We start from the raw sequence: 115,343 nt of genomic DNA on the forward strand, positions 1-115,343 counted from the left end.
CACCATGGGCATGACCATTCGGTGGGCCCTGCAGGCAGCACCTACGACCTGCGCTTTATCGATGGCATGGTGGAGCACCACGCCGGTGCGTTGCGGATGAGTGAGTACGTCTTCAATATCGGCGCCCCTGGGGTGGGAGCCCTTGCGAACAGCATCTGGGACGAACAGGCCCGTGAGATCAAGGCGATGCGCCAATGGCGCAAGGCCTGGTATCCGGATGCACCGGTTTATCCCGTGGCATTGCGCCCTAACGGGGACCCCAACTCCATGGCAGATCTGGTGCGCATGAGTCCTGATGTGATTGCCGCGATGCGCATGTCGGGAACGAAGCCAACGCGCGACAACAGGGTGCAGTGGTTCTTAGAGGGAATGATTGAGCACCATGGAGGCGCACTTCAGATGGCACATGAGGCTCGGCAAAACTCCACCAACCCCACCGTCCTTCGCCTGGCGCGCGAGATCATCGTCGCCCAGCGCAAAGAGATCATCGAACTCCGCAAGATGCTGCAAAGCGGAGGACTGAATAAGCCGGACTACTACAAATTTGATGGCCTTTTCGCGCTGTGAAAGCAATCACTTTTAATGCCTTCACCACAACGATGATGGGATGGATCTCCATCTCATTCGCCCTCGTCGCTGCTTTCGTTGTCCATCCCATGGCCAGCCATGCTCACAGCAAAGGCATCTACCAATCCAAAGCTGACGCGCAACAACGTGCCAGTGAGATTGGTTGCAATACGCTGCATCAGAACAACGGAAAGTGGATGCCCTGCGCAGATGAGCGTAAACTCCACCGCCAACTTCGCAAGCAATGAACCAACGACCGCTTTCACGGCGAGCACGCAAAGTTCACCGTTGGCTGGTTCCAATCGCCGCTGTTCCGTTGCTGATCACCGCAGGCACGGGATCTCTCTACAGCTTGCTCTTGGAGCAAGACATTGATGCCTTCTGGCTGCTGAAGATCCACACCGGGAATTTCGGTGTTCTGAATCTTCAGCCCGTCTACCCAATGCTCTTGGGTGGGCTCACCGTCATCGTCACAGTTTCGGGTGCAGCGATGCTGTTAAAACCATCGCGATGACCCCCGTTCCCCGAAGCGGTCTCCCTGAAACCGCTCAGTAGCGCGCAAAGACGGAGGTTGTTCCGTCATGGGCAATAGCGAGCACCTCGAAACGTTCAGCCTCAACGCCTGCCACCTCCATCCCAGGGGAACCCATTGGCATCCCTGGAACTGCCAGGCCACGGATATTGGGCCGTTCCGACAAAAGACGGTGGATCGCAGAAGCAGGCACATGCCCTTCGATCACGTATCCCTCCACCACAGCGGTGTGACAAGAAGCCTGTTGCGGACTGACACCACGCGCCTTCTTCACGGCATCCATGTCCTCGGTGACATGGTCCTCAATGCGGTATCCCGCTGAAGCGATGTGGGATCCCCATGACGTACAGCAACCGCAACTCGCCGATCGATACACCGTTATCTGTGGCCCGGTCGCACCACTAGTGACGGGCATCTCACCATCCCCTTTCGCATCACCATGCGCCTCAACCGGTTGACTCGCTGAAAGCAGAGAGACGACCACGAAGGCTCCGACCAAGCTCTGTCGCAAGGCAGTTGAACACAGGTGCGCAAAACGCGAAGCCTTCATGGATTCCTTTAGGAGACAAATGAGATCAAGCTCCGCATTATCGCGAGTTGAGCTTTGTCCAGACCAGTTCCAGGCTCTTGCTGGCATCGATGCGCAGACAGCACGAATCGTGCTGGAGAACTCGGTAGCTCTGAAGGTGGATAACTCGGGGCTTTATTGAGTTCAGCGTCGGCCTTCATGGCATGCGCTGACTACCCATCAATAAAGTTCGCTGTTACAGGTTCAACCGACGTAGACTTGTGGAACAACCGACTGGATTCCCGTTGTCTTTGCCTGATCGTCCTCTGAGTCCGAGTCGTTGGCTGGCCTACTACCGGGTCAGTACAGATCGCCAGGGAAACTCCGGCCTGGGCCTCGAAGCGCAGCGGGCCAAGGTTGAAGTAATGGCTTCCGAGCGGGGGGCTGTGATTGCGGCTGAATTCGTGGAGGTTGAGAGCGGTCGGAAGAACGATCGTCCTCAGTTGGCCGCGGCTCTGGCTCAGGCTCGCGCGGAGAAGGCTGTCATTGCTGTTGCCAAGATCGATCGTCTGGCTCGTGATGCTGGCTTCGTCTTGAAGCTCGCCAACGAGGCAGAAAAGAACGGGATGGGTGGCTTCATCTTCTGCGACTTGCCAGACATTGATGCCACCACCAGTGCTGGTCGGATGGTTCTCACGATGATGGCCAGCGTTGCTGAGTTCGAGGCACGTCGGATCAGCGAGCGAACTAAAGAAGCGTTGGCCGCGGCCAAGGCCCGAGGCGTGTGTCTTGGGGGGTACCGGGAAGGTGCTGCTCAGAAGGCGTCGGAGCGCAAGCAGAAGGCCATTGCTGAGGCGGAGGGACTGCGCGGGGTTCTTGAGCCAATGGTTCGTGCAGGCTTGAGCTACAGGGCCATGGCTGATGCGCTTGCAGGGGTTGGCAAGCTCAGCAGCACGGGAAAGCCACTGGCTCCGGCGCAGATCGGTCGGATCCTGCAGCGCTTGGGTTTGTCGGGAAAGCTGCTGGGCAGTGACCAGGCTTGGGTCGCTGCCTGATGGGTCAACGACGCAGCGCTGAGCATCGCGACTTCAGTCCTCTAGCGGCTGAGCTCAGTCACTCCCTGCTGGCCTGGTGGGAAGTCCACGGCCGGAAGGATCCTGCGCTGAAGCCGTGGATGTTCACCAAGGACGGAAGGTGGCCCGAGCCCCATGAACATCTCAATGTCCTGGAGTGCTGGATTGCCGAGGTGATGCTGCAGCAGACCCAGCTGCAGGTGGTGTTGCCCTACTGGCAGCGATGGATGGCGGCCTTCCCTTCGCTGAAGGCCCTGGCCGCTGCTGATGAGCAGGCGGTGCTGCTGCAGTGGCAGGGCATGGGCTACTACTCCCGTGCCCGGCGGCTGCTGGCCGCGGCCCGGCAGATGCAGGGGCAGATCACGGCCGGCCGGCCTGGCTCCGTAGCTTCCGCGGATCCCGCTGCCTGGCCCCAGGATCTGGAGACATGGCTGGAGCTCCCCGGCATCGGACGCAGCACCGCCGGCGGCATTCTCTCCTCGGCGTTCAACAGCCCCGTGGCAATTCTTGATGGCAATGTGCGCCGGGTGCTGGCGCGCCTGCAGGCCCATCCGCGCCCTCCGATGCGTTCGCAGGCTCAGTTCTGGCGGTGGAGTGAGGCGCTGATTGCCGCCGCGCCAGGCCGCGCCCGCGATTGCAATCAGGCTCTGATGGATCTGGGCGCCACCCTCTGCACGCCGCGCAATCCAGCCTGCAGCCGCTGTCCCTGGCAGGACCGCTGCGCTGCTTACGCTTCCGGCACGCCTGATGCCTTTCCTGTGGCCGAACCCTCCCGCTCCATTCCCTTTCAGGTGATCGGGGTAGGCGTTGTGCTCAACGATGCCGGCGAGGTGCTGATTGATCAACGGCTCAACGAGGGATTGCTCGGGGGGCTTTGGGAGTTTCCCGGCGGCAAGCAGGAACCGGGTGAAGCCATTGAGCACACCATCAGTCGGGAGCTGCGCGAGGAGCTGGCGATTGAGGTGGAGGTGGGTGAGTGTCTGATCAGCCTCGAGCATGCCTACAGCCACAAAAAGCTCCGCTTTGAGGTGCATCTCTGCCGTTGGAACTCAGGCGAACCGCAGCCCCTGGCCAGTCAGCAGGTGCGTTGGGTGCGGCCTGAAGACCTCGACGCCTATCCCTTCCCTGCCGCCAATACGCGGATCATCGCGGCCCTCCAGGAGCGCCTTGGCAGCTCTGCGGACGACTCCACCGCAGACTGCACCCCTGATTCCACCCCTGACTCAACAGTCGATCTGCCCCAGGCGAGCTAAGGCTGTTGATCGCCAATGCCTGTTGATCGCAAACAGCTGTGGATCGCAAGTAGCTGTTGAGTGGAAAGAGCTGTTGGCAGTTGGCTGCTCTCTGGCCACGCTGCAGGAATCTCTTCGTTCCCGCCATGGCTGAGTTGTCGCCGCAGGTGCTTTGTCTCGGAGAGGCCTTGGTGGATCGACTCGGTCCCCCCGGTGGCGATCCCTCCAGCGCTGCCCTCGAAGACTGCGATGACCGGCTTGGTGGTGCTCCTGCGAATGTGGCTTGCGCCCTGGCGCGGCTGGGCACGCCCGTCGCCTTCGTTGGCCGGCTCGGTGATGACGCGATCGGCGCCAGCTTCCATGAACTGCTTCAGGATCGTCATGTGGATCTGCGCGGCCTGCAGTGGGATCCGCAGCGTCCGACTCGGGTGGTGCTGGTGCGCCGACACAGCGATGGCGAGCGTGTGTTTCAGGGGTTCGCCGGCGATCACGGCGACGGTTTCGCCGACCAGGCCTTGGATCGAGCCCCCCTTGAGGTGGCCTGGGCACCCCTGGCTTCGGCCCTGCGCTGGTTGTTGATTGGCACCATCCCCTTGGCGAGCGAGGCATCGGCCGCGGCCCTGCAAGCAGCTGTGGCTCAGGCCAATCGCGATCATGTGCGCATCGCCCTTGATGTGAACTGGCGGCCCACCTTTTGGGATCCCTCCGCTTCCCCGGCTGCGGGCCCTGATCCGACCGCCCTGGCGGCCATGGCTCCCCTGCTGGAGCGGGCAGCGCTGCTCAAACTGGCGCGGGAGGAGGCCGACTGGCTCTTCAGCAGTGCTGATCCTGCGGTGATCAGCGCTTCGCTGCCCCAACGCCCCGATGTGGTGGTCACCGACGGCGGCGATCCCGTGCGCTGGTGTATTGCCGGTCACACAGGAGCGATGCCGGTGCTGGCGCCCCCTCGGGTGGTGGACACCACCGGTGCCGGTGATGCCTTCACCGCAGGCCTGTTGCATCAGCTGGTGCGGTTGACCCCGGCTGTTGGGCAGCCCCTGGCGCTCCATGGGGCCGTGGTGGAGCAGGTGGTGCGGTTCGCAGCAGCCTGTGGTGCGCTCGTGTGCGCCGGGGCTGGAGGGATCGACCCCCAGCCCTCAGCCGCCGATGTGGAGGCTTTTCTGGCTCAGGCGCCCGCTCCAGTCTCCGCCTGAACGACCGGCTTGCATAGCCGCGCCAGTCGTCCCTCAGCTTGTGCACCTACACCCTGCCGGTGGCTGAGCTCCAACCGCCAGGCGTCAGGTAGGGCGAGGCTCAGCCGCTCGGGCCACTCCACCACCAGCAGGGCACCCATGGCAGTCGCCTCCTCTTCCTCCTGCAGAAACAGGTCATCGGCGGCGCTGGGGAGCTCCAATCGATAGAGATCGAGATGCACCAGCGGCGGGGTGCCTTTGGGGTAGTGCTGGGCGAGGGCGAAGGTGGGGCTGGTGATCGGTTCCCCGATGCCCAGGCCGGCCGCCAGACCCTGCACCAGCGAGGTTTTGCCAGCGCCAAGCGGGCCCTGCAACAGCAGCAGCGATCGAGCCGGTAGACGCCTTGCCAAGGCGAGGCCGAGGGCGCGGGTGGCTTCCAGGTCTTCGAGGATCCAGGTGCCATCTGTAGATTGAAGGTCTGGCGAGCCCGAAGCCTCGGCGACTCTGCAGAGATTCCCGTCCACGTTCTCCCCAGGGAGCTTTAACTCATGGTGGCAACACCCACGGCAACGACCGGCCTGCAGGTCGCCGCTGACTACATCATTGCGGACATCAACCAGGCCGCGTTCGGGCGCAAGGAGCTCGACATCGCCGAGACCGAGATGCCCGGTCTGATGGCCCTGCGCGAGAAATACGGCAGCGAGAAGCCTCTGAAGGGTGCCCGCATCGCCGGCTCCCTGCACATGACGATCCAGACCGCCGTTCTGATCGAAACCCTGGTGGAGCTGGGCGCCGAAGTGCGCTGGGCTTCCTGCAACATCTTCTCCACCCAGGATCACGCTGCTGCCGCCATGGCCGCCCGTGGCATCCCCGTCTTCGCTGTGAAGGGCGAGACCCTTGAGGAGTATTGGGATTACACCCACCGCATCCTTGCCTGGGGCGACGGCGGTTCCCCCAACATGATCCTGGACGACGGTGGTGATGCCACCGGTCTGGTGATGCTGGGCAGCAAGGCTGAGCAAGACAGCAGTGTGCTCGATAACCCCTCCAATGAGGAGGAGACCTTCCTGTTCGCTTCAATCAAGAAGAAGCTTGCCGAAGATCCCAGCTTCTACAGCCGCACCAAGGCGCAGATCCAAGGTGTGACCGAAGAGACCACCACCGGCGTGGCCCGTCTCTACAAGATGCAGAAGAGCGGCGAACTTCCCTTCCCCGCCATCAACGTCAACGACTCGGTCACCAAGAGCAAGTTCGACAACCTCTATGGCTGCCGTGAGTCGCTGGTCGACTCCATCAAGCGCGCCACCGACGTGATGGTGGCCGGCAAACAGGCCCTGGTGATGGGCTACGGCGATGTGGGCAAGGGGTCCGCCCAGTCCCTGCGCGGCCTTGGTGCCACCGTCTGCATTGCTGAGGTCGATCCGATCTGTGCCCTGCAGGCGGCGATGGAGGGCTACCGCGTGGTCCGCCTCGAGGACGTCGTCGATCAGATGGACATCTTCGTGACCGCCACCGGCAACTACCAGGTGATCCGCCACGAGCACCTGGTCAAGATGAAGAACGAGGCGATTGTTTGCAACATCGGTCACTTCGACAACGAGATCGATGTGGCTTCCCTGAAGCAGTACGAGTGGGAGAACATCAAGCCCCAGGTCGATCACATCAGCCTGCCCAGCGGCAACCGGATCATCCTTCTCGCCGAAGGCCGTCTGGTGAACCTGGGATGCGCCACGGGTCACCCCAGCTTTGTGATGAGCAACTCCTTCACCAACCAGGTGCTGGCTCAGATCGAACTCTTCACCAAGGGGAATGAGTACGACAAGCAGGTGTACGTGCTGCCCAAGCACCTCGATGAGATGGTCGCCCGCCTGCACCTCGACCGCATCGGCGCCAAGCTCACCGAGTTGAGCAAGGACCAGGCCCACTACATCAATGTGCCTGTGGAAGGTCCCTACAAGCCTGACCACTACCGCTACTGATCCCTGCGATCAGCGCTGTTCCCGCCCCATGGAAGACTTGCGCCAACGTGCGCGGGCTCCATGGGGCTTTCTGAATTCGTCACCCAGCTGCCGGACTGGATCGGTCAGGCCGTGGAAGCCAACCCCTGGGCCGGGTATGCCGCCATCTTTGCGGCGATGTTTCTCGAGAATCTCTTCCCACCGATTCCCTCTGAGCTGATCATGCCCCTGGGGGGCTTTTACGTGCAGCAGGGCCAGCTGCAGTTGATCCCGGTGGTGCTGGCGGGCCTGATTGGCACCGTGCTCGGGGCTTTGCCTTGGTACGGCATTGGCCGTCTGATCAATGAAGAGCGGATCGAGCAGTGGCTCAGCCGCCACGGCCGCTGGATCGGCATCAGCCCAGAGGAATTGGCCCGCAGCCGTCGTTGGTTCAGCCGCTACGGCACCGCCCTGGTGTTCTGGGGACGTCTTGTGCCCGGGATCCGCACCTTGATCTCGGTGCCAGCCGGAATCGAGCTGATGCCGATGGCGCCGTTCCTGATCTGGACCACCGCCGGCAGCTTGATTTGGACCCTGCTGCTCACCCTGGCTGGGGTTGCCCTGGGGGAGAGCTACAGCAACGTGGAGCTGTGGATCGACCCTGTGTCGAAGGTGATCAAGGTGGTGCTGGTGATCGCCCTGTTGGCGGCCGCCATTTGGCTCGGCCTGAGGATCTGGCGCCGCCGCAACACCGCCGACTGATCCGGCCACTGAACCATTGATCTGAGCCCGTTGATCTGAGCTCGTTGACCTGGTCAAGGGGCAGATGCGGAGTCCCAAAAGGTGGACTCCTCTGCCCCTTGCTCAGCTCAGAAGGGCACTTCCTCTTCGCTGGGGCTGCCGCCGAAGCCACCTGATGCTCCCTCGCTGTCGCGCTTGGAACCCAGCAGCTCAAGGCGATCCACCCGCACCACGGGTTTGCTGCGCTCCTCACCGCTGTTGCGGTCGGTCCAGCGGTCGAGCTTGAAGCTGCCGATGATTCCGAGCAGGGATCCTTTCTTGACGTAATCAGCGGCGACCTGGGCCTGCTTGCCCCAGATCTCGAGGTTGAACCAATCCGGCTCGTCGTCGCGGCTGCGGCGGTTCACGGCCATGGTGAGGTTGGCCACCATGCTTCCGGATTCGAAGTAACGCACCTCGGGGTCGCGGCCAGCTCGGCCGACCAAGGTGACGGAATTGACGCCCATGAATGTCTCCTGTGTGTTGGGTCAATGATGCGCCAAAGCGGCCATCTGTGACGGCTGCCCTGGCTGCTTTTTAGAAGTTCCACCCTCGGGGCCGCTTGTATCAGGACAGGGGCTGAAGGGCCGCTCAACTGCCCCTATGATTCGCCGACCTGAGCCGTTCCAAGGTGCTTTTCCGTCGTTTCCAGCTGTCCCGCGACATAGGGATCGACCTCGGCACGGCCAACACGCTGATCTACGTCTCTGGCCGCGGCATCGTGCTGCAGGAGCCCTCCGTGGTGGCCCTTGATCTCGAGCGTGGCGTGCCCCTGGCGGTGGGTGATGAGGCGAAACTGATGCTGGGCCGCACCCCCGGGAATATCAAGGCTGTTCGTCCCCTCAAGGACGGCGTGATCGCTGACTTTGATGCTGCTGAGCAGATGCTCAAGAGCTTCATCCAGAAGGGCAATGAAGGTCGCGGCATCGTCGCGCCCCGGTTGGTGGTGGGCATCCCCAGCGGCGTCACCGGCGTGGAGCGCCGTGCTGTGCGGGAGGCCGGTTTGGCTGGTGCTCGCGAAGTGCACCTGATCGATGAGCCCGTGGCTGCGGCCATTGGCGCCGGTCTGCCTGTGACCGAACCGGTGGGCACGATGATTGTTGATATCGGTGGTGGTACCACCGAAGTGGCGGTGCTGAGCCTGGGCGGCACTGTTCTGAGCGAATCCGTGCGCGTTGCGGGCGACGAGATCAGCGATGCGATTGGGGTGTACCTCAAGAAGGTTCACAACCTTGTGGTTGGTGAGCGCACCGCTGAAGACATCAAGATCCGGATTGGCTCGGCATTCCCCGACAACGACTTCGACCAGACCGTCATGGATGTGCGCGGTCTGCACCTGCTCTCCGGACTGCCCCGGACGATCCAGCTCCGGGCCGGTGACCTGCGCGAAGCGATTGCTGAACCGCTCAACGTGATCGTGGAAGCTGTGAAGCGGACCCTCGAGCGCACCCCGCCCGAGCTCGCCGCCGACATCGTCGATCGCGGAATCATGCTGGCCGGTGGCGGCGCTCTCGTGCGTGGGATCAGCGATCTGATCAGCCACGAAACGGGAATCTTCACCCACATCGCCGAAGACCCCCTGCTGTGTGTGGTCAATGGTTGTGGCCAGGTGCTGGAGGACTACAAGCGTCTGCAGCGTGTGCTCGACACCCCCGAATACGTGCGTAACTCAGTGACGGCCTGAGCCCATGGGTTCCTCCCAGTGGCCGATGGGTACCCGCCTGCGCAGTTGGCGGCGTCTCTGGCCCTGGCTTGCTCTGATCGCTGCCCTTGCTGCCGTGCGCTGGAGCAAGGGTGCGGCCTTCTCTGATGCCTATGCCCTGCTGAGCCGGCCGTTCTGGCCAGGGTCAGCTCAGCGGGAGTGGCTGCAATCCTCTGGCAACCTTGAGCTTCAGGCTCGCCTGCAGTTGCTCCAGCAGGACAACGATCGCCTGCGCGGTTTGCTGGATCTCGACCGCAACAGCGAGAAGGACAAGCGGGTTTCTGCGGCGGTGATCTCCCGGCGCACGGAGGGTTGGTGGCAGCAGCTGGAGCTGGGGCAGGGATCCGCTGCAGGGATCGCCCCTGGCGATGCGGTGATGGGGCCCGGTGGACTGCTGGGTCGCGTGCAGAGCGTCACCCCTGCGACGTCCAGGGTGCGGTTGCTGACCGCACCGGGCAGCCAGGTGGGCGTCTGGGTGGCTCGCACTCAGCAACACGGTCTTCTGGTGGGACTGGGCACTAGCCATCCCCAGCTGCGCTTTCTCGACAAGGATGTGAAGGCGCGCCCGGGTGATCTGGTGAGCACCTCCCCCGCCAGCACTCTGTTGCCCCCCAACCTGCCAGTGGCGGTGATTCAGTCGATCAACGGGCGGGCCGTTCCGGCACCGGAGGCCCTGGTGCAGTTGGTGGCGTCTCCTGAGGCCATCGACTGGGTGCAGGTGCAGACCCGCTGATGGCGCGCCTTCACCAACAGCCGATCTGTGTCGCTTCTGCGCTTTTGGTGCCCTTGCTCACCCTGGCGACACCCGGCTGGCTGACCCTCTCAGGGGTGGCCCCCAGCTGGTCGATTCTCTGGTTGCTGCCCTGGTCGCTGGTGGATGGCCCGGTGTCTGGAACGATCGCAGCGGCCTGTCTTGGGCTGGTGCTTGATGGACTCGGGGGCGCTGGCCTCACCCAGCTGCCGGTGCTGATGCTGCTCGGCTGGTGGTGGGGGCGGCTCGGGCGGCGGGGCCGACCGATCGAACGCAGCCTCAATCTCGGCCTGCTCGCCTGGATTGGCACCATGCTGCTCGGTCTCAGTTTCTGGCTGCAATGGCGTGTGCTCTCGGGTCTCGATGCACCGCTCTTTCAGCACTGGGCCTGGCGCCAATGTTTGCTGCAGGCGTTGATCACCGCCCTGCTGGCGCCGATGCTGGCGTCGTGGCAATTGCTGATCTGGCGTCGACGTGCACCGGCCTGATCTGATGCTCAAATCGCCTCGCTTCCGAACCCTGTTCACCGGCCTGATCCTGACCGGATCGGTCCTCATCGGTTGGGGCTGCCGGCCGGCCCAGCGCTCGGATCTGGCGCCACAGGGGCCGCTCCAGCTTTGGACCCTCCAGCTGGCACCCAAATTCAACCCCTACATGGATGGGGTGATCCATGCCTGGGAACGGGGCCATCCCAAGGACCCCGTGCGCTGGACAGACCTGCCCTGGGGCTCGGTGGAGCGCAAGCTGCTGGCTGCTGTCTTCGCGCGTACCGCGCCGGATGTGGTGAATCTGAATCCGCCCTTTGCAGCCAACCTCGCCAGTAAGGGCGGCCTGACGGACCTCACGCCCTTGCTGCCCGCGGGAGCGGCGGAGCGCTACCTGCCCTCGGTCTGGCAGGCAGCGAGGGATCCTCAGGCGGGCCAGATCGCTGTGCCCTGGTATCTCACTGTGCGCCTGAGCCTGGTGAACCGTGGCTTGCTTCAGCAGGCAGGCCTAGAGCAGCCGCCCCGGCGTTGGCAGGAGGTGCCGGCCTTTGCGCGTCAGATCCGCCGCACCACAGGTCGCTATGGACTGTTTGTGACCGTGGTTCCCGACGACTCCGCTGAGCTGCTCGAATCGATGGTGCAGATGGGGGTGACCCTGCTGGATGACCGGCAGCGGGCTGCTTTCAACACCCCGGAGGGGCGACGTGCCTTTGCCTTCTGGAGTGATCTCTACAGGGAAGGCTTGCTGCCTCGCGAAGTGGTGAGCCAGGGGCAGCGGCGAGCGATTGAGCTCTATCAGAGCGGTGAGCTGGCGGTGCTGGCCAGCGGCGCTGAGTTTCTGCGCAGCATCCAAACCAATGCCCCCGGCATTGCCGCCCGCACCGAACCTTTCCCACCCCTCACCGGTGCGGATGGCACCGCCAATGTCGCCTTGATGACCCTGGCGGTGCCCCGTCAGAGCAGTCGCCCTCAGCAGGCAGCGGACCTTGCTCTTTTCCTGACCAACGCTCCTAATCAAACCCGTTTCGCCAGGGAGGCCCGGGTGCTTCCCTCCTCGCGCGATGCCCTGCAGCAGGTGCTCAGGGAGCTGGAGGCAGAGCGACCGGCGAATGGCCAGGAGGCCCAGATCCGCCAGGCCCGCTTGCTATCGGCCCGCACCCTGGAGCGAGCCCGGGTGCTGGTGCCAGCGAGCCCCGGCATCAAGCGCCTGCAGGCCATCATCTACACGCAGCTCCAGCGGGCGATGCTCGGCCAGATCAGCAGCGATCAGGCGGTGACCGAGGCGGCCCGGCAGTGGAATCGCTACGCCGAGGCCCGTTGGCCCTGAACAGAGGTCTTAATCCTTAAAAGAATCAAAAGCCTTGGGGCGGCGTGATCCCTTGGCTCGTGTTCTGTTTGGGCTGAACGGTAGGGTTGCGGCTCCTGATGCAGCGTTCGCATGCCCGAGCCCGGGCCATCCACTGCTCCGAAGGCCACGATCCTGGTGGTGGATGACGAACCTGCCGTGCGGCGCGTGCTGGTGATGCGCCTGCAATTGGCCGGCTACCAGGTGATTTGCGCCGAAGACGGCGAAGAAGCCCTCGAGCGTTTTCACAAGGACAGCCCCGATCTGGTGGTGCTCGATGTGATGCTCCCGAAGCTGGATGGCTTTGCGGTGTGCCGTCGGCTGCGGGCCGAATCCTGCGTGCCGATCATTTTCCTGTCTGCACTGGAGGCGATCTCCGAGCGGGTGGCCGGTCTTGATCTGGGTGCCGACGATTACCTGCCCAAACCGTTCAGTCCCAAGGAGCTTGAGGCGCGAATCGCTTCGATCCTTCGCCGGGTTGGCCGGGGGTCGGCTGCCGCGGAGCCTCGGGATGTGCCCGTTGGTCAAGGGGTGCTGCGGGTCGGTGATTTGGTGGTGGATACCAACCGTCGTCAGGTGACTCGTGGCAGCGAACGCATTTCCCTCACCTATACGGAGTTCAGCCTGTTGGAGCTGCTGTTCCGTGAGCCCGGACGCGTGGTGCCCCGGGCCGAGATCCTTGAGCAGCTCTGGGGGTATCCCCCTCGCCGTGCTGCCGATCTGCGCGTGGTGGATGTCTACGTCGCCCGCCTGCGCGGCAAGCTCGAGCCCGATCCCCGCAATCCGGAACTGATCCTCACCGTGCGCGGGATCGGTTACGCCTCCCAGCGCATGGGTGATCTGCCTGCCGCTGTCAACGCCTGAACCCGGGCGACTGGTCGGGCAGGATGGCGCCGACTGCATGCGCCCCCTTGTCTGACCTGCGCGAGACCCGTCTGGAGAAGGCCAACGCCCTGCGCGAGCTTGGCCAGGAGCCCTACGCCCTGCGTTTCGAGCCGAGCCATCGCACCGATCAGCTCCAGGCTGACCATGCCGATCTGCCCAATGGAGAGGAGCGGCAGCTGGAGGTGGCGGTCGCCGGTCGGGTGATGACCCGTCGGGTGATGGGCAAGCTCGCCTTTTTTACCCTCGCGGATGAAACCGGTTCGATCCAGCTCTATCTGGAGAAGGCCAGCCTGGGTGAATCGTTCAGCCAGCTCACCACCCTGGTGGATGCGGGTGATCTGATTGGTGTGCGCGGCAGCCTGCGCCGCACCGACCGGGGCGAGCTGTCGGTGAAGGTGAGCGACTGGCGGATGCTCACCAAGGCTCTCCAGCCTCTCCCGGACAAGTGGCACGGCCTGGCGGACGTGGAGAAGCGCTACAGGCAGCGCTACCTCGATCTGATCGTCAGCCCCCAGTCGCGGGAGACCTTCCGGCGCCGCGCCCTGATGGTGAGTGCGATCCGGCGCTGGCTCGATGAACGCGCCTTTTTGGAAATTGAAACGCCGGTGCTGCAGGCGGAGGCCGGTGGTGCCGAGGCGCGTCCGTTCATCACCCACCACAACACCCTCGACCTGCCCCTCTACCTGCGGATCGCCACGGAGCTTCACCTCAAGCGACTCGTGGTGGGGGGCTTCGAGCGGGTCTATGAGCTGGGGCGCATCTTCCGCAACGAAGGTGTCAGTACCCGCCACAACCCCGAGTTCACCTCGGTGGAGGTGTATCAGGCCTATGCCGATTACACCGACATGATGGATCTCACCGAGCAGCTGATCGCGTCGGTGGCTGAGCAGATTTGCGGCGGTACCCGCATCACCTACCAGGGCACGGAGGTGGATCTGACTCCCCCCTGGCGGCGCGCCACCATGCATGAGTTGGTGCAGGAGGCCACCGGTCTCGACTTCAACGCCTTTGCTGATCGCGCAGCAGCAGCAGCGGCGATGGAGGCCGCTGGTCTGGAGGTGCCTGAAAAAGCCGACAGCGTGGGCCGGTTGCTGAATGAGGCCTTTGAGCAACGGGTGGAGGCGGAGCTGATTCAGCCCACCTTTGTGACCGATTACCCGGTGGAGATTTCGCCGCTGGCACGCAAGCACCGCAGCAAGCCAGGGCTGGTGGAGCGCTTTGAGCTGTTCATCGTCGGCCGGGAGACCGCCAATGCCTTCAGTGAGCTCATCGATCCCCTCGACCAGCGACAGCGTCTCGAGGATCAGCAGGCCCGGCGGGCGGCTGGAGACGATGAGGCCCATGGGGTGGATGAGGATTTCCTTCAGGCCCTCGAGGTGGGCATGCCCCCCACGGGTGGCCTCGGGATCGGCATCGATCGCCTGGTGATGCTGCTCACCGATAGCCCTTCGATCCGTGATGTGATCGCCTTCCCGCTCATGCGCCCAGAAACCCGTACAGAGCCCTGAACCGTCAACGTGGATAATTAGACCCAGTGGCAGGGTCCTCTTCCCATGAGTGGCGAGCGCGTAGGTTTCCGCTTCAAACACGCCGATGCGGTGGTCAAGCGCAATCCCCAGGGGCGTTCTCGCCGCGGTTGGGTGATGGAGCCGGTGGAGCAGACCACCAGCCGGGGCACCAAGATGCCCGCTTACCGAATCCGCTGGCGCGACAGTGAACGCCCCGAGATCGTGCTCCAGCACATGCTGATCGCCGATCCCGATCCCACTCCGCCGCCCGAGAACGTGAGCCTGGTGCCCCCGGCTCCCAAGGCCTGATCCATCAGCTGAAGCCCTGACGGCGCCTCAGCTCCTCCAATTCTTGCTTTGCTTCAAACAGGGCCCAGTCTTCTTCGAGGCTGCGGCCCTGTTGCTGTTTTGCAGCCGTGTGCTGGAGCTGGTTGAGCTGGGTGTTCAGGTCCTGGAACTGTTGACCCAGCCCCTCCAGTTCGCCCCACAGCTGCCGGCCCTGGTCCATCAGGCTCTGCACATGGGCCTCAGCCCGTCCAGCCAGATCCTTGGCGCCAGCAGCGCGAGCCCGGCTGCAGCGGGCCTGCCAGTCGCGCACCTCTGAGGCGAGGGCCAGCAGCTGGCGGCGGTGCTCCTCCGCCTGCTCCTGGAGCTGAGCGCGCCGACGCTGTAGATCTTGCTGCCGATCACGCAGGTGCTGTTCGCGCAGCAGTTGCTCCTGCTGGGGATTGGAGCGCAGAAAGGCATTGAGGCGTTCCTCGAGGTTGCGCTCAAGCTGATCCAGCCAGGTGGGGGCCATCAGCCGTCGTCCTGCCCATCGGGGGCTTTGGTGATCAACGGGGCTTCGATCTCCTGCTGCAGCGGGGTGATCGCCCCATCACGGGAGCGCAGCAGAAGCTGTGTCAGCCGAGCGACCGATCCTTCCCCAACCTCCAGCTCGCTGAGTCGTTCGAAGGCCTGCCGATAGAGCGCTTCCAGTTCATCGATCAATGATTCCCGCTGCTGGCGGATGGTGCGGCGTTGCTCCTCACGGCTCATGGCGGCAGCGGTGCGCGGTGACTGATGGTCAGTCTGCCGCCTCCAGCAGGTGCAGAGAGAGGCTGTCGTCGGGGTCATGCCAACGGCGCGCGCAGCGCCATCCCGCCTCTGCAGCCAGCTCGATCGCCATTACAGGGCTGTACTTCACGCTGTATTCGGTCACCAGCGTTTCACCGTCGTCGAAGCTCCAGTGCTCATCGGCGATGGAGACCTGTTGGGGGCAACGGCTGATCAGGGCCATCTCCACTCGACTGGCCTCCGGTTGCCAGCGGGCCCGGTAGCGGAAGCGTTGGGGATCGAAGTTGGCCTGCAGATCCTGGTTGAGGCGATGGAGCAGATTGCGGGCAAAGGCAGCCGACACCCCGGCGGCATCGTCATAGGCCGCCTCCAGTACCGACGCCGGCTTGGGGTGATCAAGGCCCAGCAGCAGGGGGCCGCCGGCCAGGATCCTCCGGAAGCGCCGCAGCAGCTCCACCGCGTCCTGGCGGTTGAAATTGCCCAGGGAGCTGCCGGGGAAGAACCCCAGGCGTCGCTGGCCCCGCAGCAAGGGATGGACAGGCAGGGTCTCCAGTTGGCTGTGGTCACAGCAGATGCCGAGCATGGCCACCGTCGGATGGGCCTGCTGCAGCTTGGTGATCGCCTGCTGGAGATGGTCGGCGCTGATGTCGAGGGCGACGTAAGCCGGAGGCTGCAGGGCCTTCAGCAGTGGCCCCACCTTGCGGGCACTGCCGGCCCCGAACTCCACGATCACGCCATCACCGAGGGCTGCAGCGATCTCGCGGGCCTTGCACTCCAGCAGGTTGATTTCGGTGCGGGTGAGCCCGTATTCCGGTTGTTCGCAGATCCTGTCAAAGAGTTTGGAGCCTTCGGCGTCGTAAAGGAACCAGGCCGGCAGCTGGCGTGGTTGGCGCGCCATGCCATCGCGCACAAGCTGGCGCATGTCGGCGGCGGGGGGATGGAGGTCGATCAGGTCGATCGCGTGAGGTCTCGGGAGATTCATCTGACTGGTCATCTGGCTGGTTACCTGGCCAGGCGAAGGCCGGCGGCCATCCAGCGGCTCGCCGGCGGGAAGAAGTTCCGGTAGGTGAGACGGCTGTGACCCTTGGGAGTCAGGCGGCTACTGCCCCGCAGCACGAACTGGGAGGTCATGAACTTGCCGTTGTATTCCCCTACGGCCCCGGCCGCCGGCTGGAAGCCCGGATAGGGGCGGTAGGGGCTAGCGGTCCATTGCCAGAGGTCTCCTGTGGCTTGAAGGAGCTCATCGCTGCGCTCGCGGGCGCTCAGCTCCCACTCCGCTTCGCTCGGCAGGCGGGCACCGGCCCAGCGGGCATAGGCATCCGCTTCGAACCAGCTGATGTGCCTGACAGGGCGTTGCGGTTGCAGGGGTTGTCGGCCCGCCAGGGTGAATTCCCACTGCCAGGGTGCGTCAGGGTCCTCCCGGCGCCAGTAGCGGGGGGCTTGCCACGCTTTCGTTTGGCACAGGCTCCAGCCTTCGCTCATCCATAGCTCCGGCCGCTGGTAGCCCCCGTCGGTGATGAACTGCTGGTAGTCGGCATTGGTCACCAACCGGTCCGCGAGCGCGAACGGCTCCAGCCAGACCCGGTGGCGCGGCCCCTCATTGTCGAAATGGAAGCTGTCGTGATGCGAGGCATGGCCGATCTCGACCAGGCCTCCGGGATGCTCCAGCCAGCGGCGCTCGCTGCCGGGTGCTTCCTTCGCCTCCTCCCAGTCGCTGCGGTAGCAGGGCTCCAGGGGCTGGCGACTGAATCCATCGAGTAGGTCCATCAGCAGCAGTTCCTGGTGCTGCTGCTCGTGCTGCAGTCCGAGCTCCACCAGGCCGCTCCAACGGCGATCCTCGCCAGCGCTGAACAGTTGCTCCAGAGAGGCATCGACTCGCCGGCGCCAGGCGAGCACATCGGCGATCGCCGGTCGGCTGAGCAGGCCGCGCTGGGGTCTGGGTTGTCGGGGCCCGACGGTCTCGTAATAGGAATTGAACAAGTAGCCCCAGCGGGGATCAGCCGGGCGGTGATCTGGCTGAAACGGCCCGAGCACGAAGGTTTCGAAGAACCAGGTGGTGTGTGCCAGGTGCCATTTGGGTGGGCTGGCATCGGCCATTCCCTGCAAGCAGAGATCCTCCGGTTCGAGGGGGGCGATCAGCGATTCGCTGGCGCGGCGCACCGTCAGCAGGCGAGACAGCAGGGGCTGCTGCGTGCTGAGGACCATCCCATGCGGGCGACTGCGGCAGACCCTAGGTGCTGATCAATTGCGGTGCAGGTGGCGCTGGGCCCCTACCATCGGCCCACTGCGGCTGGAACGATGGAGATCGGATCTGTGCTCGCGGAGCGCTATCGGATCGATCAGCAACTGAGCGCCGCCGCCCAGGGGGTGCTCTGGCGCGCCGCTGATTTGCTCGCCGGCGAGTCCCCTGTGGCGTTGCGCGAACTGCGTGACCCTGCTGCCCAGGAGCGCTTCCGGGCGATCTGGCCTGCGATGCAGGCGGTGCTTCATCCCCAGATTCCCCGCTTCGGTGGCCTGCTGGAGGAGGAAGGAGCCCTCTGGCTGGTGCGTGAGTGGCAGGAGGGGCAGAGCCTGAGTCAGATCCAGCGTCAACGCTCTGAGCGCCAGCTGGTGTTCGGTCCCGGGGAGGTGCTCCTGCTGTTGCGCCAGCTGTTGCCACCCCTGGCGGTGCTGCATGGCCGCGAGTTGGTGCATGGCGATCTCAACCCCGGCAATCTGCTGCGCCGGGATCAGGACGGTCTGCCCGTGCTGCTGGATTTCGGCCTGCTGCAGCAGGCCGGTCTGCGCCCACTGACCGGCGCAACAGCCGGCTATGCCCCCAGGGCCCAGGGCCGCGGTGAAGCGGCTGCCGCCTGGATGGATCTCCATGGCTTGGGTGTCACGGCCCTGAGTCTTCTCAGCGGCAGGCCCCCGGAACAGTTGCTGGGGCCTGACGGTGCTGCTGCTGCCAGCGCCTGGCGCATTCCCGAGAGCTTGAATTTGGAGGCCCCCTATCGCGCGGTCCTTGAGCGGTTGCTCAGCGAACGGCCCGGGGAGCGTTTCGAGCAGGCCCGCGAGGCGCTGCAGGCGCTGCAGGCCGTGGTCATGCCCGAATCCACTGGTCCCCAGGCGCTCTCGGAACGCACGGTGGTGCTGGCGCCGGCGGCGCCTGTCCCTGTGCCCGTGCCTGCTCCCACGCCTGCGTTGCCCTCCCTGGGCAGGGATCCAGACGCTTCAGCCCAATCTCCGTCTGGCGATCAGGCTGTTTCAGCTCGGAGTCGCCCCAGCGCAGAAGCGCGTCAACAGGCCGCTGAAGGGCGCCTCTGGCCGGTGGTCGGCGCGCTCCTGATTTCGGCGGTGTTGGGCACGGCCATCGGCTGGTTCCTGCTCAGTCGTGGTCGCAGCCCGGATGGTGCCCCCTCCACGGATCGTGATCTGGTGGGCCGGGCCCCGAGCGCTAGCTTGCCGCCGGCGGAGGTGGATCAGCGTCAGCAGCTGCTCAGTCGCTTGCGCGCCCTTCAGGTTGACCGCAGCTGGTTCTTGCAGCTGGTGGATGCCAGCCTGCTTGCCCGCTTCCCCGAGCGGAACGGGCGCCTGCCGAGTGATTCCCTTGAGGATGCTCCCTTGCGCCGGGTCTGGAATGAGCTGGCGGAGGAATGGCTGGCCCGGGTGGAGCAGCTGCCGCCGGATCTGCGGGCTCGGCTTGGCCAGCTCAAGGATGCGGATTGGCAGAAGCAGCGGGAGGCGCTCACGAAGCAGGGGGTGAATCCCCGGGTGGTGGAGCAGCTGGTGAGTGCTTCAGCCCAGAACCTTCTGCCCGGCGTGGTGAGCGGTAGCAAGCCCCCTGAGCCCTACCTGCAGCTCTGGTATGCCGCGGCTATGCGCGGGCTGGGTGATGTGCGCATCGAGAAGCTCAAGGCTCGCCCTGGTGCGCCAACGGTGCTCTCCAGTCGTGTGCCTTCCGGTGGGGCGCGCTTGATTGCGATTCAGGTGCCGGCGGGCCGCCGCTTGGTGCTGGGTATCAACGGCACCCCTCTGATGCAGATGACCGTCTACGGCGCCGATGGTGAGGTGGTCGCAGCCCGGGGCCCGCTGCGGGTGGTGACCCTCACTCCTGAAGCGGGCTCGCCCGTCCAGGTTCTGGTGACCAATGAAGGGGTCTCTTCCGGTTTGCTTACGCTCTCGTGTCGGGCTGATCGTCTCGCTCCAACGCCTTTGCCGGAGGTGGACCCGAATCCGATTCCAGATCCGGCGACCGGTGCCACGGGTGTGGTGGATGGCATGGCTGACCCCCCGGGTCCGAAGCCGGCCGGGGCGGCTAAGCCGCAGGAGGAACCGCTGGCACCGCCGCCACCGGCAGGAGCAATCCAGGGAGACGGTGGCGTTACCAACTAGTAACGATTCAGTAACGGGATAGTGCTGCGCGGGTTTCTTTTTTCACCTGCTTTTCCTTTTCTGCTGCTCGTTTGTCGTGCAGCTTGCGGCCCTTGCCCAGTCCGATCGTCAACTTGATCCACGAGCCCTTGAGGTGCATGTTCAGGGGGATCAGGGCCAAGCCCTTCTGGTCAAGCTGGCCCCGCAACTTGTCGATCTCGCGTCTGTGGGCCAACAGTTTGCGCACCCGCAGGGGGTCGTGGTTGTAGTAGCCACTGGCGTGGGTGTGGGGTGAGATGTGCACGTTGTGCAGCTGCAGTTCACCGTTGCGGATGAGGCAGAAGCCATCCCGCAGGTTGGCCTGGCCGGCCCGCACCGATTTCACCTCTGTGCCCACCAGCTCGATGCCGGTTTCCAGGGTTTCCAGGATTTCGTATTGATGGCGCGCCAGGCGGTTATCGGCCAGCAGGCGATTCGCCGCTGCCCTGGCTGCTGCCCCCTTCTTGCCCCCGCCTTTCGCCATCCGGCTGTCTTGGATCTCCCGACCTTATCCAGACATCGGTACCCTTCCACCATGGCGATTGTCTCTTCCAGTGCCGGCTCCGGGCGCAGCAAGCGCAACGCGGTGCCCCGTCTGGTGGATCCAGCCGCGCAGGAGGAGGATTTCGCGGGTACGAATTCCGCGGGTACGAATTCCGCAGGTGCGCCTCTCGCAGGAACCGATGGCGCTTCAGCCCGCGATGAGGGGCTCCGACCGCGACGCCTGAATGATTACATCGGCCAGCGGGAGCTGAAACAGGTGCTTGGCATCGCCGTGCAGGCGGCGATCGGCCGCGGCGATGCCCTCGACCATGTGCTGCTCTATGGCCCCCCCGGCCTCGGGAAGACCACCATGGCCCTCGTTCTCGCTGAGGAGCTGGGGGTGAGCTGCCGGATCACCAGTGCACCGGCCCTCGAGCGCCCGCGAGACATCGTTGGTCTGCTGGTGAATCTGCAGCCGCGGGAGCTGTTGTTCATCGATGAGATTCATCGCCTCACCCGGGTGGCTGAGGAGTTGCTCTATCCGGCGATGGAGGATCGGCGCCTTGATCTCACGGTGGGCAAGGGGAGCACGGCTCGCACCCGCACCCTTGATCTGCCTCCCTTCACCCTCGTGGGCGCCACCACCCGGGCCGGGTCTTTGAGCTCACCCCTGCGGGATCGCTTCGGCTTGATCCAGCGTCTGGAGTTCTATGGCCAAGAGGATCTAGAGGCGATCGTGGAGCGGGCCTCCGGCCTGCTCGGCCTCCGTCTCACGGCAGCGGCCTGTTGCGAAATCGCTCGTCGCTGCCGGGGCACTCCTCGCATCGCCAACCGCCTGCTGCGGAGGGTGCGGGATGTGGCGTGTGTGCGCGGGGTGGATGGAGCGATCGAGGCCGTGCTCGTGGAAGAGGCCCTCAGCCTCCATCGTGTGGATGGTCGGGGATTGGATGCCAGTGACCGTCGTCTGCTCGAGCTTCTGCTGCAGGCACACGGCGGCGGTCCTGTGGGCCTTGAAACCCTGGCGGCTGCCCTCGGCGAAGATCCCACCACCCTGGAAGCGGTGGTGGAGCCTTACCTGCTGCAGCTCGGTTTCCTGCAACGCACCCCCCGGGGGCGAGTGGTGACGGAGGCGGGACGTCGACATCTGGGTTGGCCGACGGAGGGATCCGAAGCGGCATGATCCATCGCGCCCTTCTACTGGTGTTGCTGGGACTGCTCTGGCTGGTGCAGCCGGTTGAGGCAGATCAGGGTGTCACGGTTCCAGACCTCTCAGATCGCGACCTGTTCGAGCGGGCCCTGGCGGCCAGTCGTGATGGTGCGGCAGCCCAGGCGCTGCCCCTCTGGGATCGTTATTTGGAGCGCCAGCCTCAGGATGCCGCCGCCTGGAGCAACCGCGGCAATGTGCGCCTGGTGCTTGGCGATCCCGAAGCAGCGATCGCCGATCAGACCCAGGCGCTGGCCCTGGAGCCTGAGGCGATTGATCCCCATCTCAACCGCGGCACTGCGGAAGAGGCGTTGCAGCGGTGGTCGGATGCGGCCACGGACTACACCTGGATCTTGGAGCGGGATCCCCAGGAGGCTTCGGCCCTTTACAACCTGGGCAATGTGCGCGGCTCCGAGAGCGACTGGGCGGCGGCTGCTGAGCTTTATGCCCAGGCGGCCCTGGCGCGGCCGGGGTTTGCGATGGCACGCTCCAGCGAGGCCCTGGCCCGTTATCAGCTTGGTGAGCTGGATGCTGCCGAACAGGAGTTGCGCAAACTGATTCGCCGCTATCCCCTGTTTGCTGATTCCAGAGCGGCCCTGTCGGCCCTGCTCTGGCGCCGGGGCCAGGGTGGCGAGGCGGAGAGCCACTGGGCGGCGGCGGCCGGGCTCGATCCCCGTTACCGCCAGGCCGATTGGCTGCTGGCGGTGCGGCGCTGGCCACCGAGCCCCACGGCCGACCTGGGCGCGTTTCTCAAGCTGGAGAGTCGATGAACACCCCCATGGATCCCTGGCTCACTCGCCTCGACGAGCAGTTGCCGGAACTGCTGGAACTGCGCCGTCATCTCCATGCCCACCCGGAGCTGAGCGGGGAGGAGCACCAAACGGCCGCGTTGGTGGCGGGGGAGCTGCGCCAGCACGGTTGGCAGGTGCGCGAAGGAGTGGGGCGTACTGGTGTGGTGGCCGACCTTGGTCCGTCTGAGGGGCCAAGGGTTGGCCTGCGAGTGGATATGGATGCCCTGCCTGTCGAGGAGCGCACGGGGCTGGCCTATGCGTCCCGCCGTCAGGGGGTGATGCACGCCTGCGGCCATGACCTGCACACCTGCATCGGTCTGGGGGTGGCCCGTTTGCTCGCGGCTGAGTCGCCCCTGCCCTGCGGGGTGCGGCTGTTGTTTCAGCCCGCCGAAGAGCTGGCCCAAGGGGCCCGCTGGATGCGTGACGATGGGGCCCTGGAGGGTCTCTCAGCCCTGTACGGCGTGCATGTGTTTCCGTCCCTTGCGGTGGGAACGATCGGGGTGCGCAGCGGCAGCCTTACCGCAGCGGCAGGCGAACTGGAGATCGAGGTGATCGGTGAGGGAGGGCACGGCGCCCGGCCCCACCAGTCGGTGGATGCGATCTGGATCGCCGCTCGGGTGGTGACTGGTCTGCAGGAGGCGATCAGTCGCCGCCTGGATGCCCTGCATCCCGTGGTGGTGAGCTTCGGGCGGATCGAGGGCGGCAAAGCCTTCAACGTGATCGCTGATCGGGTGCGCCTGCTCGGCACCCTGCGCTGCCTGGATTGCGATCTGCACGGTCGGTTGCCGGCTTGGATCGAAGACACTGTGCAAGCGATCTGTTCCAGCTTCGGGGCCACCGCCACGGTCAGCTATCGCTGCATTGCCCCTCCTGTGCACAACCATCCGGGCCTTACGGATCTGCTCGAACGCTGTGCCATCGAACAGATCGGCCGCGCCCAGGTGCAGCGCCTGGAGCACCCGTCCCTTGGCGCGGAGGATTTCGCGGAGCTGGTGCAGGAGCTGCCGGGCAGCATGTTTCGGTTGGGTGTGGCGGGGCCGGATGGATGTGCGCCCCTGCATAACGGTCGTTTTCTGCCGGATGAAGGCAGCCTGGGAGTCGGCATTCGCGTGCTCACCTCCACCCTGCTGGCCTGGATGAGCGCTCCTATCCCCGCGGAGGCTCCATGAGCTCGCGCATCCGATCTTTGGGCCATGTGTGGTTGTCGCTGGCGGCGCCTCTGTTGGTGTTGCTGGGGTTGGTGGCGCTGTTCTTGCGTCAGGGGCAAGATCGCCTGCAGGCCCTGCCTGCGATTGTGGTGGGCATCACCCTGGTGACCAGCGCCCTGGTGGGCCGTCGACGCCGGCGTCAGCGCTTGTTGATGGCCCTGCGCAGCACCCGGGCCGAACGCCCATCCCAGGAGCGCGACTGATGGCTGCCCAACCCGACGACAGACCCTGCCCCGATGCGGCAACCCTGCGCGAGGCGATTGCCTCCGGGGACCCGATGCGGGCCATGCCCGCCCTGGCGACTCTGAGGGAGTTCCCCGAGGATCAGACCGAGACCGTGGTGGTGCCGCTGTTGCTGCTTGGCGCTGAGCAGGAGGCCTTCCTGGTGCGCTCGCTCAGCTGCAGCGGCCTGGGGGTTCGCCGCAGCGAGGCGGGCTGGGCGCTGCTCGAGCGGCTGCTGCGGAACGACGAGGACGCGAATGTGCGCGCGGAAGCGGCCAATTCCCTCGCCAGCTACGGCGTGGAGCGGGCCTGGCCCTTGTTGAGGGACAGCTTTGCTGCCGACAATGCCTGGCTCGTGCGTTGCAGCATCCTCTCGGCCCTGGCGGAGCAGCCCGGGATTGATCCCGCCTGGTTGTTAGAGCTCGGCCAGCTGGCGATTGAGGATGGTGACGGCACTGTGCGGGTGGGCGGCGCGGAGATCCTGGGCCGGCTGGTGCGGGAGCAAGCCGCCGATGTCGTTGGCAGCCAGGCTCGGGCCCTGCTCCAACCGCTGCAGCAGGACACAGATCACCGGGTGGTGGCAGCGGCCCTGAATGGCCTGCAGGGCAGCTGAGCACTCCTTTGACGCGACTCTTGCTACCGTTCCGGCACCACTAGGGGTGCCCGGGTCGCTCGCGACTCATCGGGCTGAGATCACACCCTCCGCACCTGATCCGGGTCATGCCGGCGCAGGGAAGTGACCAAGCGTGATCCCGGGCTCTAGCCCACCTCTGGCTATCCCGTCGCCGATTCGATCATGCGTGCTTCTTGGGTTGCCGCCCGCCAGGGTCAGGCCAATGTGTCGCAGATGCACTACGCCCGCCAAGGGGTGGTGACCGAGGAGATGGCCCATGTGGCCAAGCGAGAGAACCTGCCCGAGTCGCTGGTGATGGAAGAGGTGGCCCGGGGCCGCATGATCATCCCGGCCAACATCAATCACACCAACCTGGAGCCGATGGCGATCGGCATCGCCAGCAAGTGCAAGGTGAACGCCAACATCGGTGCCTCTCCGAATGCCTCGGATGCGGAAGAGGAGGTGAAGAAACTCAAGTTGGCGGTCAAATATGGCGCCGACACAGTGATGGACCTCTCCACCGGTGGCGTGAACCTGGATGAGGTGCGCACGGCGATCATTAATGCTTCGCCGGTGCCGATCGGTACGGTGCCTGTTTACCAGGCTCTGGAGAGTGTGCACGGCTCGATCGAAAAGCTCGATGAAGACGACTTCCTGCACATCATCGAGAAGCACTGCCAGCAGGGCGTTGATTACCAGACCATCCATGCCGGTCTGCTGATCGAACACCTTCCCAAGGTGAAGGGCCGCATCACCGGGATCGTGAGCCGTGGCGGCGGCATCCTTGCGCAGTGGATGTTGTATCACCATCGTCAAAACCCGCTCTATACGCGCTTTGACGACATCTGCGAGATCTTCAAGCGCTACGACTGCACCTTCTCGCTGGGTGATTCATTGCGCCCTGGCTGTCAGCACGATGCGTCGGATGCAGCGCAGCTGGCCGAACTTCACACCCTGGGTGAATTGACGCGTCGCGCCTGGACCCATGATGTGCAGGTGATGGTCGAGGGTCCGGGCCACGTCCCTTTGGACCAGATTGAGTTCAACGTGAAGAAGCAGATGGAGGAGTGCAACGAAGCACCTTTCTATGTGCTGGGCCCCCTGGTCACCGACATCGCCCCAGGTTATGACCACATCACCTCAGCGATCGGTGCGGCGATGGCCGGTTGGCATGGCACGGCAATGCTTTGCTATGTGACCCCAAAGGAGCACCTGGGTCTGCCCAACGCGGAAGACGTGCGCGAAGGCCTGATCGCCTACAAGATCGCTGCCCATGCGGCTGATATCGCCCGTCACCGCCCCGGTGCCCGTGATCGTGACGATGAGCTCAGCCGTGCCCGTTACAACTTCGACTGGAACAAACAGTTTGAGTTGTCACTCGATCCCGAGCGTGCCAAGGAGTATCACGACGAAACCCTTCCAGCGGATATCTATAAGCAGGCCGAATTCTGCTCGATGTGTGGTCCGAAGCACTGCCCCATGCAGACCAAAATCACCGATGCTGATCTTGAAGGCCTTGAAAAGGCTTTAGAAGCAAAAGGTGGGGCTCATTTGAGCCAAGTTAAGATGAAGAAGTTTGATTGAGTCTTGCTCTGAATAAAATTGCCAGTAATGTTCAATTCATTTGAATATAATGATTCAAAATCCTACAGTCAATGATTTCAAAAATCATCGAGATGGTTCGAAATCACTTTTTTATGCCACAGCGCTGACCTCCTTTGCTAGTTCTGTAGGTCTTATTCTGTGGCAATGGCTTAAAAATAATAGAAGTTTTTTACCGGACCCAGAAGAATCTGTTGGAAATGCCTTAGCAGGCCAATATCTTGGGACAGCGTACGATCTTTTTCTGATTGTTCTCTTGAGTGCCATTATCTATTTGGGCATTAAAATTGCAAGAGAAAAGCATCATGAGTTTTCACGAGAGTCACGAGTCAAAAAATTCTTTGGTTCGCGCCTTGTGTCATTTGTTAAGAGCAATCCTGTTGTTACAGCCATATTTACGGTTTATACAGTTTTGTTGGTACAAGAAGCAACGTGGTTTCATGGAGAACTTATAGGATGGATTCAAGACGTATTTCGAGATAATTTTTTAAGTAATTTTAGCATCCGTTACGACTTCGTATCTGAAACTCTGCGACGTGAAGATTATCGACTTTTCCCTTTATCTCATCAAGATCTTCACGTTTATACCTGGTTTACTCCTTATGTCAAAGTAATGATGTTGATAAGCGCCGTACAGTTAATTACAGTCGTTGTCTGTGCAAAGCGGCTTGCTGAAAATATCAGTGGAAATAAGTCTGCTGCCTCGCTTCTGCTAATTAGTGCTCTTCTAACATTATTTTGTGCTTCTATTGCAAATGCTTTCTTTCAATTAGATTATCCAGAAAGGATGTTGACATTTCTCTTGTCAATGTACTCTCTAACTTATTTGCACTATTTGCGTCATCGTGATCGATCATCTTTTTATATAACTTTTTTGCTTGCTCTTCTGGGCATGTATTGGAAAGATACTGGTTTTATACTCTTCATCTTTCCAGCTGCAATTGTTATAGGCGCCAACTTTCTGCCATTTCCGAATTTATTGAATACCAATGGAGAAGGCTTTGTTCATCCCCTGAAAAACTGGAGGAGATTTTACAGCTTATACAAGCTTGAACTATGGCTCTGTTGGTTATTTAGTGCATTCATTATGAGCTATATTTATTTGTCATTGATACCAAGCACTTACCTTGACACAGAAGCTTATGGCAGCACATCGGCTGGCACGGTATTTAGTCCAATCATAAGATTTTGGATTCTTGTTTCTTTTACAATAGTAAGATTAGCGTTAATCCTTGCGAGAAGAAAAAATATAAATTTGTTGGATATATTGAATATATCGGCTATTACATATGCTTTTGCTCTCTATGTATTGGTTGGCTTTAAAGGCTATAGTTACCAGTACGCTCCAATTGAGTTTATAACAATAGTTAATATATTGGTTCTATGGTGTTGGGCTTCAAAACGTCTAGATAAAAAACTGCCAAGTAAGCACTTTGTTGGAATTGCTGGCTTTGCCATCACTTTATTATTCATAGGTTATGAGCACCTTGATAAAAGATATTCTTTTTATGGTCATGCTAGTAGAGTCCATGAATTGCACAACTCATGGGAGCAAACTTATGATAAAATTGATCAAATCACACGAGAGCGAAAAAAGAATGGAGACCAAGTAAATATAATTTATTCCTCTCAATCTTGGTTCGATAAAAGCAGACATCTAGATCGTCTTCGCTATGACAGACTTATTGAGTGGAATCCGGGCTATGGTAAATTCTTTATCAAGGACGGTATCGGTCCTTACACTGAATATATTCCTCAGACCGATGATCTATATATTAACATCGATCGAACAGACTCAATTTTGCCTACTCAACCAAATATTACATATGAGTTGATTTATCAATTCAATCATAAGCATACGGGTAGACCCAATGGCCAGATTTATAAAATTAAAGCTTTAGATTAAGTCTATGCAAGCCAGTTAAATTCTCTTTCATCATGGTAATGGCATACATTCCAATGTGGTCAACATGATCACTCTATTCATTCTTGCTTACTATCTCTTGAATGATATATCTGGGTCTGCGAAGACTTTGGAAATAAATCTTTCCGATATATTCACCTAATATTCCAATAAGTAGAAAATTAAAACCAAATAGTACGTACATCGATAGAATAATAGAAGTCCAACCGCTGACCACATCCCCTACTAAAAATGCTTTAAGAATGTAGATTAGTACTACACTACAGATTAGAAACAAAATGACAGAGGCTATGAAGGTTAGGCGTAGAGGAGCTATGGATAGAGATAGGATACCTTCTGATGCAAACTTCAGCATTTTCTTGATACTATATTTGCTTTCGCCGGCAAAACGCCTAGCAACTGTGTAAGGATAAATTGCTTGCTTGAAACCAATAAGGGAGATAATTCCTCGTGTAAAAAAAGTCGCATCACCATGGTCTACGAGTACAGCCGTTGATTGTTGATCCATAACTCTAAAGTCAGAGACATTTGGGGCAATTTCAGCACCTAAAAGATTGAGTAACTTGTAAAATGATTTAGAGGTTGATCGCTTAAAAACTGAGCTATGAGCGTCTACTTTTCTCTCTCCCAGCACAATATTGAAGTTTTCTGCAATAGCCAGGTCAAGCATCTCCAAACCAGTATGAATAGGATGCTGCAAATCCGCATCCATTGTCAATATATAGTCTGAAGACTTAACCGCATATTCTAAGCCGGCCAAAAGTGCCTTTTGATGACCAAAATTTTTCGAGAGTTTTAATCCTATGCCTCTCGATTTTTTTGCTCTACAATATTTTTCTATGCATGCCCACGTTGTATCTGTAGATCCATCATCTACTAAGATGAACCTATACCTACGTTGAGTATCTCCACGCACAAAGCCAATCTCAAGTTGTTTGATTAATTCATTGATTGATTCTGACTCATTAAAACAGGGTATGACGACAGATATCTTTATGACTGGCTCCTCTAATTGATATTCTGAAGCTTTCATTGACATGTTCCAGGAGTGAATGAACCCATATTAGCTCAGAGCGCTCAGTTAGGAATATTTTCTTTCTCGTGAACCCCTTTAATCTAAGATCAAATTCATTTCAGGATTGAACAAGATCGGATTCAACACTGAAGCACCATCTTCGCAATCTCTAAGTAATTATCAGATTAATTTATCCACTCTTCGCTTAAAGTTTCTAGTCCTTGCCATTCTAATTGTCGATATTCAGACTTCGCAAATGGATGAGATATACTAAATCCTTCTTCGGAAAGATTAATCTTAGGGGTAGAGCTTGGATGTGCTAAGAGTATTGAAGAAGTTTTGTTCTTACTAACTTGATGACAAGAAAGCGCTTGCCAGCAAGTTTTTAGAGGTAGAATTGTCATTTGCCCTGTAAATAGTATGCCAGATAGAAGTTGATTTGTTGAGATATTGTTTCTCTTAAGTTTACTCTCTGCCATAATACTTAGTATCTGCAATACTAACCATTTCAAGAGGCCTGCATCACGGAAAGCATGCCACCAATATCGAATAGGAAGTCCAGAAGGTAAGGGCTCACGAGTGCTTCGAATCCATTTGATATTTTCAGTGTTTGCAACTCTCACAATTTCTTCGATTACAATGGGCACTAAATGAATATGTTGATGTCCATCTAGCTGAATATTATTTTTCTTGGTCAAGATTTTAAATAGCTTGATTTGCGCCTTTATCTCCTGACTTAATTGTCGGCGTATTTTTTTCTTGAAATTGAGGTTATTGGGCATGAGTGAAAGAAGTAACCATTTCCCAAATGAGTAATGAAGAAAGCCTTTCCCATTAATGAGATTTTTTACTGAACTAGTATTAGCACTTGGAGGACCTTCTGTAAGGCATAAATGAAGACACAAATTAATATCGGGATATTTTTGTTCGATCTGAGACCAAAGCCTTACTGCTTCTTGTGTTGCTGGTGCTTGAACTAAAAGGCTAGCACCATTAAGCTTGCCTTCATTTGTCAGTTGGCAGATAGCATAATTAGTTTCGTTGCTTAGTCCTAGATCGTCAGCATGTAGTAATGGTTGAGTCCTAATTATTTGTTTGTTCTCTGAGAAGCGAGCAGCTTGTGACCATATAAACGCATTCAGTAAAGTTGGAGTGAAAACAAGAATTAGAAGGCGTATCCCTTCATCCAGGAATGAGGGCAAGACTAATGGTAAAAGTGTGCAGACTGTTACATTGATTAGATATTGAGCCGTAACCCACCGTTTTGCAAAGCTGTCACCTCTAGTTTCCCGTCTAAATGTATAACGAGAATGCCCCAAGCTTCCAACAAGTGAAGCCACTAAAAATGCTCCCGGATTGGCAAGCCAGACGGGAAGCCACTGTTCAAGAATAATCAGAATTACGGCGTAGACTCCTGCGCAGAGGAAACCCACTGCACCGTAAGCTGATAAGCGGAAGGCATGTGCTTTGAGGTTCATGGTATCTATCTTACAGTATGAATTGAAGCCTGAATCTTTGTCGTTTTTCCTTTGTTTCCCCTCAGTAGTTCCAAGTTGGTTAGTACGCTGGATGGCATTTGACATTCGCTGTTTTTTTTGCGATTGGCGAATCCAGCAAATTATCTACTTCTCATAATAGGCCATACAATCTATTCATTTTTGCTAGCCTGCGCCGGCTTGGCAAGTTTACTTTTCACCATGGTTAATTCGTTTATCCTATGAAAGCAAGCCCTGTTTCATCCATAAGCAAAGCGTCCCTTTCTTCGTATGTTATTAGATCATCAAGCTGTTTTCTGCCCGTGGTTTCAAATGCATAGTGTCAACTTTCGGAAATATCTCAGATTCCAGGAGATCGTTGATCAAAGCCTCAACAAAGATAAAAAGAATCCCCAGCTCTCCACGCGCTTCATCGCAATCATAGTCATTGCTCCCTTGTGCCCCTGGTTGTTAAAAGCGTTATTTTGCGGCTCAGCTTCAATTCAATTCTTCGTCTGACCTTGCTGCTCACATCTAGAGAGTGTAGTGTTGAGCTGATCATTCCAGAACTTAATCTCCCTGCTTCCTAACCTCAATGTTTAGCTCCATGTGCGGGCGAGTTGTGGACCATTCAAGTGAATGGTATGGCTTTTGCAGAATGCTTAATTTGTCTACATTCTACGGTCTTGAATGAAGACCACCTTTTTGTACTGAGCATGACGGAAGCCATCGGACGCTGCACTGAAGTTCAGTCTCCATCATCGTTTTAAAGTCAGGGTAATCTTTTGCATCCTCGAGAACAGCCACATAAAGCTTTCGATGAGTACAATTTTTAGAGGTTCAAATCTCAAATATTTAGGGCCCTTCCTCTATTGCGCCGCTCGATCAAAAATTCATGCTATCTATCCTCGATTAAGCTGAAAGAGTAAGAACCACTCAAAATCTGTAGTGAAGGTCTAAATAGTAATATTGAGAATGTTTTGCAGGAGTTGACGGATATCCCTTTTGAGAATTCGAAATGTTGTGCCAGGGACGACGGACAATACCTTCAAAGTTGCAGAACTTCGACCGGGCTCCAACACCTATGTGTTTAAGGTGTATAATCACAAAGTTGATTCTAATTATATCACATTGTCAGTGGCCCTTTGACATCTTTCATGTCATATAACCCTAGTATTAATCAATTTTTTTGTTCGATTGAGGAATCCTTTCAATGGCTTTAGTGCTTTCCCCTCGTTTCATCGAGCTTCTCAAAAAGCTATTGCCCATCTCGGTTGTCTTGCTGATCATTGGTTTTGGGCTTGAAGGAGCTTGGGGGCTTCGCGCAGACTTGGGTGGTGATGCAACTCAGAATTTTTTATCCTCATATAATTTTTATTCTAATCTTGAGTATGGCCATGATATTGGTGCACCTGGTTTCAGGCGAGAGCCTTTGCCAAACTGGATCTTGGCCATCTTTCTATTTATTTTCTATCGACCCGAAAGCGGTCTTAGCAAAGTAGAAGTATTGAGTAAGCAGCCCATACTAGATGCTGCTGTACATGTGAATATTTTTTGGGCCATATTGTTGTTTGCACTGGCATGGGTTTTATGTCGCCAACTCTTTGAGGATAGTCTTGTTGCCGATTTAGTGGCACTTTTCAGTATTATTATTTCCAATGCTGTTTTTGTTCGGCTCGAGCTAAATAATCTAAATACTGAGCTCCCTGCGGCAGCTATTTTATTGCTTTTGGCTGTTGTTACGGTGCACTCCTTTCGACATAATAGTTTCGCTTCTTATTTGTCCGTTGGCGTTGTCTATGGCTTGTTGGTTCTTACAAAAGCATCTGGTGCTTATGTGGCCTTTGCGACGATTCCCTTGTATGCGTTTGCCTTAGAGAAAAGGTTTAATCTCAATTTTTTAGCGCAATACAAGCAAATCTTGAAAACACTCTTATGTTTAGCCATTGGTTTCGGGATTGTTGTTGGCCCATGGATATCCAGAAATTATCTTGAATTTGATAGTCCGGCGATTGCGCAAGGTGGTGGACGAGTCTTGTGGATTCGTTCTGAATTCAATAAAATTAATCGGTCTCAGTACCTTGGCGCTTTCTATGCGTACTCTCCTACTCTATTGCGACAATCAATATGGGAGCCTTTTCTGGGTTATAAATCAAGCCAATTAGAATGTGGAGGTGATCTTCAGCTTCATAGAAGATTAGATTGTGACGTTGACCTTCTTGAGTCCAAGCGTTTTGATGATGTTAAAAGTTTGTATATGAGAGGCAAAAAGGCATTGCCATTAAAGTTTCAAGGGAATGCTATTGCTAGTGGTTTGACTTTTGATGTCGATGATGAGGGTAAGCGTGAATTCTTCAATACTTTTAAAAGGTATCCTCTTAAGCATTTTGCTTTGACATTGCCCCTTGCATGGAGGGGATTGTGGTCATTTGCAGTTTCTGACTGGTTTGGGACTGCTCTTAATTTCGTTGTGATGACTAATTTTGTCTTCATGCCATTAATCGCCATAATTCTCCGAAGCAGAGTCTTATTCCTGCTCTCATTAGCGCCATCTGCATATTTTTGGTTTTATGCATTCGTTAGCCAGTTTTGGACTAGGTTTTCAGAACCTTTCGTGCCCATTGCGGTTATCATATTCTTTTATACAATTAATTTTCTTATTGTATGGAAGTCAAGGAAATCCTCTCGAGTGATCCAAAGTTAAACAATTGATTTAAACCATTCTAGCGTTGGTGGTAATCCTTGGTCAAGGCTTATTTTCGGAGACCAGTTCAATCTTTGATTAGCGAGTGCGATGTCTGGTTGTCGTTGCAGGGGGTCGTCTTGTGGCAAAGGAAGGTTTATGAATTTAAGTTCGGGGTTGATTAAAGCGCGAACTTTTTCTGCGAGCTGCTTGATTGAAAATTCGCCTGGATTCCCAATGTTTATAGGTCCGCTTTCATTGCTATTCATTAATAAAATCATCCCTTGGATGAGATCATCCACGTAGCAAAATGACCTAGTCTGCCCCCCGCCTCCATAAAGGGTAATGGGCTTATTGGTCAGAGCCTGTACGATGAAGTTGCTCACCACCCTTCCGTCGTCCGGGAGCATGCGCGGCCCATAGGTGTTGAATATGCGCATTACACGGATTTCTGTGCCGTGCATGCGCTGGTAGTCAAAACAGAGGGTTTCGGCGATGCGTTTGCCCTCGTCGTAACAGCTGCGTATGCCGATTGTGTTTACACAACCGCGATAACTTTCCGGTTGGGGATGTACTTCTGGATCCCCGTACACCTCGCTAGTGCTGGCAAGGAGCAGTCGTGCGCCCACCCGGCGCGCGAGTCCGAGCATATTGAGGGTGCCTAGAAAACTGGTTTTGGCTGTTTTGATCGGATTGAACTGGTAATGCACCGGTGACGCCGGACAAGCAAGGTGCCAGATTCGATCCACTTCCAGCCGAATCGGCTCTGTCACGTCGTGGCGGATCAGTTCAAAGCGTGGATGACCAATCCATTGGGCAATGTTGCTTTTGCGCCCTGTGAAGTAGTTGTCGAGGCAGATGACCTCTTCGCCTGCTTCCATCAGGCGATCAGTAAGGTGAGAGCCAAGGAAGCCAGCTCCACCTGTGATCAGATTGCGGGTTACACGCATGGTGGACTTCAGCGCTTAGACCATAGATTGTATTTGAGAATGCAGTAGATAGCTCTAATGCCATCTTTCCAGCCGATTTTTTTGCCTTCGTCGTAGGTGCGGCCGTAGTAGGAGATTCCCACCTCGTAGATTCGTAGATTCATTTTTGAGATTTTGGCTGTTACTTCCGGTTCGAAGCCAAAGCGATTTTCGCGAATGTTGATTGCCTGAATCACTTCACGGCGGAACGCTTTATAGCAAGTTTCCATGTCCGATAGATTTAAATCCGTGAAGAAGTTGCTCATCAAGGTGAGAATGCCGTTGCCTACGCGGTGCCAGAAGTACACCACGCGATGGGGCCTTCCACTTTGGAAGCGGCTGCCAAACACCACGTCGGCTTTGCCGTCAATAATCGGCTGAATTACAATTGGAAATTCCTGGGGATCGTATTCAAGGTCGGCATCTTGAACGATGCAGATGTCGCCGGTTGCCTCCTGGAAGCCCGTTCGCAGTGCTGCGCCCTTGCCTTGATTCACCTCGTGAAAGATTACCCGTACTTCGGGATCGTTCAGTGTGTTCAGGGTCTCGCGGGTGCCGTCTTTCGAGCCGTCATCAACAATGATGATTTCTCTTTCGGCAACAGGCGACTGTTTGACTGCGTCGATCAGCGACATAATCGTGGCTGATTCGTTGTAGCAAGGGATGATGATGCTCAGTTTCACTGCTTGAACACCCAATGCTTCTGTGCGCAGAAGGATATCACGGCTAGGCAGGGGATTAGTGCTGCAGCGGCAAGATTTTTCTGAATGCCGAATCCCTCGCCGGTCTCAATTCCTGCGGCATTCAGAAGCCACATGGCCGTCATCAATAACAAATAGCGAAACATCGGCCTGTGGTGACGCAGTCCTTTGGCTCTGAAAACAAGCTTTCCGTATATGGCATACCCGAGGCCGGTGTTGATCACCTGGCTGATCAAGGTGGCCATGACTACGGTCACCAGGTTGCTGGCCAGGAGGAACTGCAGCACAGCATTGGTGACCAGCACATTCAGCAGGCCAGCTGCACCGAATCGTCGTTTCTGTCCCCGTCTCCTCTCCGGTTCTTTGCGTTTCGTAGGGTCTGAGCCAAGAAAAATCCCCTCCTGCACCATGGCAGAAGGGGCAAGTTGCTGGTCACTCTCTGTTGAACCAGTCGGCTCAGGCTGACGGTTCACAGTCATGTCGTCATCCAAGGAGAGTTTTGGATTTTGCCACGACGTTCTCCACTGTGAAGCCGAACTCCTTCATGCATGTGCCGCCAGGGGCAGAGGCGCCGAAGCGATTCATGGTGACGCTGTCTCCATCGAGGCCGATGAAGCGGTGCCAGCCGAAGCTTTCGGCTGCTTCCACCACGATGCGCTTGCGCACGGCTGCGGGGAGCACTTGCTCCTTGTAGGCATCGCTCTGCTCATCGAAGAGTTCCACGCAGGGCATCGACACGACGCGCACCTTGCGACCTTCGGCGCTGAGCTGTTTGGCCGCCTGCACGCAGAGGTCGAGCTCGGTGCCGGTGCCGATCAGGATCAGCTCAGGGGTGCCCTCGCAGTCTTCGAGGATGTAGCCGCCGTGGGCGACCTTCTCGATCGAGGAGTTGGCCTGGTTGGCCATGTTCTGGCGGCTGAGGCAAAGGGCGCTGGGGCGCTTGCGGTTCTCGATTGCCAGCTTGTAGGCACCGCTGGTTTCATTGCCGTCACCAGGGCGGAACACCAGCAGGTTGGGCATCGCCCGCAGGGAGGGGATGGTCTCGATCGGCTGGTGGGTGGGCCCGTCTTCTCCGACGCCGATGGAATCGTGGGTCAACACGTAGATCACACCCAGCTCGCTCAGGGCCGAGAGGCGCATGGAGCCGCGCATGTAGTCGGCGAACACCAGGAAGGTGCCGCCGTAGGGGATGAGGCCACTGTTGTGATACGCGATGCCATTGAGGATGGCCGCCATCGCGTGCTCGCGCACACCGAAGTGCAGGTAGCGCTTCTCAGGGGTTTCGGGCTGGTAAGAGCCGGTTTCGCCCTTGATATCGGTGTAGTTGGAGTGGGTGAGGTCGGCGGAGCCGCCGATCAGTTCAGGCAGGTTGGGGCCCAGAGCACCCAGGCAGATCTGGGAGTGCTTGCGGGTGGCCAGTCCACCGTCAGCGGGGGTGTAGGTGGGCAGGTCCTTGTCCCAACCCTGGGGCAGTTCACCGCGCAGCATCCGCTCGAACACAGCAGCTTCGGAGGGGTACTGGCTCCGGTAGGTCGCCAGGGTCTGATTCCACTCCGCTTCAAGGCTGGCGCCGCGATCGATGGCCTGACGGAACTGGTCGTAGGCCTCCTGGGGCACCTCAAAGGGGCCGTACTCCCAGCCCAGTTGTTGGCGGGTCAATGCGGTCTCGTCTTCACCCAGAGGAGCGCCATGCACGCCGGCGGTGTCGCTCTTGTTGGGGGAGCCGTAGCCGATGGTGGTGGTCACCTTGATGATCGACGGCTTGTCGGTGACGGCCTTGGCCGCTTCGATCGCCTTGCTGATGGCGTTCACATCGGTGTTGCCATCAGCCACATGCTGCACGTGCCAGCCGTAGGCCTCGTAGCGCTTGAGCACATCTTCAGTGAAGGACACATCGGTGCGTCCATCAATGGTGATGTGGTTGTCGTCATACAGGGCGATCAGCTTGCCCAGCTTCAGGTGCCCGGCCAGGGAGGCGGCTTCGGAGGCCACACCTTCCTGATTGCAGCCATCACCCATGATCACGTAGGTGTAGTGATCCACCAGGGTGGCGCCAGGCTTGTTGAACTTGGCGGCCAGGTGCGACTCGGCAATGGCTAGGCCGACGGCGTTGGAGATCCCCGCCCCCAGAGGGCCGGTGGTCACCTCAACCCCAGGGGTTTCGAAGGTCTCGGGGTGACCGGGAGTTTTGGAGCCCCACTGGCGGAACTGTTTGATGTCGTCGATCGACACCGAGTCGTAACCGGTGAGGTGCAGAAGCGCATAAAGCAGCATGCAGCCGTGACCGGCGGACAGCACGAAGCGGTCACGGTTGAACCACTTGGGGTTCTTAGGGTTGTGCTTCAGGAACTTGTCCCAGAGGGTGTAACCCATCGGTGCACAGCCCATGGGCAGACCGGGGTGGCCGCTCTTGGACTTGTTAATGGCATCGACAGCCAGCATGCGGATGCTGTTGATGCAGAGCGTGTCGAGGGAAGCGGGCGCGGCGACCATGGCGTGTTGACGGGATACTGGGACGGGGACGCAGGGCTGAATCAGCCCATGCGACGGAAGGCAAGGCAGACGTTGTGGCCGCCGAAGCCGAAGGAGTTGGAGAGCACCGCATCCAGTGTGGCTTCACGGGCGGTGTTCGGTACGACATCCAGATCACAGTCGGGATCCGGGTTGGCGTAGTTGATGGTGGGGGGGACGACCCCATGGCGGATCGCGAGCACGCTGGCCACCGCTTCGATGCCGCCGGAACCGCCGAGCAGGTGGCCGGTCATCGATTTGGTGGAGCTCACGGGAATCTGCAGGGCACGGGCGCCGAGGGCGCTCTTGATCGCTGCAGTTTCGTTGCTGTCGTTGGCGGGCGTACTGGTGCCGTGGGCGTTGACGTAGCCAACGTTCTCGGGGGCCAGCCCTGCATCAGCCAGGGCGAGTTTGATGGCGGCAGCGCCACCGACACCGCCCGGGGTGGGGGCGGTGATGTGGTGGGCATCGCAGGTGGTGCCATAACCCACCAGTTCCGCCAGCACCGTGGCCCCCCGAGCTTGCGCGTGGGCCAGGGTTTCCAGCACGAGAATGCCTGCACCTTCACCGATCACAAAGCCATCCCGCTCCCGGTCGAAGGGACGACTGGCGGTAGCCGGGTCGTCGTTGCGGAAGGACAGGGCTTTGGCGCTGGCGAAACCGGCAACACCCAGAGGAGTGATTGCCGATTCAGCACCCCCGCAGATCATGGCGTCGGCTTTGCCGAGCTGCAGGATGCGGAAGGCATCTCCGATCGCGTTGGATCCAGCTGCGCAGGCGGTGGCGACTGCGGAACTGGGTCCCTTGGCGCCGACGGCGATCGCCGCCAGGCCGGTGGCCATGTTGGGGATCATCATCGGCACCGTGAACGGGCTCACGCGGCCTGGGCCCTTGTCGGCCAGCACATGGGCCTGGGTCTCCATGGTCAGCAGTCCGCCGACACCCGAACCGATGCTGATACCGATGCGCTCGGCGTTCGATTCGTTGATCTCAAGACCGGCATCAGCAAGCGCCTGCTTGGCGGCGACAACGCCAAACTTGCAAAACCTGTCCCAGCGCTTCGCCTCCTTGGCTTCGAGGTAGCCGCTGGGGTCGAAGTCTTTGACCTCGGCTGCGAAGCGGCAGGCGTGGGCGCTGGCGTCGAACAGGGTGATCGGCGCCACACCATTCTTGCCGGAGGTCAGACCGGTCCAATAGTCGGCAACGGTGTTGCCGATCGGTGTCACCGCGCCGAGGCCGGTGACCACGACGCGTTGGAGACCCTCCACCATCCGAAAACCTCAGGCCTGCTTGTCTTCGATGTACTTGACGGCGTCGCCGACGGTGGTGATGCCTTCAGCGGCCTCGTCGGGGATTTCGATGTCGAAGGCTTCTTCCAGGGCCATCACCAGCTCGACGGTGTCGAGGGAGTCGGCGCCTAGATCGTTTTGAAAGTTGGATTCCGGCTTCACGTCGCCGGCATCAACGCTGAGTTGCTCCGCCACGATCGAACGGACTTTTTCGAGGATCGCTTCCTGGGACATGGCCGTGAAGACGGGACGACGCATCCTACGGGCTGGGCAAGCGGTCGTTAACAACGGTGACGGCCAACCGTTACCGGCGGCTCAGCCGCGCTTGCTGCAGGTACGTTGACGCCAAGCCATCTGTTCAGGAACGGGCACATGTCCCACGCCGTCAAGATCTACGACACCTGCATCGGTTGCACCCAGTGCGTGCGGGCCTGCCCTCTGGACGTGCTTGAAATGGTGCCGTGGGACGGCTGCAAGGCCGGTCAAATCGCTTCCTCTCCCCGCACTGAGGACTGCGTGGGTTGCAAGCGTTGTGAAACCGCCTGCCCCACCGACTTCCTCAGCATTCGTGTTTATCTCGGTGATGAAACCAGCCGCAGCATGGGTCTCGCCTACTGATTTGAGCCACTCTGGCCATAAGCTCAGCCCGGCAATTGCCGGGCTTTTTTTATATGTGCGGAATCGTTGCGGTGATCGGCTCGCGTGAGGCAGCTCCCCTGCTGCTCGAGGGATTGCGTCAGTTGGAATATCGCGGCTACGACTCCGCCGGAATCGCCACCGTTGAGAACGGAGCGTTGCATTGCTTGAGGGCGAAGGGGAAGCTGGTCCATCTCACCGCCAAGGTGGAGGCCAACGGCGCCCCCGGGCTCTGTGGGATTGGTCACACCCGGTGGGCTACCCACGGCAAACCCGAGGAGCACAACGCTCATCCCCACAGCGATGGCAGTGGTCGGGTTGCCGTGGTGCAGAACGGCATCATCGAAAACCACCGCAGCCTGCGCGAGGAGCTCACGGCTTCCGGAGTGCACTTCCAATCGGAGACCGATACGGAGGTGATTCCGCATCTGATCAGTGCCCAGCTGGCGAGTTTCAAGGCCGCTGGCCGCTCCGCTGATGGCGCGCTGCTGTTGGAAGCAGTGCAGGCCGTGCTGCCGCGGTTGCATGGCGCTTACGCCCTGGCGGTGGTGTGGGCCGACGTCCCGGGTGCCCTGGTGGTGGCCCGCAAGGCAGCGCCGCTGTTGATCGGTCTCGGGGAGGGGGAGTTTGTCTGCGCCAGCGACACCCCTGCGCTGGCGGGGATCACGCGCACGATCCTGCCGATGGAGGATGGGGAGGTGGCCCTGCTCAGCCCCTTGGGAATTGAGCTCTATGACGCCGACGGGCAACGGCAGCAGCGCTCACCAACGCTGCTGAGTGGTTCAGATCACGTGGCCGACAAGCGCCATTTCCGTCATTTCATGCTCAAGGAGATCCATGAGCAACCGGAAACCGCCGAATTGTGGGTGGCCCGCCATCTGCCCAGTGGTCTGACAGAGACGAACCCGGTGGCGCTCCCCTTTGAGGAGTCGTTTTACAGCGGCATTGAGCGGGTGCAGATCTTGGCCTGTGGCACCAGTCGCCATGCGGCTTTGGTGGGCGCTTACCTCTTGGAGCAGTTCGCTGGACTGCCCACCAGCGTGTTTTATGCCAGCGAATTCCGTTACGCACCGCCGCCGTTGGCGCCTCACACGCTCACCATCGGTGTGACCCAGTCAGGCGAAACCGCCGACACTCTTGCTGCCCTGGCCATGGAAGCGGAGCGCCGCAGGGCCCATGGCGACATCAGTTTCGCCCCGCGGCAGTTGGGGATCACCAATCGGCCAGAGAGTTCCCTGGCCCGTCAGGTGGAGCACATTCTCGATATCGGTGCCGGCATTGAGGTGGGTGTGGCAGCCACCAAAACCTTCCTGGGCCAGTTGCTGGCCTTTTATGCCCTTGCCCTCGCCTTTGCGGCCCGGCGCGGCAGTCGCTCAGGCTTTGAGCTCCAGGCTCTGGTGGAAGAGCTGAGGCAGCTGCCCAGCCAGCTGCAGGCTCTTGTGGAGCGGCACGACCGTGAGTCTGAAGCGCTCGCCCATCGCTTCGCCGAGACCCAGGACGTGATCTTCCTCGGTCGTGGCATCAACTATCCGATTGCGCTGGAGGGGGCCTTGAAGCTCAAGGAGATCAGCTACATCCACGCTGAGGGCTACCCCGCGGGTGAGATGAAGCATGGTCCGATCGCTCTGCTCGATGCCCGCGTGCCGGTGGTCTCGATCGCCATGCCGGGGGTGGTCTTCGAGAAAGTGCTCAGTAATGCCCAGGAGGCGAAGGCCCGGGATGCCCAGCTGATTGGTGTGGCGCCTGAAGGCCCCGACACGGCGTTGTTTGACGCATTGCTTGCGGTGCCGGAGGTGAGCGAGTGGATCAGCCCCCTGCTCACGGTGGTGCCCATGCAGCTGCTGAGCTACCACATCGCAGCCCATCGGGGCCTGGATGTGGATCAACCCCGCAACCTGGCCAAAAGCGTCACGGTTGAGTGAGTGTGGCCTGGCTGACGGCAGCCGCAGTCGTATCACTGCGGCCGTAGATGTCATCGAAACGCACGATGTCGTCTTCGCCGAGATACTCGCCGCTCTGCACTTCGATCATCTCCACCGGGATGCGGCCAGGGTTGCTCAACCGGTGCTTGCAGCCCATCGGGATGTAGGTGCTTTGGTTTTCACCGATCAGCTGCTGGTTGCCATCCCGTTCCACTAGGGCGGTGCCTTTGACCACCACCCAATGCTCGGCTCTGTGGTGGTGCATCTGCAGCGAGAGGCTGGCGCCGGGCTTCACGGAGATCCGTTTCACCTGCCAGCGATGGTCCTCCACCACTCCGGTGTAGGAGCCCCAAGGCCGATAGATCTTGCGGTGGGCCTTGCCCTCCGGGCTGCCGTCGGCCTCCAGCTGCTTCACGATCGTTTTCACGTTCTGCGCTTGGCTGCGATCGGCGATCAGCACGGCGTCGTCGGTTTCGACCACCACCAGGTTCTCCACCCCCAGCCCCACCACGAGGCGGTGTTCGCTGCGCAGGTAGCAGTTGCGACTGCCCTCGCTGATCACGCGTCCGCGTAGAACGTTGCCGTTGTCATCGCGATCGGCGGTGTCCCAAAGGGCGCTCCAGCTGCCCACATCGCTCCAGCCCGCTGCCAGGGGCAGCACAGACCCAAGCGCTGTTTTTTCCATCACCGCCACATCGATGGCCACGTTGGGGCACTTGGCGAAGGCCTCCCGCTCGAGGCGCAGGAAGTCGAGATCGGCCATGTCCTGCTCCAGGGCGGCGCGGCAGCAGCTCACCACCTCCGGTGCCAGTCGCTCCAGCTCCGCCAGCATGGCGCTGGCTTTGAACAGGAACATGCCGCTGTTCCAGGTGAAGCGTCCACTGGCCAGGAACTGCTCAGCCGTGGCGCGGTCGGGCTTCTCCACAAAGCGGGCGATCGGCACGGGGGTGAGGGCCCCAGGCTGCAGCGGTTCGGACGCTTCGATGTAGCCGTAGCCCGTCTCCGGTGCGGTGGGAACGATGCCGAAGGTCACCAGTCGTCCGGCTTCGGCGGCGCTGCGTCCGGCTTCGATCGCCGTGCGGAAGTGGGCGGCGTCGCGGATCACGTGGTCGGCTGCCAGCACCAGCAGCAGGGGGTCATCGCCGCGGGCTGTGGCCTGCAGGGCAGCGACCGCCACGGCTGGAGCGGTGTTACGGCCCATGGGCTCCAGCAGGATCGCGCCCGGTTCCACGTCGATCTGACGCATCTGCTCGGCCACGATGAAGCGATGGTCGTCGTTACAGATCAGCAGCGGCGCTCCCAGCCCTGCCAGACCCTCCAGCCGTTGCTGGGTTTGTTGCAGCAGCGTTTCATCACCACGGCCCCCCAGGGGCCAGTACTGCTTGGGATAGCTGGCGCGGGAGAGCGGCCAGAGGCGGGTGCCCGTGCCGCCGCAGAGGATCACCGGGATCAGAGGGGTGGTCACCGTTCGCTCGACCGTGATTGGCGCCAGTGTCGCGCAGGACCCCAGGGCCTGTCAGCTTTTTGAGTTGGTGTCTAGAGCTCCAGGAGCCCGGGGGGAGGAGTCAGCAGCAGCCAGCCCTCCTCCAGGTGCACCTCTGGAACGATCGTCTCGACGAAGGGGATCAACACCCGGCGCCCTCCATCGCGAAGCTCCACTTCAAGCAGGTCATTGCCGCCGCTGATCAGATCGGTCACGGTGCCGATCACCTCGCTTCCGACAGCCCCACTTCCGACAGCCGCACTGCCGGTCTCGCCATCGGCATTCACTCGCACCTCCAGGCCCACCAGATCCAGCAGGTGAAATTCACCATCGGCGAGATCAGGCCGGTCATCGGCGCGCACCAGCAGGGTCTGACCTACCAGTGCCTCGGCAGCCGTGCGGTCGTTGATGCCCTCGAAGCGCACCACAAACAGGCTCTTGCCCGGCAGCTGGCGGCCTGCCATCAGCTCAATCCCCTTCACGGCGCCGTTGCGTCCTCGCAACCAGCGGGTCCCCGGCACCGTGAAACGCTCAGGAAAGTCGCTGGCTGGATTCACCCGCAGCTCGCCCCGCAACCCCTGAACGCCCACGACCTGTCCCACCGGCAACCAGTCATCGGCCTGCGGGGCTTCAGCGGGCGGGGGCTGAGGGGCTGGGGCCACAGGCAGGCGCTGAGGGGATGCTCTGATCATGCCTCGGGGCTGAGTCGTGGCCCCCTGCGCCAGAATGCACCCACGACTGACGACCGCATCCATGGCCTCCGCCGCTCCGATCCTCCCCGGCGCCACGGTGAAGGTGGTGGATGCCACCTCGATTTACAACGGCTACACCGGATTCGTGCAGCGCATCAGTGGTGACCGGGCCGCTGTCTTGTTTGAAGGCGGCAACTGGGACAAGCTCGTGACCCTGCGCCTCCGCGATCTGCAGGCGGCCTGAGTGGCATGGCAGGCGGTTTGCGTCAACGGTTGCGGCGGGTCGTTCTCGACTCCGATACCCGCGCCGGCCGTCTCTACAACCTGATCATTTTCGGCACGATCCTGGCGAGCGTGGCTGGCCTGATGGTGGAGCCCCATCCGATGCGCTTTGCCAGCGCCGGGGAAATACCAGGCTGGGTCACTGGTCTTGAGCGGGGCTGTCTGTTGGTGTTTGTGGCGGATTTCGCCCTGCATCTTTGGGTCAGCCCCAAGCCCATCACCTACCTGCGCAGCTTCTACGGCCTGATCGACCTCTCGGCGGTGCTGTTTTTCTTTGTGCCCCAGATCAGCAGTGGACTGATCCTCTGGATCTTCAAGTTCGGCCGGGTGCTGCGCGTGTTCAAGTTGCTGCGCTTTCTCGATGAGGCCCAGCTGCTCGGCCATGCCTTGCGTGCCAGTGCCCGTCGCATCGGCGTCTTCCTGTTCTTCGTTGTGCTCACCCAGGTGGTGCTGGGGTATCTGATGGTGGTGATCGAGAGCGGTCATCCCAACACCCAGTTCCAGACCGTGGGCCAGGGGGTCTACTGGGCGATTGTGACCATGACCACAGTCGGGTATGGCGATTTCGTGCCCCAGACGGTTCTGGGCCGGGTGCTGGCGGCGGTGGTGATGCTGCTCGGCTTCGGGATCATCGCCATCCCCACCGGCATCGTCACCGTGGAAACGATCAATCAGGCCCGGGAGGACCAGCGCGACTGCGTCAGCTGTGGCCGCAGTGGCCATCGCCCGCGGGCAGCCCATTGCGATCAGTGCGGTGCACGTCTGCCGAAGGGGCTCAACAGCTGACCAGCTGATCCAGCAGTGAAGCCGCAGCCTGCTGTTCTGCTTCGCGTCTGGAGCCTCCCCAGCCCTCGGCACTGAGGTCCGTTGGCAGGGTCACTGAGCAATGGAAGCGACGGGGATCGCCATGGCGGTGACTTACCTCCCGGCAGCTGTATTGGGGGAGTCCCAGCCCCTGGCCTTGGCTCCACTCCTGCAGGGCGGATTTGCTGTTGCCGCGATGGGGGTCGGCGAGCACCGCCTCGGCACTCCTTTGCCAATGGGGCGTCAGCCAGGCTTGGACCGACTGCAGTCCGGCAATCTTGAACATTGCACCAATGAGTGCTTCGCTCAGTTCCGCCTGCAGCGTGGCTGCAGCGGTGGGATCACCGCTCGCCTTTGGGCCGATGCGCCACCAACGCTCGATACCGAGCGTCTCCCCCAGCTCCGCCAGCCAGCGGTCACTCACCAGCTGGGCCCGCAGGCTGGAGCGCTCCCCCACTGGCATCTGCGGATAGGCCGCAGCAATGAATTCACTGGCCGCCAGGCGCAACACGGCATCACCGAGAAACTCCAGCTGCTCATGGTGGGGCGTCACACCGCTTGAGGTATGGGTGAGGGCCTCATCAAGCAGGGCCAGCGCCTCGATTGGCAGTGGGGAGTTCGCCGGCAGCAGTTGAGTCCAGAACGCCTGAAGCTGCTGTTGGCGATCTGAGCTGCCCATGGCAAGACCTGTTGAGCGAAAGGGTTCAGTGTGCGATCAGCAGCTTGTCCCCGATGAACAGGCTGCCTCGGGGCCGAATGGGGTGAAAGCAGGACATAAGCCGGGTTCTGTTCTCCCTCCCGAGGGAGGGGGGCGGTCATCTATCTGGGATCGCCGTTGCCGACGACCTCGAGCGGCACGCTGTTGGCGGAACGGGGCAGATGGCCAACCATCGTTCCTGGGCCTTGCTCCCGGCCGGGGTTTACCGAGCCAGCACCTCTCGATGCTGCTGGTGCGCTCTTACCGCACCTTTGCACCCTTGCCTGTGCCCGGGGCGGAACCCCATGGGGCCATCGGCGGTGTGTTTCTGTGGCACTCTCCTCACGGTCACCCGCACTGGGCGTTACCCAGCAAGCCTGGCCATCGGGGAGCCCGGACTTTCCTCAACCGAGCCCGTCAACCCTTGGGCCGACGGCTCGATCGCGACCACCTCGCCTGCTTTCAAACCCCATAATGGCTGGTAATGGGGCTGTAGCTCAGCCGGATAGAGCGACGGTTTCCTAAACCGTAGGTCGTGGGTTCGAGTCCCGCCAGCCCCGTGAGCTCGATCACTGCTCCGGTAGCCGCCACTACATTTGGTGCACTAGCCAGACGCCACACTCCCGCTAGCGTTGCCGTAGTGAACACGGTGCCATGACCCAGCTTCACGATCTGCGCCTGAGGCTCCTCGTGCAGCAGGAAAGCGAGCGCATCGCCGACTCCCAGCCCACCGACCTTGATCTTTCGGTGGTGCAGGCCCGTTGCCTCTGCTGGCTTGCCCTCCTGGCCGAAGCCCACGAGGACCAGGCCAGTGATGCCGAGCGCCGGGGCGATACAGAGCAGGCGATGGGCTGGTTCGCCGACTCCATGCGCCTCCGCGACGTGATTCAGGTGGTGAGCTCGATTGAGATCCCGCTTCCCGGTGCCAGCGAGGAGGGAGACGCTGATGGTCGCTACGGAGACGACGACGGCGGACTTTCGGGAGAACCTCCCCTGGCAGCTTGATCAGGTGCCATAGTGGACGTTGATCTCGAGGGTCTGCGGTGCCTGAAGAGCCCTGTCAATGCCCTGATTGTCAACGCTTCTACCGGGAGCATGACCGTTTGATCCGCGAATGCCCGACCCTGCGACAGCAGCAGGAGCTCAGCTGGGCAGCGCTGCAGGCCTTCCGGACCCTTTCGGGGCGCGTACTCGAAGATCTCCAGAAGCAGCACGGTTCCCGGGCGTCAGAGGCCCAGGCCCATGCCACTCCTGTCGGTGGCAGCGAAGAGCCGACCGATGCGATCCAGCAGGCCATGGCTGACCTGGAAAACATCAATGCCCACCTCTTCTCGATCGAGGCACTGATGGAGCGCATCTTCGATGTGCGCGTGCCCGACGACATCGAGCAAAAGTTCCAGGAGCTGGCTGGTGAGCTCGCCCCGGATCCCCTCAACGCCGATCGTTTGCGGCTCAATCGCCTGCTGCACCAGACTCCGGATCTCCCCGACCGCGGCTGATTGTCGTCAGGTTTCGGCTCGCACGCAGAGCCTGGCAATCATTCCTTCCTCATCGGCCGGCACCACCAGGATCTCCAGGCCTGGGATCCAGTCCAGGGCTAGTGCGAGTTCGTCGCGCAAGGCTCTATCGTGCTCCCCGATCCCACCCGTTAGGGCGAGCACATCCACACCGCCAAGGCTGGCGGCCATCGCGCCAATTTCTTGAAGCAGCCGGTGCCTGAAAACCTCCAGGGCCAGGCTCGCACCGGTATGACCTTGCAGGGCCTGTTCACGGATCTCGCGCATGTCGCCGCTCAGGCCTGACAGGCCCTTCAGCCCTGCTTGCTTCTGCAATTGATCGGCCAGCTCTGCCGCCGTGTACCCCTCGCGCATCAGTTCGAGCAGCACACCGGGATCGACACTGCCGGAGCGGGTGGCCATCACCAGGCCCTCGAGGGGCGTGTAGCCCATGGTGGTGTCGATGCAGCGGCCCCCTTGCACCGCCGCCAGGGAGGCGCCGGCCCCCAGATGGGCGCTGATCAGACGCAGCTGGCTTGGCTGCTTCCCTTGCTCCTGCCAGCGCCGGCTCACCGACTCGCTCACGTGCTGGTGGTTGAGGCCATGGAAGCCGAAACGCCGGAAGCCTCTGGCCCGTATCGGTTCCGGCAGGGCGTAGGTGCGGGCCGCATCCGGCAGGGTGCTGTGGAACGCCGTGTCGAAACAGGCCCATTGGGGCAGCTCGGGCGCCCAGGCCCGAGCCCAGCCCACCCCTTCAAGTGCCGGTGGATTGTGCAGCGGGGCCAGCGGGATCAGCGCCTGCAGGGCCGCTTCCATCTCTGTGCTGATCCGGGTTGGTGCGGTGAAGCGTTCGCCGCCATGCACAATCCTGTGGCCGATGCGCCGCACGGCAGCACGGTGGGGCTGGAGCGCCGGCGCCAGCCAGCTCTCGAGCACGTCTTTGAGTGCTTCGCCTGGGGCGAGGCTTCGGCCTTCGTGCCAGATGTTGGCCCCGCCCGAATCGAGCAGGGCCGCCTTGAGGCTGGAACTCCCCAGGTTGATCACCAGGGAGAGATCCATCATCAGCGCACGTCGCAGGTGATCTCAACGTTCAGCGGCTGCACGTTCCAGATCGACTGGCAGTACTCCCGAATCGAACGATCGGAGGAGAAGAAGCCGGAGCGGGCCGTGTTCAGCAGCGACATGCGGTTCCAGTGCTGGCGGTCACTCCAGGCGCGGCTGACCTCATCCTGGGCACGTAGGTAGTCGGCGAAATCAGCCATCACGAAGAAGGGATCGCTGCCGGTGAGGTTGTCGAGCAGGGGACGGAATAGGTCGCCATCTCCGTTGCTGAAGTGGCCGATCTCCACCAGGCGGATCGCCTCGGCGAGTTCGGGCTGTCCTTGAATCACGTCCCAGGGGCGATAGCCCGATTGCTTGAGGGCACTGATCTCCTCCACGGTCTTGCCGAACAGGAAGAAGTTTTCGCCGCCCACCCGCTCGCGGATCTCCACATTGGCGCCATCGAGGGTGCCGATCGTGAGCGCACCGTTCATGGCGAATTTCATGTTGCCGGTGCCGGAGGCTTCCTTGCCGGCGGTGGAGATTTGCTCGGAGAGATCCGACGCCGGATACACCTGCTCGCCCAGCTTCACGTTGTAATCCGGCAGGAACACCACCCGCAGGCGGCCATCCATGTCTGGATCAGCGTTCACCGTTTCGGCGATGCCGTTGATGAAGCGGATGATCAGCTTGGCCATGTAATAGCCCGGTGCTGCCTTGCCGCCGAAGATCACCGTGCGTGGGGCCATGCCATCGGCCTGGCCGTTCTTGATCCGCAGGTACTGCGTGATCACCTGCAGGGCGTTGAGGTGTTGGCGCTTGTACTCGTGGATGCGCTTCACCTGCACGTCAAACAGGCTGGCGGGGTCTACCAGCACACCGGTGTGACGGTGGATGTAGCTGGAGAGCTTGCGCTTCACCGAGAGCTTGGTGTTGCCCCAGTGCTCCAGGAAACCGTGGTCGTGCTGGCGCTCCTCCAGGCGGCGCAGCTGTTCCATGTCGGTGATCCAACCCTCGCCGATGTGCTCGTCCAGCAGGGTGGAGAGTTCGGGGTTGGAGAGGGCCACCCAGCGGCGGGGGGTGACGCCGTTGGTCACGTTGGTGAATTTCTCCGGCCACAGCTCGGCGAATTCAGGCAGCAGCTGGCTCTTCACCAGGTCGGAGTGGAGAGCTGCCACGCCATTCACGTGGTGGGCGCCAATCGTGGCCAGGTGGGCCATGCGCACCGCCTTGCCGCCCTCTTCGTCAATGATCGAGAGCTTGCGCTGAATAGTGTCGTTGCCAGGGAAGCGCAGGCGCACCTGATGCAGGAAGCGGCGGTTGATCTCGTAGATCAGCTCCAGGTGGCGGGGCAGCAGGTCGGCGAACAGGCTCAGATCCCACTTCTCCAGCGCCTCAGGCAGCAGGGTGTGGTTGGTGTAAGCGACCGAGCGGCTGGTGATGTCCCAAGCCTTCTCCCACTCCAGGTGGCGGTCATCGATCAGCAAGCGCATCAGCTCAGCCACGGCGATCGCCGGATGGGTGTCGTTGAGCTGAACGGTCCAGTAGTTGGGGAAGTCCTCGACGTTGAGACCGCGATGGTCAAGGCTGCGCAGCATGTCCTGCAGCGAGCAGCTCACGAAGAAGTGCTGCTGCTTCAGGCGCAGGCGGCGGCCCTCATCGGTGCCGTCATTGGGATACAGCACCTTGGAGAGGGTTTCACTGCCCACTTTCTCCTCAACGGCGCCGTAGTAATCGCCGATGTTGAAGGCATAGAAATCGAAGCTTTCCGTGGCATCGGCGCGCCACAGTCGCAGGCGATCGCAGGTGTTCACCCTGTAGCCCAGCACGGGCACGTCGTGGGGCACACCGATCGCATGCTCGGCTGGGATCCAGCGGGAGCGGTAGTTGCCTTTGTCGTCGATGTAGCTCTCGGTGCGGCCGCCGAAGCCCACGAAGCAGGCCTCATCCGGCTGGGGTAGCTCCCACGGCCAACCGCCTTTCAGCCACTTGTCGGTGACCTCCACCTGCCAGCCGTCGCGGATCAGCTGATCGAAGATGCCGAACTCGTAGCGGATGCCGTAGCCGGTGGCGGGCACCTGGAGGCTGGCCAGCGATTCCATGTAACAGGCGGCAAGACGACCAAGGCCGCCATTGCCCAGCCCGGGCTCCTCCTCGACCTCGAGGATCTGTTGCAGCGACTCGATGCCAAAACGTTTGAGCGCTTCCTCTGCCTCCTTTTGGATTCCGAGGTTGAGGAGGTTGTTGTTGAGCTGGGGGCCAATCAGGAATTCCGCCGACAGGTAAGCGACGGTTTTCTGCGGCTGGGCACGGATCGCTTCCAGACTGGCCAGATAGCGGGTCATCAGCCGGTCGCGCACCGCATAGCTGAGGGCCATGTAGAGGTCATGGCGGCTGGCGGTGGGAGCCAGCTTGCCGAGCGTGAAGAAGAGGTGCTCGGTCATGCCGTCAAACACCGAGTCAGCGTCAAGGCCTGCCCGTTCCGGGTCGGCGTAGCAGCCGGGGGTGGGCAGACGCAGGTCGAGGCGTTGGGAAGGTGTGGTGCTCATGGCTGGGACGATGGGGAAGGGGGGCTTGGCAGTTCAGGCGATGCAGTTCAGGCGTTGCAGGAGGAGCGGCCGAGGCTCCAGCGCCAGTTGTTGATCTCCGGGGCATCGGTGCCGTGCTCGTAGGCGTAGGCACGTTGCTTCTGGATCTCGTCTTTCATCTGCTCCTTCACGTGGGCGGCGCGGGAGCCGAGACTCTCGACCCGGTCGATCACATCGATCACCAGGTTGTAGCGGTCGATCTGGTTGCTGATGGCCAGCTCCAGAGGGGTGTTGATGTTGCCTTTTTCCTTGTACCCACGCACGTGGAAGTTGTCGTGGTTCGGGCGGTTGTAGGCGAGGCGGTGAATCAGCCAGGGATAGCCGTGGAAGTTGAAGATCACCGGCTTGTTGGGGGTGAACAGGCTGGCGAAGTCCATGTCGCTGAGGCCATGGGGGTGATCCTTGGGTGATGCGAGGGCGAACAGCTTGACCACATTCACGTAGCGGACCTTGAGATGTGGAATCCGTTCCCGCAGGATTTCGATCGCCGCCAGGCACTCTTTGGTGGGGATGTCGCCGGCGGAGGCGAGCACCACATCGGGCTCATCCGGTTCATTGCTGCAGTTGTCATTGCAGGCCCACTCCCAGATGCCGGCGCCCTTGGCCACATGGCGGCGGGCTTCATCAAGGGTCAGGTATTGCAGGTGTTTCTGCTTGTCGGAGACGATGATGTTGGCGACATTGGTTTCGACCAGCGCCTTCTCGGCCACCGCCAGCAGGCTGTTGGCATCGGCAGGTAGGTACACGCGGGTGATGCTGCCCTTCTTGTTGCCGGCCAGATCGATAAAGCCGGGGTCTTGATGGGTGAAGCCGTTGTGGTCCTGGCGCCAGACGGTGGAGGAGATCAGGCAGTTCCAGGGGCCGATCGGGGCGCGCCAGGGGATCTCCTCACAGTGCTCGAGCCACTTGCAGTGCTGGTTGAACATCGAGGCGACCACATGGGCGAAGGCCTCATAGGTGTGGAAGAAGCCGTTTCTGCCCGTGAGCAGATAGCCATCCATCATTCCCACCAGGGTGTGCTCGGACAGCATCTCCACCACCTGGCCATCCCGGGCGAGTTCACTGCCGTTGAGGTCTTCGGGCAAGAATTCGGCCATCCAAGCTTTCTTGGTGGCTCCGTACACCGCCTGAAGGCGATTGGAGGCGGTTTCGTCCGGACCGAACAGGCGATAGCCGCCTGGATTGAGGCTGATCAGGTCGCGGATCAGCTCCCCGAGTGGGTAGGTGTTCTCCTTCTCAGTGGCGCCCGGCATCTGCACAGGCACCTCAAAGTTGCGCAGGTCGGGCATGACAAGCGCCTTGCGTAGGACGCCTCCATTCGTGTGCGGATTGGAGCCCATCCGCCGCTCACCTTTCGGGGCCAGGGCGCGGATTTCCTCGCGCACGGCCCCGTTGTCATCGAACAGCTCCCAGGGGCGGTAGCTCTTCATCCAGTCCTCGAGCAGGCGCAGGTGGCTCTCGTTGGTCTTGACGTCTGCCACCGGCACCTGATGGGAGCGCCAGAAGTTTTCGATTTTTTTGCCGTCGATCTCCTGGGGGCCGGTCCAGCCTTTGGGGGAGCGCAGCACGATCATGGGCCAGCTAGGGCGGAAGGCCTCCCCGCTGTTGCGGGCTTGCTCGCGGATCGCACGGATCTCCAGCACGGACCGCTCCATCGCCACCGCCATCTGGCGGTGCATGGTCATCGGGTCGGACCCTTCAACAAAAATGGGCGTCCAGCCATAACCGCGCAGCAGGCTCTCGAGCTCCTCGTGGGGGATGCGGCTGAGGATTGAGGGATTGGCGATCTTGTAGCCGTTCAGGTGCAGCACCGGCAGCACGGCGCCGTCCTGGATCGGGTTCAGGAACTTGTTGATGTGCCAGCTGGTGGCCAGGGGACCGGTTTCGGCTTCTCCATCGCCGACGCAGGCGATCGTGATCAGCTCCGGGTTGTTGAACACCGAACCGCAGGCGTGGGAGAGCACATAGCCGAGCTCACCGCCTTCATGGATCGAGCCGGGCATCTCGGCGGTGCAGTGGCTGCCGATGTGTCCGGGGAAGGAGAACATCTTGAAGAACTTCTTCAGCCCCGCTTCGTCCATCGACTTGTCGGGGTAGCGCTCGCTGTAGCTGCCGTCGATGTACACCGGACCACGGGCGCCCGGGGCTCCGTGACCGGGGCCGGACATGTAGATCATGTCCAGGTCGTATTTGTTGATCAGCCGGTTGGCATGGGTCCAGATGAAGGCTTGCCCTGGGCTGGATCCCCAGTGACCGAGCAATCGGTTCTTGATGTGTTCGGGCCGCAGCGGCTCCCGCAGCAGCGGGTTGTCCTGCAGGTAGATCATGCCAACGGCCAAATAGTTGGCGGCACGCCAGTAGGCGTCCAGGCGCTGGAGCTCCTCCTCCATGGGCGCCTGCACGGCCGCAGCTGAGGCCTGATAGGGCGTGGTGGTCATGAGCCTGTCGATCCAGGGTGCGTACGCGGAAGGTAGCCATGGCCTCTTGGCCTGGTCGTTAACGACCGCACATCGACACCGTGTGGTGGCAAACCGTGTGGTGGCAAACCGTGTCGTGGCAAACGTGTCATGGCCAACCGTTGAACGGTCCAGATCGGGCCGGTTTGGGCCCCATGGATCGCTGGAAGCGTCGCCCTGAGACGTTTCCCCTTAAGGTCCCCCACAGTTTAAAGCAATGCCTGCATGGCTCCCCCCCTAGTGCTGGCCCAGCTGCCCGAGCTGCTGACCCAGCTCAGCAGTCATGACCTGGAGGTGGCCGAGACCCTGATTGGGGTGATCCGCTTTCTGCTGATCTTTGTGGCCGCTCGCACCCTGGCGGAGGTGCTGGTGCGGCTGCAGCTGCCCACGATTCTCGGGGAGCTTCTGGCGGGCGTGATCATCGGTGCCTCCGGCCTGCATCTGCTGGTGCCGCCGGAGACCCAGGCGCAGCTCAGCAGCGGCTTTGTGTCGCTGATCAGCGGTTTGGCGGCGATCCCGCCGGAAACGATTCCCGAGATCTACAACGAGACCTTCCCCTCCCTGCAGGCGGTGGCCACCCTCGGCCTCTACGCCCTGCTGTTTCTCACCGGACTGGAGAGTGAGCTCGATGAGCTGGTCGCCGTCGGCGGTCAGGCGTTCACGGTGGCCGTGGCCGGAGTGGTGCTCCCCTTCGCTCTCGGCACCTTCGGTTTGATGTCGCTCTTCCATGTGGAGCTCATCCCGGCGATCTTTGCCGGTGCCTCAATGACGGCCACCAGCATCGGCATCACGGCCAGTGTGTTTGGCGAGCTGGGCTATCTCAAAACCCGCGAGGGGCAAATCGTGATCGGTGCCGCCGTGCTCGACGACATCCTCGGGATCGTGATCCTGGCGGTGGTGGTATCGCTCGCCACCGGCGGCTCCTTGGCGATTGCGCCGATCGTGAAGCTGGTGGCTGCGGCGGTGATCTTCGTGGTGGCAGCGATCGGCCTCAGCCGCACGGCGGCCCCTGCCTTCGATTGGCTGATCGACAAGCTCAAGGCCCCGGGCGAAGTCTTGGTGGCTTCATTTGTGATCCTCTCGCTCAGCTGTTTTGCTGCCACGGCCATTGGCCTGGAGGCCGCACTGGGGGCCTTCGCTGCCGGCCTGATCCTCAGCGGCTCAAAGCACAACCACGCCATTCAGCAGGCGGTGCTGCCGATCGTGACCCTCTTCGCCACGATCTTCTTTGTGCTCGTGGGCGCCGGTATGGACCTGTCGGTGATCAACCCCCTCGATCCCGCCAGCCGTTCAGCCCTCGTTGTGGCCGGCTTCCTTTTGGTGGTGGCCATCATCGGCAAAGTCGTTGCCGGCTGGGCCTTCGTCAGTGACAAGCCCACCCGACGGCTGGTGGTGGGTCTTGGAATGATGCCCCGCGGTGAAGTGGGTTTGATCTTCCTTGGCCTCGGTACCAGCGCCAATTTGCTCTCTCCCTCCCTCGAGGCCGCGATTCTGTTGATGGTGATCGGCACCACCTTCCTGGCACCGGTGCTGCTGCGTTTGGTGCTGGGTGGTAACAAGCCTGATGACGGCGATCAGGTCAACGAGGAGGTCGCGGCCGATCCGGTCGGCCTGGTCTGATCGGGAGTCGTGGAGCGGGCTTCAGCCCTGTTCCCGTCGTGCGAGCAGCAGAAACAGGCTCCAGCCCACCGTGATCAGGGCCAGGCTGGAGCCCCATCCGGGCCCAAGGGTCCAGCTCAGCAGCAACTGCACCACCAGCCCCACGGCTAGGGCCAGGAGCAGGCTGCTGACCACCAAAGCGATCTGCTGGCTCTGCCCGTTGAGGGGGCCCTGGGTCAGGCTCTCCTCCAGCCGTTGCAAAGGCCCGCTCAGGGGCACGTAGAGGGCCAGGGCCCAGAACAGGCCACCCCTCAGGATCGCTGGATCGGCCAGGGGACCGATGGCGCCGCTCCACTCCTGCATGAACCGCACCTCGGCAATGCTGCCTAGCATCGCTGGCCTTGCGGGCGATTGTGGTGACCCCTGCTCCAGCTGCTGCTTTGGATCGGAACCAGGGCGCTGACCTGCCCCCCTGGAGCTTTCAAGGCCACGCTGTGCACTGCCTGCGGCAGGGCCCCCTGGAGCCTGATGCCGGCCTTGATCAGCCGGCCCTGTTGCTGGTGCATGGCTTCGGTGCCTCGACGGATCACTGGCGCCACAACATCCCCGTGTTGGCTCGCCGCCATGAGGTGCATGCCCTTGATTTGCTCGGCTTCGGCCGGAGCAGCAAGCCGGCGGAACTTGCCTATGGCGGTGCCCTCTGGCGCGATCAGTTGGTGGCCTATGTCCGCGAGCGGATCGGCCGTCCCACGGTGATCGCTGGCAACTCCCTGGGTGGTTTTGCCGCCCTTGCGGCCGGGGCTGCCCTCGGAGAGCAGGCCGGTGGGGTGGTGCTGCTGAATGCCGCCGGCCCTTTCAGCGATGAGCAGAAGCCTCCCCAGGGCTGGGGGGCGATCGCCCGTCAGACGATTGGTTCCGCCCTGCTCAAGAGCCCCGTGTTGCAGCGGCTGTTGTTTGAGAACCTGCGCCGTCCGGCCACGATCCGGCGCACCCTCAATCAGGTGTACATCGACCGCACGAATGTGGATGAGGCCTTGGTGGAAGCGATCCGTCGGCCGTCCCTTGACCCCGGTGCCTTCGGAGTGTTCCGCACCGTGTTTGACATTCCCCGCGGTCAGCCTCTTGATGAGCTGTTCGCCCAGCTGCAGGCCCCCTTGCTGCTGCTTTGGGGCATTCGTGATCCCTGGATTAACGCGGCCGGGCGCCGCGCCAGTTTTCAGCGCCATGCGCCGGAGGCGACCACGGAGGTGGTGCTGGAGGCCGGGCATTGCCCCCACGATGAGGTGCCTGATCAGGTCAATGCCGCTCTGCTGGATTGGTTGGCGAACCTGCCGCGTCACGGGGCATGTCAGCCAGAACACCCGTGATTCGTGGGCGGGTCGGTAGTTTCCCGCCAATCTTGGGTCTCTGGAATCGATGGCCATGACGCTCACCCAGCAGTCCGAGCCCTACGCCCACTGGGAGTTTGTGCATCCGGACAGTGGGGATCGCCTCAGGATTGTCCCTGAGCGTGGCGGTCTCGTGAGCGAGTGGCGTTGCAATGGCCGCGAGGTGCTCTACTTCGATCAGGAGCGTTACGTCGATCCGGCCAAGAGCATCCGTGGCGGCATTCCGGTGCTGTTCCCGATCTGCGGCAACCTGCCTGGCGATCGGTTGCCCCTGGCCAGCGGCGACTACACCCTCCAGCAACACGGGTTCGCCCGCAATCTGCCCTGGCAGCTGCAGCTGCTTGAGGATCAGAGCGGCGTTCGCCTCAGCTTGAGCGACACCCCGGAGACCCGGGCGGCCTATCCGTTCGCGTTCCTGGTGGCGATGGAGGTGCGTCCGGTGCGGGATGCCCTGGACATCGTCACCACGATCAACCATTGCGGCGATGAGGGCGAGGCGATGCCCTTCAGCTTCGGCCTGCATCCTTACTTCAATGTCACCGATCTGGGCCGGACCCAGCTCGAGGGCCTGGCACCGGTCTGCCTCAATCATTTGGAGATGGCTGAGGCCGAGACGGCCACTCAGCTCGCCCGGCTGCCGGAGGGCGTTGATTTCCTGACCCGTCCCGCGGGGCCGGTGACCCTCGTGGATGACGCCGCCGGCACCCGCCTTCAGCTCCAGCACCTGGATCCGATGGATCTCACCGTGGTCTGGACGGAGCCGCCCCGACCGATGGTGTGCCTCGAGCCCTGGACCGGGCCCCGGCAGTCATTGATCAGTGGTGATCGCAAGCTGGAGCTGGCCCCGGGCCAGAGCCAGACCCTCACCTGTCGCTACTCGGTCAGCTGAGGAAGGGCTGGGCCACCCCCGGCAGCCGCCCGCGGCTGAGTTGCTGCAGGGGGTCGAATTCCCGCTTCACCGCCTCGATTAGTGGCTTTGAGGGTGCATCGAGCCAGGCGGGCAGGGCCAGCTCCGCGTTGCCGGCATCGGGTTGCAGCAGAACGCTGAGCTGTCCCCCCAGAGTGCTGAGCTTGCGGCGCAGCGCCTGCACCTGATGGTGGGCGGAAGGCTGTTGATTGGCGGAAGGCTGTTCAGCACACTGCCAGAGCTCACCGCTGCCTGCTCCTGCCGCCAGCTCTCCGCTCCAACCCCGCAGGCCGCGCAGTTCTTGACTCGCCAAGAGTTCGCTCACTCGGGCGGGTGGCAGGGCTAGTCGCAGCAGCCAGCCAGGCTCAGCGCCCGCTCGCTCAGCAGGCAGCTGTGAATGGATCGGTGTTGGAAGTGGGCTCGCCCAGGGGTGGCGTTCCGCGCTCAGTCGCTGGGGCACCGCGAGCGCTTCGAGGCGGTTCAGCTGGGCCTCCACGGCCACCTCACTGACGCTGGCGATGCCCACCCGGATTGACCAGCCTTGGTCGGGACCACCCCGCCAGTTGATCCACTCCGGCGTCAGGGTGCTGGCTAACACGTCGGCCCGCCAGGCCTCGAGGGCCTCCAGCTCGCCCTGCACCAGCAGTTCGGCCCGGGCCGGACGGATCGGCTGGGTGCGCAGGGTGAGGGTGTGGATCAGGGCCAGGCTGCCCCAGCTGCCGCAGAGCAGGCGCATCAGGTCATAGCCGGCCACGTTTTTCACCACGCGTCCGCCGGCGTTGGCGCTGATGCCATCGCTGCGGATCAGGCCGATGCCAATGATCTGGTCGCGTAGGCCCATGTGCCGTTGGCGCAGGCCGCCGCTGAGGCCCCGAGCCACCAGCCCGCCGATGCTGCCGGAGCCGTCGGAATGGCTCGGGTTCCTGCCCCAGGGCCAGTCCACCGCTAGCCACTGGTTGTGTTCCATCAGGGCTGCCTGCAGCGCCGCCAGGGGCAGTCCCGCTTCCACGGTCACGGTCAGGTCGTCGACCGCATGGTCGAGGATTTGGTTCAGGTTCCGGGTGCTGAGCGTTGGGATCGGCTCCCCTGCGGCGTGGGTCTGCAGCGGTGCCCCCCAGGTCAACCTTGTGCCTAGACCGCTGGGCACCCAGGGGCGCCCTCCCCGGTGCCAGTCACTAACGAGCGACTGCAGCTCCGCCTTGGAGTCGGGGCAGTGGAGCTGTTTGTGGGCCGGTGACGCAGTGATGACGGCAGAGCGGTGCAGGCCATGATCGTGCCATGACCATCGTGGTGATCGACGACGACCCCACCGGCTCCCAGACGCTGCACAGCTGCCCACTGCTGCTGCGCTGGGACCTGGACAGTCTGCGCCGTGGTTTGCGTCAACGCCCGCGGTTGTTGTTTCTTCTTGCCAATACCCGGGCGCTGACGGCGGCCCAGGCGGCGGCACGCAACCGCGAGATTGTGGCGGCGCTGGCTGAGGCACTGGCGGCGGAGGGGATCCCTGCGGATCAGGTGCAACTCGTGAGTCGTGGAGATTCCACCCTGCGCGGCCACGGGGTGCTGGAACCACAGGTGTTGGCGGAGGCTTGGCAGGGGCTGGTGGGGCCGGTCGATGCCACCTTGCATGTGCCCGCCTTCTTGCCCGGTGGACGCACCACTGTCGATGGTGTGCATCGTCTTCATGGTGAGCCGGTGCACACCACGGCGTTCGCTCGCGATCGCCTGTTTGGTTACAGCACCAGTGATCTCGCCGCCTGGCTGGAAGAGAAGAGCGCTGGCCAGATCAAGGCCGCGTCCGTGGCGCGGCTGGGGCGGGCCCAGCTGGAACAGGCCGCCGCTGGCAGGGCCGCTGGTTCAAGGGCAGTGGGTGATTCCGCTGGTTTTGAGGCGCTGGTGGGCTGGCTCGCTTCCCTCGAGGGCAACCGCGCGGTGGTGGTGGATGGGGAGCGGCCGGAACAACTGGAGGCGTTGGGGGCCGCGGTGGAGGCGCTGCGGGGCCGCAAGCGGTTTCTGTTTCGTTCCGCTGCCAGCCTCCTGAACGGACTTGTTGATGGGGGCGTGCGGCCCCTGGGTCCTCAACCCCTCGATGCAGCTGGTCTGGCTGGTTTGCGTCGCCGCGCCTCCTCCGGTCAGCCGCGGCCTGGGTTGGTGCTGGTGGGCTCCCATGTGCCCCTGGCGGATCAGCAGCTGCATCAGCTTTTGAAGGAGCCTGGCTGCCTTGGGGTGGAGTTGCCGGTGGCCAGGGTCGCCCGGGTGCTGGAGGGGGGGTGCCCTGATCTGCTGCTGGCGGATCTGGAACGGGAGTGGGGAGCACAGCTGCAGAGAGCCCTGGCGGCGGGACGCACCCCGGTGTTGTTCACCAGTCGCGGAGAGTTGAGCTTCGGTGCAGGGGAGGCGGCGCTTGAACGGCGGCTGGCCTTCGGAATGGAGCTGGCGCGGCTGATGGGTCGCTTGGTGGCAGCCTTGGCCCCCCAGCTGGGCTACGTGATCAGCAAGGGCGGCATCACCACCGGCACGCTGCTGGCGGAGGGCCTCAGGCTTGAGGCGGTGCAGCTGGAGGGGCAGTTGCTCCCAGGCCTCTCGCTGGTGCGCCCTCTGGACGATGGCGCTCAGGCTGTTGGTGTGGAGGGACTGCCGGTTGTGACCTTCCCCGGAAACCTGGGGGACGGAAGCACCCTGGCGGAAGCATGGCGGCTGATGGAGGCGGGCTGAGTCGGCGTCGGTTCAGGCTTTGTCAGCCTCTTGATTGCTCTTCTCATAGGTGCTGTTCAGGCCTGCAGCGCGGGCCAGCAACTCCATCGGATGCATGACCTCCGGGCCACCCTTCTGGAGGTGGCGACGCAGCTGCAGGCTGCAGCCGATGTTGGCGCTGGCGATGACAGTGGCGCCGGTGCCGCTCAGATCGTCGGCCTTGATCCGGCCAAGCTCGGCGGCCTCCGCCGGTTGCACCAGGTTGTAGATGCCGGCGCTGCCGCAGCACACGCCTGCTTCGCTGGCTTCGTGCAGTTGCAGGCCTGGGATGGCGCGCAGCAGCGCCCGTGGCTGGGCGGCGATGCCCTGGCCGTGAATCATGTGGCAGGCGTCGTGATAGGCCACCGCAATCGGCAGGGGTTGCAGGGCCGCGCGGAAGGCTTCCGAAAGACCTCGGTCCGCGAGGAATTCATGCACATCGAGCACGGGGCAGGCAAAGCCGCTGTGTCCCTCGTTCAGAAGCTCGCCGTAGGCCTTCATGGTGTGGCCGCAGCCAGAGGCCGCCACCAGCACTGCATCTAGCTTCTCTCCAGCGAAGCGGGCCACCAGGGCACTGGCCAGTTCCCTGGTCTGCTCGAGCTGCCCCTGGTGATGACTCACGGCACCGCAGCAGCCCTGATCGGCTGGAATCACGACGTCAAAGCCGTTGGCCTGCAGCACCGCCACCGTCGCCGCATTGACGGCCGGATCAAAGCAGCGCTGCACGCAGCCCAGCACCAGCCCGACGCGGCCGCGGCGTTCCCCCTGAGCCTGATTCAGCTTGGGGAAGCGATCGGCGAAGCCCTCCGGGGCTAAGGGCGGCAGAAGCGCCTCCATCGCCTCCAGTTGCGGCCCGAGCAGGCGTGGCAGCCCGGACCGTCGGGCCAGGGCCTGCAGAGGTCCGCCTGCATAGGCGCGGAGGGGGGTGAGCAGGGCGCGCAGGCGTCGGGGGTAGGGCAGCACCGCCAGGAGCAGCTGGCGGAAGCTTTGCTGCCAGCTACTGCGCAGCTCGGCTGAGTTCAGTTTTGGTCGAGTCGCTTCAATGAGCTGGTCGTAGCGCACCCCTGAGGGGCAGGCGCTGACGCAGGCGAAGCAACCCAAGCAGCTATCGAAATGGCTGGCCACTGTCGCATCGAGCTCCAGTTCGCCCGCCTCAATCGCCTTAAGGGTGTGAATGCGCCCCCGTGGCGAATCCATCTCCGTGCCCAACACCCGATAGCTGGCGCAGGTGGGCAGGCAGAAGCCGCAATGCACGCAGGGGTCGGTGGGATCAGAGCTAGCCATGGAGCCATTCTGATGGGCTGGGCTGGATCTCTGGGCGTTGGAGGCGCTGCGAGAGGATCTGGTGGTTGGTCTGCCTCAGTTGGTTCACGATCTCTGGATGGCACTGTCCTTGCAGACTTGCCTGGCGATTCAGTCGCAGTGGGGCGCTGAGATAATTGACGATCAGGGCGCGGCGAGGGCCAGCGGAGCGATTGCTGCTGGAGCCGTGAAGGGTCCAGGGCGTGTGCACGGTGCCATCCCCGAAGGCCATCGGTGCTGCCACGCAGGGATTGGTCTGGGGCAGTTCGGTCGGAGCTGTTCTTGCGAGTTGCGGTTGTGATAACAGACAGTGGTTTTGACTTCCCGGCACGAATTGGATCGGCCCGTTGCTGGCGTCGATCGCCTGCAGCGGCAGCCAGAGGGTGAGGGCGGCGAGCTGATCCGCAGGGATGAAACGGGCGTCCTGATGCCAGGCGGTGCCAGGGTCTCCGGGTCGTTTGTTGTAGAGCGTCACCGCCAGCAGCTGCAGGGGGGTGTCATCGAGACCGCAGCAGTTCTGAAGCCGAGTGGTCAGAGTGGGTTGCTGGAGCAGGGTCGTCAGTTCGGGCAGGTCATCCTGCAGAAACCAGAGCGGTACACCCGCGTTCTGCCATCGTTCGGCCGCCTTCAAGATTTTCGGGATGAGCGCACGCAAGTGGGTGCATGCTTCGCCATCGAGTACCTGGGGCAATAGCGCGAAACCATCGCGTTCAAATGTGGCGTCAGCGAGGCGCATGGCTCAACAGATACAACTTCATTGACCAGGCGTCGTCGCTTTGAGGGCTCAATTTGAGGTGGCTGAAGCCAGCCTGATGACTCGGACTTTGCTGTTGACGCCAGTTCTGATGGTGTCGCTGGCATTGCGTGATGGACTCTTGCGAACACCAGGGATCCAGGGTGTGCAGCAGGGTCTGCACCACTGGATCATCGATCGCGCTGCCCCGCTGCAGCCGTCCTGCGGGGAACAGTTCGAAACCCAGTCTTTGGATGCCATCGGCTCCCCAATCAAACGTGGCGGACCAACAGAGCGTTGAGGCCTGGAGGAGTTCCTCCAAGGGGGCGCTGCAAAGGTTTGGAGCCTGGCGTGTCAGCCAGGCCCACTGATCGGGGCCAGTGAGGTTGAGGCGGATGGCCCCGTTTTGGTGGTTTGTTCTGCTGGGGAAGAATCCGCAATGACTGATGCCCAGGTCCAGGTCGCTGCTGGGCCACCACAGAGGTTGCTCGATATGGGGCATCAGCTTTTGGCGCGCAGCCGCCACGCCTTCGCTCAGAGCTCCTTGGCGGTGATCCAGGCGAAAGAACACACCCGGGGGGTGCTCAAAGGGATGGTCGAATTCCAGCCAGGGTTCTCGCAGCACGCCCCCGGCCACCCGCAGGCTGAGGTCGATGCGGTTGCACAGTGCGCTCCAGTCGTTCCAGCCATTGCGTTGCCGGGGTGGTGGCAGGGGAACGGACAGGTCTGCAGGCCTTTCGGGATCGTCCAGGCGGTACTCGCAGAGAACGACCCTGGCGATCGGTGGCGTTAGACGTAGCAATGCAGTCGGGTGTGGCTGCGATTGAGACGCAGAAATCCTCCCAGTACCACCCGCAGCTCGGGTCCTGATGTGGGCAGCACCTGATGGCGGTGGCAGCCGGCGTTGAACAACAGCAGCTCGCCAGGGGGTAGGGGCACGCAGGTCTCGGGGGCGCTGATCTGCAGCTCGCCTCCCTGCGTGGCTGAGGTCACGCCGTAAAGAAAGCTCAGTTGAAACGCGGGCTCCAGGGCGGCGTCGCAGAGGGTGCCGTTTTCGATCAGGTTGAGGGGATTCCAGTCCTGCTCGCAGTGCTCCGGAATGCCGCCTCCGCTGGCCATTTCCCGCAGCGCCCAACCCGGCAGTGGGCTGCCGTCGCGGCTGGTGAGGGGCGCCAGGGGTAGGCCGAAATGGTGGCTGAACAGTTCAGCCACCGGTACAAAAAACAATTGCTCCAGCTGCTCAACGGCGGTGTGTTGGCAGCGCAGCTGGAGATGGGCCAGGTAACGCTGAGGATCGGTGCCCACGCAGCTGCGCGGCAGGGTGCGGCCCCACGGTGTTGGCGACCAGGCGCGTCTGTCATCGAGCCCCCGCAGTGCATAGCAGAGGGCGGAGATGGCGCCATGGTCCAGAGCGGGTTGCCAGCGGGTCAGCGCCAGCTCCCCCCTCAGGACTGCGGTAAGCGCTTCAGCGGGTTGCGGGTTCAGAACCGTTCGATGATGGCGTCGGCGAAACCGCTGCAGCTGACAGGCTCCACCTGGGGTTCCATCAACCTGGCCAGGTCGTAGGTCACCTGCTGATCGGCGATGGCGGCACTGAGCCCCTTTGTGATCAGGTCAGCAGCCTCCTGCCAGCCCAGGAACTCCAGCATCATCACGCCGCTGAGGATCACCGAACCCGGATTGATGCGATCAAGCCCCGCATGCTTTGGAGCGGTGCCATGGGTGGCTTCGAAGATGGCGGCGGTTTCGCCGATGTTGGCGCCGGGAGCCATGCCCAGACCGCCCACCATGGCGGCGGCGGCATCGGAGATGTAGTCGCCGTTCAGGTTGAGGGTGGCCAGGATCGAATACTCCTGCGGTCGGGTCTGGATCTGCTGGAAGATGCTGTCGGCGATGCGGTCATCGACCAGCACCATTGCTTTCCACTTGCCGCCACCGTGGCTGCTGCCGATGGCGTCGATCACGGCCTGCACCTCGGCGTCGATGTCGGCTTTTTTCTCAGGTGTGAGGCTGTCGTAGCCCGGCTCGACCATGCGGGCGTTGGCCTGAACGCTCAGGTTGGGATCCTTCTCGAGGTTGCCGAGAATCCAGCTCTCCCGCTCGGTGATGCACACATCGCGGAACTCGCTGGTGGCTAGTTCATAGCCCCAGTCACGGAAGGCCCCTTCCGTGAACTTCATGATGTTTCCCTTGTGCACCAGGGTCACGTGGCGCTTGTCGCCTTGAAGGCGCAGGGCGTGCTGAATCGCCTTGCGGATGTGGCGCTGGCTGCCGGCTTTGCTCACCGGCTTGATGCCGATGCCTGATCCCTCGGGAATCTGGCGCTTGCCCAGCTTGCCGTTGGCGGGGATCACCACCTCGTTGAGGTGCTTGCGCAGCTCCTGGCCAACGCTGTCATCGGCCTCCCATTCGATCCCCATGTAGATGTCTTCCGTGTTCTCGCGGTAGACGATCACGTCCAGATCCTGGGGGCGCTTGTGGGGGCTGGGGGTGCCTGCGTAGTAGCGACAGGGGCGCACGCAGGAATACAGATCAAAGATTTGGCGTAGGGCCACATTCAACGAACGGATGCCGCCGCCCACCGGTGTGGTGAGGGGACCCTTGATGGCCACGCCATAGGCGCGGATGGCCTCGAGGGTGTCCTCCGGCAGGTACTGGTAGGTGCCATAGAGCTCGCAGGCCTCATCGCCCGCGTACACCTTGAACCATTCGATCCGCTTGCTGCCGCCGTAGGCCTTCGCCACGGCTGCATCCAGAACTTTCTGAGTGGCCGGCCAGATGTCCACGCCGGTGCCATCGCCGCGGATGAAGGGAATGATTGGGTCGTTGGCCACCACCGGCTGACCGTTCTCGAAGCGGATCGGGGTGCCCTGGCTGGGGGCGGTGAGCTTCTCGAACTGAGCCATGGCTTGATCGCCGCTGGGCGGCATTCACGACGTGGCGAGCCTATGACTCAGCGCAGGCTCCCTAAAGTTCGCCCTGATCCGGCGCCCGCCCGAGGCCGATCAGCACAGAGGCATGACCGGCGGTTGCCACGATGCCCACCAGGCCGAACAGTCTGATTCGGGATTCCCAGCCACCGCAGGATCATGGTGGCAACCGTAACGGCGGCTGGCGGCGCCGAGCGGCATCCTTCACCCTGGAGACAGAGATGGCACGCCGGTGAACGCAGCGGAAGCGGTCGACAGTGTGGTGCTGGCCCAGGCTCTGGCTTCGGCCGTCACGCTGGTGCGCGATCAGTTTCCTGCGGCGACCGCCAACCTCAGCCCCTGGCGGGATGACCCTCTCACCCGTCGCTGGAGCGAGGAGGAGACCCTCGACCTCTCCTTTCACTTCCCGGGTTGGAGTCCTCGCCTGGAGTGCCGCAGTCTGTTGCTGCAGCTTCGCTTGAACAACAACCGTGCCCTTTTGGGGGTGTTGATGCGCGGCATGACCTTTGACGGCGAGCGCTGGCGGCTGGCCACTGTGGGCGATTGGCAGCCCTCTGGGCGGCATCTCCCCCAGCCGGATCGCGTGCTTCAGCTGCAACAGATCTGCCGGGATCTGCACAACCTCTTCCCAGCGGTCTCGTAACCCTTCGCAACCCTTGTTGCCGACAAGCCGGGCATGGCTTTTAAGGTTTTGCGACTGCCGACCCTTCGTTTCATGTCCGTCGCTCTTGCTGCCCAGCTGCGTGAAGGCACCAAGAAGTCGCACACCATGGCCGAGAACACCGGTTTCGTGAGCTGCTTCCTCAAAGGTGTGGTTGATAAGGGGAGTTACCGCACGCTCGTGGCCGATCTGTATTTCGTGTACAGCGCCATGGAGGAGGAGATGGCACGCCTGTCTTCCAACCCGGTGATTGCTCCGATTGCCTTTCCTGAGCTCAACCGCCGCGAGGCCCTCGAGCAGGATCTCGCTTACTACTTCGGTGCCGATTGGGCCCAGCAGCTGAAGGCCACCCCTGCCGCCCAGGCATATGTGGAGCGCATCCGTCAGGTGGCGCAGGAGGCGCCGGAGCTACTGGTGGGCCATCACTACACCCGCTATCTCGGCGACCTCTCCGGCGGGCAGATCCTCAAGACCATTGCCCAGAAGGCAATGAATCTGTCTGACAACGATGGTCTGAACTTCTATTCCTTCCCTGCCATCGCGGACGAGAAGGCCTTCAAGACCACCTACCGCGCTGCCATGGATCAGCTGCCGATCGATCAGGCGATGGCCGATCGGATCGTGGAAGAGGCCAACCATGCCTTCCACCTCAATATGAAAATGTTCCAAGAGCTGGAGGGCAACCTGGTGGCCGCGATCGGCAAGGTGCTCTTTGGCTTCCTGACCCGCCGTCAGCGGGCCGGAAGCACTGAGGCAGTGGCTGCTTGAGCCCCAACGTCACGATCGACTCCATTCGGGTTCTGGTGCCGGGCACCGGGCCCCGTTTTCGTTGTGGCGGTTTGAGCGTTGCGTTGCAGACCGCCCGACTGCTTGGGAGGCTGCGTCCCACTGAGCTCGTCACTTACCGGGCTCGGGAAGCCGAGCATTCCTTTCTGGATGACGTGCTCGCTCAAGAGGCGTCTCCCGGAAACGCACTCTGGCTTGTCAGCTGGGGTTTTGATGTGCCAGCCACCCTTAAGAAGCTGCGGGGTCGGCCGGCGCTCTATCAGGCCCACAGCAGCGGTTATGGCTTTGATCTACCTCCAGGTGTTCCGGTGGTGGCCGTGAGTCGCAACACACTCGGCTATTGGGGCAACCGTGCACCGCGGAATCCGCTCTTCCTGGTGCCCAATGCTCTCGAACCCCAGTGGCTTGAACGGGGCGCCCGTCCCAGGCTGATGGACGCTGCGGGCGGGAAACGCCCGATTGATGTGCTGGTGCAGCAGCGCAAGAGCAGCACTTATGTGCTCAACACGCTGGTGCCTGCCCTGAGGGCGCGAGGACTGACGGTCGAGGTGCAGAGCGGTTGGGTCGATGATCTTGTGGCTTTGTTCAACAGTGCCAGCGTTTACCTCTACGACTCGGCCGAGTACTGGCGTGGCCGTGGGGTGAGCGAGGGCTTTGGCCTCCCCCCACTGGAAGCGCTGGCCTGCGGCTGTGTCGTGTTCAGCAGTTTTAATCACGCTCTTTCCGATACCTTGACGCCGGGAGAGGTTGGTCATCAAATTGGCTGCGGAAGTCTCAGCCATGATGTTGAAAGAGTGCTGGCGGCCGTAGCAGATCCTGTCCGTTGGCGTCCTGATTCGACCTTTCTGGAGGCTTTGCTAGAGGAGCACTCTGAGCAGGTGTTGCAGAAGCGTTGGAATGATGTGTTGCATCAGCTTGATGTTCTCCTCCTGGTCCTGAGGGATGCATCGGTGTTGCGGGCGATTCCGCTCTGGAAGCTGCGAATGAACCGTTGTGTTCACGGCCTGAAGAGGGTGGTCAATCGGTTGCCTGGCTGGCCTGCTGGGCGGAAGCCCTGAGGGGCAAGCAGGTCTATGGTTTCTGCGGACGAGTTTGATCGTCCTTGTTCAAGCAAGGTTGACCTCTGAAAGCCTCTATGCCTTTGCAAAGTCAGACCTGGAGCAATCTTCGTCAGCTGTTGAGTGAGTTGCCGAGGCGACGCCTTCGTCTTTTGGTATTTGTGTTGCTGGCTTCGTTATTGCAGGGTCTGGTAGATGTTTTTCTGGTCGCTCTGCTGGCACGTCTTGTAGGCTTAATCGCCGGTGCGAGAGTTGAAGATTATCTGCCCGGGATCCGTGTATTTGGTGGTGGACTTCTGGATCAATCCAGTTGGCTAGTTGGATTGTTGATCGCCGCATTTTGGCTTGCGTCGATGATTCGTTTTGGTGTCTCGCTCATGCAGAGTCTGCTTTGTGCAGACGTGTGGAATGATTTTGTGAACAAGGTTTATGGCAATCTTGTTTGTCAAAAATACGACTTTTTCGTGCGTCAGCGCACAGCAAATTTGTCTGAAAAATTTAATCGAATTCTAAATGGTATATCGACAGGAGTGATCAGCCCTCTGTTGTTAATTGCTGGAAACTTGGTTTCGGTGGTTGTCTTGCTTGTGGGTGTTGTTGCCGTCTTGGGCTTAAAGGCGCTGGCAATGTTTGCTTTGATCCTTTTTGCTTATGTGCTGGCGTCGAAGGTTGTTACTCCATATTTACGTCTGGCGTCGAAGCAAAGGATTCGCTACAGCCGCAGGATCAATTTGCTTTTAATGGAGTCATTGCGCTCAATGCGAGAGGTTCAGCTGTATGCGGCTGAAAAATATTTTATCTCTCGCTTCTCTCGTGATGGCTTGATTGCTAAGCGATATGATCGAATTGATCGATTGCTTCCTGATGTTCCAAGGTTAGTGATTGAGCCTGCTGCGATCACTGTTTTGTTTCTCGTTGGCCTGGTTCCAGCTTTAACCATGGGTGATGCGGAAGCTGTTCGTAGTGCAATTCCGTCACTTGCGGCTGTATTGGTCGGGATGCTGAGAATCTCAGCTCCTTTGCAGGCGATGTTCCGTAGCGTCAATCGCCTCCGTGGCGGCTTGCCGCAAATTGAGGATGCACTTGAGTTGTTGAGCCTGAAGCCTGTTCGGTACTTAATCGATTCTCCCGGGGTTCCCACTCCTGAGGGGGTCATGCCTCGTCGCTTCATCCAATTAAAGGATGTTAGTTTTTCGTATGCACCTGATGCCAAACAGGTGATTCAAGGTGTGAATCTTACTGTTCCCATTGGGTCGAGAATTGCACTTGTGGGTCGTACTGGAAGCGGTAAATCAACTCTCGCTCACTTAATGCTAGGACTGTTTCAACCAACCAGTGGTGAGTTGTTGCTGGATGGGATTGCGGTCACCGACCAAGAGGTCCCTGCTTGGCAGGCGAATTGTGCCTTTGTGCCCCAGTCAATTCGCCTAATCGATGGAAGCATTCGTGACAATGTTGCCTTCGGCTGTGATCCGGAGGATGTGGATGATGATCTTGTGTGGGGTGCTTTGGAGGCCGCCCAATTCGACGACTATGTGTCTGGCATGAACTACGGTCTTTATACATTAATCGGTGAGAACGGCATCAAGCTTTCGGGAGGGCAGCGGCAAAGACTTTCGCTAGCTCGAGCATTTTTCAGGGGCGCGAAGTTGCTTGTACTTGACGAGGCCACAAGCGCTTTGGATAATAAAACTGAAAATAATGTAATGCAGGCCCTCGATATTGTTGGCAGGCGTTGTACGACTGTTGTGATTGCTCACCGCCTTTCAACAGTTAAAAAATGCGATCTTATTTATGAAGTCGAAGCTGGAAGAATAGTCCATAGCGGTGACTTTGATTCTTTGTGCGCGTCTTCTTCGTCGTTTCGAGACATGGCGTTAATCGAAGAAGGCTGATATCCCAATGGCTGATTTTGTTGTTCTTGCCACTGCCGATTGGGATCACCCTCTTTGGACGAATAAGCAACATACGGCCCAGGCATTGGTTGCTGAGGGGCATCGTGTGTTGTATGTGGAGTCTCTTGGTCTGCGGCCTCCAAGAGTGGGATCAGCCGATCGTACGCGCATTTTGAGAAGGCTGCGCCGCATGGTTCAGCCTCCCCGCCGCCGTCAACAGCGGTTGTGGGTCTGGTCCCCGCCAGTTCTCCCAGGTGGGAATCAAGGCCTTGCCTTGGCGTTCAATCGTCTGGCGCTTCAGCTTGGCTTGACGATCGCACGTCGTTTGTTGGGATTTGAGCAGCCGTTGCTGTGGACGTATAACCCGCTTACGCTTCTCTACTTGGATCTCAAGCAATTCTCAGGGTCTATCTATCACTGCGTTGATCGTATTCAAGATCAACCCGGTATGCCGTTTGACGTGATTGAGTTGAATGAAGCGCTTCTTTCTCAGGCGGTCGATGTGGTTTTTGTCACGTCGCCTGAGCTTGAGATGCTGCATCGACACAGAAACGCCAGGACATTTTTGTTTGGCAATGTGGCCGATCACGATCACTTCAGCACGGCACGCCTGGGGGTCGCTGGTACGCCGTTGCCCTGTCCGGCTGCGCTGGCAACGCGGTGTGGCCCCCGTTTGTTGTTCATGGGGGCCATTGATGCGTATAAGCTCGACCTCGACATGCTCACTGCCCTGGCGAGTCGTCACCCGGAGTGGGAATTCGTTCTTATTGGACCCGTCGGTGAGTGCGATCCATCAACCGATGTCTCGGCCCTGCAGGCCTGTTCCAATGTGCAACTAGTCGGCTCGGTTGCTTACAGCGATCTGCCCTCATGGTTAGCCCATGCCGATGTGGCCCTGTTGCCTCTTCAGGTCAATGGCTATACGCGCCATATGTTCCCGATGAAGTTCTTTGAATATCTTTCGTCGGGGTTGCCTGTGGTGGCAACAGCCATTCCCTCGCTGCAGTCACATCGTGATGTCGCGCTTCTGTGTTCTCCTGATGTGGCTTCCTTTGAACAGGCGATTGGCTTGGCATTGAAGGGGGAGGGGCCTGATCTGCAGCAGCGATTGCAACGGGCCTCGACGCAGACCTATCAGGCCCGTACAGAGAAGATGTTGACTCTCCTGAAGAAAATCTCTGTTCTTCAAGAGGTTTCCAAGTCTGCGAGAGTGTCTCGGAGGCGTGCACTGCCTCGTGTCGTGAGTCCGACGATTGGCTCGGAAACTCGCGCGAAAAAAGTTGTTCTTTACATCGATAGCCTGAAATTAGGTGGTGCTGAACGGGTGACTCTGGCTTGGGCTGAGTGGTTGCATCAGGCTGGATGGACTCCGATTGTTTTAACGCGGAAGCCTCTGAATTGGGATTTTTACCCGTTTCCGACTGGCATTAAGCGAGCTGTTGAGCCTGAGGATTCTGAATGGATGAAACGCATGGGCCCTTTCGGCTTCCCCTTTCGCGTGATCCGTTTAAAGCGCTGGCTCGATTTAGCGGATGTGAGCTTGGCGATTGGCATGACTTCACTTCCTGCCATCAAGTTGTTATTGGCATCCCGTTCTTTAGGTGTTCCTTGCGTCGTGTCCGAACGCAATTATCCGCCTCAGAAATCGATTGGCTGGGTCTGGAGTGCCTTACGCAGGATTGTTTATCCTTGGGCCGCCCTGCATGTGGTGCAAACTCACGAGGTTGGTGTCTGGTTGGCGAAGCACCTCGGGGCCCGCCCTCAATTGTTGCTGCCAAATCCAGTGGCTTGGCCCTTGGCTCGCTTCCATCCGACAATTGACCCCTGCGAGTGGCTGGTTGCTGCGGGTGTTGGACGTGATGCTCCATTCTTACTCGGAGTTGGTACAAAATCTGATCAGAAGGGCTTTGATCGTTTGGTGAGGTGGTGGATTCCCCTTGCGCTCCAAGACCATAATCTTCAATTAGTAATTTTGGGATTAGATGCTCATCTTTATCATGGGCTTGACCAGCAAGCTGGCTTGAAATCATTGCTCGATAGCCATCCCGAATTGTTAAAACGTCTTCATTTCCCTGGCCGTGTCGGTAATGTCGCTGATTGGTACGATCGTTCTCAGGTTTTTGTGCTTTCCTCGCGGTATGAGGGGTTTCCCAACGTATTGCTTGAAGCAATGGCTGCTGGTTGCTGCTGTGTCGCTGTCGACTGCCCCCATGGTCCTTCCGATTTAATAAGTGACGGAATTAATGGTTGTCTGCTGCCAAGTCGTGCGTCAGATGAGTTCTGTATTCAACAGCTTGAGGAGCTGTTGGGTGACTCCTTAAAGCGTGAAAAGTTGGCCAATCGTGCGACTGAAGTACGACAGACCTATGCGCCGTTGGTGTTGCAGCAGCGACTCCTTCAGGCTCTTGATCAGGTGCTGCGAGAGTCGGCAATGAGCAACGATGACCTTTAGCAATCGCGATGACCTTTGGTTGGTTCTGCCACACCTCGGTCCGGGTGGCGCTCAGAAAGTTGCATTGTTAGCTGCTGCTCATTTCATGGCCAAAGGCTGGAAAGTGCGTTTGGTCACCATGTTGCCGGGACCAGCCCAGGCGCATGTGATTCCAGAGGGGTTGCTGGTGACCGACTTGGCACCGATGGTTGAGGCGCTATGGAAACGGGATCACTGGAACCGTTCGATCCTGGCCCGTGCACGTCGCTTTATGGCCCCAAAGCGCAGGCTGCATCGGCTTGCTGCTCGTCTTTTGATGGGCCCTTTGATTGTCTTCATCGAATCCGCACGGCCTGGACAGCGTGATTTGCGTTCGCGTCTATTGATCTGGTGTATGGAGGGCATAGACGGGCCGCCGTCCTGGGAGCTTGAGGCCCTGTTGCGATGCCAATGCCCCAAGCGGGTGGTGGCGTTTCTGACTCGCACCAATATGCGCGTCTGCAGCGCATTGTGGTGGCGGGATTGCCATCTGGTGGTGTCTGAGCGCAATGACGTCAGTAAGCAACAGTTGCCTTTCCCGTGGACTCGCTTGCGCCGCCTGCTGTACCGCCGGGCGGATGTTCTCACTGCTAACACTTCAGGGGTGATGGACAGCCTGATTCCCTTGTTCCCGGGGCGTCAGCTGGCGTTATTGCCCAACCCTCTTCCAATGCCTGATGTGCCAGCGTCACCAACGTCTTCGGCCGATCGTCAAGGCTTTGTCTCCGTGGCGCGGTTGGTGCCACAAAAAGGGATTGATCTATTAATCCGTGCCCTTGCACAGGTCACAGGGTGTGCCGCCACTTGGTCACTCAATGTGGTGGGAGACGGGCCGGAAAGGAACCGATTGGAACAGCAGGTACAGGCGGCTGGTTTGCAAGAACGGGTCCAGTTTCTTGGTTTCCGTTCTGACCCCCAAACCTTTCTGCTCCAAGCAGAGGTGTTCGTGTTGCCCTCGCGCTTCGAGGGCATGCCGAATGCGCTTTTGGAAGCTATGGCTTCCGGGCTTGCAGTTGTAGTAACCGACGCGTCGCCTGGTCCATTGGAGGTGGTGGATCACGAAGTGAGCGGTTTGGTGGTGCCCAGTGATGATCCATCCGCCCTAGCGGAAGCGCTGAATCGTTTGGCTGCTGATCCCAGGCTGAGGGAGCGCCTGGGCAAGGCTGCCAGGGAGACCTTGCGGCAGCTCGATTGGCCTGTGGTGGGCCCCATTTGGGATGCCCTGGTGACGCCGCAATGACACTGCAGCGGCTCTTGGTGTTTGCCCCCACTCGCCGGGCGGCATCGGAAACTTTCGTGCGCGCCAATCTGGCGGGGTTGCCGTTCGAAGTGCAGGCCTACTTTGGTGATGAACGACCGTGGAACCAACCGGCTCGCCTGGCCTACGGCCTGGCGGTCCTGCTGAGTAAAGCCTTTACGCGTTTAGGGATGTTGCGCCTGGCGGGTTGGCCAGCAGCGGCGGTGGCAAGCCGTTTGATTGCTCGCCATCGGCCCGATCTTGTGTTGGCGGAGTTTGGATTCCATGCCGTTCGGGTGATGGAGGCGACCCATTGGGCCGGTGTGCCGCTCGTGGTGCATTTCCGTGGCTCGGACCTCTCGGCGCGCTGCAAGCTCGGAGTGTTACGCGGCCGTTACCTCCGCTTGATGGGCTTGGCGGCTGGCCTGATCTGTAAGTCCCAACCCATGGCGCAAACATTGCAGGCGTTGGGTGCGCCTCAGCAACGCATTTTGATCAGTGCTTCGGGAGCTAATGCCCGGCTGTTTCATGGCGGAGCACCGGCTGAGGCACCCGCCATCTGCCTTGCGGTGGGGCGTTTTGTGGCCAAGAAGGGACCACTGCACACCATTCGTGCTTTTGCGGCCCAGCCGCATGGGCAGCTCTGGATGGTGGGGGAGGGCCCCTTGCTCCTTGAAGCGAAAGCCCTGGCAGCGCAGCTGAAGATGGGCGACCGGATTCGTTTCCTCGGCGTGCGGACTCAGGAGGAGGTGGCGGTCTTAATGCGGCAGGTGCGGGTGTTTGTGCAGCATTCCCGGGTGGCCGCCGATGGCGACAGCGAGGGCAACCCCGTAGCGGTGATGGAAGCGCAATTGAGTGGTTTGCCGGTGGTGGCCACGCGCCATGCCGGCATCCCTGAAGTGGTGATTGATGGCCAGACCGGGCTGCTGGTGGATGAAGGGGATGTGAACGCAATGGCCGCGGCGATCGAGCTGCTCCTGCTGGATCCTGCGCTCTGTGCTCAGTTCGGTGCGGCCGGGCGATGCCATGTGGCTGAGGGGTTCACTCTGGAGCGGCATCTGGCGGATCTCAGTCGCTTTTTGATTCAGACCTATGCGAAGACAAAGATGAGTGCGTGAGCAACGGAAAACAACAGCTTCAGGTGATGGCGCCATTTAGTTCAAGCCATTGGCACTGTGATGACGTGCGCTCTGTGATCAGCCGTTGGCAGACGGCAGCATGGAGCGACCCCATGGCTGAGCTCCCCCTGTGTATCTGCCAGGCATTCCAGACAGTGTGTTGATGGCCTTGCAGGCCGAGGCGCGTCTGCAGGGTGGGGTGCGGCTGGCCTTGGTGGGGGGTGCGGTGCGCGATGCCTTGCTGCATCACAGCCACCGGGATCCCTGGCGTGATCTTCCGGATCTCGATCTCGTGGTGGAGGGAAGCACGGAAGCTTTAGCCCAGGGTTTGCGCCAACGGCTTGGTGCTGAACGGGTGCCGGAGCTGCGGGTGCACGGCAGCTTTGGCACGGTGGAGATGGTGCTCGACGGCGTGCTGCTGGATCTGGCCCAGTCCCGCCAGGAGCGCTATCTCGTCCCTGGAGACAATCCGGTGGTGCAGCCAGGCCCCTTAAGGAATGACCTGGCGCGGCGCGACTTCACGGTCAATGCTATGGCGCTGCTGCTGGGCGTTGGAGAGGCCGAGCCCGAATTGTTGGATCTGCATGGGGGGCAGGGCGACCTGGCGGCGCGTCAGCTGAACTTCCTGCACGTGGGAAGTGTGCAAGACGATCCCACCCGCGTCGTGCGCGGCGCCCGTTATGCCGCGCGGCTTGGGTTTTGCTTGGCGCCCCAAGCCTTGGAGCAAGTGCAAGTCACGCTGGCGGCCTGGCCGTGGCCATGGCGCCATGGTGATGCCCCGGATGGGGTGCCACCGGCTCTGGGCACTCGCTTGCGCATGGAGTTGGAGTTGCTGTTTGCGCGGGAGCCCTGGCGGCAGGCCGTTGAGCATCTTCAGGCTTGGGGGGCTTTGCCCCTGTTGGACCCATTGCTGCAGAACGATCGGTTGCTGTTGCGTCGTTTGCGGTGGGCCGAGCGGTTGGGTGTTCCCCTGCTCTGCGCCCTGGTGGCGGCCTCCTCGTCGCCCCTGGCGTTGGCCCAGCGGCTGCAGTTGCCTGTTCAGCAGCAACGTTGGATCGAGGAGCGGAAGGTTTTCCTGATCTGGTTGGCGCAGCAGGCCTTGTCTGATTCATGGCAGGGCTGGTCTGCGGCCCGTTGGACGGAAGCCTTGGAAACGCGGCCTTGGAGCCCGGAGGTGGTGGCGTTGGAGGTGGCTTTGATGAACCCCTGCTGGCGGCCGTTGCTTCGCTGGTGGGGGCGATGGCGCCATGTGAAACCGCCGCAGACGGCGCGTGATTTGATCGCCACTGGCCTGCAGCCCGGTCCTCAGCTTGGGGAGGCTTTGCGTCAATCCAGGCTGCAACGACTGGAGTCGATGCGATGAGTGCTGAGCTTGGTACGGCCGCGGCTTAAGGCGTTGCGGTGGCGGCCTCAAGCGGCGGGTTATCGATCCCAAAAGTCTGGGCTCATCGGTTCGGGTGCTGCTTCCGATGCCCAGGTGCAGCAGTGCCAGCTGGAGGTACCCCTACATTCAGATCACTGTTGACCATGCCGGGACCGATGCCGCTGCCGAGTCAGCAGACGATCAAGCCCCGGGTGCTTTACATCACCAGTCGTGGCCATAGCGGCTCCACGCTGTTGTCGCTCCTGGTGAGTGGCCACAGCCAGGTCGTGAGCGCCGGCGAGTTGAAGATGCTCTCCAATCCGGATCCGCAACGGCGCCTCTGCAGTTGCCACCGGCAGGTGCCATCGCAGTGCCCATTCTGGGGGGCCGTGGAACAGCGGGTGAAAGACAGAGTTGGCTGCTCCCTCGAGCATCTACAGCTGGTGGATGGGGGCGATGACGCAACCTTTCTGCGCCACAACGAAGCCTTGTTCGTCGCGATCGCTCAGGTGAGCGGTAGTGCCCTGATCGTCGATTCCTCGAAATCTTTGCCCCGACTCTCTCGGCTGCTCTCGGTTGAGGCTCAAGGGGCTGCGTTTGAGATGCAGCCTGTGCATTTACATCGCGGCCCATTTGGCTCGATCAATAGCGCTCGCAAACGGGGTGATGCCCTTCGCCAGGCGTCTTACAACTATTTGAACTTGTTTTTTCTCACTCGGGAGCGGTTGCGGGGTGTTCGCGCTCTGCGGGTCTATTACGAGCGATTGGTGGCTGACCCCCGCCTGGAGATGGCGCGGGTCATGGCTTGGCTCAATCTCCCTCTGGAGGAGGGCCAGTTTCACTGGCGCGATGGCGTCCGCCGCGACATTCACGGCAACGACATGCGCTTTGGCAGTTCAGATCAGATTCGCTTGGATCAGAGTTGGCGCCAGCAACTCTCCTGGAGGCAGAAGCTGGGGGTCTTGGTCTGGACGCTGCCGGTGCGGCTGCGCTCTCGGTGGTTGTATCGGCGCGTTCGGATGTGGATCAAGCCAGGCGTGGATCCCTTCCCCTAGTGGATAGCCTCATCCCATGAGCTTTCTTGCCGGCCTTAACGACGCCCAGCGCCGGGCGGTGGATCATCATGAGGGTCCGCTGTTGGTGGTCGCTGGGGCCGGGAGCGGCAAGACCCGGGCGCTCACCCACAGGATTGCGCATCTGATCGGAGAGCACGGTGCCGATCCGGCCCAGATCCTTGCGGTGACCTTCACCAACAAAGCGGCCCGGGAGATGAAGGAGCGGCTTGAGCTCCTGCTGGCCCAGCGGTTGGCGCAGAGCCAGTTCGGCCAGCCCTGGAGCACCCTGCCAGCTGTCGAGCAGCGGCAGTTGCGTAGTCGCATCTATCGGGAGGTGACCAAGGAGCTGTGGATCGGCACCTTCCACGCTCTGTTCGCGCGCATGCTGCGCTTCGACATCGACAAGTTCAAGGACGCGGAGGGCCTGACCTGGACCAAGCAGTTCTCCATCTATGACGAGAACGATGCCCAGAGCCTGGTGAAGGAGATCGTCACCCAGGAATTGCAGCTGGATCCCAAGCGATTTGATCCCAAGAAAACGCGATGGGCGATCAGCAATGCCAAGAACCAGGGTTGGCTGCCGGATGATCTGGAGGCCAATGCCGAGGGGCAGCGGGGCAAGCTCACCGCCGATGTCTATCGGCGCTACCGCAAAGCGCTGGCGGCCAACAATGCGCTCGATTTCGACGATCTGTTGTTGCTCCCGGTGCAGCTGCTGCAGCAGAACGAACAAGTGCGCGCCTACTGGCACCGGCGCTTCCGGCATGTGCTGGTCGACGAGTATCAAGACACCAATCGCACCCAATACGAACTGATCAAGCTGCTGGTGACCGATGGCCTCGATCCCCAGGTGTACGAGAACTGGAGCGGCCGCTCGGTGTTTGTGGTGGGCGATGCCGACCAGAGCATCTACAGCTTCCGGGCCGCTGATTTCACGATCCTGATGGGTTTTCAGGACGACTTCGGCGACAAGGCCCCCGATGACAGCACCCGCACGATGGTGAAGCTGGAGGAGAACTACCGCTCGACGGCCACGATCCTGGAGGCGGCCAATGCCCTGATCGCTCACAACAGCGAGCGGATCGACAAGGTATTGCGGCCCACTCGGGGCGAGGGTGAGCTGATTGCGCTCACCCGCTGCGATGACGAGATCGCGGAAGCGGAGGCGGTGGTGCATCGGCTGCGGATGATGGAAGCGGCCAATCCGGAGTTGAGCTGGCGCGACATGGCGGTGCTGTACCGCACCAATGCCCAGTCGCGGGCGATCGAGGAGTCGTTGGTGCGCTGGCGGATTCCCTACGTGGTGGTGGGCGGCCTGCGCTTCTACGACCGGAGGGAGATCAAGGATCTGCTCGCCTATCTGCGTCTGTTGATCAATCCAGCTGACACCGTCAGCCTGTTGCGGGTGGTGAACGTGCCCAAGCGGGGGATCGGCAAGACCACGATTCAACGGCTCACCGACGCTGCCAATCAGCTGGGGATTCCCCTCTGGGATGTGGTGAGTGACCCTGAGGCGGTGCGCTCCCTTGGGGGGCGTTCCGCTAAGGGGCTGCTCCAGTTCTGTGAGCTGATCCAGGGCCTCAAGGACCGGATCCATGACGCTGCTCCGTCGGAGCTGATCCAGACGGTGATGGAGACCAGTGGTTACGTGAGCGAGCTGATCGCGGAGGGCACCGACGAGGCGGAGGAGCGGCGACGCAACCTGCAGGAACTGGTGAATGCGGCGCTGCAGTATCAGGAGGAGAACGACGAAGGCGATTTGGAGGGCTTCCTTGCCTCTGCCGCCCTGGCCAGTGATGCCGACAGCAAGGACACCGCCGCCGATCGGGTCACTTTGATGACGCTCCACAGCAGTAAGGGTCTGGAGTTTCCGGTGGTGTGTCTGGTGGGTCTGGAGCAGGGCCTGTTCCCCAGCTATCGCTCGTTGGATGATCCGGCGTCGCTGGAAGAGGAGCGTCGGCTCTGCTATGTGGGCATCACCCGGGCGAAGGAGCGCTTGTTTCTTTCCCATGCCAGTGAGCGTCGCCTCTGGGGTGGGATGCGTGAGCCGGCGGTGCCGAGCGTGTTCCTGTCTGAGTTGCCGGAAGCGCTGGTGCAGGGGGAGATTCCCCGTTCAGGCGGAGCGGCGTTGCGGCGAGAGCAGCGGCTCGACCGCCTCACACGGGTGGATCGCGACGACTCCCGCAGGGTGGCGGCTGCGGGTTCCGCCGGTGCCCCTGCCAATGCGGTGCGCAGGCGCCAGGCCGGGCCGGCACCGGGCAAGAGCTGGAGTGTGGGCGACCGGGTGATTCACGCCAGCTTTGGGGAGGGAGAGATCACCCACACCTTCGGTAGCGGCGAGAAGGTGTCGATTGCGGTGAAATTTGCTGGGATGGGGCCAAAAATTCTTGATCCGCGCTTGGCGCCGATTGAGCCCTTGCAGGGGTGATGTGATGGGTTGGCGAGGCCGGCTAGGACGAGGGTTTCGCCGTTGTTGGTCCGCATTGTGGTCAGCCCCGTCGTCGCACGACCTTGATCCGGGTGTCGCCGTCGATGGAGGTAATGGTTTTGGAGGGCAGAAGTTACTTCGCTCCACCCAGCCGGCTGGCCATCCAATGCAGACGGGTTCACATCTGCTTCCGTTAGCGGATGTGCAGTTGATCACCCGCTTTTGCCGGATTGAAGCCCCTTATTGGTCCAGTTTTCTCAACCACTACTCCTCCTTTGGCGTGGAGTGCATTCATGTCTGCGTCCAGAGCAACGCGGATGCCAAGGCGGTGGAAGCGGCTGCGCTGCCAGATGGTTTTCGGTGTCAGCTGCATCGACTGCCGCCGGAGTTACCCCCGGATCAGGCCTTGAAGCAGTTGCCTTTAAAAGCACTGGCCGATGGAGCCGCTTACACCTTGCTGGCGGATGGGGACGAATACCTCACTCCGCTGCGCTCAGATGTGGGCGTGGCTCAGCTGTTTGCTCTTTTCCCGGATGTGAAGCAGCTTTTTATCCCTTGGTTGATGGCACCATTTCTTGACGGTGGCCAGCCTCCGCAGCGTGGGTATTGGGGGCATATCGGCAAGCCATTGGTGCGCTCCGAGCGCATGGCGGCCATTGCCTGTGATCACGGATTCCTTGTTGATGAGATCCAGGCCAATCGCCGCTTCGGCTCTGCTCCAGCGGGTGTGTTTGGTTGGGCCATCGCCCACTATTGGGCCCGTGGTTTTCGCGAGTGTCTGCTCAAAACCTTTCACAACCGGTTCAACGATGCCAAGAGTGTTGACCGCTTTGAGGCTCTTGACCTGATCCGTGCTGGTGAGCTGCCGATTCGCCTGCGGCTGCTGGCCTTTCTCATGCTTCAGCAGGGGTATGTGCCGCTGCCGTCTTGGCAGGAGCAGTGGATCGATCGAGACCTGGAAGCGCAGTTGTTGCGCCGGGTGCTGAGTGAAGATGAGGAACGACGCTGCCGTTGCAGCTTTGATCGTTATCAGCAGCTGTTGCGCGACCAGTTACCGCACCTTCCTCTCTATCCAGCTGCCTCCTTGCTCACCTTGGCTCAGTTGTTGCCAAGCCTGGCCGAGTTGGAGGCTGCTGAGACGTGACCCAGCGCGCATGGGGCCAGAGATCGAGCACCGTCTCCCCGAAGCGATCGACCATGGCTGCGTACACATTCCGGTAGGCGAGGGCCACGGTCTGCTGCAGCTTTGGGCAGATCTCGATCTGTTTGGGTGAAGCATTCACGCGGGTGTCGAAGTCGGCTTCTGGGAGATCGAGCTCCAGAAACGCGGCTAAGCGTTGATGGGCGTCTGGGGTGAACAGGCGTTCGTAGAAGTCGATGTGCAGCTGGGTTGGAGAGAAAGCCCGCTCCAACTGGTTGAGAGTGCGGTGGTACTGCGTTTTGGCTGCAAACCGGGGGTGGTGATGCAGCAAAGCAAGGGCTGTTTCTTCTTCCCGGTAGCCACAGAGCTCAGGGAAGCGGTTCTGCCTCCGCAGCATGCGCAGTTGAGACCAGACCCGCTCCACCGGATCCCGCAACAGCAGGATCACTTTCACGTTGAAACCGCCTTTCTCTAGTAATCGGCCGATGTGTTGGAACTGTTGAGCGCTGAGCTCGCTGTAGTGGGGTGAAATGTCTCCCGTTGCCAACAGCCTGGGGTCACCTTGCACCAGGGTGTGGAAGTAGTGCAGGTAGGCCCATGGGTCCGTGCGCATCCACTGGTGCTGTTCTGCTTCAGGCAGCTGCGCAAACCGGTGTGGATCGAACCGTGGCTGGGGTGTGGGCCACCTCCATCGGTTGGTTTGTGCTTTGGGTTTGATGCTGGGGAAGGCTTTGTATTCCTTGCAGAACCCCAGATTCACTGATGAACAACGACTCAGTTCACGCTGCAACCAGGTAGTGCCAGCCTTTTGTGCTCCCACCCCAAGAATGAAGCTGGGTTGTTGCGGAGCGGTGCTTTTGCTCGACAAGGTAATGGGTAATGCAGAATGGGGCTTTAAAGGATCCCGGGAGATCTAAGTAAGATCGCTAATGCTTGATGCATCAATGCTGCTTATAAAGCGATGCTAGAATCTTGATCTTAACAGGAACCTTTGTTCGAAATCAAATTTCGAATATTTCTCTTTGGCCATGAAACAAAAACTTTATGTCTCAGGTTATTGGCCTATTGCGGGAAATGTCAAGAGATCAGGCGCGCACTACAGCAATTGGTTCCCCCAGACTTTGCAAATGTTGCGGGGTGCTGATCTTATTTTTTATTCTTCATCTGAGGATGTTTTGGAATGGGCTCAGCGCTTGTGTGTGGCTCAAGGAGTCAAAATGTTACCCCGAATTCGTGCTCTCGATGAGATGCAGGCGTGGCCTTTGGCCGGTCAACTTGTGCAGTCCTGTGAGCGAATGGCTTTGGACTCTTGGGGTAGACCTTCATCATTTGCTGGAGAAAAGGGCATGGTTCACTATTGGCGTGACCTGCGTGGCGCGGGGGCAGATGTTTTTCGTTGTTTGAATACAATTTGGCTCTGTCGAACCGACCTCCTCGCTCAAGAGTCCGTTCAGGCTCCTGATCATGTGGAGCGTTTGGCTTGGATCGATTCCACCATGGCGCGTTTCAACGGGCAGCGTTCCAACTGGCGTTTTTGGATGAATGCCGAGCCGATGGATCGGGTCTCTCACTATGCGAGTCCGATGCGCTTTTATGGACGTCGCCTTGCTTATAATGGCTCTTATGTATCGGCTCCTCGTTCTATCTGGCCTGAGTTTGCTCAGTTGATGCACCAAGTTGGCAATCAGGCTGCCCAGATGGCTTATGGCCATGATGATGAAACAATTGTGAATGAATGCGTTCGCCAGCGTCCGGAGTTATTTCACTGCTTGGGTCTCCCGTATAAACGACTGTCTAGATGGCACTTTTTAAAAGCTAAGGTTAAAGATGGTTTGATCGGATATCACCCAAAGGCTCGTTTTTAGTGCTGTTTGTTTTTGCACGGCCAATGGAAGTCCAGCCTTTTTCTTTGAGTAGTTGGGCTGTTGTTTCCGGGCAAGCCGTAAGGAGCGGGCCGCAGGTTTGGGGGTCGACCAGCAGTGCTTCAAGCCCTGGGTCAAGACTGTTGCTGACATCTTCAGAGTGTTGAAGAGCGCGCACCCGATTGCCCAGACTGGCGAGGGCTCTGCGGTTCGATGGGGCCAGGGTGCTGGCCAGACCGCTTTTCAGGAGATCTAGGGCGCCCTCGAAGCTGGGGATGTGATCGATCCAGAGATCGACGCACGTTGAAGGGCTGGCGTCCAGCATTTCATTGAGGTGCCCGAGCAATCCGAAGCCGGTCACGTCGGTGCAGGCGTGAATAGAACCAGGCTCCATCTCTTGGAGTTGAAAAAGCTCTTGAAGACGGGGGTGCTGGCTGGTACTCAGTTGCTTGAGGCAGGTGTCGAGATGCCAGGGATCACACCGTCCTTGCATCGCGGCTGCAAAGATCACGCCGCTTCCCAGGCCGCGGCTCAACAGCAGCACATCCCCGGGTTGGATCGGTCCTTTGGACCAGGGTTTCGCTCCCGCTGGTGTTTGGCCGGTGACGCTGAGGCTGAGCTGGAGATCGAGGGCCGAGGGGACAGCGGTTGGCTGGCGCGATTCCATTGTGTGGCCGCCGATCAGTTGTGCTCCTTGCTCTCCCAGGGCAGATCGCACCCCTGAGAGGGTTTGGCTGAGAAGTTCCACCTGGTGGTTGTCGTCGATTGCCGGCAAGGTGACGATGGCTTGCACCGTGGTGACGTGGGCGCCGGATGCCCAGAGGTCTGAACAGGCATGAAGCGCGGTGAGCCGGCCGTTCAGCCAGGGATCGGAGATGAGGGCTGGAAAGCCATCCACGGAGTTGAGCAGAGTGCCTCCCTCTCTTGTGGAGCCAATGGCTTGGGCATCTTCAGGTTGGTGTCCGAGTTTCCCCACGCCACTGCGTTGTAAGGCTTGCTCGAGAGGGGCGGCTGGAAGTTTGGCTGCGCATCCACGGCAGGCCATGGCATTCGCCTCTGCATGGCTGCTGACGGTGCTGGCCATCGAGCCGTTGGGCTGGAACATGCCCATGAAGCGTTGATCGAGGTGGCGCTTCCAGCGCCACAACCAGGGATGAGGACCAATCCAGAAGGGGCCCCAGATCAGCCAGGCCGATGGCGGTTGCCCTGGTGTTGGGCAACCGAGCAGTTGTAGAGCGCGTTGTTGCGGGCGCCACGGGCGCATCGGTTGTTGTTGATTCAGTTGTTCAAGGTTGTGGGCTAGAGGGTTGGCTGCTCGTACTGCCCAGACGCCAGATGGCGGGCGCTGATCATTTTCAATCACGGCGCAATCGCCTGCTGCAAAGATCTTGGGATAGCCAATCACTTGCAGGTTCTTGTCGGTTTTAATCCGACCTTTTCCGTCACAGGGAAGTCCGCTCACTTCCAGCCATGAAGGTGCACGAATGCCAGTGCAGAGGAGGGTGTTGGCCGTGTCGGGAGCTGGTTCATAGCTGAGCGCTATGGCTGCTTGATGCAGGCGCTTTATGACAGACTTCTTGAGTTTGTGCGGCTTGGTATGCAGAATTAATTTATGAGAAGGCCATCGATTTCTGAGGGCAAAAGCAAGTTCAATTCCTGCTAAGCCTGATCCGACAATATGGAACGGAGCGGTTGATGGCTTTTGGGCAATTGTGTCGTGTTCGGTGATTGCGTCTAGGCCTACTTTTAGTGGTTTGATGCTGATCGCCTGTTTGAAATCTTGACGGTCAGTGATGGCGCCAACGTTAAGGCTTAGTCTGTCGAAGTGCAGGGATGGGCGATTGCTTAGTATCAGTTCTCTATGGGGATTCAGGCTGCAAATTTCGGCTTGGATAAAATCCACCTGGGCTTGTTTGGCCAGCCAGTGCAGATTGATAGTGATCTGATCGCATTGATCAATGCCCGCGATGTGGGCCGGAATAATGCCGGAATACATTGCAGAACTGCTTTCGCTGACGAGCGAAATCATTCCTTTAGGTCTTTTGTGGGGCTGCATCGCCCATCTTTTGAGCAGCAACACATGGCAGTGCCCGCCACCGGCCAGAACGAGGTGATCAGAAGCCAAGGCTTGCTTCGATGATCCACCTCAATTCGTTCGGCGGCACAATCTCGTTCTCTTTGACAAAGTGAACTCCTGCTGTGAATCGCAGTGGTATGCCTCCTGTCATGTTTGAGGAGACGCCAAGAGTTGCTCTACTTGAAACATACTCAACAAATATTCCCCACCATTCATTAAACACTAAGCTGGCTGACCCAAATGGTCCCCAGCAAAGGTTTTCGTCTATTTTTGCAAGCTTGCGATTGGTCTCTACGGTGATGCAGGTGAAGTCAAAAATATCGTCAAGATCTTGGCCTGCGGGATCATTCTTGGTGAATGATGCCCATCGACCTGTTCCGAAGCCGCCGCTTGCGATGAATAGGGGGTAGTCTTTTTTGTTATCGCCAAGCCACCATCCATTGGAAGCAACTAAATAGAGGTTTCGACCAGTATCTGTTTGATCATCCCATTGGATTACTTGTTCGCCTCCAAAGGCGATTCCGCCATTGTCTCCAATTGCACGGGCAATTCTGAAGCCAGAGGAGACACCATCGGTGATTCCTGTGCTTCCGCCTGGGACGTTGGGATTGCTCTGCAAGCTCCGGAAAGATGTGTTGAGTGCAATGCTCCAGTTTTCGGTTTGAAGAAGATTGGCGTGAAGGATTGCCCAGCCGTCAAGATTGCCTGAGTCGATGGCCGGTACAAAGGGATCACCCGGCTTGCGGCCGTCTTGATAGCTGTAGCCAAGAACCGTCACATCGCCAAACCAGCGTTGGCTCCAGCGGAAGCCATTTGGAAGGCGTAGGCTGATATCAGGCCCCACCAAGCCATCGCCAAAGGCAATCGAGCGATTGAGCGCCTGAAGTGGCGGCGGCGGCGGCAGCTCGGGCACGCGGCTGGGTTGTTCTTGCTCGATCGCCGGCACTTCGGGCGGTGGTGTTTCCTGCTGCGCCACCCGCACGGTGGAGGAATCCTGAGCGGTGATCGTTTCAGTGGTGCTTTCGCCTTCAGCGACCTGGATCTGCACCTCGCTGCTGGGCAGCGGCTCCCAGACCACCGTTGTGGGAGTTGCAACGGCGCCATCATCCAATGAATCTGTGGGGATGGGCTCCCAGACCACGGCTTGGGGTGGGGTGGGTGCCAAGGATTGGGGCCCGTTGGGGCGAGCTTCGCTTGCTGGCTCTTTGACCGGTTGCCAAACGATTGGTTCTGAGTTCTCGGGGCTGCTCTCAGGAGCATTGGCTGGCCCACCACCATCCATCGCCGGCACCAGAATTTGTGATCCCTCCGCTTGCTTGGGGGTGACGGGTTCCCAAAGCACCTGGGCCCGTAGGGGAGTGCCTGCAACTGCTACCACTCCCGCCCCCAGCAGGGCCCCCCCGGCTCCCACCAGGTTGAGCCAGCGCTGGCGGTGTCTTCGGCGAGTCGTCAGCATTAACCCTCTCCCCGATAGCCCTTGGGGTTGGTGGATTGCCAAGCCCAGCCGTCGCGGCACATGTCGGCCAGAGAGCGCTTGGTGCGCCAACCGAGGCGCTCGGCGGCCAGCCCGGGATCGGCGACGGTGATTGCCGCATCGCCGGGGCGGCGTTCGACGATCTCGTAGGGCACAGAACAGCCTGAGGCTGTCTCAAAGGCGTGCACTACCTCGAGCACCGATGCGCCGACGCCGCTGCCGAGGTTGATGGTGAGCAGTTGCGGCTGTTCTGCCAGCAAACAGTTAAGTGCAGCTAAGTGGCCTTCGGCGAGGTCCATCACGTGGATGTAGTCGCGCACGCCGCTGCCGTCGCTGGTGGGCCAGTCGCCACCGAACACACTCAGGCGCTCGCGCCGGCCGATCGCCACCTGGCTCACGAACGGGAACAGGTTGTTGGGGATGCCGTTGGGATCTTCGCCGATGCGGCCGGAGGGGTGGGCGCCCACGGGGTTGAAATAGCGCAGGCAGGCAATGCGCCAGGTAGCCGGCGCACTGGCGGCCAGATCCTCCAGCATGCGCTCCACTGCCGCCTTGGTGTGGCCGTAGGGATTGATCGGCTGGACCGGTGCGCTTTCAGGGATCGGCACCACTTCTGGATACCCATAAAGGGTGGCGCTGCTGCTGAACACCAACGTCCGGCAGCCATGGGCCTCCATGGCGGAGAGGAGATTGCGGGATCCGGATACGTTCACGTCCCAGTAGCGCAGGGGCTGGGCGACGGATTCGCCCACGGCCTTGAGGCCAGCGAAGTGAATCACCGCCTCGATCGGGGCGCCCGCAGAAGCTGCGCTCGCGAACACCTGCTCCAGCAGCACTGGATCGCGCAGATCACCACGCACCAGCTCCAGCGACCGACCGCTCAGCTCCTGCACTCGCTCCAGGGCCACTGGTGAGCTGTTGGAGAAATCGTCGAGCACGAGTAGGTCGTGACCGGCTTCGAGCAGCACCACACAGGTGTGACTGCCGATGAAGCCGGCGCCGCCGGTGATGAGCAGACGCGCCATGGGCTTCCCTCAGGCCTCGTCGGAAACGTCGAGATCCGTGTCGAGCAACACCCAACCGGCCACCGGGGATCCCTGGAGGGCCAGCTGCTCGCGCAGCTGACGCAGCTGTTCGCGTTTGGCGGCACCAGGGGCGGTGAGCAGCAACTGGGTGGCGGCGCTGCGGGTGGTGAGCAGATCGCGACTCACAACCAGCTCGCGTCCGCTGCCGAGGGCGCGGCGCAGTTCGGTGGTGAAGCCTTCGAGGGCGTCAGCCTCGAGTGCACCCACGGGGATCAGGGCGATCGCACCGCTGCCGCGCAGGGGTCCATCGGCGAGCAGTTGAATCGGGGCGCGCCAGGCGGCTGGGGCGATGGCGCCATGGCAGGGCAGGCGCTCGAGCAGCGCTCCGGGTAGGTCTCGGCTGAGTTCATCGCTGCTGAACACGCGGCCGCTGCGGCGATCGCTCACCAGGGCACCGCCGCTTCCGAACACGAGGCCGGCGAGCAGTCCGAGGGCGAGGGTGCGGCCCTTGCGGGGGCTCACGGGCTTGTCGAGCAGGGTGGGGGTGGAGATCAGCTCCCAGGGGCTGGTGGCGCGGGCCTGCTCCAGCTGGAACTGCTTGAGCTGGTTCTGCAAGGTCACCAGGGTGGCCTCATCGCGCAGGGCCTCCTGGGTGAGCTCGCGGTGGCGGGCCACCACCTCCTTGGGGCGGTTGAGAGCCTGGAGGTTGGCCTGGGCCAGATCGAGCTCGCCCTTGAGCAGGGCGATCGTCTGTTGGTTGATGTAGCGCACCAGGGTGTTGCGCTCCCGTTGCAGCTTCTGCACCAGGGGGTCGTTGTCTTTGAAGCGGGAGCGGTATTCAGCCAGTTTTGTTTCCACCGACGTGAGCTGGTCGAAGGTGGACGACTTGTCGGTGAGGGAGGCGAGCTGGGAGGCGAAATAAAGGGAGCCGGCACCGGCCTTGGTGGCTTCCTGGATCTGCACCTGCAGCGCCTTCACTTTTTGCTGGGCAGCGGTGCGGGCCGCTTCCACGCTGCCGCCGCTGCCGGCCACCTGGGCGCCGGAGCCAGGGCCATCTTTCGAAATGCCGGCCCCGGCCACATTGCCAGCGAGGGGGAGGCCATCGAGCAGGCCGAGGCCGTTGGCGTAGCCAAAGTCGAGAGCGGCGCGGGAGCTGGCCTGCGCCTGGGGTTTGATCTGGGTGATCTGCTCGTTCAGATAGGCGATCACATTGCTGAGTTCGCGGGCGCGGCCGCGGTTGGAATAGCTCTGGTAGGCCTGGGAGATCATGCGGGTGATCGGCAGCACCAGCTGTTCGTTGGTGTCTCGGAATTCCACGTTGAGCACGGAGGTGCCTTTTTCTTCTTCTGCGGTGATTGCCGACTTGGCCCAGTCCTGAAAGCGCATCGCCTTGGCCACTTCAGGTGGTTTGCGAGCCTTGACGGCATCGAACACGGGCCGCAGCACCGAAGGGCTGTTGAGGATCTGCACTTCGGTGGCGATTGAGTCGTTGCCGCCGCCGCCGCCGAGGCCGGCGATCGACGCCAAGGCAGGGTTCTGGGAGAGCAGGGCTGCTGCGCTCGACTGGTTGTTCTCCTGGTTGAGCACGATCTGGAACTCGCCCTGGTAGACCGGTTTGGTGGCGAGTAGGTAAAGGCCAGAGAGCAGCAGGCCTAGGGCACCACCGCCAGCGATCCAAGGCCAGCGGCGCACCAGGGCGCCGGCCACCTGGCGCAGATCGATCTCGTCGTCGCTGGCTGGGGTCATCGGTAGGGGCTGTTCAGCAGGGGCGGTGGTCATGGCAGCAGCTCCCTCACTTGAACAGGCTGTAGACGGAATAGATGCCCACCGCGGGGCCGGTGAGCTCATTGAGCACGGTGACGGTGGCGGAGAGGGGTGATTCATTGACGCGCACCACATCACCGGCGATCAGGATCGGATTTTTGTAGGAGCCGGCCGGGTTGGCGCCGCCCACGAAGAACTTGCGCTTGTCGGTGGTGCCGTCGCGGTTGAAGCGGATGAATTCCACTTGGCCGCGTAACAGCTTCTGTCCGCCAGCGGCGGCGAGGGCCTGATCGAGTGAGGCACCCTGGGGCAGCACTTTGGACCCAGGTTCGCGCACGCGACCGGTGACGAACACCTGAACGAAATCAGGACTGAGGTTGGTCTGGCCGGCCTTGATGATTTGCTCGCGCAGCTCTTTGGGAGAGCGGCCCACCACCACCGTGTCGCCATCGAAGAGGCGGATGTTCTGAGATTCGTTACCTTCGGTGATCAGGGTGAGGAAATCGAGGGTGGTGCGCATCTTGCCGCCGCCACTGCTGAGGGGACGCTTGCGGGTAACGGTGACTTCGCTGAGCTTGGAAAAGGGGGTAACGCCCCCGGCGGTGCGCAGGGCATCGAAGACGGTGGGTAGGCGCAGGCCTCGATTGATCTCCACTCCACCGATGCGAGGACCCGCTGCGGTGGCTGGGTTGATTGTTTCCGTGCCCGTGACGCTGACCTGGCCTGTGGCGAGGTTGATCGATCCAGCCATAGCAGCGGAACCGGCGCTTTCAGCTCCCACAGCGGCTTGTTGCCCTGATAAGTAGTAATAGCCGGGCCTAAACACCTCACCGCCGATGTAGACACGGATCGGCCGGTAGGCGGCCGGGCTTACGAACACCTGGGGGTCGCGCACGTAGGCGCTGAACTGCTGGGTGAGGAAGTAGCGCAGCTCCTCCACCGTGAGCCCCTCCACGAAGAGGGAACGCAGCCGGGGCAGGTAGAGGGTGCCGTCGGGGCCGATCGTGAACACACCGGAATACTCGGGCACATCGAGCAGCTCCACCACCACGGCGTCACCGGGGCCAAGGATGTAAGCGTCCTGGATCGGCGCGGTGGGCAAGGGCCTCGGCGAGCTGGCTTTGGCTGGCGCCGTGAACGTGATCGTGTCGCTGACGCTCTCTCTGATTTGGAAGGTTTCTACTTGCTGGGCCCGCGCCAGCGGAGCCTGAAGGCTGCAGGCGATGCCTGCCACCGCCGTCAGGCGGAGGCAGCGCTGCAGCAGTTCGGACGCAGAACGTTTCATTGGGCAGAATTTACTCGGGGGGATGAGCTGCCTTACTCAATGAGTGGTCGGGTGCCGGAGTGGAATGGGAGGGATGCATCGGAACGCCGATGCAGATTGCACATGAACGCCAACCAGTAATGCTTGGCGGCACGTTGGCGTGTCTCTTTAGTTGCTAGTACGTGCTGTCGTGAGCGTTTCTGCTGCTGCCCCCCCCCTTTTTTTGGAGGGGCTTTTGCGCAGCTGTTCCCGACCCACCCCCCGGCCCACCCTGCCGCAAAACCGCAGTACAGCTATGCGAAGCTTCAGAGCATCACGTCACTGCCGAGACGGTTGAGCTTCGCTCCCGTCCGCTGTGACCGCAGGCAGACGTGTTGTGCCTGCACGACGTCTTGAAGTCTTCATGCCCCCTTCCCCTACCAGCTCCGCCACAACCGCCACCCCCACCAAAACCGCCCTGATCACCGGCATCACCGGCCAGGACGGTAGCTATCTGGCTGAGCTGCTGCTGGAGAAGGGCTACGTAGTTCATGGCATTAAGCGCCGGGCCAGCAGTTAGGGCCTCCGGCCTGCTGCGCAAACACCACCACCCGGATCGATCACCTCTATCAGGATCCGCACGAGAGCGATCCCCGCTTAGTCCTTCACTACGGCGACCTCACCGACAGCACCAACCTGATCCGGATCATCCAACAGGTGCAGCCTGATGAGATCTACAACCTCGGTGCCCAGAGCCACGTGGCCGTGAGCTTTGAGGCGCCGGAATACACCGCTAATTCCGACGCGCTCGGCACCTTGCGCATCCTGGAAGCGGTGCGGATGCTGGGGCTCACAGCAAAAAACCGGATCTATCAGGCCAGCACCAGTGAGCTCTACGGCCTTGTGCAGGAGGTGCCCCAGAAGGAGTCCACCCCCTTCTATCCGCGCAGCCCCTACGGCGTTGCCAAGCTTTACGCCTACTGGATCACGGTGAACTACCGCGAGGCCTATGAGATGTATGCCTGCAACGGCATTCTGTTCAACCACGAGAGCCCGCGGCGCGGCGAAACGTTCGTGACCCGCAAAATCACCCGTGGGCCTGGCGCAGATTGATGCGGGGCTGGAGCAGTGCCTGTTCATGGGCAACCTCGACTCCCTGCGCGACTGGGGTCACGCTCGCAACTACGTGGAGATGCAGTGGCACATGCTCCAGCAAGATCAGCCGGAAGACTTCGTGATCTCCAAGGGGCGGTAGGGATCGTTGCCCTGATGCTGTGCTGTCACCTACGCTTATGCCAGGCCAATGGTGGATGAGCTGCTCAGCCTGGTACTCAAGGTGATTCCGATGCAGCTGCTGAGTTATCACATCGCTGCCCACCGCGGGCTGGATGTGGATCAGCCGCGCAACTTGGCAAAAATCGTCAACGTGGAGTAGCTCCTGCTGCCGCGCCGGGGGCAACCTCAGGACGCCGCCTCATTTCTTTTTCGCTCTCCCCGCCCTGTATGACCGTTCTCGTGACCGGCGCCGCCGGCTTCATTGGCTTTCACCTCTGCCGTCGGTTGCTGGAGCAGGGAACACCCGTTGTTGGCTTTGACAACGTCAACTCCTACTACGACTCATCCCTGAAGCGAGCACGCATCGCCCAGCTTGAGGCCTCATCCACATTGGCGGGCATCCCTTTCCGTCTAATTGAAGCGGATCTGGAAGATCGGGAGGCTGTGGAGGCCGCTTTCCATCACCACAAACCCCAGAAGGTGGTGAACCTGGCTGCCCAGGCCGGGGTGCGCTTTTCCATCGAGAACCCAGCTGCTTACATCCAGAGCAACTTGGTGGGCTTTGGACACATCCTGGAAGGCTGCCGTCACCACGGCGTTGAGCATCTGGTGTATGCCAGCAGCAGCTCGGTGTATGGCGGCAATACGCGGATGCCCTTCTCGGAGCACCACAGCGTCGACCATCCGATGAGCCTATATGCGGCCAGCAAGAAGGCCAATGAGCTGATGGCTCACACCTACAGCCACCTCTATGGGCTGCCGGCTACGGGGCTGCGGTTCTTCACGGTGTATGGCCCTTGGGGGCGGCCGGATATGGCGCTGTTCTTATTCACAAAGGCGATGCTGGCTGGTGAGCCAATCCAGTTGTTCAATAATGGTCAGATGGTGCGAGATTTCACCTATATCGACGACATCATTGAGAGCTTGATGCGGTTGCTCGAGAAGCCGGCTGCGCCAGATCTATCCTTTGATGGGGCCAACCCCGATCCAGCCACCAGCTGGGCGCCGCATCGGGTGTTCAACATTGGCAATGCCAATCCCACACCGCTGATGGACTACATCGAAGCCCTGGAGCAAGCCCTAGGGGTGACAGCCAAGAAGGAGCTACTGCCGATGCAGCCCGGAGATGTACATGCAACAGCCGCTGACACCTCGGCATTGGAGCGATGGGTGGATTTCAAACCCAACACCCCTGTGACGGAGGGAGTGGCTCGCTTTGTGGCTTGGTATCGACAGTTTTTCGGAGTATGAGCTCATCAAGGATTGACTATTCGGGAATGTACTTCCCTCCTCTTGAAACCTGCACCGTGGCCGTGATCGGTCTTGGATACGTAGGCCTGCCCCTTGCTGTTGAGTTTGCCAAGCCGCAGGATTGCGCGCGTACGGGTGTTGGTTTGCGACGCCGGGTGATTGGCTTTGACATCAACAGCCAGCGGCTGGAGGAATTACGTACCGGTCATGACCGTACCAACGAAACCACCGCTGAGGAGCTGCAGGCATCTGAGCTGCTGGATTTCAGCTCGGATTCCGTGGATCTGGCCCAAGCCGACGTGTTTGTGATAACGGTTCCCACACCGATCGACAGCGCCAAACGACCTGATCTTACACCGCTGAAGAAGGCCAGTGCTGCTGTGGGTGGAGCGCTCCGGGACCGTGCTGCTCAGGGAGGAACGACCCTGCCGCTGGTGATTTACGAGAGCACCGTTTATCCGGGGGCGACAGAAGAGGTGTGCGTGCCGATTCTGGAGGAACAATCCGGCTTGCGTTTCAACGAAGGCTTTTATTGCGGCTATAGCCCAGAGCGAATCAACCCTGGCGACACCGAGCACAAGCTCACAACAATCACCAAGGTGACAAGCGGCAGTACGCCCGAGGCTTCTACCTGGGTGGACCGCTTCTACGGATCGATTATCAGAGCGGGAACTCATCAGGCGCCCAGCCTCAAAGTGGCGGAGGCCGCCAAGGTAATTGAAAATACTCAGCGCGACCTGAACATCGCCCTGGTGAATGAGCTTGCAATTATCTTCCACAAGCTGGGTATCGACAGTCTTGATGTGCTGGAGGCTGCGGGGAGCAAGTGGAACTTCCTGCCCTTCCGCCCCGGCTTAGTGGGCGGCCACTGCATAGGCGTGGATCCCTACTATCTTACCCACAAGGCAGAGGAAATTGGCTACCACCCGCAGGTGGTGCTGGCGGGCCGCCGCATCAACGACGGCATGGGCCGCTGGGTGGCCGAGCAGTTGGTACTGGAGATGGCCCGGCGGCGGCAACAGATTGTTGGAGCCCATGCGCTTGTGCTGGGGCTCACCTTCAAGGAGGATTGTCCGGATCTCCGCAACACCAAAGTTGTGGATGTGCTGCGTGCCTTGCTAGATTACGGAATGGAGCCGATGGTAGTCGACCCCTGGGTTGATCCCGAAGAAGCTCATAGAGAGTACGGGCTGGAGGTTGTGTCGGAGTTGCCAGCTGGCCGCCGCTTTAATTCCGTGCTTGCTTTGGTGCCTCATCATCAGTTTCGCAAGCTAAATGAGGCTCAATGGCAGGAGTTACTTGAACCGTGCGGGGTTTTGCTAGATCTTAAGGGCTTCGTGCCGCGCCAGCTTGAACCTATTCGTCTATAAGCCAATGCTGACAGTTCGCCCAAGGGCTTCGGGAACAAACTTCAGGTTGTCTTACGTCCCGAAGGGGATCTGTGCTATAGTAATTGCCACTACTGACTAATCCATGCATTCAATAAGCTATGCTTATTTAGAAACTACGAATTATTGCAATTTAGATTGCGTCTTCTGCAATAGAAGAGATGTTGTCACTAAGCAGAATCTTAAACATATGAGCCTTGACGAATGGCAAGTTGTTTTAGATAAGCTGCGACCGCACCCAATAAGTGAAGCAAAACTAATGGGGTTGGGAGAACCATTCTTTCATCCACACTTCGATCAAATCACCCATATGTTTAAGTCAAACTTTCCTAAAGCTCATGTGATTAGTGCCACCAATCTTCAATACAATCCAGGAGCCATATTCTTTAATTCGTTACCCAATATTGATCTTCTATACTTATCAATCGATGGTTCGTTTGAATCATATGAAGCGGCAAGGCCAGGATCTTCGTGGGAGAGACTTATAAATTCATTGAAAACGATCGACACTACAATCAGCGATCTGAGCCAAAAGCCAAGCACAAGATTTGAAATAAACTTTGTCGCAACACCTGATACTATTGATTCGTTTCCTGATGTCTTGGAATTAAAAAATAAGTACCGATTTATTGACGGAATTAGAATAAATATTGCTCAGTGGTGGACTGAAGGTGAAGAAATCTCCCTTAGCTATGATGATGACTTTATAAATAAATTGCTACCATATCGGGAATATATAAGAGGGAAAAAAGACTGGGATTTTAAAGATTGCTTTTGGCCGCGTAACGGGATCTATATGACAGTATCCGGGGATTTAAAGGTTTGCTGTATGAATACAAGCGCTCAGTCGATTGGCAATATCTTTAAACAAACACTAGAAAGCATCTATCAATCAAATGCCTTTTCTGAGTTATTAAATCAAATATCGGCTAACTCACAATCAATAAAGCATTGTAAGGGGTGTTCGTATAAATCACTAGTACCAGTTCTTCAGCAGCTAGAAGTCTGCTCCTAAAAGTGACGTTTCGCGGAATTTCCGGATATTCCCTGGAATTGATAACTGGAAAGAATGGTTGTAAGTATATAAGAAAAATATCACCTAATATCATGAAAAACAGTAGGCTAATCTTTCAATGTGGTAAATTAAGAGAGTGGGCTCATAGTAGTGTAAGAGTTCCACGAGTTCTTTCAGATGGCTTCACCACTGAGGGGTTCTATTTCTACGAGATGGAATACATTAAAGCAAAGAATGCTGCCCAGCTTTTAAAAGATATAATGTATCCAAATAAAGTTGACACTGTCGTATGGGATGGATTTGAGGATCGAATTACCCAATATCTTTCAAGCGGAGGTTATTCATTTAGCAACTTTGAACAAAGAAATATTGCTCTATTGGTTGATTTAAAGTTTACGAGTTTACTAAGTGCTAACCAGCATATATTTATAGCGTTAGGCCAACAAGACCTCTATACCAAACTAAGCAGTCTTTCATCACTAAGCTCAATATACAAGATTAACTATACGCCTCTAGAGGACACTAATAGCGCTACTCCATCAAAAGGACATGGTGATATGAGCCTGGGTAATATTCTAGTTTTGGAAGATGGCTTATGTTTTGTAGATCTAGATAGGCACTACTTAGACGTTTACCCATATTTGGCAGATTCTCTTAAACTAACATTTGATCTTGAATCCTCCCATAGTTTGTTGATTGAGTCAGAAACGTCTAGTCTTACCCATTCAGTTGTTTCCGCGAGTAGGACTTCAAATCTGATAAGGAAGATTGAGAGTTGTATTCATATTGATCCGTTGCTGCTTAATAGATGTCTCCTTGTTGAGGCTCTAAGAGTGCTTCCCTACAAATATATGACAAATCTCGATTGCAGCCACACCCTCGCTTATATAATAAACAAGGCATCAGTTAACCATTAACCTTAAGTTTATGTTTAGTCAAGTTCTGATTATTCCATGCGCGGGACTCTCCAAAAGATACCACTCGCCAAAGCCAAAGTATCTTTGGACTAATCCTAATAGTAGTGAACCATTACTGTGGACTGCAATTGAAAGTCTTTACGAAGAATACGAATCTATACATTTCATTTTCAACCGTGAACACGAACAATTATACTCAAGTAGATTAATTGTGGATCAATTAGCAAGTCATTTTAATGCAAAAAACTTATACTCACATATTATCCCATCATTGACCAACGGCCCTGCAGAGACAGTTGCCTGCGTAATCCCAGAAATTTCTACAACTGACTTTTCTTTTACAATAAAAGATTGTGATTCAATAATCAAGTTGCCATCAAATAATATTTCTCCCTGTTCTAACTTTATAGCATATGCAGATGCTCATCGCATATCCATTAATGCTCTAGAGGCAAAAAGCTCACTATCGTATGATAACAACCGTAATGTGATCCATGTCGCGGAAAAGGTAATCTATACTCCCAATGTAAGTGTTGGGATGTATGGCTTTGAATCATCCGATGCTTATTGCGATGCGTTCAACGAAATACTCAACCACTATAAAAATAGGCCTACAGAAGTATTTGCAAGCCATGTTATTGAAATTATGATCAAAAACGGCCATACATTTAGCGCAACTGAAGTTGAAAGCTTTGTAGATCTAGGCACCAAGACAGATTACATTCAACTTCAAGAGTCTTTTCGTACTATATTCTGTGATGTAGACGGAGTAATATTTCAGAATAGAGGTAAATATGGAGCGCTGACTTGGTACGACGATCCCGTGCCACTTGAAGAGAACATCAAAATACTTAAAAACCTTGTTGATAGAGGGAACTCATTAGTTCTGACCACTTCTCGACCTGAGGCCTTAAGAGACATGACCCATCAGCAGCTAATTTCTGCGGGACTATCTTATAATCAGCTAATAATGGGTCTGAACCATGCGCCAAGACTCTTGATAAACGATTTTGCAGATTCCAACCCTTATCCATCAGCCTCATCAATTTCAATTCCCAGGAATTCCTCACTAGCGTCTTATCTTAGTTAATGAAAGTCAAAGTATTTAACTACAGTCTTTCCGTCGTAGATCGCCTACGCTTCCTTTACTCATGTAACCAAATATTATGTCAGGCTTACTTGACGGACCATTCCTTTGTCCGAAAACTTGAGCACATGCTCTATCAATATTTCAGTTCAGAGGAAAATAGCCAGATTTGCCTTCCCACCGTCGTCAACTCAGCCACTTCTGCATTATATATTGTATTTTCTACGTGTTTTGAGATTGGCGATAAAGTCGCCGTACCTAATAACACTTTTATTGCTACATATCAAAGCCTTGTGGCTGCAGGACTAAAACCTGTTGTTGTGGATACACATCCCTCAGGCGTAGGCATATCACTAGATTCACTTAAAAAAGCCCATTCCTTGCATAGAGACTTAAAAGGAATCGTTGATGTGCATATTGGAGGATTTATTTCCCAAGAATATGATCAACTGCAAAGGTATTGCCACACCCACCGTCTTTTCTACGTAGAAGACTCAGCCCAAGCATTTGGAGCCAAGACCGAAGATGGAAATTATGCAGGTCTCTTGGGAGATGTTGGTGTACATAGTTTTCATCTTACTAAAAATCTAACCTCAGGAGAAGGAGGCTGCATCTTAATAGGGAATCAAAGCCACGCATCTTTATTCGAATCATTTAGGTCACGTAAGTCGTTTGGAGTTGGCGATCAAACTACTTTATATAATACCCACTCTCTTAACTTTAAAATGCCAGAGTTTTCTGCCGCTCTTGGTCTAGTTAACCTGCGCAATATTCACAAGAGAATAAAAAAAAGACGCCTTCACTCCTCTCGCTATCATGAACTACTCGATAAGAGTAAATTCGAAGTCTACTCTGATTTGTCCATGAAACATCAGAATTCTGCATACAAATGCATTGTAAGAGCTCCGCAGTCAATTATCCGGCGTCTAGAACGTAGTTCCGATTTCACACTTACAGGTTATGTATACAAGAATCCTCTTTCTCAACAGCCTATAGTAATAAAAGATCATCTTGAACAGAAGTGTTTCCTGTCTTCATCGCTGTATAATAGTATCAACTTCTCCCAGACCCACTTTTGCCCCCCTAATTACCCAGAAGTATTATTTACTCAGGTAAGATATCTTGCTAAAATAGCAAATAGCATCTAATCTTCTTAATCATTGTTCTCGTGTATATCAAGTTTTTCCGAAGGCTCATCATTTCTATAGCGGGAGACGTTGTTTTTTTTCTGAGGTACGATTTAAGAAGAAGGCTGATTAGTGAATCACTTTCTCAATATCTCGAGTACAAAAAGTATCCCCACTACTTTACCGTTGGAGCTGCAATTCAGTATTGTCTTGATGACGCTCAACTCTATTGTAAGGGTCGTGGCATCGATATTGGATCTGGATCATATCCTTTCCCTGGTGCTCGCCCCATTGAACAATCGCCACATGAAGACGCACTCAATATTTGCGAGATAGATTCGTCATTGCAGTTTGTCTTTTCCTCACACTGCCTAGAGCATATCCCAAAGGAACAGTGGCCTTTATTCTTTGGCGAGTGTTTCAGGGTCTTGCAGCCAGGTGGAATCTTATATTTATATCTGCCTGCGAGGGCTTCTATGTTCTGGAGTGAAACCAATATGACTGCCCACGCTTCTGTCCCAAGATCTTTAGATGTTTATCAAATCGCCGAGTATTCTGGATTCCATTTACTTACCTCTTCAACCTTGCCAGACATCTATTGCTCTACAAGGCACGTCTTCGTAAAAAGGCAATGAACATCAGTGTTGTATATCCAAAGCCTCTTGGTTTAGGAGACCTTATTATGAGCCTTCCAGCCATTGAAGCAATTTATGCTCATTTCAAGAGTGACTCAGTAAAAGTGTATTCACATGCCCCTCATGTATGCACTAATAGGAATCTTGAATATCTACCTTTTTCTTGGCTTCACGCCGATCGATCTGACCTGACGATATTTCCTCTTTACACTAAAAGAAATACTCCTTTCTCTTTGCTCAGACTTCGAAATAGTGTTGGATATGTAGGTTCGTTTAAAGGTAATTTCAATGGATATTCCTATGAAGTAAACTTTCAAGAACCCTATTACCATCGAGCCTCCCTATTTTATCCTCCCAATTGCAGTGTCCCTACCCCTCAATGCATCGCATCGCTTCCTCATTATCACATCATTGAAGATACCTTCAATCATGAGATAAGTCATACTTATGCAGCTGTTTTCCCATGGGTAAGTTGGCTAGAAAGACGTATGTCTTTCAAATCGTGCGTTCTCGCTCTTAGCCACCTTAAATCTCGAGGCATCCAGCCTGTTATCTGTGGTTCAGGCACTAAACTAGAAGTAGACTACAACAAAAGATTAGCTCTGTTGACCAATACACTCAATCTGACGGGAAATATTACACTTGGTCAACTTGTCGTTTTTCTCAAAAACGCAAGGTGTGTTGTTGCAAATGATTCTGGTGCCTCCAATCTAGCGCAGCTCTTGGGAATTCCCGCCCTAATATTCTTTGGAACCACTACTCCCTATTCCCGAATATTTGGAAACAAGGTTGAATCAATTACCAACGGCGAAAACTGTGAGTATTATCCGTGTATAAATAATCATGGAAATACTAGATGCTTGAATCATGTACTCCCATTTGTCTGTCATTCTCTAGGCGACAATCAGGTCACCAGCAAAATTGATCTCTTACTTGAATCATGAATATATCTGTCTATCTCAACTCGTCGTATGGGAAACCTGGAAACATAGGCTTTCGTGTTCCTGAAATTGTCTATGCCTTAGAAGGTGCAGGCCATAATGTTACTGTTGTTGCACGTGCTAATTATTCAAGAGATAAGGTTTTCGTTTTTTACGGCTATGAGTTTTTTGGTAGGGCTTTAAATGCTGTACGCCTCTACCTCTTTGCATTTGACCATAGGTGGCTGGATTCTTCATTTTTTGAAGTTTTCTCGTTCATACATCTTGTTCTCAGCTCTTACTCTAATCATAGTCCAGACTGTATCCTCTGCTTTGAATATATGCCAAGTCTAATTAGATATGCAAGGCGTAAATCAATTATAGCTCTAACTGACGTACCAATATCTCCCGAATCGTCGCGATGCGTTTCCAAGACCACAGATAAACTAACTAATCAAAAGACTATGATGCGTGAGATAAGTTCTTTTTCGTCTTCCGATCTCATCGTCGTGCCAAGTCCACTTATTTTGGAACAAGTAAAAAACTTTTCCAATTCAAGTATACATTGCCTTAGGTATACCTGTCAGCCAAAGAACCTTTTAGAGCATGACTCTTATCACGCAAGCCTTAATCGGCGCTCTTCACTTCTGTCTTCCTCCACAATTAATTATGTGTTTGTTGGCAATATCAGTAAACGTAAAGGCGCACATCTATTAATTGATGTATGGCCCAACTTCTTAGCTGACAATCCCCATTTAATCTGTAATCTGCACCTTGTTGGTCGGCAGACCGACGTATTACTATCGCATATGAAATTGCCTAATATATTTGTTCATGGTTTTGTTGATCCTCTTCCTATTCTCTTGTCTTCTCACTTTTTCATTCTACCTTCCAACTCTGAGGGTTACCCTAAAGCACTAGTTGAGGCCCTGAATTGTGGATGTATACCTATTGTAACGAGAGAGACTGGTTATGACTTCTCAACTGCCTCAGAATCCATTCTTATTGAGGATAGGAGCATTAAAGCTTTGTTGCTTTCATTAAACAAATCCATACAAGCTCTAGATAAATGGGAAGCCGACTCAATTATGATTCGCAAGTGTGAGCTTAGCAGACCTTCCTATGCACAATCTTACCAACAGTTGTTCTCCTCAGGTTTCTATGCTTGATAATATTCTTCTTATACTAGATCGTGATGGTGTTTTAAACCTAGATACTCCTACTGGAGTTACTAAGACGGACGAACTTGTACTAATAGATGAGGCTATTCAAGGAGTTGCCCACGCCTCAAAGCTTGGAGCTACAGTATATGTCTGTACCAACCAAGCAAATGTTGGAAGAGGACTCTTAACGGAATCCCTTCTGCTTGATTTTCACCACAAGATACTTAGTGCAGTGAAAGACCATGGAGGTGTAATCCAAGAATTTTTTTATTGTCCACATCGCCCTGAAGATGACTGTGATTGCCGCAAACCTAATACCAAAATGCTTGAGATGATCCTATCATTGCACCCTGATAAGATACCTGTATTTGTTGGTGACTCCTCTTCAGATTTGGAGGCAGCTACTCGTACAGATATTCATTCTATTCTGATTGGCACTGGCAAAGGATTGGTTACGAGAGAGGCATATCCTTTTCATCCTTTTGCCATGAACTTCTCTGAGCTAATTCCGCTATTAGCAGCACTCAACTATCATCATGTAAGCAAAACGCTTCTGACTCGCTCTCTAGAAATTAAAGAAAACATCTACACAACCTTCAAACTCTCCCATTTTATCGCACAAAGAGTCTCTGATAATGGTGTTGTGTTGTCTATTGGCAATGGCGGCTCATGCGCTTTGAGCGATCATTTTGTTGCTGAGTTGCAGATCCGATTCAATCGTGAGAGAGCTCCACTACCAGCTGTATCCCTTTCCTCGCAATCATCCTCAATAACAGCAGCATCTAATGACTATTCTTATCAATCCTCACTACTGCGTCCACTCGAGTCTTTCATGAATATCGCACCTGCCTCTATACTATTTTGTTTTAGCACAAGTGGTAAAAGTACAAATATCATCAATGCTGCACAGCTTGCTAAAAACAAAGGGATTCCTGTAGTCTCATATATCGGGTTGGCTGATAGTCCACTCGCACTGCTTTCGGACTATATAATATATGCTGGTCATTCTAGAACCCCAGAAGTGCAAGACCTACATGAATTCTATGTTCACCAGCTTTGCCATCAGCTAGACCTGATCTACACCACCGATCAATGAAAATCTTAGTTATAGGTGATGCGATTATTGATCATTACATAGATGGTTCTATTTCTCGTATTTCACCAGAAGCCCCTATACCTATCTTTAGCCAAAGTAGCTCTTTCTTTCGACCAGGTGGAGCACTCAATGTTTTCTATAACATTCTCTCACTTGGTAATACGGCTACAAAAATCTACTTCCCGTGTTCTTCTGAAGACCTTACTTATCATGAAGTATTTAACGCCTTGCCACCGGAGAATACTGAGGGGTCAGTTATCATGTATGAATTGATAGATGGTTACTCAATCCCTCTAAAGACAAGATATCTTGCGCAATCGCAGCAGGTATTTAGATCAGATCAAGAGATGCCTGCTCCTTGCGACTGGTACTCTTTGGGTACCCTACAACAATTATTGTCCGATACCTCTTTAATTGTTTTGTCTGACTATTGCAAGGGCGCAGTAACCGAGCACCTTGCTTCATTGGCAATCCAATCAGGAGTCCCCGTTGTCGTAGACACCAAAAAAAGTAACCTGTCTTCATTTAAGGGGGCTTACATCTACAAGCCTAACTATCATGAACTTATTTCGTCGCTACAATACTATTCAATTGAATATTCCCTTGACAGTGACAATCCAATTGAGCTGGTAACCCCTATTCGCAGACTATTATCCATTTGCAACATTAGTTACTGTGTCGTCACTCTTGGATCGAAAGGAGCTTTAAGTGTATCATCTTCTTCCTATTCGCTCCATAGCCCACCTTCTGTTGAAACTGTACTAGATGTTACTGGTGCTGGTGATACATTTATTGCTAGCTTAGCCTGTGGAATATCGAAGAATCTTTCATTACCAACTGCGATATCGTGGTCGGTTGCTAATTCAGCAACCGTAATAAAGCAGTTAGGCACTTCTATCGCTTCTCCGAGTATAAAACAAACAGCAAACCCTTCTGAAGTTCTGGGTTTTACGAATGGATGTTTTGATATTCTTCACGCAGGACACCTTAGTCTCCTTCGAAGAACGCGAGAATATTGCGACAAGCTTATCGTAGGTCTCAATTCTGATGCCTCAATTGCACGCATAAAAGGAAACAATAGACCTATAAATAATGAGTTAGCACGGATGCGTGCCCTTCTTGAGCATCCCTTTGTTGACGATGTCATCGTCTTCGAGGAGGATTCTCCTTTACGACTAATCAAGGAACTGTCACCTCATATCTTGATTAAAGGAGGTGATTACAACGCTAGTGACGTGGTTGGTTATGATCATGTTTCCTCGTATGGAGGACGTGTTGTTATTCTAGACTACATCGATGGCTTCAGTACAACCTCTATCCTTGAGAGAGCCAATGAAAAGTCTCGTTAACAAATATCCGCTTCTATCTCAGCTATTCCATTTTCCAGTCCACATTTCCAAATATGTCACTAGATCAGAGATTAATTCATTTCTGAGAGACATTGTTACTATTATACCACCTACTGCTAATCTTACAACCCCACTTAGGATTCTATGTGTAGGATCGAGCGGTGCTATTACAAACTATCTTAGAGCAAGCTATCCATCCTCCGAGTTTGTTACCCTTGACCTGGATGTTAGACGTAACCCAGATATCTTAGCAGACATTACCTATTATCATAGCGACTCTCCTTATGATGTGATCTTCATGATGGAGGTCTTAGAGCACATCCCCAGACCTCATCTGGCTGTACAGAGTTGCTACGCTCTTTTGAAGCCGTGTGGTTACTTCGTTCTTTCTACACCTTTCTTGTTCCCTATTCATGATAAGCCGTATGACTATTATCGGTATACAGAATATGGATTGCGCTATCTGCTTAGTGAGTTTAATAATGTCGATATCAAGCCTCGTTCAGGTTTTTGGGGAACCATAGCCATTCTCTTTGCTCGTTCATACCTCAACGAGAATATGTTCGCGTGCATTATCTATATCTTTACTCTCCTACCAATGGCAGCTCTCTTGTTTTCGTTGCTTAGGCTTATCCGACTTCTCTCTCCGTTGCCACTAGTCAGTACATCTATGTCTTCAGGTTATAATATCATTTCACGGAAATGACCTCTTCTCTCTTTTCGTTCTTCTATCTATCTAGCCTTTCAAGAAATGGCAATGCAGCTCACAAGATCCAGATCTCAAATATGGTTTCGTCTTTTTCTAAGAGAAAGGATATCTACTTCTTATGCATAGATGCAGACTCGTTCAGTCTCAGGCATCATTATCATTTCCATGCATTCAAGAAGATCTTCACTGTTCTTCTTGTTGTATTTACATTTCTTCGCGCCTCTCGCAGGCATTCAGGGCCAATTATTGTCTATACACGAGAACTGCCTATTGCCCTTCTTCTTTCATTCTTGGGTTTCAACTGCTTTCTCGAAACACATACCTATACAAGAAAAAACAGCATCATCTTTGCTCTCATTTCCGAGCTCAATCGTTTTAGATCGTTTTCGATTGTTTTTGTCTTTATTTCGGATGCTCTTAGAAGCAGATTTAAACCTTCTCTGCAATGTGGGCATTTCCATTCCCTTGTTCTTCATGATTCTATCTCTATTGTAGATTCATATGCGCGTCGATTGCCTTTGGATTATTCTTTGCTTTTTTCCTCGCTTCGTAGTGAATATGAGTTTATAATCTGCCATACTGGATCATTGTCTCGTGGCGGCTTAGAGTATCTTATTGACTTAATACCCGAATACCCGGAATGTTGTTTCCTGTTCCTTGGAACTTCGATCCCTGATTTCTGCCATTATGCCTCCATTTCTACAGATGATATCCCTTGCAATGTCAGACTTCTTGGTTGGGCTACACACTCTGTCTCTATTTCGGTTCAACAGAGTTCGGATATTCTCTTGTACCTTGCAAGTTCCCGTAACAAAGACTATTGGTGCACTTCACCTATGAAGATATTTGAGTATATGTTGGCGCGCAAGCACATTATTTCTGCTAAAACGTCATCCATCTCCGAAATCGGTAATGAACAGCACTTTTTCTTTTATGACATTGATTCTGCTGAGTCTATGGACACCGCTTTGGCTGCTTCTTTGCTGGCTATTAAAAAATCTGATTACACATTGCCTCTTAAGGCCTACCAGCATGTAACATCTTCCTTCACTTGGGATGCAAGAGTTTCCAGGATTGTTGATCTAGCCACCCAATTGTACTAAGCACCCTCCTGACAGTACCTCTTTTTGAAATTGTTTGCTCCTATTTCCCTGTACGCCACCAGTAATATGCGCGCGTTTGCTGTCCAGTCGACTTTAGTCTTGCTATTGTTGCTTCTGTTCATTTAGAAAGGTATTTCTGAGTAAGTACGACGGCCTGCAAGATAACGATCGTTTTGCTTGGCATTACCACCGCTACCGCCGCAAGGGCGCCGGAGTTGTGATCAAGCTGAGAACTTCTGCGTAGAACCTGCTGCGCCTGACTGGATTCGGATTCATCCGCGAAGGTCAACAGGCTGTTATGAATAGCAATGCGGCATTGCTGGCGACAGCTACGTTGTAACGACGGACAAGACCAGCGTGAGACTTTGAATCAGCCTTGCACCGCATCTGGCGGCCGATCATGCTCGACGGTACCGAGTAGCCGACCTGGCGCACCTCGATTGTGCTGGTGCTTAGCACCCGTGCTCTTAGCAGTTCGTAGTCGGCAAGATGATAACCTGAGATTGTGTTCAGTCTCTCAAATTCCTGTTTGTAGTGATTTTGCTGCGGGCGTTCAAGGCGTTGAACACTTCCGCAAGTACATCGCTGTATTCGGCCTTTTCTTTGAAATTGCAGCTTCCGCGTAGGACAGCTTTTACTCCAGTCTACGTCTCAGGCAGCCCAGGGGTGCCTCCACGATTCTGTTCTCATGAGCCACGCCGCGGGTGATGCGGCTGAGGCTCAGGCTTTAGCGGGTGAAAAGCGCCTGGTAGTGAGGCTTGATTTCGAGGCCCAAGCTGCCGTCGTAGTGTTGCTTGCGGCCGATAAGCGATCGGTGTGCACTCGTTTGGCACCCCGGTGCAGGCAGCCAGGGCGTTCTGCAGACCCTCTGAGAGTGCCACAAAGCTCTCATCGCGATGGATCACCTGCCTAAATCCCATCCTCTCCACTCCAAGCGGTTGTGAAACAGCTGGTTCGGGCACCGTTCTCTCCGCAGGGTGATCTCCACCCGCTTGACCTTGTTGAAATCGCAGAAACTGATCTGGCCGGATCATCCAGACCCTTCCACTCCTTCAAACGCCGCTCCAGTCTGCGTATCACCGAACCTCAGTCCTGATCTGGCTTTTGCTCCTACAGATTCTCCAGCAGCGTGGTGGCCGTCAGGGCTGGAATGCGTACAAGCAGGGGGAGCTGTCTCGGTTCCCACACCGTTACCGATGGCTCAGCGCGTCTTCTACTGCGGAGCTCGGCGGCTTCGAGTTGTAGTCCGCCGGAGTCATTCCGCTGATAACTGCACACCGAGTTGCCCGCAGCCGCGGCGGCCAGCTCCTGTGAGCTGCCGGCTTATAGTTTGGACACGTACAGCGCAATATGTTGAGCGATGAGGAGAGCAGGAACGACCCGATCCTCTGCATATTTCAAACGGATTTAGTACAACCCCTCTAGAGCGGTCAAACTGTTTGGCGCGGCCCCTTCAACCACATTGTCGTCCGGCACTGTCTCCCTTGCTGCACCAGCAACCGTCCAATTAAGCGAGTTCGTTACACACATTGCAATTGCGGGCACTGCCACCGCCGGAGTGGGTGAAGGATCAGTGGCCGGGCAATGCGATGATCATCGCCGTGCGCAGTTATGGCATACGCGAGGGCAAGCCGCAGGACTAGCCCCGTTACTACGTCTGGAGTTTGTGTACCGGTGCCAAGGGCCTAATCAGAGCAATCCGCCAGTGCTGCTCGGTCTAAAACAGCTGGCATTGCGTGTGCGATGTGCCCTTGCGGGAAGAAGACCACCGATACCGGGAGAACATCGGCGTCCAAATCCTGGCCACGCTGCGGAGCCTATCCATCAAAGCCCTTTCGGCTCGATGGGATCTGGCCGATCACTAAGGGCACCGTCGCCTTGGATCATGACGTCAAGGGGTTGATCATGCTGTTGGGGAGGTCAGAAATCAGCCGGGGGCGTGCTCTTTGGAGTGACTTAAAAATAGGTTCTGCCCTGGGCGTGCCGATCTAAGGGTGAAAGCTTTCGTGGCAACAGGCGATTCGTGTAACTAACCAAATCTGGCTTTATCAGCATAATTTCTCTCCATCACCCAAACGGTAACCCGTGCAATCTCCTTAAGCCGCCTACGCTACTTTACTTTACCTTTTCTCATTTTATTGCAGATCTATTGCCTCCCAACGCTTTGTTCCACCGCGCTCTCTTAATTAACCTTACTTGCTCTGACTGTTGACGGTCTACGCCATCTTGCCATCAACTCACCATTCTCACCTTCTGCTGAATAGGTAGTACTTCTTTTCTGATACTGAATTGATCCGACGTTTTTCGTCCAGTTTCTTTTTTGTGCTTCTTCAATGAATGCTACATTATTTCTTATTTCTCAGTCGATCGTTCTTCTGGTCTTCTATTTGGTCTACAATCAGAACTAGCAGTCTAACTAAGCCTGGTGCATAATGATGCACTGCATGACAAGACCACTGCATCTAAATCATTCCACTTGCTACGAAAGCATGCAACCCATACCGGATACCACCAAGACTTCTTATCTGGTTGGCCGTTTTGTAGGCAGCAACATTGGAGGAGCTGAGCTAAGTAGTGAATCCATCATCCTCGATATATATCCACATACTCACATCAAGCGCATACGCTTAGGGAAAAATAAGCACTTCCACACATGTCCTATCATTTTCGAAAAGACACCAGATGAATTTTGCTTTTATCCCGAATTCGGACCCCTTGATAAAATCTCACCATTTTGCAATGTTCTCCTTTACTACCTACTCCTCACCATCGCTCCACACATTGCACCTACCTTTGCGCAGAGTCCCATAATTATCGGCGTAGGATTCCATTCCATCCCACTCTTATCTAAATACCCTGATAATTCTATTTTCGTTTTTCGTAGCGAATCTGACACAGGTCTTACTCCAAGGCCATACTCGTCGTACACTTCTATCGCTCCATTTCTTAAGTTCGCATTAAGAGCTCTCTTAGACCTTCCCTTCCGTTTACTCTATCGACAGTTGCTCAGATATTCACGATTTACTTTTGCAGCCAACTCGCTTTACACAAGAGATCTACTGGCACGCCTCTATCGATTAGACCCTCAAACGATCCCCGTCTTCTACCCCTCAGTCTCTGATGAATTTATAACTGCTATACGAGAATTACGCCAAAGAAATTTTTCGACTAAATCAGGCTATAAAATATATCTCTTTGGCGACAGTTCATTAAAAGGTCTTCCACTCTTTCGCCGACTATCCAAGTACTACAGCTTAATTTCATCATTACATCAATTTTGCTGTGTATCACGCCAAGCTACTTCTCGTAATTCTTTAGACGGTATTACTTATCTTGAATGGGGAGATCCCAAAAACTACTATGCCGATGCAGCATTAATATGTGTTTTGTCTGATGTTAATGAGACATATTGTAGGGTAGCTCATGAAGCTTCAGTCCTTTCAATACCGCTCCTCGCACATAATGTAGGCGGCATCACCGAAGCAGCTTTTCCTTCATCAACAACAATATTCTTAGAACCCAATTCTAATCTTGATATCTATATTAGATCAATTAACTATCTTCTTGCTGATGCCTATGAATGAAGCTGATATTTCTTTATTGACTCTTGTCAATCGCGCATTAGTTCCGCTTCTTCTTTTTATTCTCACTTTTCGTCCCTCAAAGTCGGATCCATGGTTCGCCTTTGTATTTATAGCCGTAAACTCAGTCGCTTTTGGATGTATTTCTGATCACGGCGATAGATTATACTATCATTACTTCTCTGATCGTATCCAAGAATTGCCATTACATCAGACTCTGTTTACTCAGACAGAGTATATGGTTGGTTTTAATCTGATTGCAAAAATAATCTCGCTCTTTTCTCAATCACTCAGTATATCATTCTCTTTGGCCTATGCTTTATTCTTTGGATTCTTTCTTTCTGCTATCTGCATCACTAAACGATTTAGCAATCTATCTGTAATATTGATCTTCTATTCTTCTCTCAATGTCTGTCTTTATGCTACTTTTCGATTAGGTGTTGCCTATCTATTTCTGATCCTTCTTATTGCTAACTGCTATCCTAATCAACCTCCTATTGCAAGTTATCTATACCTGGCTTTATTCCATGTATCCTCCATTGTCTTATTAATTCCCTCTATGTTGTCGCAATTTCATAATACATTACAAAAAACTCGCCGCTTGAAGTTTCTCTACAAACAAATGCCGTCAGCTCTAGTTAGCCTTGCTGTTATTATTGCATCACTTCGATATCTTACTCCTATGTCCAGTTTGATAATCTCGAAATTCTTAGAACGTTTTCAATCCGTAGACAGCGGCAGCACTGGTTTAAGGATTTTGATTATTTTCTTCCTGCTAATATTTGCTTACCGCTACATGCCTCAACAATACTACCCGTTCTACATCTATCTTATCTTGACAGGTGTGATCATAGCTCTGTTTCCATCTATCGCCAGATTAAACGGTCTCGTGTCCCTTCCTATTATATTGGCCTTAACACACCATATTCCTCCAACCTTGCCTAGGAAAATATTGTACCTATTTTCATTTACAGCTGGCCTGATCTTCTTATTTAACCCTCTTGTTTTTCCCTATGTCTTTGGTATCTAGAATCTTATCCCAAACCTTTCTTAAGTTCATTTCCTCTAGCCTGATCTCTCAGTATGTGCCTGTATTTATATTCTTTCTTATCAGTTCATCTCTCACCCCTTCTCTCTTTGCTTCTTTCTCCGTTGTCAATTCTCTCATCCCCCTTACTACTCTTCTTGTCGGATTTAGATACGAAGAGCTTCTATTAAGGAGTTATAACACTTTTAACAGTCGTTCTTCCCGCAGTGAAATTGTAATCACCTGCCTTCTTCTTCTTGCCCTATCATTTGCCTTTTCTGGAATACTCTTTCTACTTCTTTTGGCATTACTCCCGGTTGATATAAGTTCTGAATTCTCTAATCTATATCTCTTTTTGATTTTTTTATCAGCTCTCCCCTCTTTCCTCTTCCCTTTCGCTCGTCTCTATTGTAGGCAGAATCCTCATAGCGCAAACTACCTTAAATTCATAGTTGTCCCAAATCTTCTCCGTCTCGTTATCTTTGTTCTCATATTTGCATCCGTTGGTTTCACGATAAGTGGTGTTGTTTGGGCTACAACCATTTCGTCTTTACCTCTTTTCCTCTCTTACTTAGCGTCTCTAGCTCTTTTAATAGACATCCCGTATCTCTTGACCAATGGTTATCAGTTTTCGTCCGACTCCTCGAATTTCATATCACAGGTAAGGATCACGTATCTTAGCGATACAACTGTTGGCATAATCTCTCGATCTGATCTCTTCATCCTTAGTTCTTTCCTACCTTTGCCAATTATAGCTGTTTACAAAATTACTAAAACCATTGGTTCACTTCTCCCATCCATTCTGTCCAGTATTCGTGTATTTATCACTCATGAACTCACACAAAATACCCAACCTATCTCTGTGAGGCGTTTTACAAGAGCTGTATCTCTTTCCATATTTGCTTCAAGCATACTTCTTCTATTGTCATTCTTGATTATCTTTTTACTCAAGCCATTATTGATCTTTGTTTATCCTCAATATCCAAGCCTCTACCGCGCTCTTCAATTTTATATACCAGCCTCATGTATTGCTATTCCTTTTGTTTGGACAACTCCCTTGCTTCTAAAGCTTGATTTGCTAAAATTGAACCTTATTTCTTCATTAATCGCCTTGATTGTATATTCTATTTCTATCGTTCTACTCTCCCTTTCTTTTGGCCTTTATGGAGCTTTGATCACTTTCTCTCTTGTTGAGGTGGCCGGGACTCTTTATATTTTAACCTCACCAGAACTGCACGCACGTCTTTCCTTTTCATGATACTCATTTTAACACTATCTATCCTTGACCAGCTCATGGATCGCGAGAGACATGAACTGTACGACCACCTTCTCAAGCGCAATCCGTCAAAACTCTTCTACGTAGATAAAATATCTCATCGCATCATTCAAGAGTTCATTGATCGTCACTGGAAGCAACTGTCCTGCATTGTGTACGAGGAGCCTATTTGGCACGTTAAGGCTGGAGTAACAGCCAAACATTTTCTCTTTCGGATTCCAACACATTGCCTTTCAACCTCTGTTATCAGCGATTTCTTTTTAAACACTATTTACGCAAGATACTTTTTCGGACGTCTTAGAGTCGACCACTTATTTACCTATCACGAGTCTTCTTTAACTACCGTAGCGCAATATTCCCAATCTCTTCGTGGCGTTACCCTCTTGCCTCCATCTATTCGTCCTCAAGACTACCTAGCACCAATCAAGAAGGACATCCCTTTGCTCTATGCCAGTCATAGTAAGCCTTTTACGCCTCTGCGAAATTACATCTATGATATTTTGGCATCTTCTAATATTGCTGTACATACCCTACCTTATCCTGGCACACGCCGTTCTAGACTCTCCCATTCAGTTATTGGATCTCAATATATCGAGCTACTTAGGAGATCCTACTTTGTTATTACATGTAGTACCCAATGGAATCTTTCTCTTCGAAAATATTGGGAAATCGGGGCTAGTTCGGCGACCCCAGTTGGCTGCTCAACGATGCTTCCTGAGCATTCCCTGGTCACACAGAATATTGTCCCCATATCTCTTGATACTCCGCCATCAACACTTATCGCTACCGTAGCCTCCGCCTTGGAAAATCGTGATCTACACTATGCAAAAGCTCAGTTACTAGCACCTAAATTCCTCGCTAACTACTCTATTGATAGTATGGCCGCTCATTTTGCTCAAGTAGTACATTTCTACCGTAATGAAAAGGTTAGCTTCCCTTCACGTTCTTGCCATCGCCTGAGTGTTAGGCATGCTGTTTCTGACTTTCTCCGAATCGCTTCATCTCTCAATGCTTTCTAAAGCTCTCTCTTCTCTAAATACGCTTAGGATACGACTGTTCTCTAAAGTCACAGTTTCCTATCTAAGACTACTAGGCGCTGATGTTTGCTGGACCACCTTATTCTATGGCCCGGTTTCCATTATTGGTGATCCTGCCAACCTTTCTATTGGTAGTCACACAAAGATTAATCATAATGTATTGATAAATTGCACCGATCTCGTTTCTATCGGTTCTTATGTCACCATATCGTCTGGTGTTACCTTGCATACTTCTACCTATCAAACATTTCGTGTGCACGTTTCCGCACCCATTAGGATCCAATCACATGTCTGGATCGCTTCATCTGCAGTCATTTTGCCAGGTGTATCTATTGGCACTCACTCTATTGTTGGAGCTTTATCCTTAGTCACCTCCTCAACCCCCCCCAATACTGTTTCTTTTGGTAGTCCCGCAAGGACTATTCGCGAAATTGACTCTTCTTGGTTCAACCTATGACCCCAAGGAAAAAAATACTATTTGCTGTCACTAGATCCGATACTTTTGGTGGCGTACACGCTCATATACGCTCAGTTATCTCATCTATGTCATCTGATCTTTATGAGTTTCATCTTGTCGCCGGATATTGTAGTCATGATAATATCGTCTCACGCTTCCAGTCATCAATCTCCCATCACAGGCTTAGATACTTCTTCAACAGAATTAATATAGTTCATGATGCTTTAACCTTGCGTGATGCGATCATTCTACTTTTCCGGTTGAGGCCAAACCTAGTTTCTATTCATTCTAGTAAAGCTGGTATCATCTTTCGATTAGCCTGCTTTCTCACACGCACACCCTGTTGTTATACAATTCATGGCTGGTCTGTATATTCAACGAAGTCTCCTATCTCTTTTCTTGCCTATTTCTCTCTTGAGTTCTTTCTTCGTAATATTGGTACTCATTTATTTGTTTCCGAAGCTGATTATCTCTACGGCTGCAAGACCAAGCTTACTTCTCAAGCATCCTCAATTGTCTATAATACCACTTCTCTAACTCACCCTAGCGCTGGATTACTATCTCGTTCTTCACAAGTACTTGAGCCACATATTTTAAGGCTGCTTAGTGTCTCTCGCTTCTCAGCCCAAAAGGACCACATGTCACTACTTTTAGCTTTATCCCTGCTTCCTTCACACGTCAAGGTAGAGCTTGTTTTGATTGGCGATGGCCCGCTCCTGCCAAAATTCCAGGATCTCGCGCATTCTTTATCCTTGCGAAATATACACTTTGCCGGTCATATGGCTGACCTCGCTAATGAGTATCTACAGGCTGATGTCTTTATTCTCTCCTCTTTTTATGAGGGTCTTCCGATTAGTATTATCGATGCTTTATCTTGTGGTTTGCCGGTCATCTCAACTAATGTCGGCGGTTGCTCAGAGATGGTTTTCGATGAGTTTAATGGTTTCCTGGTCCCAATCAGGTCTCCGTTTCAGATTGCTCGTCATATACTCTATTTTTATCAGAATCCTTCAGTTTTACAGACCTACGCAGAGAATTCAAACTATGTCTACGAAAGTCTCTTTTCACCGCAACGGTTTTCTCAGCGTATAAATTCCGCCTATTCAAAAATCCTCAGGCCTTTTTCATGAACATAGTTGTAACTGGAGCCACAGGTCTTGTAGGTTCTCGCTTGCTTCAGCTTCTTGTCAACAGCCTGGAACTGCGAAATCACACTTTCCATTCATTTCAACGGCCATCATCCGTCGCCAATTCACCTTATCACTCTTTGGTCTTTTCTTCAATTCATTATGGTGACTGCTCCAATGTCACACACATTATTGATTGTCTGGCTGATACTCGTCCAGATCTTATCGTGCATCTCGCTCAGTCCAGGTTTGTACCACAATTGCTTAATGCTATTGAGCAATTAGTCATATCACCTTACCTAATTGTGCTTGGTTCGACAGGGGTCTTTTCTCGTTTTGATGATTGTTCAGCACCCTATGTCAAAGCTGAAGCCTCTATTCAACGCTATCTTTTTGGCTTTACCTATCTTCGCTCCACACTTATTTATGGTTCAAGGCGAGATCGTAATATACATAAACTGTACAACTTAATATCCTCGGGATTGCCAGTGTGCCTTCCCTATGGTGGACGGTCTCTTTTTCAGCCTATCTATTATTCTGATGTCTCGTTTGCTATATATACTTCAATGCTTCACTTTTGCCTGTCTGATCTCGACTCTCTTCAGGGTTTCTTTAATATATGTGGACCCGATCAATCTTCATTGCTCTCTATCTGCGGCTTAATCTCTGATCTTTCTGGCTCTAGGCTTCGTATCCTTGATATTCCCGTCAACCTTCTATCAAGGCTTCTTAGACTTTCTGAGTTCACAGGTATTAGGCTACCTGTAACCTCAGAGCAATTACTTCGGCTTCGTGAAGATAAGATTTACCGTTCTGACTGGAATCTTCTGTTCCCTTCCATCCCGCAGGTCACATTGCCTCGTGGTCTTCTCTCATACATCACTACTTTAGAGTCAATTTGACAACTTGCACCTTTTCATCTTCTTATGGTCTTGTCTCTTTGTTCTTGCCGATTCTTGAGTTTGTACCTTTTCACTAAACTTGTCCACCTGGGGGTTTCCTGAAAACGTCCAGATCTACTGCAGCGCAATTCTTCTCGTCATTTCCTGGCAGAAAAATGCGGGCGTACTAGTTCTACCCAATTGCAGTCCGGCGCTACCACATGTACCGGCGTGAGGATTGTCATTAGCTCTCTTTCAACGACTTTTCCCTTCCTTTTGCTGGCAAACTCTCAGGTTACAGTCGCTGGATAAATCTTACTGAGCTCATACCGTTGGATGAGCTGGAGGACGACTATGCAGCGCAACTCTGTAAGTGCCTCGTTGTACCGGCATAGCCCTTCCTCATTGCACCGGGCGCATGATTCTCAAGGCTCGCTCGGGCTCACGGACGAAGTTCTGCTCTAGCAGATCAAAGAAAATTTATACCTGCAATTCTTCATCTGCTTGCCACCATTCCAATGTTCGGCGACACTTGATCCATCCATGATTGTATATCTCCGCATGTGCCTTTCTGATGCCATTCTGAATGACTGTTGCAAACTTGTTCTGCGTTATTGCCACATTGTCATTTACTCATTTGAAGATCAGACCCACCGTAGATGACAGCTGCATTGCCTCTGGGTTGTGCACTACTACGGACGCTGTATAACAATCCTTCAATAAACAGACGTACCAGTGTTCACTCACGTTTGATGCGACCTTTGTTGTGATGGATGGATATCCGTTATTGAACCTACCTGTTATTGCTCAATGAAGCCAGGAAAGCAGCTGAGATCCTGATTGATGCAGTGCATATTTAGGTCAGCGACCGAAGCGGTACTGACCTAAATGTGCACCGCTAGAGGGTGCGGCAACAGTTTCTTGCAGTGGTCATGAGGAGTTGCCCCGCATCAGCAATATCTGCAAAGTCATCTTGTATCAGCTCGGTCACTTGAAGCGTTAACTTTCTAGCATTGACGCGCTGATCGCCTGTTGAGGCTGCCTTATCGTCGCTGAAAACTCTAATTACCAGAAGTTGCTGGTTGTCAGCGAGCTTGTTTTTTATCATTCCACGCTATTCCATTTTACAGCAGAAGTCTTTCTTTTTGGCTCGCCAACTGCTGCCATGCTCACGCTTGATGATCCTGCGTGCAATGGTACCCTGCAATTGCGACTCCTGAGCAAACATTTCGATTCCGTTGACAGGTGCCGCCTAGCATCCTAGGCCGACTCAGTTTTGCTCCCAACAACGAACGAGAAGACTTGAATGTTCAGGCACGATATTATCGCCGCCGTCCTGTTCCCTACCCCAAGGTGATCTGTCCAGAATCGATCTATCGAACGCGCGTCAAAAGTGTCTTTTGTATTCGCCATGGCATATGCTTAAGTAGATCACTGCTCGGTTCCCCTGAGCGATCCAGAATTATTGGCTGAAGAGAAACGGTAGTATCATCACGAACAGCTTCAACGGACCGCTGTATAAGTCACTATCGGTCTTTGTAAAAGTTGTTTGGGTGGTGTTTGATCCCCGAGAAGCTCGACTCCCCCGAATGATTAAATATTGCACCAAATGTGCTGGTGAAGAACCTTGAGCAGGTGCTAGAGCTTTTTTTTGTCCGTTATGGGTGTTGTTTCCAAATTTTTCTCAGCATTCAACCACGTATGTGGGCATGATTAGTGTGCCTCAGAAGTCAGATCAGATCCGCATGAAGGGTCAGGCGCCGGCACCACAAAGTTAGGATCCTTGACGATTTGACCTCCGATTCGGCTTTTCCTTGTTGCCCTAAATACTTCTAGCAGCAACAGATGACAGGCCGGGGGATCGGTTGCCTCAGACACGCTCTGGAGCCCTGACCTTTGTCAATCCTACCTTCATCCCGTTATCGTCTCCACGGCAAGAAAGCTTGTGACTCACCCTCAATC

General features: G+C 57.1%; 102 protein-coding genes, 1 tRNA gene, 1 other RNA gene, 1 pseudogene and 1 riboswitch. Of the genes and pseudogenes, 69 read left to right on the top strand and 36 right to left on the bottom strand.

Annotation, left to right across the window (positions count from 1 at the left end):
• The 3 genes from CWE17_RS06670 to CWE17_RS06680 all read left to right on the top strand — a co-directional run.
• Positions 1 to 567: DUF305 domain-containing protein (locus CWE17_RS06670; protein ID WP_131455618.1), on the top strand; the 567-nt coding region annotated here is incomplete at its 5' end.
• An 89-nt stretch (positions 568 to 656) separates the two neighbouring features.
• Positions 657 to 815 (top strand): DUF3721 domain-containing protein, encoded by a 159-nt coding sequence (locus CWE17_RS06675; RefSeq protein WP_236629541.1) that lies wholly within the window; start codon positions 657 to 659, stop codon positions 813 to 815.
• Positions 812 to 1,081: a hypothetical protein gene (locus CWE17_RS06680; protein ID WP_131455619.1), complete on the top strand. Its 270-nt coding sequence runs from the start codon at positions 812 to 814 to the stop codon at positions 1,079 to 1,081. The genes CWE17_RS06675 and CWE17_RS06680 overlap by 4 nt, the downstream gene beginning before the upstream one ends.
• Before the next feature lie 34 nt (positions 1,082 to 1,115).
• Here CWE17_RS06680 and CWE17_RS12375 read toward each other — a convergent pair whose 3' ends face one another.
• On the bottom strand, positions 1,116 to 1,382 hold the full coding sequence (locus CWE17_RS12375) for a DUF411 domain-containing protein (RefSeq protein WP_236629519.1): 267 nt from the start codon (positions 1,380 to 1,382) through the stop codon (positions 1,116 to 1,118).
• Positions 1,383 to 1,912: 530 nt separating this feature from the next.
• On the opposite strand from CWE17_RS12375, the gene CWE17_RS06690 reads away from it, so the two are divergent.
• The 3 genes from CWE17_RS06690 to CWE17_RS06700 all read left to right on the top strand — a co-directional run bounded on the left by CWE17_RS06690 (position 1,913) and on the right by CWE17_RS06700 (position 5,105).
• On the top strand, positions 1,913 to 2,662 hold the full coding sequence (locus CWE17_RS06690) for a recombinase family protein (RefSeq protein WP_236629520.1): 750 nt from the start codon (positions 1,913 to 1,915) through the stop codon (positions 2,660 to 2,662).
• Positions 2,662 to 3,933, top strand: a complete 1,272-nt coding sequence (gene mutT, locus CWE17_RS06695) for an 8-oxo-dGTP diphosphatase MutT (protein WP_131455965.1) — start codon at positions 2,662 to 2,664, stop codon at positions 3,931 to 3,933. Before CWE17_RS06690 ends, mutT begins: the two co-directional genes overlap by 1 nt.
• Positions 3,934 to 4,058: 125 nt before the next feature.
• Positions 4,059 to 5,105, top strand: a complete 1,047-nt coding sequence (locus tag CWE17_RS06700) for a carbohydrate kinase (protein WP_131455620.1) — start codon at positions 4,059 to 4,061, stop codon at positions 5,103 to 5,105.
• Here CWE17_RS06700 and tsaE read toward each other — a convergent pair.
• Entirely contained in the window at positions 5,078 to 5,608 is a 531-nt protein-coding gene (gene tsaE, locus CWE17_RS06705) for a tRNA (adenosine(37)-N6)-threonylcarbamoyltransferase complex ATPase subunit type 1 TsaE (protein ID WP_131455621.1), read from the bottom strand. The two genes, CWE17_RS06700 and tsaE, sit on opposite strands and share 28 nt — an antisense overlap.
• Before the next feature lie 24 nt (positions 5,609 to 5,632).
• Here tsaE and ahcY point away from each other — a divergent pair, with 24 nt between their 5' ends.
• Entirely contained in the window at positions 5,633 to 7,063 is a 1,431-nt protein-coding gene (ahcY, locus tag CWE17_RS06710; RefSeq protein WP_131455622.1) for an adenosylhomocysteinase, read from the top strand.
• Between the two features lie 60 nt (positions 7,064 to 7,123).
• Positions 7,124 to 7,783 (top strand): DedA family protein, encoded by a 660-nt coding sequence (locus CWE17_RS06715; protein WP_131455623.1) that lies wholly within the window; start codon positions 7,124 to 7,126, stop codon positions 7,781 to 7,783.
• 107 nt (positions 7,784 to 7,890) lie between these two features.
• Here CWE17_RS06715 and CWE17_RS06720 read toward each other — a convergent pair whose 3' ends face one another.
• Complete coding sequence (locus CWE17_RS06720; RefSeq protein ID WP_131455624.1) at positions 7,891 to 8,268, bottom strand: single-stranded DNA-binding protein; 378 nt, start codon at positions 8,266 to 8,268, stop codon at positions 7,891 to 7,893.
• 164 nt (positions 8,269 to 8,432) lie between these two features.
• On the opposite strand from CWE17_RS06720, the gene CWE17_RS06725 reads away from it, so the two are divergent.
• The 7 genes from CWE17_RS06725 to CWE17_RS06755 all read left to right on the top strand — a co-directional run bounded on the left by CWE17_RS06725 (position 8,433) and on the right by CWE17_RS06755 (position 14,786).
• Positions 8,433 to 9,485: a rod shape-determining protein gene (locus CWE17_RS06725; protein WP_131455625.1), complete on the top strand. Its 1,053-nt coding sequence runs from the start codon at positions 8,433 to 8,435 to the stop codon at positions 9,483 to 9,485.
• Between the two features lie 4 nt (positions 9,486 to 9,489).
• Positions 9,490 to 10,236: a rod shape-determining protein MreC gene (gene mreC / locus CWE17_RS06730; RefSeq protein WP_131455626.1), complete on the top strand. Its 747-nt coding sequence runs from the start codon at positions 9,490 to 9,492 to the stop codon at positions 10,234 to 10,236.
• Positions 10,236 to 10,742, top strand: a complete 507-nt coding sequence (gene mreD, locus CWE17_RS06735) for a rod shape-determining protein MreD (protein ID WP_131455627.1) — start codon at positions 10,236 to 10,238, stop codon at positions 10,740 to 10,742. Before mreC ends, mreD begins: the two co-directional genes overlap by 1 nt.
• A 4-nt stretch (positions 10,743 to 10,746) precedes the next feature.
• Positions 10,747 to 12,066, top strand: a complete 1,320-nt coding sequence (locus tag CWE17_RS06740) for an ABC transporter substrate-binding protein (protein ID WP_131455628.1) — start codon at positions 10,747 to 10,749, stop codon at positions 12,064 to 12,066.
• Between the two features lie 111 nt (positions 12,067 to 12,177).
• Complete coding sequence (gene rpaB, locus CWE17_RS06745; protein ID WP_131455629.1) at positions 12,178 to 12,948, top strand: response regulator transcription factor RpaB; 771 nt, start codon at positions 12,178 to 12,180, stop codon at positions 12,946 to 12,948.
• A 47-nt stretch (positions 12,949 to 12,995) separates the two neighbouring features.
• Positions 12,996 to 14,477, top strand: coding sequence for a lysine--tRNA ligase (lysS, locus tag CWE17_RS06750; protein WP_131455630.1), 1,482 nt, complete (start codon positions 12,996 to 12,998; stop codon positions 14,475 to 14,477).
• A 45-nt stretch (positions 14,478 to 14,522) separates the two neighbouring features.
• Positions 14,523 to 14,786 (top strand): hypothetical protein, encoded by a 264-nt coding sequence (locus CWE17_RS06755; RefSeq protein ID WP_131455631.1) that lies wholly within the window; start codon positions 14,523 to 14,525, stop codon positions 14,784 to 14,786.
• 4 nt (positions 14,787 to 14,790) lie between these two features.
• Here CWE17_RS06755 and CWE17_RS06760 read toward each other — a convergent pair whose 3' ends face one another.
• Genes CWE17_RS06760 through egtB form a run of 4 tightly spaced genes read right to left on the bottom strand, consistent with a single transcriptional unit; the run spans position 14,791 to position 17,738 of the window.
• Positions 14,791 to 15,276, bottom strand: coding sequence for a hercynine metabolism protein (locus tag CWE17_RS06760; RefSeq protein WP_131455632.1), 486 nt, complete (start codon positions 15,274 to 15,276; stop codon positions 14,791 to 14,793).
• Entirely contained in the window at positions 15,276 to 15,515 is a 240-nt protein-coding gene (locus CWE17_RS06765) for a hercynine metabolism small protein (protein ID WP_131455967.1), read from the bottom strand. The genes CWE17_RS06760 and CWE17_RS06765 overlap by 1 nt, the downstream gene beginning before the upstream one ends.
• A 28-nt stretch (positions 15,516 to 15,543) precedes the next feature.
• Positions 15,544 to 16,515, bottom strand: coding sequence for an L-histidine N(alpha)-methyltransferase (egtD, locus tag CWE17_RS06770; protein ID WP_240789294.1), 972 nt, complete (start codon positions 16,513 to 16,515; stop codon positions 15,544 to 15,546).
• Between the two features lie 20 nt (positions 16,516 to 16,535).
• Positions 16,536 to 17,738 carry an ergothioneine biosynthesis protein EgtB gene (gene egtB, locus CWE17_RS06775; RefSeq protein WP_206338364.1) on the bottom strand — a complete coding sequence of 401 codons (1,203 nt, stop codon included), beginning with the start codon at positions 17,736 to 17,738 and terminating at the stop codon, positions 16,536 to 16,538.
• A 93-nt stretch (positions 17,739 to 17,831) separates the two neighbouring features.
• Here egtB and CWE17_RS06780 point away from each other — a divergent pair, with 93 nt between their 5' ends.
• Positions 17,832 to 19,907 (top strand): protein kinase, encoded by a 2,076-nt coding sequence (locus CWE17_RS06780; protein ID WP_131455633.1) that lies wholly within the window; start codon positions 17,832 to 17,834, stop codon positions 19,905 to 19,907.
• Positions 19,908 to 19,914: 7 nt separating this feature from the next.
• On the opposite strand, the gene smpB is transcribed toward CWE17_RS06780, so the two are convergent.
• Positions 19,915 to 20,409 carry an SsrA-binding protein SmpB gene (gene smpB / locus CWE17_RS06785; protein ID WP_131455634.1) on the bottom strand — a complete coding sequence of 165 codons (495 nt, stop codon included), beginning with the start codon at positions 20,407 to 20,409 and terminating at the stop codon, positions 19,915 to 19,917.
• A gap of 51 nt (positions 20,410 to 20,460) precedes the next feature.
• On the opposite strand from smpB, the gene ruvB reads away from it, so the two are divergent.
• The 7 genes from ruvB to CWE17_RS06820 all read left to right on the top strand — a co-directional run bounded on the left by ruvB (position 20,461) and on the right by CWE17_RS06820 (position 27,954).
• Positions 20,461 to 21,588, top strand: coding sequence for a Holliday junction branch migration DNA helicase RuvB (gene ruvB, locus CWE17_RS06790; protein WP_131455635.1), 1,128 nt, complete (start codon positions 20,461 to 20,463; stop codon positions 21,586 to 21,588).
• Positions 21,585 to 22,382 carry a tetratricopeptide repeat protein gene (locus CWE17_RS06795; RefSeq protein ID WP_131455636.1) on the top strand — a complete coding sequence of 266 codons (798 nt, stop codon included), beginning with the start codon at positions 21,585 to 21,587 and terminating at the stop codon, positions 22,380 to 22,382. The genes ruvB and CWE17_RS06795 overlap by 4 nt, the downstream gene beginning before the upstream one ends.
• 8 nt (positions 22,383 to 22,390) lie before the next feature.
• Positions 22,391 to 23,572, top strand: coding sequence for an amidohydrolase (locus tag CWE17_RS06800; RefSeq protein WP_131455972.1), 1,182 nt, complete (start codon positions 22,391 to 22,393; stop codon positions 23,570 to 23,572).
• Positions 23,569 to 23,814, top strand: coding sequence for a DUF3188 domain-containing protein (locus CWE17_RS06805; protein ID WP_131455637.1), 246 nt, complete (start codon positions 23,569 to 23,571; stop codon positions 23,812 to 23,814). The genes CWE17_RS06800 and CWE17_RS06805 overlap by 4 nt, the downstream gene beginning before the upstream one ends.
• Entirely contained in the window at positions 23,814 to 24,446 is a 633-nt protein-coding gene (locus CWE17_RS06810) for a HEAT repeat domain-containing protein (protein ID WP_131455639.1), read from the top strand. The genes CWE17_RS06805 and CWE17_RS06810 overlap by 1 nt, the downstream gene beginning before the upstream one ends.
• Before the next feature lie 32 nt (positions 24,447 to 24,478).
• Positions 24,479 to 24,585, top strand: a riboswitch (TPP riboswitch).
• Between the two features lie 44 nt (positions 24,586 to 24,629).
• Positions 24,630 to 26,030 (top strand): phosphomethylpyrimidine synthase ThiC, encoded by a 1,401-nt coding sequence (gene thiC, locus CWE17_RS06815; RefSeq protein WP_131455641.1) that lies wholly within the window; start codon positions 24,630 to 24,632, stop codon positions 26,028 to 26,030.
• A 49-nt stretch (positions 26,031 to 26,079) separates the two neighbouring features.
• Positions 26,080 to 27,954, top strand: a complete 1,875-nt coding sequence (locus CWE17_RS06820; protein ID WP_131455643.1) for a hypothetical protein — start codon at positions 26,080 to 26,082, stop codon at positions 27,952 to 27,954.
• A 73-nt stretch (positions 27,955 to 28,027) separates the two neighbouring features.
• On the opposite strand, the gene CWE17_RS06825 is transcribed toward CWE17_RS06820, so the two are convergent.
• Together CWE17_RS06825 and CWE17_RS06830 are read right to left on the bottom strand one after the other, a co-directional pair.
• Complete coding sequence (locus tag CWE17_RS06825; protein ID WP_131455646.1) at positions 28,028 to 29,011, bottom strand: glycosyltransferase family 2 protein; 984 nt, start codon at positions 29,009 to 29,011, stop codon at positions 28,028 to 28,030.
• Between the two features lie 161 nt (positions 29,012 to 29,172).
• A complete protein-coding gene (locus tag CWE17_RS06830) occupies positions 29,173 to 30,570 on the bottom strand; it encodes a ChbG/HpnK family deacetylase (RefSeq protein WP_240789295.1) in 1,398 nt (465 codons plus the stop codon).
• A 1,105-nt stretch (positions 30,571 to 31,675) separates the two neighbouring features.
• Between CWE17_RS06830 and CWE17_RS06835 the strand changes: the two genes are divergently transcribed.
• Positions 31,676 to 33,166: a hypothetical protein gene (locus tag CWE17_RS06835; protein WP_131455649.1), complete on the top strand. Its 1,491-nt coding sequence runs from the start codon at positions 31,676 to 31,678 to the stop codon at positions 33,164 to 33,166.
• Here CWE17_RS06835 and CWE17_RS06840 read toward each other — a convergent pair.
• From CWE17_RS06840 to acpP, 6 genes are read right to left on the bottom strand one after another with little or no spacing between them, the layout of a single operon-like run.
• Complete coding sequence (locus CWE17_RS06840; protein ID WP_131455651.1) at positions 33,163 to 34,095, bottom strand: UDP-glucuronic acid decarboxylase family protein; 933 nt, start codon at positions 34,093 to 34,095, stop codon at positions 33,163 to 33,165. The genes CWE17_RS06835 and CWE17_RS06840 overlap by 4 nt on opposite strands.
• Positions 34,096 to 34,103: 8 nt before the next feature.
• Complete coding sequence (locus tag CWE17_RS06845; protein WP_131455652.1) at positions 34,104 to 34,796, bottom strand: glycosyltransferase family 2 protein; 693 nt, start codon at positions 34,794 to 34,796, stop codon at positions 34,104 to 34,106.
• The gene (locus CWE17_RS06850) at positions 34,793 to 35,293 is read right to left on the bottom strand and encodes a GtrA family protein (protein ID WP_131455653.1); all 501 of its coding nucleotides are present in this window, start codon (positions 35,291 to 35,293) and stop codon (positions 34,793 to 34,795) included. Before CWE17_RS06850 ends, CWE17_RS06845 begins: the two co-directional genes overlap by 4 nt.
• A 4-nt stretch (positions 35,294 to 35,297) precedes the next feature.
• Positions 35,298 to 37,307, bottom strand: coding sequence for a transketolase (gene tkt, locus CWE17_RS06855; RefSeq protein ID WP_131455655.1), 2,010 nt, complete (start codon positions 37,305 to 37,307; stop codon positions 35,298 to 35,300).
• Between the two features lie 41 nt (positions 37,308 to 37,348).
• On the bottom strand, positions 37,349 to 38,596 hold the full coding sequence (fabF, locus tag CWE17_RS06860) for a beta-ketoacyl-ACP synthase II (protein ID WP_131455657.1): 1,248 nt from the start codon (positions 38,594 to 38,596) through the stop codon (positions 37,349 to 37,351).
• Positions 38,597 to 38,605: 9 nt separating this feature from the next.
• Entirely contained in the window at positions 38,606 to 38,848 is a 243-nt protein-coding gene (gene acpP / locus CWE17_RS06865; protein WP_131455659.1) for an acyl carrier protein, read from the bottom strand.
• Positions 38,849 to 38,986: 138 nt separating this feature from the next.
• Here acpP and psaC point away from each other — a divergent pair, with 138 nt between their 5' ends.
• Complete coding sequence (psaC, locus tag CWE17_RS06870; protein ID WP_007099573.1) at positions 38,987 to 39,232, top strand: photosystem I iron-sulfur center protein PsaC; 246 nt, start codon at positions 38,987 to 38,989, stop codon at positions 39,230 to 39,232.
• A 53-nt stretch (positions 39,233 to 39,285) separates the two neighbouring features.
• Positions 39,286 to 41,172, top strand: a complete 1,887-nt coding sequence (gene glmS, locus CWE17_RS06875; protein ID WP_131455660.1) for a glutamine--fructose-6-phosphate transaminase (isomerizing) — start codon at positions 39,286 to 39,288, stop codon at positions 41,170 to 41,172.
• On the opposite strand, the gene CWE17_RS06880 is transcribed toward glmS, so the two are convergent.
• Together CWE17_RS06880 and rimM are read right to left on the bottom strand one after the other, a co-directional pair.
• Positions 41,159 to 42,637: a mannose-1-phosphate guanylyltransferase/mannose-6-phosphate isomerase gene (locus CWE17_RS06880; protein ID WP_131455662.1), complete on the bottom strand. Its 1,479-nt coding sequence runs from the start codon at positions 42,635 to 42,637 to the stop codon at positions 41,159 to 41,161. The genes glmS and CWE17_RS06880 overlap by 14 nt on opposite strands.
• 71 nt (positions 42,638 to 42,708) lie before the next feature.
• Positions 42,709 to 43,347, bottom strand: a complete 639-nt coding sequence (gene rimM / locus CWE17_RS06885; protein ID WP_131455664.1) for a ribosome maturation factor RimM — start codon at positions 43,345 to 43,347, stop codon at positions 42,709 to 42,711.
• A gap of 61 nt (positions 43,348 to 43,408) precedes the next feature.
• Between rimM and CWE17_RS06890 the strand changes: the two genes are divergently transcribed.
• Positions 43,409 to 43,591 (top strand): NAD(P)H dehydrogenase subunit NdhS, encoded by a 183-nt coding sequence (locus tag CWE17_RS06890; RefSeq protein ID WP_131455665.1) that lies wholly within the window; start codon positions 43,409 to 43,411, stop codon positions 43,589 to 43,591.
• Positions 43,592 to 43,596: 5 nt separating this feature from the next.
• Positions 43,597 to 44,415 (top strand): ion transporter, encoded by an 819-nt coding sequence (locus CWE17_RS06895; RefSeq protein WP_131455667.1) that lies wholly within the window; start codon positions 43,597 to 43,599, stop codon positions 44,413 to 44,415.
• On the opposite strand, the gene CWE17_RS06900 is transcribed toward CWE17_RS06895, so the two are convergent.
• Both CWE17_RS06900 and rnpB read right to left on the bottom strand, forming a co-directional pair.
• Positions 44,405 to 45,112, bottom strand: coding sequence for a ribonuclease III family protein (locus CWE17_RS06900; RefSeq protein WP_131455669.1), 708 nt, complete (start codon positions 45,110 to 45,112; stop codon positions 44,405 to 44,407). The two genes, CWE17_RS06895 and CWE17_RS06900, sit on opposite strands and share 11 nt — an antisense overlap.
• Positions 45,113 to 45,192: 80 nt before the next feature.
• Positions 45,193 to 45,594, bottom strand: an RNA gene (gene rnpB / locus CWE17_RS06905) — RNase P RNA component class A.
• 22 nt (positions 45,595 to 45,616) lie between these two features.
• On the opposite strand from rnpB, the gene CWE17_RS06910 reads away from it, so the two are divergent.
• From CWE17_RS06910 to CWE17_RS06920, 3 genes are all read left to right on the top strand, one after another.
• Positions 45,617 to 45,690, top strand: a tRNA-Arg gene (locus CWE17_RS06910).
• Positions 45,691 to 45,784: 94 nt separating this feature from the next.
• On the top strand, positions 45,785 to 46,135 hold the full coding sequence (locus tag CWE17_RS06915) for a hypothetical protein (RefSeq protein WP_131455671.1): 351 nt from the start codon (positions 45,785 to 45,787) through the stop codon (positions 46,133 to 46,135).
• A gap of 38 nt (positions 46,136 to 46,173) precedes the next feature.
• Positions 46,174 to 46,629 (top strand): hypothetical protein, encoded by a 456-nt coding sequence (locus CWE17_RS06920; RefSeq protein ID WP_131455672.1) that lies wholly within the window; start codon positions 46,174 to 46,176, stop codon positions 46,627 to 46,629.
• Positions 46,630 to 46,635: 6 nt separating this feature from the next.
• On the opposite strand, the gene CWE17_RS06925 is transcribed toward CWE17_RS06920, so the two are convergent.
• Genes CWE17_RS06925 through CWE17_RS06935 form a run of 3 tightly spaced genes read right to left on the bottom strand, consistent with a single transcriptional unit; the run spans position 46,636 to position 52,693 of the window.
• Positions 46,636 to 47,688 carry an acetate/propionate family kinase gene (locus CWE17_RS06925; protein ID WP_131455674.1) on the bottom strand — a complete coding sequence of 351 codons (1,053 nt, stop codon included), beginning with the start codon at positions 47,686 to 47,688 and terminating at the stop codon, positions 46,636 to 46,638.
• Positions 47,688 to 50,216: a glycogen/starch/alpha-glucan phosphorylase gene (locus CWE17_RS06930; protein WP_131455675.1), complete on the bottom strand. Its 2,529-nt coding sequence runs from the start codon at positions 50,214 to 50,216 to the stop codon at positions 47,688 to 47,690. The genes CWE17_RS06925 and CWE17_RS06930 overlap by 1 nt, the downstream gene beginning before the upstream one ends.
• Positions 50,217 to 50,263: 47 nt before the next feature.
• The gene (locus tag CWE17_RS06935) at positions 50,264 to 52,693 is read right to left on the bottom strand and encodes a phosphoketolase (protein ID WP_131455677.1); all 2,430 of its coding nucleotides are present in this window, start codon (positions 52,691 to 52,693) and stop codon (positions 50,264 to 50,266) included.
• 243 nt (positions 52,694 to 52,936) lie between these two features.
• Between CWE17_RS06935 and CWE17_RS06940 the strand changes: the two genes are divergently transcribed.
• The gene (locus CWE17_RS06940; protein WP_131455678.1) at positions 52,937 to 54,331 is read left to right on the top strand and encodes a cation:proton antiporter; all 1,395 of its coding nucleotides are present in this window, start codon (positions 52,937 to 52,939) and stop codon (positions 54,329 to 54,331) included.
• A gap of 21 nt (positions 54,332 to 54,352) precedes the next feature.
• Here CWE17_RS06940 and CWE17_RS06945 read toward each other — a convergent pair whose 3' ends face one another.
• On the bottom strand, positions 54,353 to 54,703 hold the full coding sequence (locus tag CWE17_RS06945; protein ID WP_240789296.1) for a hypothetical protein: 351 nt from the start codon (positions 54,701 to 54,703) through the stop codon (positions 54,353 to 54,355).
• Between the two features lie 23 nt (positions 54,704 to 54,726).
• Here CWE17_RS06945 and CWE17_RS06950 point away from each other — a divergent pair, with 23 nt between their 5' ends.
• Positions 54,727 to 55,677 (top strand): alpha/beta fold hydrolase, encoded by a 951-nt coding sequence (locus CWE17_RS06950; protein ID WP_370318284.1) that lies wholly within the window; start codon positions 54,727 to 54,729, stop codon positions 55,675 to 55,677.
• A 49-nt stretch (positions 55,678 to 55,726) separates the two neighbouring features.
• A complete protein-coding gene (locus CWE17_RS06955; protein WP_131455680.1) occupies positions 55,727 to 56,587 on the top strand; it encodes a galactose mutarotase in 861 nt (286 codons plus the stop codon).
• Here the strand turns inward: CWE17_RS06955 and CWE17_RS06960 are convergent.
• Positions 56,580 to 57,851 carry an FAD-binding oxidoreductase gene (locus tag CWE17_RS06960; protein WP_131455978.1) on the bottom strand — a complete coding sequence of 424 codons (1,272 nt, stop codon included), beginning with the start codon at positions 57,849 to 57,851 and terminating at the stop codon, positions 56,580 to 56,582. The genes CWE17_RS06955 and CWE17_RS06960 overlap by 8 nt on opposite strands.
• Positions 57,852 to 57,883: 32 nt before the next feature.
• Here CWE17_RS06960 and CWE17_RS06965 point away from each other — a divergent pair, with 32 nt between their 5' ends.
• Positions 57,884 to 59,320: a four-carbon acid sugar kinase family protein gene (locus CWE17_RS06965; RefSeq protein WP_131455681.1), complete on the top strand. Its 1,437-nt coding sequence runs from the start codon at positions 57,884 to 57,886 to the stop codon at positions 59,318 to 59,320.
• 12 nt (positions 59,321 to 59,332) lie between these two features.
• Here CWE17_RS06965 and CWE17_RS06970 read toward each other — a convergent pair whose 3' ends face one another.
• The 5 genes from CWE17_RS06970 to CWE17_RS06990 form a co-directional block, all read right to left on the bottom strand.
• On the bottom strand, positions 59,333 to 60,622 hold the full coding sequence (locus tag CWE17_RS06970) for a (Fe-S)-binding protein (protein ID WP_131455683.1): 1,290 nt from the start codon (positions 60,620 to 60,622) through the stop codon (positions 59,333 to 59,335).
• Positions 60,615 to 61,376, bottom strand: coding sequence for a phytanoyl-CoA dioxygenase family protein (locus tag CWE17_RS06975; protein WP_131455685.1), 762 nt, complete (start codon positions 61,374 to 61,376; stop codon positions 60,615 to 60,617). Before CWE17_RS06975 ends, CWE17_RS06970 begins: the two co-directional genes overlap by 8 nt.
• Positions 61,363 to 62,175: a hypothetical protein gene (locus tag CWE17_RS06980; protein ID WP_131455687.1), complete on the bottom strand. Its 813-nt coding sequence runs from the start codon at positions 62,173 to 62,175 to the stop codon at positions 61,363 to 61,365. Before CWE17_RS06980 ends, CWE17_RS06975 begins: the two co-directional genes overlap by 14 nt.
• Complete coding sequence (locus tag CWE17_RS06985; RefSeq protein WP_240789297.1) at positions 62,163 to 62,678, bottom strand: 2OG-Fe(II) oxygenase; 516 nt, start codon at positions 62,676 to 62,678, stop codon at positions 62,163 to 62,165. Before CWE17_RS06985 ends, CWE17_RS06980 begins: the two co-directional genes overlap by 13 nt.
• A 176-nt stretch (positions 62,679 to 62,854) precedes the next feature.
• Positions 62,855 to 64,279 carry an NADP-dependent isocitrate dehydrogenase gene (locus CWE17_RS06990; protein WP_131455690.1) on the bottom strand — a complete coding sequence of 475 codons (1,425 nt, stop codon included), beginning with the start codon at positions 64,277 to 64,279 and terminating at the stop codon, positions 62,855 to 62,857.
• A 256-nt stretch (positions 64,280 to 64,535) separates the two neighbouring features.
• Here CWE17_RS06990 and CWE17_RS06995 point away from each other — a divergent pair, with 256 nt between their 5' ends.
• The 11 genes from CWE17_RS06995 (at position 64,536) to CWE17_RS07045 (ending at position 79,518) form a co-directional block, all read left to right on the top strand.
• On the top strand, positions 64,536 to 64,946 hold the full coding sequence (locus CWE17_RS06995; protein WP_131455691.1) for a hypothetical protein: 411 nt from the start codon (positions 64,536 to 64,538) through the stop codon (positions 64,944 to 64,946).
• A 72-nt stretch (positions 64,947 to 65,018) separates the two neighbouring features.
• Positions 65,019 to 65,732: a heme oxygenase (biliverdin-producing) gene (locus CWE17_RS07000; RefSeq protein WP_131455693.1), complete on the top strand. Its 714-nt coding sequence runs from the start codon at positions 65,019 to 65,021 to the stop codon at positions 65,730 to 65,732.
• A complete protein-coding gene (locus CWE17_RS07005) occupies positions 65,729 to 66,808 on the top strand; it encodes a glycosyltransferase (RefSeq protein WP_240789298.1) in 1,080 nt (359 codons plus the stop codon). The genes CWE17_RS07000 and CWE17_RS07005 overlap by 4 nt, the downstream gene beginning before the upstream one ends.
• A 77-nt stretch (positions 66,809 to 66,885) precedes the next feature.
• A complete protein-coding gene (locus CWE17_RS07010; RefSeq protein ID WP_131455694.1) occupies positions 66,886 to 68,703 on the top strand; it encodes an ABC transporter ATP-binding protein in 1,818 nt (605 codons plus the stop codon).
• A gap of 7 nt (positions 68,704 to 68,710) precedes the next feature.
• Positions 68,711 to 71,155 (top strand): glycosyltransferase, encoded by a 2,445-nt coding sequence (locus CWE17_RS12500; RefSeq protein ID WP_370318285.1) that lies wholly within the window; start codon positions 68,711 to 68,713, stop codon positions 71,153 to 71,155.
• Entirely contained in the window at positions 71,145 to 72,413 is a 1,269-nt protein-coding gene (locus tag CWE17_RS07020; protein ID WP_131455696.1) for a glycosyltransferase, read from the top strand. The genes CWE17_RS12500 and CWE17_RS07020 overlap by 11 nt, the downstream gene beginning before the upstream one ends.
• Positions 72,410 to 73,528, top strand: coding sequence for a glycosyltransferase (locus tag CWE17_RS07025; protein ID WP_131455699.1), 1,119 nt, complete (start codon positions 72,410 to 72,412; stop codon positions 73,526 to 73,528). The genes CWE17_RS07020 and CWE17_RS07025 overlap by 4 nt, the downstream gene beginning before the upstream one ends.
• Before the next feature lie 130 nt (positions 73,529 to 73,658).
• Positions 73,659 to 74,891 (top strand): CCA tRNA nucleotidyltransferase, encoded by a 1,233-nt coding sequence (locus CWE17_RS07030; protein ID WP_240789299.1) that lies wholly within the window; start codon positions 73,659 to 73,661, stop codon positions 74,889 to 74,891.
• 176 nt (positions 74,892 to 75,067) lie between these two features.
• Entirely contained in the window at positions 75,068 to 75,946 is an 879-nt protein-coding gene (locus tag CWE17_RS07035) for a sulfotransferase (protein ID WP_240789300.1), read from the top strand.
• 16 nt (positions 75,947 to 75,962) lie between these two features.
• Positions 75,963 to 78,374: a UvrD-helicase domain-containing protein gene (locus CWE17_RS07040; RefSeq protein ID WP_131455702.1), complete on the top strand. Its 2,412-nt coding sequence runs from the start codon at positions 75,963 to 75,965 to the stop codon at positions 78,372 to 78,374.
• A 166-nt stretch (positions 78,375 to 78,540) separates the two neighbouring features.
• The gene (locus CWE17_RS07045; protein ID WP_131455704.1) at positions 78,541 to 79,518 is read left to right on the top strand and encodes a hypothetical protein; all 978 of its coding nucleotides are present in this window, start codon (positions 78,541 to 78,543) and stop codon (positions 79,516 to 79,518) included.
• Here CWE17_RS07045 and CWE17_RS07050 read toward each other — a convergent pair.
• The gene (locus CWE17_RS07050) at positions 79,463 to 80,335 is read right to left on the bottom strand and encodes a sulfotransferase (RefSeq protein ID WP_240789317.1); all 873 of its coding nucleotides are present in this window, start codon (positions 80,333 to 80,335) and stop codon (positions 79,463 to 79,465) included. The genes CWE17_RS07045 and CWE17_RS07050 overlap by 56 nt on opposite strands.
• A 208-nt stretch (positions 80,336 to 80,543) precedes the next feature.
• Here CWE17_RS07050 and CWE17_RS07055 point away from each other — a divergent pair, with 208 nt between their 5' ends.
• On the top strand, positions 80,544 to 81,380 hold the full coding sequence (locus CWE17_RS07055; protein WP_131455707.1) for a hypothetical protein: 837 nt from the start codon (positions 80,544 to 80,546) through the stop codon (positions 81,378 to 81,380).
• On the opposite strand, the gene selD is transcribed toward CWE17_RS07055, so the two are convergent.
• The 5 genes from selD to CWE17_RS07080 all read right to left on the bottom strand — a co-directional run bounded on the left by selD (position 81,337) and on the right by CWE17_RS07080 (position 89,002).
• Positions 81,337 to 83,433 (bottom strand): selenide, water dikinase SelD, encoded by a 2,097-nt coding sequence (selD, locus tag CWE17_RS07060; RefSeq protein WP_240789318.1) that lies wholly within the window; start codon positions 83,431 to 83,433, stop codon positions 81,337 to 81,339. The two genes, CWE17_RS07055 and selD, sit on opposite strands and share 44 nt — an antisense overlap.
• A gap of 58 nt (positions 83,434 to 83,491) precedes the next feature.
• On the bottom strand, positions 83,492 to 84,595 hold the full coding sequence (locus CWE17_RS07065) for a hypothetical protein (protein WP_240789301.1): 1,104 nt from the start codon (positions 84,593 to 84,595) through the stop codon (positions 83,492 to 83,494).
• A 314-nt stretch (positions 84,596 to 84,909) separates the two neighbouring features.
• Positions 84,910 to 85,953: a UDP-glucose 4-epimerase GalE gene (gene galE, locus CWE17_RS07070; protein WP_131455713.1), complete on the bottom strand. Its 1,044-nt coding sequence runs from the start codon at positions 85,951 to 85,953 to the stop codon at positions 84,910 to 84,912.
• A 9-nt stretch (positions 85,954 to 85,962) separates the two neighbouring features.
• The gene (locus CWE17_RS07075) at positions 85,963 to 87,732 is read right to left on the bottom strand and encodes a Wzz/FepE/Etk N-terminal domain-containing protein (RefSeq protein WP_131455715.1); all 1,770 of its coding nucleotides are present in this window, start codon (positions 87,730 to 87,732) and stop codon (positions 85,963 to 85,965) included.
• 13 nt (positions 87,733 to 87,745) lie between these two features.
• Positions 87,746 to 89,002: a polysaccharide biosynthesis/export family protein gene (locus tag CWE17_RS07080; RefSeq protein WP_131455717.1), complete on the bottom strand. Its 1,257-nt coding sequence runs from the start codon at positions 89,000 to 89,002 to the stop codon at positions 87,746 to 87,748.
• Positions 89,003 to 89,384: 382 nt separating this feature from the next.
• On the opposite strand from CWE17_RS07080, the pseudogene gmd reads away from it, so the two are divergent.
• From gmd to CWE17_RS07185, 22 genes and pseudogenes are all read left to right on the top strand, one after another.
• Positions 89,385 to 90,212: pseudogene (gene gmd / locus CWE17_RS07085) on the top strand (GDP-mannose 4,6-dehydratase); the annotation flags it as partial.
• Between the two features lie 51 nt (positions 90,213 to 90,263).
• A complete protein-coding gene (locus CWE17_RS12435; protein WP_255417768.1) occupies positions 90,264 to 90,395 on the top strand; it encodes a hypothetical protein in 132 nt (43 codons plus the stop codon).
• Positions 90,396 to 90,463: 68 nt separating this feature from the next.
• Positions 90,464 to 91,486, top strand: a complete 1,023-nt coding sequence (locus CWE17_RS07090) for an NAD-dependent epimerase (protein ID WP_131455719.1) — start codon at positions 90,464 to 90,466, stop codon at positions 91,484 to 91,486.
• A 56-nt stretch (positions 91,487 to 91,542) separates the two neighbouring features.
• Positions 91,543 to 92,856 carry a nucleotide sugar dehydrogenase gene (locus CWE17_RS07095; protein ID WP_240789302.1) on the top strand — a complete coding sequence of 438 codons (1,314 nt, stop codon included), beginning with the start codon at positions 91,543 to 91,545 and terminating at the stop codon, positions 92,854 to 92,856.
• Between the two features lie 103 nt (positions 92,857 to 92,959).
• Complete coding sequence (locus CWE17_RS07100; protein WP_131455721.1) at positions 92,960 to 93,889, top strand: radical SAM protein; 930 nt, start codon at positions 92,960 to 92,962, stop codon at positions 93,887 to 93,889.
• 2 nt (positions 93,890 to 93,891) lie between these two features.
• On the top strand, positions 93,892 to 94,806 hold the full coding sequence (locus CWE17_RS07105; RefSeq protein ID WP_131455722.1) for a hypothetical protein: 915 nt from the start codon (positions 93,892 to 93,894) through the stop codon (positions 94,804 to 94,806).
• A gap of 10 nt (positions 94,807 to 94,816) precedes the next feature.
• Positions 94,817 to 95,896: a hypothetical protein gene (locus CWE17_RS07110; RefSeq protein WP_131455724.1), complete on the top strand. Its 1,080-nt coding sequence runs from the start codon at positions 94,817 to 94,819 to the stop codon at positions 95,894 to 95,896.
• Positions 95,896 to 97,041 (top strand): DegT/DnrJ/EryC1/StrS family aminotransferase, encoded by a 1,146-nt coding sequence (locus tag CWE17_RS07115; RefSeq protein ID WP_131455726.1) that lies wholly within the window; start codon positions 95,896 to 95,898, stop codon positions 97,039 to 97,041. Before CWE17_RS07110 ends, CWE17_RS07115 begins: the two co-directional genes overlap by 1 nt.
• A 20-nt stretch (positions 97,042 to 97,061) precedes the next feature.
• Entirely contained in the window at positions 97,062 to 97,655 is a 594-nt protein-coding gene (locus CWE17_RS12505) for a class I SAM-dependent methyltransferase (RefSeq protein WP_161971419.1), read from the top strand.
• A gap of 488 nt (positions 97,656 to 98,143) precedes the next feature.
• Positions 98,144 to 98,599 (top strand): glycosyltransferase family 9 protein, encoded by a 456-nt coding sequence (locus CWE17_RS12510; RefSeq protein ID WP_370318290.1) that lies wholly within the window; start codon positions 98,144 to 98,146, stop codon positions 98,597 to 98,599.
• Complete coding sequence (locus CWE17_RS07130; protein ID WP_206338365.1) at positions 98,596 to 99,744, top strand: glycosyltransferase; 1,149 nt, start codon at positions 98,596 to 98,598, stop codon at positions 99,742 to 99,744. Before CWE17_RS12510 ends, CWE17_RS07130 begins: the two co-directional genes overlap by 4 nt.
• The gene (locus tag CWE17_RS07135; protein WP_161971420.1) at positions 99,737 to 100,834 is read left to right on the top strand and encodes an HAD-IIIA family hydrolase; all 1,098 of its coding nucleotides are present in this window, start codon (positions 99,737 to 99,739) and stop codon (positions 100,832 to 100,834) included. Before CWE17_RS07130 ends, CWE17_RS07135 begins: the two co-directional genes overlap by 8 nt.
• Entirely contained in the window at positions 100,831 to 102,183 is a 1,353-nt protein-coding gene (locus CWE17_RS07140; RefSeq protein WP_131455732.1) for a PfkB family carbohydrate kinase, read from the top strand. The genes CWE17_RS07135 and CWE17_RS07140 overlap by 4 nt, the downstream gene beginning before the upstream one ends.
• Positions 102,167 to 102,889, top strand: coding sequence for a methyltransferase domain-containing protein (locus CWE17_RS12515; RefSeq protein WP_161971421.1), 723 nt, complete (start codon positions 102,167 to 102,169; stop codon positions 102,887 to 102,889). The genes CWE17_RS07140 and CWE17_RS12515 overlap by 17 nt, the downstream gene beginning before the upstream one ends.
• Positions 102,886 to 103,995 carry a glycosyltransferase gene (locus CWE17_RS07150; protein ID WP_131455734.1) on the top strand — a complete coding sequence of 370 codons (1,110 nt, stop codon included), beginning with the start codon at positions 102,886 to 102,888 and terminating at the stop codon, positions 103,993 to 103,995. Before CWE17_RS12515 ends, CWE17_RS07150 begins: the two co-directional genes overlap by 4 nt.
• A gap of 2,444 nt (positions 103,996 to 106,439) precedes the next feature.
• The gene (locus CWE17_RS07155) at positions 106,440 to 107,579 is read left to right on the top strand and encodes a glycosyltransferase (protein WP_161971422.1); all 1,140 of its coding nucleotides are present in this window, start codon (positions 106,440 to 106,442) and stop codon (positions 107,577 to 107,579) included.
• Entirely contained in the window at positions 107,572 to 108,606 is a 1,035-nt protein-coding gene (locus CWE17_RS07160; RefSeq protein ID WP_131455736.1) for a hypothetical protein, read from the top strand. The genes CWE17_RS07155 and CWE17_RS07160 overlap by 8 nt, the downstream gene beginning before the upstream one ends.
• Before the next feature lie 919 nt (positions 108,607 to 109,525).
• On the top strand, positions 109,526 to 109,861 hold the full coding sequence (locus tag CWE17_RS07165; RefSeq protein ID WP_131455737.1) for a hypothetical protein: 336 nt from the start codon (positions 109,526 to 109,528) through the stop codon (positions 109,859 to 109,861).
• On the top strand, positions 109,858 to 110,898 hold the full coding sequence (locus tag CWE17_RS12130) for a hypothetical protein (RefSeq protein WP_162604293.1): 1,041 nt from the start codon (positions 109,858 to 109,860) through the stop codon (positions 110,896 to 110,898). The genes CWE17_RS07165 and CWE17_RS12130 overlap by 4 nt, the downstream gene beginning before the upstream one ends.
• A complete protein-coding gene (locus CWE17_RS12520) occupies positions 110,888 to 111,373 on the top strand; it encodes a hypothetical protein (RefSeq protein ID WP_370318291.1) in 486 nt (161 codons plus the stop codon). The genes CWE17_RS12130 and CWE17_RS12520 overlap by 11 nt, the downstream gene beginning before the upstream one ends.
• Entirely contained in the window at positions 111,370 to 112,503 is a 1,134-nt protein-coding gene (locus CWE17_RS07180; protein WP_131455740.1) for a glycosyltransferase, read from the top strand. Before CWE17_RS12520 ends, CWE17_RS07180 begins: the two co-directional genes overlap by 4 nt.
• Complete coding sequence (locus tag CWE17_RS07185; protein WP_131455741.1) at positions 112,500 to 113,402, top strand: NAD(P)-dependent oxidoreductase; 903 nt, start codon at positions 112,500 to 112,502, stop codon at positions 113,400 to 113,402. The genes CWE17_RS07180 and CWE17_RS07185 overlap by 4 nt, the downstream gene beginning before the upstream one ends.
• The last annotated feature ends 1,941 nt before the right edge of the window (positions 113,403 to 115,343 follow it).

The sequence above is a fragment of the Synechococcus sp. BS56D genome, assembly GCF_004332405.1.
In the GTDB taxonomy this organism is placed as follows: domain Bacteria; phylum Cyanobacteriota; class Cyanobacteriia; order PCC-6307; family Cyanobiaceae; genus Synechococcus_C.

Coding starts and splice junctions, on each gene's coding strand:
- CWE17_RS12520 (WP_370318291.1), top strand. CDS start 110,888: ATGCTTTCTAAAGCTCTCTCTTCTCTAAATACGCTTAGGATACGACTG.
- thiC (WP_131455641.1), top strand. CDS start 24,630: ATGCGTGCTTCTTGGGTTGCCGCCCGCCAGGGTCAGGCCAATGTGTCG.
- CWE17_RS06700 (WP_131455620.1), top strand. CDS start 4,059: ATGGCTGAGTTGTCGCCGCAGGTGCTTTGTCTCGGAGAGGCCTTGGTG.
- fabF (WP_131455657.1), bottom strand. CDS start 38,596: ATGGTGGAGGGTCTCCAACGCGTCGTGGTCACCGGCCTCGGCGCGGTG.
- CWE17_RS06930 (WP_131455675.1), bottom strand. CDS start 50,216: ATGAGCACCACACCTTCCCAACGCCTCGACCTGCGTCTGCCCACCCCC.
- mreD (WP_131455627.1), top strand. CDS start 10,236: ATGGCGCGCCTTCACCAACAGCCGATCTGTGTCGCTTCTGCGCTTTTG.
- CWE17_RS07150 (WP_131455734.1), top strand. CDS start 102,886: ATGACCTCTTCTCTCTTTTCGTTCTTCTATCTATCTAGCCTTTCAAGA.
- CWE17_RS06800 (WP_131455972.1), top strand. CDS start 22,391: ATGGATCCCTGGCTCACTCGCCTCGACGAGCAGTTGCCGGAACTGCTG.
- CWE17_RS07080 (WP_131455717.1), bottom strand. CDS start 89,002: ATGAAACGTTCTGCGTCCGAACTGCTGCAGCGCTGCCTCCGCCTGACG.
- CWE17_RS12510 (WP_370318290.1), top strand. CDS start 98,144: ATGTCTTTCAAATCGTGCGTTCTCGCTCTTAGCCACCTTAAATCTCGA.
- CWE17_RS06935 (WP_131455677.1), bottom strand. CDS start 52,693: ATGACCACCACGCCCTATCAGGCCTCAGCTGCGGCCGTGCAGGCGCCC.
- tkt (WP_131455655.1), bottom strand. CDS start 37,307: ATGGTCGCCGCGCCCGCTTCCCTCGACACGCTCTGCATCAACAGCATC.
- CWE17_RS06945 (WP_240789296.1), bottom strand. CDS start 54,703: ATGCTAGGCAGCATTGCCGAGGTGCGGTTCATGCAGGAGTGGAGCGGC.
- CWE17_RS06795 (WP_131455636.1), top strand. CDS start 21,585: ATGATCCATCGCGCCCTTCTACTGGTGTTGCTGGGACTGCTCTGGCTG.
- CWE17_RS06720 (WP_131455624.1), bottom strand. CDS start 8,268: ATGGGCGTCAATTCCGTCACCTTGGTCGGCCGAGCTGGCCGCGACCCC.
- egtB (WP_206338364.1), bottom strand. CDS start 17,738: ATGGTCCTCAGCACGCAGCAGCCCCTGCTGTCTCGCCTGCTGACGGTG.
- ahcY (WP_131455622.1), top strand. CDS start 5,633: ATGGTGGCAACACCCACGGCAACGACCGGCCTGCAGGTCGCCGCTGAC.
- CWE17_RS06830 (WP_240789295.1), bottom strand. CDS start 30,570: ATGTCAAATGCCATCCAGCGTACTAACCAACTTGGAACTACTGAGGGG.
- CWE17_RS06820 (WP_131455643.1), top strand. CDS start 26,080: ATGATTCAAAATCCTACAGTCAATGATTTCAAAAATCATCGAGATGGT.
- CWE17_RS07160 (WP_131455736.1), top strand. CDS start 107,572: ATGAATGAAGCTGATATTTCTTTATTGACTCTTGTCAATCGCGCATTA.
- CWE17_RS07155 (WP_161971422.1), top strand. CDS start 106,440: ATGACAAGACCACTGCATCTAAATCATTCCACTTGCTACGAAAGCATG.
- CWE17_RS06940 (WP_131455678.1), top strand. CDS start 52,937: ATGGCTCCCCCCCTAGTGCTGGCCCAGCTGCCCGAGCTGCTGACCCAG.
- CWE17_RS06680 (WP_131455619.1), top strand. CDS start 812: ATGAACCAACGACCGCTTTCACGGCGAGCACGCAAAGTTCACCGTTGG.
- mreC (WP_131455626.1), top strand. CDS start 9,490: ATGGGTTCCTCCCAGTGGCCGATGGGTACCCGCCTGCGCAGTTGGCGG.
- mutT (WP_131455965.1), top strand. CDS start 2,662: ATGGGTCAACGACGCAGCGCTGAGCATCGCGACTTCAGTCCTCTAGCG.
- CWE17_RS12515 (WP_161971421.1), top strand. CDS start 102,167: ATGAAAAGTCTCGTTAACAAATATCCGCTTCTATCTCAGCTATTCCAT.
- egtD (WP_240789294.1), bottom strand. CDS start 16,515: ATGAATCTCCCGAGACCTCACGCGATCGACCTGATCGACCTCCATCCC.
- smpB (WP_131455634.1), bottom strand. CDS start 20,409: ATGGCGAAAGGCGGGGGCAAGAAGGGGGCAGCAGCCAGGGCAGCGGCG.
- CWE17_RS06840 (WP_131455651.1), bottom strand. CDS start 34,095: ATGCGTGTAACCCGCAATCTGATCACAGGTGGAGCTGGCTTCCTTGGC.
- CWE17_RS12375 (WP_236629519.1), bottom strand. CDS start 1,382: ATGGATGCCGTGAAGAAGGCGCGTGGTGTCAGTCCGCAACAGGCTTCT.
- CWE17_RS07110 (WP_131455724.1), top strand. CDS start 94,817: ATGTTTAGTCAAGTTCTGATTATTCCATGCGCGGGACTCTCCAAAAGA.
- CWE17_RS06970 (WP_131455683.1), bottom strand. CDS start 60,622: ATGGCTAGCTCTGATCCCACCGACCCCTGCGTGCATTGCGGCTTCTGC.
- CWE17_RS07185 (WP_131455741.1), top strand. CDS start 112,500: ATGAACATAGTTGTAACTGGAGCCACAGGTCTTGTAGGTTCTCGCTTG.
- CWE17_RS07035 (WP_240789300.1), top strand. CDS start 75,068: ATGCCGCTGCCGAGTCAGCAGACGATCAAGCCCCGGGTGCTTTACATC.
- CWE17_RS06850 (WP_131455653.1), bottom strand. CDS start 35,293: ATGACTGTGAACCGTCAGCCTGAGCCGACTGGTTCAACAGAGAGTGAC.
- CWE17_RS06925 (WP_131455674.1), bottom strand. CDS start 47,688: ATGATGGATCTCTCCCTGGTGATCAACCTGGGGAGTTCCAGCCTCAAG.
- CWE17_RS07115 (WP_131455726.1), top strand. CDS start 95,896: ATGAAAGTCAAAGTATTTAACTACAGTCTTTCCGTCGTAGATCGCCTA.
- CWE17_RS06915 (WP_131455671.1), top strand. CDS start 45,785: ATGACCCAGCTTCACGATCTGCGCCTGAGGCTCCTCGTGCAGCAGGAA.
- rpaB (WP_131455629.1), top strand. CDS start 12,178: ATGCCCGAGCCCGGGCCATCCACTGCTCCGAAGGCCACGATCCTGGTG.
- CWE17_RS07010 (WP_131455694.1), top strand. CDS start 66,886: ATGCCTTTGCAAAGTCAGACCTGGAGCAATCTTCGTCAGCTGTTGAGT.
- CWE17_RS06810 (WP_131455639.1), top strand. CDS start 23,814: ATGGCTGCCCAACCCGACGACAGACCCTGCCCCGATGCGGCAACCCTG.
- CWE17_RS07135 (WP_161971420.1), top strand. CDS start 99,737: ATGCTTGATAATATTCTTCTTATACTAGATCGTGATGGTGTTTTAAAC.
- CWE17_RS06755 (WP_131455631.1), top strand. CDS start 14,523: ATGAGTGGCGAGCGCGTAGGTTTCCGCTTCAAACACGCCGATGCGGTG.
- galE (WP_131455713.1), bottom strand. CDS start 85,953: ATGGCGCGTCTGCTCATCACCGGCGGCGCCGGCTTCATCGGCAGTCAC.
- CWE17_RS07045 (WP_131455704.1), top strand. CDS start 78,541: ATGCAGACGGGTTCACATCTGCTTCCGTTAGCGGATGTGCAGTTGATC.
- CWE17_RS12435 (WP_255417768.1), top strand. CDS start 90,264: ATGGTGGATGAGCTGCTCAGCCTGGTACTCAAGGTGATTCCGATGCAG.
- CWE17_RS06825 (WP_131455646.1), bottom strand. CDS start 29,011: ATGTCAATGAAAGCTTCAGAATATCAATTAGAGGAGCCAGTCATAAAG.
- CWE17_RS07090 (WP_131455719.1), top strand. CDS start 90,464: ATGACCGTTCTCGTGACCGGCGCCGCCGGCTTCATTGGCTTTCACCTC.
- CWE17_RS07040 (WP_131455702.1), top strand. CDS start 75,963: ATGAGCTTTCTTGCCGGCCTTAACGACGCCCAGCGCCGGGCGGTGGAT.
- CWE17_RS06990 (WP_131455690.1), bottom strand. CDS start 64,279: ATGGCTCAGTTCGAGAAGCTCACCGCCCCCAGCCAGGGCACCCCGATC.
- CWE17_RS06805 (WP_131455637.1), top strand. CDS start 23,569: ATGAGCTCGCGCATCCGATCTTTGGGCCATGTGTGGTTGTCGCTGGCG.
- CWE17_RS06965 (WP_131455681.1), top strand. CDS start 57,884: ATGACCATCGTGGTGATCGACGACGACCCCACCGGCTCCCAGACGCTG.
- CWE17_RS07100 (WP_131455721.1), top strand. CDS start 92,960: ATGCATTCAATAAGCTATGCTTATTTAGAAACTACGAATTATTGCAAT.
- CWE17_RS06780 (WP_131455633.1), top strand. CDS start 17,832: ATGGAGATCGGATCTGTGCTCGCGGAGCGCTATCGGATCGATCAGCAA.
- selD (WP_240789318.1), bottom strand. CDS start 83,433: ATGCAGCCCCACAAAAGACCTAAAGGAATGATTTCGCTCGTCAGCGAA.
- CWE17_RS07000 (WP_131455693.1), top strand. CDS start 65,019: ATGTCCGTCGCTCTTGCTGCCCAGCTGCGTGAAGGCACCAAGAAGTCG.
- CWE17_RS06760 (WP_131455632.1), bottom strand. CDS start 15,276: ATGGCCCCCACCTGGCTGGATCAGCTTGAGCGCAACCTCGAGGAACGC.
- CWE17_RS07020 (WP_131455696.1), top strand. CDS start 71,145: ATGACCTTTAGCAATCGCGATGACCTTTGGTTGGTTCTGCCACACCTC.
- CWE17_RS12500 (WP_370318285.1), top strand. CDS start 68,711: ATGGCTGATTTTGTTGTTCTTGCCACTGCCGATTGGGATCACCCTCTT.
- glmS (WP_131455660.1), top strand. CDS start 39,286: ATGTGCGGAATCGTTGCGGTGATCGGCTCGCGTGAGGCAGCTCCCCTG.
- CWE17_RS07075 (WP_131455715.1), bottom strand. CDS start 87,732: ATGACCACCGCCCCTGCTGAACAGCCCCTACCGATGACCCCAGCCAGC.
- CWE17_RS06835 (WP_131455649.1), top strand. CDS start 31,676: ATGGCTTTAGTGCTTTCCCCTCGTTTCATCGAGCTTCTCAAAAAGCTA.
- CWE17_RS06895 (WP_131455667.1), top strand. CDS start 43,597: ATGGCAGGCGGTTTGCGTCAACGGTTGCGGCGGGTCGTTCTCGACTCC.
- CWE17_RS06740 (WP_131455628.1), top strand. CDS start 10,747: ATGCTCAAATCGCCTCGCTTCCGAACCCTGTTCACCGGCCTGATCCTG.
- acpP (WP_131455659.1), bottom strand. CDS start 38,848: ATGTCCCAGGAAGCGATCCTCGAAAAAGTCCGTTCGATCGTGGCGGAG.
- CWE17_RS06955 (WP_131455680.1), top strand. CDS start 55,727: ATGGCCATGACGCTCACCCAGCAGTCCGAGCCCTACGCCCACTGGGAG.
- CWE17_RS07025 (WP_131455699.1), top strand. CDS start 72,410: ATGACACTGCAGCGGCTCTTGGTGTTTGCCCCCACTCGCCGGGCGGCA.
- CWE17_RS06975 (WP_131455685.1), bottom strand. CDS start 61,376: ATGCGCCTCGCTGACGCCACATTTGAACGCGATGGTTTCGCGCTATTG.
- rimM (WP_131455664.1), bottom strand. CDS start 43,347: ATGATCAGAGCATCCCCTCAGCGCCTGCCTGTGGCCCCAGCCCCTCAG.
- CWE17_RS06715 (WP_131455623.1), top strand. CDS start 7,124: ATGGGGCTTTCTGAATTCGTCACCCAGCTGCCGGACTGGATCGGTCAG.
- psaC (WP_007099573.1), top strand. CDS start 38,987: ATGTCCCACGCCGTCAAGATCTACGACACCTGCATCGGTTGCACCCAG.
- ruvB (WP_131455635.1), top strand. CDS start 20,461: ATGGCGATTGTCTCTTCCAGTGCCGGCTCCGGGCGCAGCAAGCGCAAC.
- CWE17_RS06675 (WP_236629541.1), top strand. CDS start 657: ATGGCCAGCCATGCTCACAGCAAAGGCATCTACCAATCCAAAGCTGAC.
- CWE17_RS06900 (WP_131455669.1), bottom strand. CDS start 45,112: ATGGGCAGCTCAGATCGCCAACAGCAGCTTCAGGCGTTCTGGACTCAA.
- CWE17_RS06765 (WP_131455967.1), bottom strand. CDS start 15,515: ATGAGCCGTGAGGAGCAACGCCGCACCATCCGCCAGCAGCGGGAATCA.
- CWE17_RS07140 (WP_131455732.1), top strand. CDS start 100,831: ATGAAAATCTTAGTTATAGGTGATGCGATTATTGATCATTACATAGAT.
- CWE17_RS07130 (WP_206338365.1), top strand. CDS start 98,596: ATGAATATATCTGTCTATCTCAACTCGTCGTATGGGAAACCTGGAAAC.
- CWE17_RS06890 (WP_131455665.1), top strand. CDS start 43,409: ATGGCCTCCGCCGCTCCGATCCTCCCCGGCGCCACGGTGAAGGTGGTG.
- CWE17_RS12130 (WP_162604293.1), top strand. CDS start 109,858: ATGATACTCATTTTAACACTATCTATCCTTGACCAGCTCATGGATCGC.
- CWE17_RS07055 (WP_131455707.1), top strand. CDS start 80,544: ATGAAACAAAAACTTTATGTCTCAGGTTATTGGCCTATTGCGGGAAAT.
- CWE17_RS07180 (WP_131455740.1), top strand. CDS start 111,370: ATGACCCCAAGGAAAAAAATACTATTTGCTGTCACTAGATCCGATACT.